Origin of the sequence: Streptococcus sp. NPS 308 (assembly GCF_002355895.1) — a bacterium.
Lineage (GTDB): Bacteria > Bacillota > Bacilli > Lactobacillales > Streptococcaceae > Streptococcus.
Window position 1 is genome coordinate 305,112 of sequence record NZ_AP017652.1, and the last position, 94,889, is coordinate 400,000.

Genomic DNA, 94,889 nt, shown 5'->3' on the forward strand with positions numbered 1-94,889 from the left:
CCGTTTCATTCTGGTTGTTATATGTCCTCTTGAAACCAACCTTAAAACATTATGAGAGATAAACAAACATTTTTAATGAAGGGCAGTTTTGCCCTTTTACTTTTCGTCCTTCTTGGCTATATGGTCAAGTTTTACCCCGAAATGCTGGTCGGTTTTGATCAACCGATTCAGACTGCTCTTCGTGGGGACTTGCCAGATTATTTGACAGATTTGTTCCGTGCCCTTACGCATTTGATTGATATCCCAGTGATTATCACCTGGGTTGCCATCGCAACCTTTATCTTTTATCGTAAGCAGTGGAAGATAGAAAGCTACTTCATGGCGGGCAATCTAACCTTAGCCGGTCTTTTGATCGTGACCTTTAAAAATATTTACCAGCGCCCACGACCAACTATCTTACACTTGGTAGAGGAGAAGGGATTTTCCTTCCCAAGCGGCCATTCTCTGGCTGTAACTTTGATGGTAGGCACTCTGATTGTCATTCTCAGTCAACGAATTAAAGATCCAGTCTGGAGAAAAATCGTGCAAATCGTGCTAGGTCTCTACCTAGTCAGTGTACTGGTGTCAAGGGTCTATCTAGGAGTTCACTATCCATCAGACGTCCTTGCCAGTCTCTGTGTGGGCTTGGGAGTCTTGTTTATCGAATTTCCCTTCTATGACAAGCTCCGCTTCCAATGGCGATTTAAAGGTAAACAGAAGTGAGATAGGTCTTGCAAGAATGGTAAAAATCTGATAAACTAAGTAGTAATTGAATAGGAATCCGCAAGACTAGTAACTCAAGGGAAGTATATCAGGGAGGAGAGCCGTGACTGCAAGCTCTCTATATGAAAGCTGGGTGAATTCACTTGCGCATGGATTTAGAAATGAAGGTCTGACTTGTCAGATGAAAACGGATGGTACCGCGTGTCAACGCTCCGAGTGGAGTTTTTGACATGTGGTTTTCTTTTTATCTTATGAGAGACTGATGGAGGAAATATGTCAACTATTGAAGAACAATTAAAAGCGCTTCGCGAAGAAACGCTGGCTAGCTTGAAGCAGATTACTGCTGAAAATGAAAAAGAGATGCAAGACTTGCGTGTCTCTGTCCTAGGGAAAAAGGGTTCGCTTACCGAAATTCTTAAAGGGATGAAGGATGTTTCTGCTGAGATGCGTCCAATCATCGGAAAACACGTCAATGAAGCTCGTGATGTCTTGACAGCTGCCTTCGAAGAAACGGCAAAGCTCTTGGAAGAAAAGAAAGTTGAAGCACAACTGGCTAGCGAGAGCATCGATGTAACCCTTCCAGGTCGTCCAGTTGCGACTGGTCACCGTCACGTTTTGACACAAACCAGTGAGGAAATCGAAGATATTTTTATCGGGATGGGTTACCAAGTCGTGGATGGTTTTGAAGTTGAAAAAGACTACTACAACTTTGAACGCATGAACCTTCCAAAAGACCACCCAGCCCGTGATATGCAGGATACTTTCTATATCACAGAAGAAATCTTGCTCCGTACTCACACGTCTCCAGTTCAAGCGCGTGCTATGGATGCCCATGATTTTTCGAAAGGTCCTTTGAAGATGATCTCACCAGGACGCGTTTTCCGTCGTGACACGGACGATGCGACCCACAGTCACCAATTCCACCAAATCGAAGGCTTGGTTGTTGGGAAAAATATCTCTATGGCTGACCTTCAAGGAACGCTTCAGTTGATTGTGCAAAAAATGTTTGGTGAAGAGCGTCAGATTCGTCTGCGTCCATCCTATTTCCCATTCACAGAGCCATCTGTTGAAGTGGATGTTTCCTGCTTCAAGTGTGGTGGAGAAGGCTGTAATGTATGTAAGAAAACGGGTTGGATCGAGATTATGGGGGCCGGTATGGTTCACCCACGTGTCCTTGAGATGAGTGGTATTGATGCAACGGTTTACTCTGGTTTTGCCTTTGGTCTTGGACAAGAGCGTGTAGCCATGCTCCGCTACGGGATTAACGATATCCGTGGATTCTACCAAGGGGATGTCCGCTTCTCAGAACAGTTTAAATAAGATTGAAACCTGAAACACAGTCCTATACAGTCCTAGTCATTTTCTCTTGATGAGAATGGTAAGGACTGACTCGAAGAAAAAGAAAGGAATTGAAAAGGTCTTGCTTGGTGGGATCTTAGAATCAGAATTATGTTAGTATCTTATAAATGGTTAAAAGAGTTGGTGGACATTGATGTGCCATCACAAGAGTTGGCTGAAAAAATGTCAACCACAGGGATTGAGGTAGAAGGTGTCGAATCACCGGCTGCTGGTCTCTCAAAAATTGTCGTCGGTGAGGTGCTTTCTTGCGAAGATGTGCCAGAAACTCACCTCCATGTTTGTCAGGTTAATGTTGGCGAAGAAGAAGCCCGTCAAATCGTTTGTGGTGCTCCAAATGTACGTGCTGGTATCAAGGTCATGGTGGCTCTTCCAGGAGCTCGTATCGCGGACAACTACAAGATTAAAAAAGGGAAAATTCGTGGTCTTGAGTCTCTCGGAATGATTTGTTCACTGGGTGAATTGGGGATTTCTGACTCCGTTGTACCAAAGGAATTCGCAGACGGCATCCAAATCTTGCCAGAAAATGCAGTCCCTGGTGAGGAAGTCTTCTCTTACCTAGACTTGGATGATGAAATCATCGAGCTTTCTATCACACCAAACCGTGCGGACGCTCTTTCTATGCGTGGAGTAGCGCACGAAGTAGCAGCCATCTATGACAAGGCAGTTAGCTTTAAAGAATTCAGTTTAACAGAAACGAATGAAAGTGCAGCAGATGCTCTTTCTGTAGGTATTGAGACAGACAAGGCACCTTACTATGCGGCCCGTATCTTGGACAATGTGACCATCGCACCAAGTCCACAATGGTTGCAAAACCTTCTTATGAACGAAGGCATCCGTCCTATCAACAACGTTGTAGACGTGACCAACTATATCCTGCTCTACTTTGGTCAACCCATGCATGCCTTTGACTTGGATACCTTTGAAGGGACTGATATCCGCGTACGTGAAGCGCGTGCTGGTGAAAAATTGGTGACCTTGGACGGTGAAGAACGTGAACTTGCAGAAACTGACCTAGTCATCACTGTCGCAGACAAGCCAGTAGCTCTTGCAGGTGTTATGGGCGGACAAGCTACAGAAATCTCTGAAAAATCCAGTCGTGTGGTCCTTGAAGCAGCTGTTTTCAATGGAAAATCTATCCGTAAGACCAGTGGTCGCCTTAACCTACGCTCTGAATCCTCTTCTCGCTTTGAAAAAGGCATTAATGTGGCAACAGTCAATGAGGCCTTGGATGCTGCAGCTAGTATGATTGCGGAACTTGCAGGTGCGACGGTGCGCAAAGGCATCGTTTCAGCTGGTGAACTTGATACTTCTGATGTAGAAGTTTCTTCCACTCTTGCAGACGTTAACCGTGTCCTTGGTACGGAGCTTTCCTACGCGGATGTAGAGGATGTCTTCCGTCGTCTTGGCTTTGGCCTTTCTGGAAATGCGGAAGCCTTCACTGTCAGCGTCCCACGTCGTCGTTGGGATATTACCATCGAGGCAGACCTCTTTGAAGAAATCGCTCGTATCTATGGATATGACCGTTTGCCAACCAGTCTTCCAAAAGATGACGGTACAGCTGGTGAATTGACAGCGACACAGAAACTTCGTCGCCAAGTTCGTACCATTGCTGAAGGAGCTGGTTTGTCAGAAATCATCACCTACGCTCTAACAACGCCTGAAAAAGCAGTTGAGTTTACAGCTCAACCAAGTAACCTTACAGAACTCATGTGGCCAATGACTGTGGAACGTTCAGTCCTCCGCCAAAATATGATCTCAGGTATTTTGGATACGGTGGCCTACAACGTGGCTCGTAAGAACAAAAACTTGGCTCTTTACGAGATTGGAAAAGTCTTTGAACAAACAGGCAATCCAAAAGAAGACTTGCCAAATGAAATCAACAGCTTTGCTTTTGCATTGACAGGTTTAGTCGCTGAAAAAGACTTCCAAACTGCAGCGGTTCCAGTTGATTTCTTCTATGCTAAGGGAATCCTTGAAGCGCTCTTTGCTCGTTTGGGACTCCAAGTAACTTATACAGCAACATCTGAAATCACTAGCCTTCATCCAGGACGTACAGCCGTAATCTCACTAGGCGACCAAGTTCTTGGTTTCCTTGGACAAGTTCATCCAGTCACTGCCAAGGCTTACGATATCCCAGAAACTTATGTAGCTGAACTTAACCTTTCAGCCATCGAAGCTGCCCTCCAACCGGCTGCTCCATTTGTGGAAATCACCAAATTCCCAGCAGTTAGCCGTGATATTGCCCTTCTTCTCAAGGCAGAAATTAGCCATCAAGAAGTTGTAGACGCTATCCAAGCTGCCGGCGTGAAACGTTTGACAGATATCAAACTCTTCGACGTCTTCTCAGGTGAAAAACTGGGACTTGGTATGAAGTCAATGGCTTATAGCCTAACCTTCCAAAATCCAGAAGATAGCTTGACGGACGAAGAAGTAGCACGTTACATGGAAAAAATCCAAACTTCTCTCGAAGAAAAAGTCCATGCAGAAGTGCGTTAAATTTTCAATCCATCCTTCGGGGTGGATTTTTAAATTCTTAAAATGCTCGTTCAGGAATAAAAAGGGACAGTTGAGGAAAAATTCTCCCGGATAGTCTTTAATGGGTTATACTAAATCTATCACTGGAGCTCTTTAAAAACCTTAAATTTGGCAGGTTTTTACTATAAAAATCTCGATAAAAATGGATACAAATGATTGTAAAGGCTATCAAAAAGGAGTATAATAAGTGCAACATATTTCGGAGGTGGAAGATGCTAGAAGTAAGAAATCTAGAGAAAAGTTTCGGTTCCAAGCAAGTCTTGTTTGGTGTCGATTTTCAGGCAAGTCCAGGACGAATTCTAGGGCTGGTCGGAAAAAATGGTGCTGGGAAAACAACGATTTTCCACAGTATTTTGAAATTTTTGGAGTATCAAGGAGAGATCAGTCTGGATGGGCAGGATATTCGTCAGGAAACCTACGCTCGGATAGGTTATTTGCCTGAAGAACGCAGTCTCATGCCCAAGTTGACCGTCCTTGAACAAGTTCGCTACCTAGCGACTCTAAAGGGCATGGATGCCAAGGAGGTCAAGGAAAAACTCCCTCAATGGATGGAAAAATTGGAAGTGAAGGGCAAGTTGACAGACAAGATCAAGAGTCTCTCAAAAGGGAATCAGCAGAAAATCCAACTGATTATTACTCTAATCCATGAACCAGACTTGATTATTCTGGATGAGCCTTTTAGTGGACTGGATCCAGTCAATACTGAGTTGCTCAAGCAGGTCATCTTAAAAGAAAAAGAGCGTGGTGCGACCATTATCTTTTCAGACCATGTCATGACCAATGTTGAGGAACTTTGCGATGATATTCTCATGATTCGTGATGGGCGTGTGGTCTTGCATGGACCAGTTCAGGATGTTCGCAATCAATACGGGAAAACACGTCTTTTTGTTTCAAGTGAACGAAGCAAGGAAGAACTGGGAAATCTTCCTCATGTCAAACAGGTGAGCTTGACCAAGCAAGGCAGTTGGAAATTGATCCTAGATGATGAGAGCGCTGGAAGGGAACTCTTCCCAATCCTCACTCAAGGTCAATACATCGCGACCTTTGACCAACAAGCTCCAACAATCGATGAAATCTTTAAACTAGAATCAGGGGTGGAAGTATGAGAAATATGTGGGTAGTTATTAAAGAAACTTATCTGCGACATGTCAAGTCCTGGAGTTTCTTCTTTATGGTCATTTCACCATTCTTTTTTATCGCTCTAACTGGAGGAATCAGCTATCTTCAAGGATCTTCTATGGCTAAAAATAGCAAGGTAGCTGTGGTAACAACTGTACCATCTGTAGCAGAAGGGCTCAAGGATACCAATGGTATTAACTTTGACTATCAGGATGAAGCCAGTGCCCAAGCTGCCATCAAGGATGAAAAAATCAAGGGTTATCTAACGATTGATCAAGAGGATAGTGTCATCAAAGCCGTTTACCATGGTGAAACTTCTCTTGAAACAGGCATCAAGCTAGCAGTAACCAATAAGCTCAATGAGCTTCAATACCAACTCAATCGCTCAGCGGCTAATTTGTCCCAAGAGCAGGAAAAACGCCTGGCTCAAACTGTTGACTTTACGGAGAAGATTGACGAGTCCAAAGAAAATAAAAAGATGGTTCAAACCATTGCGGCCGCGGGCCTCGGCTTCTTCCTTTATATGATCTTGATTACCTATGCTAGTGTCACTGCTCAGGAAGTGGCTAGTGAGAAAGGAACTAAAATCATGGAAGTGGTCTTTTCTAGTATCCGAGCTAGTCATTATTTCTACGCTCGCATGATTGCCTTGCTTCTTGTGATTTTGACCCATATTGGCATTTACGTAGTGGGTGGACTTGCTGCGCTACTTCTCTTCAAAGACTTACCATTCTTGGCAAATTCAGGTATTCTAAAACATCTGGGAGAAGCCTTCACAGTCAATACCTTATTATTTATCTTAGTGAGCCTCTTTATGTACGTAGTTTTGGCAGCCTTCCTTGGTTCCATGGTTTCTCGTCCTGAAGATGCCGGTAAGGCCTTGTCGCCATTGATGATCTTGATTATAGCAGGCTTTATGGGGGTAACAGCCTTGGGCGCTGCAGGAGACAATTTGGTTTTGAAAATTGGGTCTTACATTCCCTTTATTTCGACCTTCTTTATGCCATTTAGAGCCATCAATGGTTATGCAAGTGATTTAGAAGCTTGGATTTCACTAGCGATTACAGTCGTTTTTGCAGTGACTGCAACAGCCTTTATCGGACGCATGTATGCCAGCCTAGTCCTTCAGACAGATGACTTAGGTCTATGGAAAAGCTTCAAACGTGCCTTAGCTTACAAATAGCAATAGAAACCTCGTTTTTACGAGGTTTTTGTGATATTTTAAAGGTCAAACCGGGAAAATTATTTTTCATATCTATTGACTTTTAGTAGTAAAATTTGGTATGATAGTAGACGGTATTGTTTACCCCATTTGTAAGGCCCCGGAACCTTTCAAATACCCCGCGGACCGGAACATCCGCCCTGTAAACAAAAACGATATTCATATAGGAGAAATCATGAACAAAACTACATTCATGGCTAAACCAGGCCAAGTAGAACGCAAATGGTACGTTGTTGACGCAACTGATGTACCTCTTGGACGCCTTTCAGCAGTTGTTGCTAGCGTACTTCGCGGAAAAAACAAACCAACATTCACACCACACACTGATACAGGTGACTTCGTAATCGTTATCAATGCTGAAAAAGTTAAATTGACTGGTAAAAAAGCAACTGATAAGATCTACTACACTCACTCAAACCACCCAGGTGGATTGAAACAAATCTCTGCTGGTGAACTTCGTTCTAAAAATGCAGTACGTTTGATCGAAAAATCAGTTAAAGGTATGCTTCCACACAATACTCTTGGCCGTGCTCAAGGTATGAAATTGAAAGTATTCGTTGGAGCTGAGCACACTCACGCTGCACAACAACCAGAAGTTCTTGATATTTCAGGACTTATCTAAGGAAAGGAACAATAAAGTATGTCACAAGCACAATATGCAGGTACTGGACGTCGTAAAAACGCTGTTGCACGCGTTCGCCTTGTTCCAGGAACTGGTAAAATCACTGTTAACAAAAAAGATGTTGAAGAGTACATCCCACACGCTGACCTTCGTCTTGTAATCAACCAACCATTCGCAGTTACTTCAACTGTAGGTTCATACGACGTTTTCGTTAACGTTGTAGGTGGTGGATACGCTGGTCAATCAGGAGCTATCCGTCATGGTATCGCTCGTGCCCTTCTTCAAGTAGACCCAGACTTCCGCGATTCATTGAAACGCGCAGGACTTCTTACACGTGACTCACGTAAGGTTGAGCGTAAGAAGCCAGGTCTTAAGAAAGCTCGTAAAGCATCACAATTTAGTAAACGTTAATTCGAGAGAATTACCATACTTGCAAAGAACACCTTTCGGGGTGTTCTTTTTTAGATTTTCATACTAAATTGGTGCAATTGACACAGTTGTTGCGACTTTAGTCGCTTACAAATGTGGCTGCAATCTGACAGAGTCAGTTGCCTCAAGAAAACAATGCTTCTTGGTCCACCCTGTTAGACAAGCTTCAAAACCAAGGAATCCAACAGGTTTCTCTTGTAGTTACAGATGGCTTTAAGGGGCTTGAGCAGATTATCAGTCAGGCTTACCCATTAGCTAAACAACAATGTTGCTTAATTCATATTAGTCGAAATCTAGCTAGTAAAGTGAAACGAGCAGATAGAGCGGTTATTCTGGGGCAATTTAAAATGATTTATCGTGCTGAAAATTTAGAAATGGCAGTACAAGCTTTAGAGGACTTTCTCGCCGAATGGAAACTAAAGTATAGGAAAGTCATGGAAAGTCTGGAGAAGACGGATAATCTTTTAACTTTTTATCAGTTTCCCTACCAGATTTGGCACAGCATGTATTCGACAAACCTCATTGAGTCTCTTAACAAAGAAATTAAACATTAAACGAAAAAGAAGGTTCTTTTTCCTAATGAGGAGGCTCTGGAACGTTACTTAGTTACGTTGTTTGAAGATTATAATTTCAAGCAAAGTCAACGAATCCATAAAGGGTTTGGTCAATGTTCTGATACACTTGAAAGCTTATTTGATTAACACTCCGTAACTCTACTTGAGTGTTTACACATAATTATTGACAGTATCAAAAAATAAAGTATATTGTTTTCATCGTAATATAATTGGATATTAGTAAAGAGAAATTTATCTATATATCAGATATCAGCAATTGCTTTTCCTCTCACTTTTCGCTACAATAGTTACAAGGAGGAAATAAAAATGTTAAAAGAAGTATTAACCGTCGCAAAAGTTGCGAAAAAATCATCTCTCTTCTTAGGAGGGGTAGCATTTGGGACGCTTGGCTTGAAAGTCTTAGCAAGTAAAGAAGCTAAGAAAGGCTATTCTAAGGCCTTGGCTAAAGCTTACAAATTGAAAGATGGACTGGATGCATCTGTTTCTGTTGTAAAACAACACGGTGATGATGTTTTACAAGACGCTAAATATTTATACGAACAGGAAAAGAAAGAAGAACAATTAGATAGCCTGACAGGTGAATAATATGTCTTTTAAAGTGCTACACAGAGGATATCAACATATCCGATTATCGTCCTCGTTTTCACTGACCTTGGATATTCAAGATTATCTTCGTTCCTTGGCTAAAGATGAAAAAGGGATCGACTCTATTCAGTTTTATATGGATCAGCAGCACTTTACTCTACGTATGAAAGAAGGCTTCTCTGTATTAGAAAATGCAGAGGCCTTTTTAAAAAAAATTGACAAGGGGAAAGTTTCGGACTTGATGACGCTTCCCATTCGTAGAGAAGAGAGTGCTTATTCAATTGTATCGGATGCAGCGATTAAGCGTTGGCTGTTTCGAAGTTTTGTACCCTACCCTATTCGTTATATTTGGACTTGTTATCAGGCTTTGGGTTATGTCAAAGAAGCCTATCAAACTTTAGCGCGCAAGGAACTGACCATGGAGGTCTTGGACTGTTCGGCCATTTTGTTGTCCTTGTTTATGAACCAATCCAAGACAGCTAGCAACATCATGTTTATGCTTGATCTGGGTAATCATCTGGATCAGTGGTCTTTGAAAAAAACAGCAACAGATTTGGAACAAAGCCTTCTTGCTAAAGAAAGTGATGTTTTCTTAGTGCAGGGAGACATGGTCATCAGCATCAAGAGCTCTGATGTTCAAGTAGACGATGTGTTAGTTGTCTCCCAAGGGAATGAAATCTTGTTTGACGGCCAAGTGGTTTCGGGCTTAGGCATGGTCAACGAGAGTTCCTTGACAGGAGAGAGTTTCCCTGTTGAAAAGAAAGAGGGAGATTCTGTATGTGCGAATACTGTTTTGGAAACAGGAGAGTTAAGAATTCGTGTGACAGATAATCAGATAAACAGTCGCATTTTGCAACTCATCAATCTGATGAAAAAATCTGAAGAGAGTAAGAAGACAAAACAACGTCATTTTATTAGGATGGCAGACAAGGTTGTAAAATATAACTTCTTAGGTGCTGGTTTGACTTATCTGTTAACAGGCTCGTTTTCAAAAGCCATTTCCTTTTTATTGGTGGATTTTTCATGTGCTTTAAAAATATCCACACCTGTAGCCTATCTTACGGCCATAAAGGAAGGTCTAAATCGAGAAATGGTTATTAAAGATGGTGATGTATTAGAAAAATATCTGGAAGTGGATACTTTCTTGTTTGATAAAACGGGTACCATCACGACGAGTTATCCTTTGGTTGAAAAGGTTCTTCCTTTCGGAGATTATACTGAGAAAGATATTTTAAGAATAAGTGCATGTTTGGAGGAGCATATCTATCATCCTATTGCCAATGCAATTGTTAAACAAGCTGAAATTGAAGGCATTGAACACGAAGAAATGCATGGCAAGCTTCAGTATGTTGCAAGCAAAGGGATTAAATCGCAAATTGATGGTCAATCGGTTGTCATTGGAAATTATGTACTAATGCAAGACGAGCAGGTAAGAATTAGTTCTGAGCAACTGGCCTTGATTGAGCAATATAAGACTCATTACAATTTATTGTTTTTGGCTTATAAGAAAGAATTAATTGGGATGTTTTGTATCAACACTCCCTTGAGAAGCGAGGCGAAAGCTGCATTGAAAAAGCTAAAACACCAAGGGAAAAAACTGATTCTGGCAACTGGTGATACGTTGGCTAGAACAGAAGAGTTGGTTAAAGATCTGCCATTTGACAACGTCTATACTGATTTAAAGCCAGATGGTAAGTTTCAGTTGGTTCAGGAGTTACAGAAAGCTGGCCGAACTATTTTGATGGTTGGAGACGGGTTAAACGACTCTGCTGCCTTGACGCTTGCAGATATTGGGGTTGTGATGAATGAAAGTGCGGATATTTCTAAGCAGATGAGTGATATTTTATTATTAGATAATCGTTTAGATTTCTTCGAGGAATTGAATTCTTTATCTGAATCGTTGCAGAAATTAATTCAAAGAAATATTCAAGAAACAGTTGTAATAAATGGAGGTTTAATCGGATTTGGGTTGTTAAATTGGTTAAGCCCATCTAATCTTTCGATACTGCACAATCTGACTACTTTAAGAATCGTCCTTCGTAGTCTTTCTATTAAAAGTAGGTAAGAGACCGAGGAGCTGAGGTTATAAAAACTAAAAGGAGTTGTCTCATTTGAGAATAACGGCTCTTTGTCAACTGTAGTGGGTTGATGGAAAATTATACCCTGGAGAGGATCAAATTGGTTCTCTCCTTTTTGATGTTCAATGCAATGAGGATTCTAGTTTTGAAGTTTTAAAGTTCCGGAAGCCAAAAGCATTTCGTTTGATGATCTTGATGAGGTTATTAGTAGCTTCTAGTTTTGCGTTTGAGTAGGGCGGTTCTAGTGCATTTATGATCTTGCCCTTATCTTTCAAAAAGGTCTTAAAAACAGTTTTAAAAATAGGATTTACACAAGAAATTGTTTCTTCAATAAGCTCAAAGAGATGGTCAGCTTGTTTCTCTTGAAAATGAAAGAGTAATAGTTGATAGAGGTCATAGTGCTCTCTAAGTTCTTGAGAGTATGCAAGAAGGTTTTCGAGAATCTCTTTATTGGTCAAGTGTGAGCGAAAAGTTGGGAGATAAAAACGTTTATCACTGAGTTTACGGCTCTCCTGTTGAATGAGTTTCCAGTAACGTTTTAGTGCCTTCTGTTTGTGTGATTTCCGATGGGATTGCAACACCTTGGGCGGTTTGCATGATGAAAAATTGAAAACCAAACACACGGTAGTAGATGGTCAACGTCTATACTTTGACAGGACTGGAACACAACTATTCGGCAATTGGATCAAGGGCTTTCTTCTAACCATCATCACGTTTGGAATCTATGGCTTCTGGTTGCAAATCAAAATGGAGCAATGGATTGTCGAACACACCAATCATGTTTAAAGATTAAAACGGCATCTTCTTTCAGAGGAGATACCGTTTTTTCTTTTTCGTATAAGGAAACAAAAATTTCTTCCTTTCTCTATCTTTTAAATTGATAGATTTCTTCAGAGAAAGACTGTAAAATTTTTGATATAATGTTAAGGATGGACTGACGGATGCTTAAAGGATAATTTTCAAAAACATAACAGATGAGAATTAAAAATATGTAAGATTGAAAAGAAGTCTCTCTAGCATAGTCCAAGCAGAAACAAGAGTATATGAAATATAAGGAGTAACCAATGACCGGAAATTATTCAACACGTGAATACCGTGAGAAATTATATGATGATCTTCATGTTCGATTAAGAGATATAGTGATTTTGATGTGTGCGATTTTTATTGCCTCTATAGGTCTAAATATGAATTCAACAGCTGTCATTATTGGAGCCATGCTGATTTCCCCTCTTATGACACCGATTGTTGGACTGGGGTTTGGTTTAGCTATTTTTGATACCCGTTTAATCAAACAATCTCTAGAGGTTTTATTTACTCAAGTATTGGTCAGTTTGCTTGTCTCGACTTTGTATTTCTGGATTTCTCCCTTATCTTATGCAAGTAGCGAACTGATTGCACGAACCTCTCCAACCATTTGGGATGTTCTCATTGCTATTGCTGGTGGGATAGCAGGTGTAATTGGGTCAAGGAAAAAAGAAGCAAACAATATCGTGCCAGGAGTAGCCATTGCAACAGCTCTGATGCCACCTATCTGTACTGCAGGCTATGGTTTAGCTAATGGAAATGTACGATTTTTATTTGGGGCTCTCTATCTTTTCTTGATCAACTGTGTCTTTATCATGCTAGCCAACATTGTTGGAACAAGAATTTTGATGAGAAAATCTCCCTTAAGTTCATTTAAAGAGCTAAACATTAAAATGAAAATTGGCTTGACATCCTTGATTGTATTATTGGTTCTTCCAGCCAGTTATTCAGCAGTCACTCTGACGATAGATCAAGCGCGAAAAGAAGGAATCAAACAGTTTGTAGCAAAAGAGTTCGCCAATCACACGGTCATTAATCAAGTCTACAAGTCAAGGAACAATGAATTGGTCTTGACGGTTGTTGGAGATCCGATTTCAGACGAAGAATTAGAAATGATACATCAAAAACAAGCCTCTTACGGTATTCAATCTGTTCAATTAAAAGTCAATCAAGTCCATAATTCGACAAAATTAGATAGTGAGATGACCAAGGAATTTTATGAAAACATTAACAAGTATATCGATCAAAAACTCTCTGAAAAAGATTCACAAAAAGATCTCGTAAAAGAAAATGAAGTAGACAAGGATTGAGGACGATGAACTGAACAGGTTTTTATGCCGTGTTTTTCTTGTTTGTTCTTTTTTCTTACTTATAACGAAATAAAATTGATGAATACGAGATTTTTCTTTAGATGAAAGAAAGTACATAGAAGTAAGGGGTAGTATAAATGAGTAAAATATTTTACTGAAAATTCAATTTATAAAAAAACAACCAGAAAGAAAATATTAATTTTGCGGTTTTTCTTTCTGGTTGTTTTCTGATAACGGAGGTTTGCTCAAATGCTATAAGAAATAAATTAGGAGGTCTATCATCTAAAAAAATGTATGTAACAAAAAATAATTTAACTAATGGTGTGAACTTTTTGGTAAAATCTAGCTCAATTTGTGTATTTTTAGGGTAAAATTCACACCATTCAACTGAAAGTTATTCAAATTAGATGAAATTGTTCTTTCTGAAAGCGTTAGAAAACATTGATTTTAAGCCCATGTTGAAACTTATTCAAATAGAAATGTTTCCAACCAATATTTAATTCCTTTCGTCTGTTAATAACATGAGCTTTTAAATCAATCACATCTTGAACAGTAGGTTCATAATTTTCAATCATTGATGATCCGATAGCATACCAAACGGTATCAAAATCTGGGAAGTTATCAAATTGAACTCCTAGAATAGTTAATTTATCTTTATTTACATCAAGAGTCACAGTAAACCTCCTTGTATAGTACTATTATTAGTGTATCATAAATTTGTTAGATTCACACTAAGGAATAGAGAATGGTATTTAATTAAAAGATATAATAAACAAGAAAAAACAGTAAACCTTTCGATTTACTGCTCTTCTACATAATTTATTAGTTATTTCATTTTCTTAACTGTTGTAAAATATCTCTGCAATCCCAACAATACAACAATACCATCAACTATAGGTATAACATACCAAATACTCTGTGCTCCAAATATGTATGGAAGAAAAATCATGGCTGGAATAAATAAAATTACTTGCCTTAGCATAACTAAAACACCAGCTGTTTTGCCATCTCCAATCGCTTGGAAAAATGTCATAATCATAATCATTACCCCATAAACAATGAAAATACTATACATTATACGAAAGTTTGGAACCGCTAAAAATAGTGTTTCATCAGACAATCCAAATAAATTAAGAATCTGTTTAGCAAATCCTTCTGCCGGTATCCAAAAACAAGCTGCCAATACAATGGAACTAATAGTAAAAACATTGAATATTTTTTTAACCCTATTATATTGCTTCGCTCCGAAATTGGCACCAATAGCAGGTTGTAATCCTTGACTCATTCCCCATAGCGGAATGAAAGAAAAAGCTTGTATTCTTAATGATACTGCCATAATGGCTGCTGAAGTTTCTCCTCCATATCGAAATGCCTGACTATAAAGAAAACTCTGTTGAACAATAGTAAGCACCTGCATAAGCATAGCAGAAACTCCTACCGAAAACATCTCTCCTGTTATTTCCTTTTCTTTTCTCATCAAGCCAATTTTTACAGTTTCACTTTTTTTCTTAAAATACCAAAGCGTAAATGCTGCCTGAATAAATTGTGCTGTTATTGTAGCAATAGCAGCTCCCTCAACTCCATGTTCTCTAAACATTATCATTAAAACTGGATCTAATACTATATTTATTCCTGCTCCCAATGACATAATTAACATGGCTCGTTTCATTAACCCCTCACCACGCATCACCATATTAGCTGCCTGTGCAAAATTCACAAATATGGATCCAAGAAAAATAATTCGTAAATAACGAGTAGAAAGATCTAAAAGTTCTCCCTTAGCTCCAAATATCATAAGAAGTTGTCCGCAAAATAAATACCCTAATATTGTAACAATTGTTGACAATAACAAAACCCAAAAGCAAAGATTCCCCATAACTTTGTCAATGGTTCTTTGATTTCCTTCTCCAATTGCTCTGGCAAGTAAAGATGCTGACCCTACACCAATCAAAGTAGCAATCCCTGTATTGATGTAGGTAAATGGGGTAGCAATGCCTACTGCCGTCATGGCTTTTTCACCAAGTATTTGACCCGCAAAAATCCCATCCATTAACGGATATAATCCAATAACAATCATTCCTAATATCGCAGGTAATGATAACTTAATTAATATTTGTAATGGCTGCTCTGTTAACAGCTCTTTACTATTTTTATTCATACAATTACACCTCTTCTTCGTTTTCTATTAGAACGTCAATGACCATTTTTTTAAGAATGTGACGTTGTGAAATTAAATGTTCTCTGATACCCAATGTCTCACAACCTAAGATGAAAGTATTAATCAAATCATTGAGTAAATTCCAAGATTCTTTAGAAATCTTCAAACCTCCGTTTTCCTCTAACAATTGCTCAAAATCCCTTATATTACTATCTCTTATATCTTGATAAAGTTGTTGTAAGGTTTCATCTTCCTGCATCGACTGCAAGAACATGACATATATTGGAACAAATATATTGTTGGAAAGCGCCTTATCAACCATTAGTTCAGCTAATACCTCTATACCTAAAGGGTTTGGAATTTCAGCTATCTTTTTTTTAATAATATCTTCCCTATATTTACAACCTCGGATCATCATGTCGTAAAGAATTTCAGATGTACTTTTATAATGATGATACAATCCTCCTGCGGATAGTCCGGTAGCTTGTACTAAATCATGCATACTTGTGTTTTTATATCCCTTTATTGAAAAAACTTCCAATGCAATATTCTGTATTTCTAATTTTCTTTCAGTTGCTGATAGCCTTTCTCTTTTCATTTTCTCCTCCTTACCGACACTGTTGTCGGTAATTATATTTTAACATTAACTAACCAAAATTGTCAATATCTCAAATATACAAGATAACCTATAATATTTTTATCGTGTAGAAAAGTTCTTTCAAATGAGATTAAAATCCCTGACAAAGTAATCCCCATAACCATAAAGGCGATATGATGTTTATAAAACATAATTTATTGTATATCAAAAATAAAAAACATTTCATTTAACTGTTGAACAGATTGTTTCCTTATTAACCTATGAAGATATTTTAGATTTTGTAGAAAATCGTTGATACAAAAAGCAAGTGACTGTTAGAAAATCACTTAAACAATAATGGTGTGAATTTTGGTATTTAGTAGCTCAATTCATGTATTTTGGGGGTAAAATTCACACCATTCGAATCAAATTAGTTGAAATTATATGAAAATATGCTTTCTGTAAACAAGGGAAAACGCTGATTTTAAAGGGGTTTGAAATTTATTAAAACTAACTCTGTTCAAACCAGGTCCTAAGAAAGCTCGTAAAGCTAGCCAGTTCTCTAAACATTAATTATCTGGGAGTTATCAATCTTTCCAGACATTCAAGAATGTTTTCTTGGATGTTTTTTTGTTCAGAATAGATAAGTGGTGCTGTTTAAACTTGATTTTCCTAGTGGACAATTGTTCACTTTTTTTATATAATAAAACTAAACTAAATTGGTTGAGTTTCGAAAGTGTAAGTTCAACCGTCGATTTATCTTTCTAAGGGATATATTCTCAATAAAGCATCACACTAGGAGGTGAAGTATGTACCAACCAGAAAAACTCAAGGCTCGGAGAAAAGAGCTAAAACTGACACAAAAAGAGATTGCAGAGCAACTTGGGATTAGTTTTCAGGCTTATTCGGCTTGGGAACGTGGGGTCAAGGAACCATCCAGGGAGAAGGTTGCTCAGCTAGAGAAGATTTTAAAAGTCGCAAAAGGTTATTTCACCCAGATAGAGATTGTCCGTCTCTACAATAGTCTCTCCAAACAAGGGAAGGAAAAGATTGTGCTCTATGCTCGCAACCTAGCTCAAGAGGAACAAGCCCAGAAAGTGATGACCATGCCAGAGCGCCTCTACGAGTACCGTGTCTATGAACGCATGTCAGCAGGGATCGGGGCTTCGGTCTATGATGATTGGAATTTTGATACGGTCTACTTTAACGAGGAGTTGGCCCATGATTTTGCATCTTGGGTATCTGGGGACTCTATGGAACCTAAATATCAAAATGGTTCAGTGGCTCTGATTCGGGAAACAGGATTTGACTATGATGGGGCAGTTTATGCAGTAGTTTGTAACAACCAGACCTATATTAAACGGGTCTATCGGGAGGAAGATGGTTTGCGTCTGGTTTCTATCAATCCTAAATACAAGGATATTTTCATCTCCTATGAGGAAGATCCTCGGATTGTAGGGATTATCGTTGGGAATTTTGTGCCGATGGAGGGTTAGCCTATGGGCTACTTTGATTATTCCAGAGAGCCCAAAAGTGATATTGCCTTTGTCGATATGAAATCTTTTTATGCCAGTGTTGAGTGTGTGAAACGGGGGTTGCATCCGCTAAAGACCTCGCTTTGTGTCATGAGTCGCGCGGATAATTCAACTGGCCTTATCCTAGCCTCCTCCCCCATGTTTAAGAAGATTTTTGGCAAGTCCAATGTTGGTCGGGCCTATGATCTGCCTTTTGATATCAAAACGCGCAAATTTTCTTATTACAATGCTCGAAAGCAAGGCTTGCCTACTGACTCAGACTATGTTCGCTACATCGAAGATTGGGCCCAAGTGACTTTGATTGTACCACCTAGGATGGATGAATACATAGCAGTCAATATGGAAATCCAACGAATCTTTCAAAACTACGGTAGTCCAGATGATATTTATCCCTACTCTATCGATGAGGGCTTTATTGACCTGACTAGTTCGCTCAACTATTTCATCCCAGACAGGCAGATTTCTCGCAAAGACAAGTTGGATCTGCTTTCTGCTCGTATTCAGAGGGATATTTGGAGGCAGACAGGGATCTACTCTACAGTGGGCATGTCCAATGCCAATCCCTTACTGGCCAAGTTGGCACTGGATAATGAGGCCAAGCACACCCCAACCATGAGGGCTAACTGGTCTTACCAAGACGTGGAAGAGAAGGTTTGGGCCATTCCCAAGATGACTGACTTTTGGGGGATTGGTAGACGGATGGAGAAACGCTTGCATGCTCTGGGGATTTTTTCTATCAAGGAATTGGCCACCAGTAATCCAGACCAGCTAAAGAAAGCTCTGGGGCAGGCTGGCCTGCGTTTGTGGTTTCATGCTAACGGGATTGATGAGAGTAATGTTCATAAGCCCTATAAAGCCAAGTACCAAGGATTGGGAAATTCTCAAATCTTGCCGAGAGACTACGTGAAGCTACGGGATATTGAAATTATTCTCCGAGAAATGGCGGAGCAGGTGGCTATTAGGCTGAGAAGGGCGGGAAAGAAAACAACCCTTGTCTCTATCTATGTCGGTTTCTCTAAACAGGAGATTAGGCCGTCTATTCACACACAAATGAAGGTCGAACCGACTAATAATACAGCTGTCTTAACGGATTATGTTTTGAAGCTATTTCATAATAAATATACTTCTGGAGCGGTCAGAAGTGTCGGAGTCAACTATTCAGGATTTGTAGACGAGTCCTTTGGCTTGATCTCCCTCTTTGATGATGTTGACAAGTTAGAAAAAGAAGAAAGGCTCCAGACTGCCATTGACTCCATTCGGGAACAATTTGGTTTTACCTCCCTTTTAAAGGCCAATGCACTGGAAGAAGCCTCTAGGAGTCTTGCCAGAAGCAAGCTGATTGGGGGGCATTCTGCTGGAGGATTAGATGGTTTAAAATGATTGATCGTTCTTATTTACCCTTTCAATCTGCGCGTGACTATCAAGATTCAGGGATGCAGAAGTGGATGGGCTTTTTCCTCTCAGAGCATACTAGTTCACTTGGTGAAGAGAAAAATCGGGTTGCTTTTTCGACGAGTTTGAATTCCGTTGAGAAGTTGCTCTTGCTTTCGCAGCTTTATGTCGGGCAACTAAAGGGATACTTTGTAGTCAAGGAAAAGAAGCAGAAAACCACGATCATTGGTGAGGTAAGCGAATTATCACCTCAAACTCTATCTATTAGGACCAATGAGGGCTATAGGCTGGTAGAGGTAGTAGATGTCCTCGAAATTCGACTGTGGGAGGAGGGAGTGTATGACTAGAAAAGACTTGTACGAAAACAAACTGCAGATGGATTATTTTTCAGATAGTTATATCCGCTTTGAAGAGGATTTTCAAAAATACTCTGCTATGAATGTTCCCTTGACTTTTTTGATCGATGATATACTACGCACCATGGCTATGAATCAGAAGAACTACTTTGTCTTAAACAAGGAAAATGCCAAGGATGGGCGGGAGCATCGCTTTTATTTTAGGGTGGTGACGGAAAAAGAGTGTCCCAGAAATCGAACCTATGCATACGCTGGACTCAAAAATAGTAGTCAGTAGATCTAGATGTGGGAGAGGGAAGTCTGATCTAGGGGAGATTGCTTGTGAGCATCAGAAAATCTCATGGTATTGGAATTCGAAACATCATCCTATATCTGTGGAGTTCTTGCAGAAACTTATGATGGATGTTCTGATGAGATAAGGCAAGGGGTACTCTCTTTTTTTGATGAGCGTTTATTTGAAATCGTAGTTGGATTTGAGAAAACCTATTCTCAATAATCATTTTACTTTATAGATTCATACCAAAACATCCATATAAATTTATGGATGTTTTTTATTTTCTAGAGATAGAAAAAGAGAAGACCAAATGGTCTTCTCTACGGGGGAACTGAAATAATGGAAAAGAATCAATCAAAGATTTTTATTAGTCTTTGAAATTCTTTTGGAAGATAAGGAGAGACAAGATAGAAGTAATAGCTGCCAAGAAGAGGAAGGCATTCGCTTCTTGTTCCCCAGTTGCTGGGAGTTGTTTTTCCTTTTCTTGTTTGACTGTAGTTGCAACAGGAGCTTTCTCATCTTTTGCTGGTGAATTGTCTGTTACGACTGGAGCAGGTTTTTCGGTCTCTCTTGGGAAAACATACTCAGGAAGGGTCACAACAGGTGGCGCCTCTGTTCCTACTGAGCTTTGTTTAGTACCCACCTCAATCACTCGATCCTGAGCCGGAGTTGTTTCCGTTTGAACAACCTTGCGATTGTCACCGTCTACTTCAACATATTCGACTAGGCTACCGTCCTTACCTTCTGATAGAACTTGCTCTTTTCCTTTGTCTAATTGGGCATTTTCGCGACGGATAGTCTTGAACGGTACTGGTTTATTGACAATTTCCAAACTTGGAAGTGTAAAGACAAGATCCTTTACTCCTTCTTCAGGACTTGAAGAAGTAATTGGTTTTTCTGGTTGAGCTGGAGTTTCCGGTTGCGCTGGTTTTTCCGGTTGCGCCGGTTTTTCCGGTTGAATTGGTTTCTCAGGTTGCGCTGGAGTTTCCGGTTGTGCCGGTTTCTCAGGTTGCGCTGGTTTTTCCGGTTGCGCCGGTTTCTCAGGCTGAACTGGTTTTTCCGGTTGAGTCGGAGTTTCCGGTTGAGTTGGTTTTTCCGGTTGGATTGGTTTCTCCGGTTGCGCTGGAGTTTCCGGTTGAGTCGGAGTTTCCGGTTGTGCCGGTTTTTCCGGTTGAGCTGGTTGTTCAGGCTGAGCTGGAGTTTCCGGTTGCGCTGGAGTTTCCGGTTGAGCAGGTTTCTCAGGCTGAACTGGTTTCTCAGGCTGAGCAGGTTTTTCCGGTTGAACAGGAGTTTCTGGTTGCGCCGGTTTTTCCGGTTGCGCTGGTTTTTCAGGTTCGGTTGCTTCGAGCTTGCTGATTTGTTCGAGAGCAGTTTCTAGTGCTTTGTTGACTGCTTCCTGAGTCTTAGCTTCTTGGATCGCAGCAATGGCTTGATCTGCAATTTCAACTAATTTCTTCTTGGCTTCATTGTTAGAACCAAGCTCACTGACTTTTTTCTCGATAGCTTCAGTCAAGCTAGCCATGGCTTTATCATATTCAATTTCCGGTTGTTTTGGTTCAGCTGGTTGTTCAGGTTGTTCAGGTTTAGAAGGTTCTTCAGGCTGCTCAGGTTGCTCTGGACTAGGTTCCTCTTGGCCTCTTTGATAGTTCTCGTCCTTGGATAGGATATCTTGTAAGGCGCTGACAGTCAACATGACTTCTTGAACATCCACAGCTTCGGTACTGAGTTGGTTTCTCAATTTTTCTAGATTTGCTTGGAAAGCTTGGCGTGCAGTAGCCGTATTTTTCAAACCTGCTGGATCAAAGTTTGACAGATCATCTTTCCATTTAGAGATAGACTGGATGATATCGGACTTGCTGTAGAGTTCACTACCTTCGCCACGAGTGATGAATTGGTCTACCTGGATACCGATATTTCGAGACAAATCGTTTCGATCAGGATCGAGTTGAAGGGTGACTGCGTGCAAGTTTTCGTCCAGACCTTTTAGGCTAACCAGAGTTTGATTGCCTTGGCGTTGGGCAGCGTGACCGCTAAAGTATTTCTTACCATCAATAGTCGACGCATTTCCCATACCCTCTTGGTAAGGAACTTCTTTGCCGTCGAGGAATACCTTGTAGATACCATGATTTGGATCAACATAGCCCTTGATATCAAGTCCAGTACCGTAGAAGTAAGCTGTTACGGTTGTCTTTTTCTTTTGTTCATCAGTTAAGCGACCAAAGGAAGCCCAAGACTCCGTCTTTTGGTATTTATCTGCGGAATTAGTTTCATGGTTCCAGCCAGGACTGTAATCCAACTGACTAGCTTGGTCATCATAGCTTGTTTGATCCTTGATCAGCAATTCGGCTTTCATCACTTGGATGGTTGCATCGGTAGCAAAACCGAGCAAGGCACCATCAGAAACAGAAGTGAGCTTGGCTTTAAAGTCAAAGATAGAGTCGGCTTGTTCTGTAAAGTCAATCGTTGGGATGGTCACAGTCTTTTCTGTTTCTCCATCTTCAAAAGTCACATCTTGAGTTGTATCTTGGTAAACTTTACCGTGAACCCCAGTTCCAGGTTCTGTGATGAAGCGAACAGTAGCAGCCCCCTTGCTTCCACCAACACGTTTAATCTTAACAGTGACTGGTTTTCCTTTTTCGACTTCGTAGTTGGTAGATTCGAGTTCAAACATTCCCTTGCTATCATTGTTTAGGGTGTAGATCCCTTCTGTAGCAATTGGTTCGCCTGTTTTATTTACAAGAGTAATAGTGTGTTGGCCTGGTGCTAAATCACCTGTCTCAAAGACTTTTTGGCTGCGTTTACGGCTAGCATTCTTAGTTTGCACATCCGCAACTTTTTGGCCATCAACGTAGACGGACATTTCTCCATGACCTGGGTCGACTGTAGAGACGACATAAGCCTTGGTTCCTGTGAAGGTATAGCTGACTTTGGCATCTTTTTGATTGGTCCACATAGAAGTGCCACGAACACCTTCAGATTCATTGTACCAAGTTGTACCGGCTGTATCTGCTGTTGTATTTGAGTGGTATTCAAGTCCAAGAGGGTAGCCGTCTGTCTTTTCGATACTACTTGGCGTTTTGTAGACAGAGAAGTTGTTCAAGATTGGTGTAGCTTGTGCTCCTGTGATGGTCACACGAATTTTTTGTGCCTCTACAGGTTTCCCTTGAATCAAGCGACGGTAACCAACAGTTGAACCTTCCCCGTAAGTCACCCAACGTCCGTTGATTTCAACTTCAATCTTGAAACCAGAGATACGTTGACCTTTGGCAATGTCTTCCTTAAGTTCGACAACGTCAAAGCGTCTCTTTTGTCCTAAATCGACTGTGAAACTACCAGTTGTGGCATCATTTGAGAGCGCCCAACTAGTATCATCTTTACCGTCAGTCAGGTGACTTTCCTTGTAGAGGTGGTTCTGACGAGTAGAACTTGCTGTTACAGTGGCACCTTTGGCAAAGTCAGTCGCATACATTTGGTCTAGGGTTGCTTTGAATTCCTTCAAGCGAGCCACATCCGCATCTGCGAATTTTCCTTCTTTGTTTGGTGGAATGTTGAGAAGGAGAGGGGTTCCACGACCAACAGACTTGAAGTAGATATCCATCAACTCTTTGAGTGATTTCGGCTGTTGATTGTCATGGTAGAACCAGCCAGAACGGATCGAAACGTCGGCTTCCCCTACAGAATACATATCACCATCTGGGTCACCATGGTTGAGGTATTCGTTTTTCACATCGTCTGTGATGTTGGCTCTCTTGACTTTATGCCAGACAGGGTCACCAGCGATACCCCGTTCATTTCCGATCCAGCGAACGCTTGTCGGTTGAGCAGAGAAGATGGCGATATCTCCTTCAGCTTTTTTGATATATTTGAACCACTCATCAAAAGTATAGGTTACTTTTTGGGCACCGCTACCACGCGCACCGTCCATCCAAACCTCGATAAATTTCCCTTTATTACCGTATTTTGGATTTCCAAGGATTTCTTTCAGCTGGTTGAGATAGTATTGGTTGTATTCCTTTTCGGTTGCGACATGGTATTTAGGATGGTTGGCATCCCATGGTGATAGGTAAACACCCATATTCATGTCGTACTTGCTGGCAGACTTGGAAACTTCTTCGAGAAGGTCACCCTTTCCATCTTTCCATGGGCTGGCAGCTACAGTATGATCCGTATACTTAGAAGGGTAAGCAACGAAACCGTCGTGGTGTTTAACAACCATAATGGTTCGTTTGAAGCCAGTTTCCTTCAGGGTGCGAATCCATTGGTCTGTATCCAAGTTGGTTGGATTGAAGTATCGAGGGTCTTCTTTCCCATTTCCCCATTCAGAATTGGTATAAGTGTTCATTCCGTAGTGGATGAAGGCTGCCAATTCTTCCTTGTGGTAATCAAGTTGAGCCTTGCTTGGAAGAGGTCCGTGGTTGCCAATCTCAGTTTCCTTATCTTCTGGATGAGCGGATGGAGGAGTCGGAGTCGTTGGATTAGCTGTATCAGCGACTGGCTCGTATTCAAAGATGACTTCATTCACCCCTTTTTGCTGGATCCTTGCTTCCAAGCTAGCTTTTACTGGACGGTAGCCAGCAATGTCTTTTGCATGGAAGGTGTTGACAAAGGAAACCTCATACTCTTGGCCGTCATTGTTATCAACTGTCGCCTCAGCTAGTTCAGTACTTGTTCCTTTTTGACGGTAGTAAACTTTGAAAGAGCCTTTGTTGACTTTATAGACCACTTTGATGACACGGGTACCGGCAGGCGCTTTGCTGACAACATTGTGATCTTCAGCCCAAGCATCTTTTAGCTGTTTATTAACAGGTGATTTATCGATTGATACAATTTCGTATTTGTCTTTATTTTTCTGGTAGAAGTCCGTCTTCTCGATTTCTGACTTAAAGTTATAGTTGAACTCTGCTCCGACACTTGTCTGCTCGATAAAAGTATCATTATCTTTGACAGGATTTCCTTCTTCGTCTTCGTGTTGGATAACCACACGTCCGTATTCAACTCCCTTGGTCAAGGTAGCAATCCCATCTTGGTTGAAGGAATATTCGTTGCTTCCGATAACAGCTGTTTCGTTCCGAAGCATACGCCCCTCATCAGTAAAGTAGTAACGATTTCCGTTGTCTCCTTGGTACCAGCCTTTCACACCATATTTGGCAATCATGTCCTTAACCCATTTCAGTTGTTCAGGTGAAAGGACGAGTCCGCCACCAAAGCGATCCTTTTCAGGAACACCATTGTCAACGGTTCCGTGTTGGTGAACACCGAGAACTTTTCCTTGGCTATCTACAATCCCACCACCAGACAAACCAGATACAGAAGTGGTTTGGTAGGTGATACCGGTCGTTCCCTTATCATCATAGGACTCAACAGATCGAATAGTCCCATCTGCCTTGTAAAGTTGGCCAGCTAGGATAGGCTGTTTTAACTCTTTTGAGCTCGAGTCTGTTGGGTAGCCAATCGTACTAATGGCTTCTCCCGGCTGATGCGTCTTGTGATCCGCTAAAGGCGCAAAGGTTGCTGCTTTGTTTGGACTAGCAATCGGAAGAGGAATAGGAGCTTCTACAAGAGCAAGGTCGTTCTTATAGCCTTTTCCAAACTCTTTCTTGTTCCAGAAATGGATGTCCTTTTCTCTGAATAAAACCGTAGTTCCGGAAGATGGCAGTGAGTTTTTCTTTTCGCTGTTTGAACCAACGTTATAGTAGAACTGGGCAGATTTTCCACCACGAATGTGACCCTCGCCAGTTTCTTTATTGGCTTCTAGGAAGTTATGTGCAACGGTAAGAATCAAATTAGGTGCAACAAAGATACCAGATCCTGAAACGAGGTAGCGTTGCTCTCCTGCATTGTAAGTGCTGTAAACCATAGTGGCAGCAGTTGCAGGTTGTCCCTCGTAGTTGATGTGTTTGAGGTCTTGTCCACCGTTAATAATAGCACGGTTTCCGTTCTCAGCTTCTTTTGGAGCTTCTTCCTTGTTCTTTAGAATGCTCTTAGTTTCTACCTTTGGACTAGCTTTCTGGTCAACGATAGTAGTCGTATCGAGTTCTTTGACAGGTGTGTCGGGATAGGCGCGGTCCTGAATGTCTTCAGGGAGCAAGTCAGCACTGTTGGTATCGGCAGCAGGTCTTTCTTGTTTTTCAGCTTCTACACGGCCTTCTTCTTTGACTGGTTCAGCCTTGGTCTCTTCTATATCTGCTACTTGTTTCATTTGCTGATCTAAATTGGATGGCGTGGCAGGAGACGTTTCGTCTGCACGAACGGTTCCAGAAGCAAAAAATGCCAGTCCCACGATAACAGAGGCCACACCTACAGTCAACTTCCGAATGCTAAATGTTTGCCCTTTTTCAAAAAGGTATCGATTCATAATATACTCCTAGTTTTTAGAAAGGCAGTCAGCTACTGCCCAAGCCCAAGTCTGACTTGGTTACAACTTGATTTAATGAAAAACTCTCTGATAATTTGTAAGCCACCTTACCTCCTGTTTATAAAGCGCTTTCATTTTAAGATAAAAAAATTTAAAAGGTCATTTCTCCCTTAAAATGACTGAAAACTTTTAATATAACAAATATACTAAATTAATGAAAGAATTGCAATAGCAAAAAGCAAAAAAATAAATATAAATTAAAGAAAATCAGTTACTTTTTAAAGAAAAAATGCATCCTTTCATGGCTCAAACTAAATGAAAGGATACGTTTTAAAAAGAAATTAGAATATTTTTTGGAGAGAATCTTGGATGGTTTGGGGGTCTGTTTTGGAAGAGAAGCGCTCAAGGACTTGCCCATCTCGACCAATGAGAAACTTAGCAAAATTCCATTCGATTCGTTTTCCTAGCGGGCCAGCTTTCTGGTCTTTTAGCCAAACATAAAGAGGATCTGCCTCCTTGCCGTTGACCTTGACCTTGGCAAAACGAGGGAAAGTTGTCTGATAGTGTAGGTTGCAGAAGCTATTGATTTCTTCTGCGCTGCCAGGTGCTTGTCCCATGAACTGATTGCAAGGGAAATCTAAGATTTCAAAGCCCTGATCTTGATAGCGTTCATAGAGGTCTTGGAGCCCTTGGTACTGGGGCGTTAAACCACATCCAGTAGCAGTGTTGACAATCAAGAGAACTTTGCCACGATAGCTATCCAGGGGAGTTGCTTGATTATTTTGGTTCAAAACAGAAAAATCATATATACTGGTCATTTTTCTATATTCTCCTTATGCATTCCTGATTCAGAGTGTTTCATCTCGTGTTCCGATAAAAAGGCATAGGTCATGGTTCCAAAGATGGCACCAATTCCCAAACCTAAGACTAGTAAAGGGAGCGTTTTATCGAACTGGGAGAGATTGTCCCAAAATGTGTCGAGAGGAAGATGCTGAACAAAGAGTTTGTGAAAGGCTGATAAGACAAACAAGCCAATTGGAATACTGATGAATACACCCCAACTACGAAGGTTGATCTGGCTTTTGCTATAGCTTTTGTGATGGATTTCGGACGGGTCATCCTTGTCTAAATGTAAGTTGCGAACTGCTAGTCTCGCCCTAGATGCGAGGACGAAGATAAGTCCAAAATAGAGGTAGGGCATGGCATCTCGAACCAACTCTATGAAGCGTCCAAATAGGAGATAGAACAGGAAGAGTAGGAGAGAGGAGTAAACGATTTGGATCAAGGCACGGGCACCTGCCTTGTAGATTATCTCTTGGCGGCATTCATCAAAGGGGCCTTGTATGTGAAAGAATAATTTGAGTAAGCGAGTGGTGAAATCTTCTTTTTTCATGGGAGTAACCTCCTAAATGAGCGATTTTTGATTGACTTCTTTAAAGAGTTGATAGAGAGTATAGAAGTAAACCAAACTAAAAATGATACAGATTATTAGAAATACCAGGTATCTCCAATCCATAGGATTTGTTAAAAGTTGTGGAAAGGATACGAGGATAAAACAGAGAGATGCGTTTAGAAGACGTATTTTTTTTGATTGGATTTTCTGGAATCTCTGTCCCTTGTTCAATACAGGAAGAAATAAAAGAAAGATAATCAAGAAAGGATGCTCAATATGTCCAGAAAGTAGGAAAAAGGTAACAAAGATACTGATAAAAACATGACTGATCAGTAGTCTAGCTAGTGATTTCATAAGGCACCCCCTAGTCGTCTTCTTGGTCTTTCTTGGCTTTTCGAATGCGAAGAGAGACGATAATTTGTATGGTCAATCCGAAGAAGAAGGTAGCTAGGATAGTTGATACAAAATGCCCTGCATTTAAAAGAGAACCAAGATAATCCTTGCTATCATCGGTTAGGACATTCAGAAGCGGTATTCCAAAGAACATGCCCATTCCGTAGATCAGACCGGCTTTTAGACCCGGAAAATGTAGCTGTTTACTTTCATTTTGACTCAGCATTTCGGGATCAATAGCTGTGATGCCCGTTTTCTTGGTTTGAGAGACCACATAGAGGGCAGCCATCATCGAAATGCCAAATACCACGAGAGGATAGCCGATAGCGACAATTTGCGGGTATTTGTAAGCAAGGACAAAGGGGATGAGGTTGCCAAATATCATGAGATAAAAGAGAACGATAAAGACCTGATTCCCGATACGATCGGCCTCGCGCCGTTTGTGTTCGTCAAGGGGACCAGAAATGCCGTATGTGCGTTTGATCAGTTTTTCAGTGAGAGTTTCTTTTTTCATTTGTTTGCTCCTTTTTTAAAAATCGTCTTCCCAAAAGAGACTATTAAGGTCAGTTTGGAGGCTGCGGGCGAGATTGAGACAGAGTTCCAGGGTTGGATTGTACTTGTCGTTTTCAATCATGTTGATGGTCTGTCTCGAGACACCGATATCTTTGGCGAGATCGAGCTGAGAAATGCCCAGTTCCTTGCGGAATTCTTTTACACGATTCATAGGGTCTCCTTTTTGAAATGTCGCATATATTTGACTATATTATATTCTTTTGGAGATGGAGTGTCAAGTATATATGACATATTTTTGAGAATTTTTTTCGAAGAAACTTAGTCTTGTCTGACAAGTGCAAGCTGGTCAGATTTGTGGTAAAATAGATAAGATATGACAAAAGAATTTCATCATGTAACGGTCTTGCTTCATGAAACGATTGATATGCTTGACGTAAAACCTGACGGTATCTACGTTGATGCGACTTTGGGTGGAGCAGGCCATAGCGAATATTTATTAAGTAAATTGAGCGAAAAAGGGCATCTCTATGCCTTTGACCAGGACCAAAATGCCATTGACAATGCGCAAAAACGGTTGGCACCCTATATCGAAAAGGGGATGGTAACCTTTATCAAGGATAACTTCCGTCATTTGCAGGCACGTTTGCTCGAAGCTGGTGTTCAGGAAATTGATGGAATTTGTTATGACTTGGGAGTGTCCAGTCCTCAGTTGGATCAGCGTGAGCGTGGTTTTTCTTATAAAAAAGATGCCCCACTGGACATGAGGATGAATCAGGATGCTAGTCTGACAGCCTATGAAGTGGTCAATCATTATGACTATCATGACTTGGTTCGGATCTTTTTCAAGTATGGTGAGGATAAATTCTCTAAACAGATTGCCCGCAAGATTGAGCAGGCGCGTGAGGTGAAACCAATTGAGACAACGACGGAGTTGGCAGAGATTATCAAGTCGGCCAAACCTGCCAAGGAACTCAAGAAAAAGGGGCACCCTGCCAAGCAGATTTTCCAGGCTATCCGAATCGAAGTCAATGACGAGCTTGGTGCGGCTGATGAGTCTATCCAGCAGGCCATGGATATGCTGGCTCTGGATGGTAGAATCTCAGTCATTACTTTCCATTCGCTGGAAGACCGCTTGACCAAACAGTTGTTTAAGGAAGCGTCAACAGTGGAAGTTCCGAAAGGCTTGCCCTTCATTCCAGACGATCTTAAGCCTAAGATGGAATTGGTATCCCGTAAGCCAATCTTGCCAAGTGCCGAAGAGCTAGAAGCCAACAACCGTTCGCATTCAGCCAAGTTGCGCGTGGCCAGAAAAATTCACAAGTAAGAGGAAAAACATGGCAGAAAGAATCGAAAAAACAAGCCAGTTATTGCAAACGAAGTTTAAAGGTTTTTCACGTGTGGAAAAGGCCTTCTATGTTTCGATTGCTGCAACAATGATTATCCTGGCAATTAGCGTTGTGTTTATGCAAACCAAGCTATTACAAGTTCAGAATGAATTGACCAAGGTCAATGCTCAAATCGAAGAAAAGAAAACCGAGCTCGACGATGCCAAGCAAGAGGTCAATGAATTGATTCGTTCAGAGCGTTTGAAAGAAATTGCAAACTCTAAGGATTTGCAGCTGAATAACGAAAATATCCGAGCGGCGGAGTAAGATATGAAACAGTGGAAAGAAAAAATCATCCGTTATGCCGTTCGTAATCGCAAATCTCCAGAAGAAAACCGCCGAAGAGTAGGAAAAAGCCTGAGTTTATTGGCTGTCGTACTCTTCGCTGTCTTTTTGGTCAACTTTGCGGTCATTATCGGAACGGGTAGTAAATTTGGTAAGGATTTGGTTCAAGAGGCCAAAAAGGTTCACCAAACAACCAAGACCATCCCAGCCAAACGGGGAACCATTTATGATCGAAATGGAACGCCTATTGCAGAGGATGCGACTTCTTATAATATCTATGCCGTTATTGACAAGAACTACAAGTCAGCAACTGGTAAAATCCTCTATGTAGAGGATTCTCAATTTAATAAGGTGGCTGAAATTTTCCATAAATACCTAGATATGGAGGAGTCTTATGTCAAAGAACAGCTTTCTCAACCAGATCTGAAACAGGTATCTTTTGGAGCTAAGGGAAATGGGATCACCTATGCCAATATGATGGCCATTAAAAATGACCTCAAAACAGCTGGCGTTGAGGGAGTGGACTTTACAACTAGCCCTAACCGTAGTTATCCCAATGGACAGTTTGCTTCTTCCTTTATCGGTTTAGCGCAACTCCATGAAAATGAGGATGGCACCAAAAGGTTGATTGGGACATCTGGATTGGAGAGTTCCTTAAATAGCATTCTGGCGGGTACAGATGGGATTATCACCTATGAGAAGGATCGTCTGGGAAATATTGTTCCGGGTACGGAGCAGGCTTCCCAACACATGGTAGACGGAAAGGATGTTTACACAACCCTTTCTAGTCCTTTGCAATCCTTTATGGAAACCCAGATGGATGCCTTCCAGGAAAAGGTAAAAGGCAAGTATATGACGGCTACCTTGGTCAGCGCTAAAACAGGGGAAATCCTCGCTACGACCCAACGTCCGACCTTCAATGCCGATACCAAGGATGGCATCACAAAAGACTTTGTCTGGCGAGATATTCTTTATCAAAGTAACTACGAGCCAGGGTCCACCATGAAGGTGATGATGTTGGCCTCAGCTATTGATAACAATACCTTCCCTGGTGGTGAATACTTTAACAGTAGTGAATTGAAAATAGCAGATGCGACCATTCGAGACTGGGACGTCAATGAAGGTTTGACTAGTGGTGGCACCATGACCTTCTCTCAAGGGTTTGCCCACTCAAGTAATATCGGAATGACCTTGCTTGAGCAAAAGATGGGAGATGCAACCTGGCTGGACTACCTCAACCGTTTCAAGTTTGGGGTACCGACCCGTTTTGGTTTGACAGATGAGTACACAGGTCAATTACCTGCTGATAACATTGTTAATATTGCCATGAGCTCATTTGGACAAGGGATCTCTGTCACCCAGACCCAGATGCTTCGTGCCTTTACAGCCATTGCCAATGATGGAGTTATGTTGGAGCCGAAATTTATCAGCGCCCTCTATGATCCAAATGATCAGTCTGTCCGTAAGTCTCAAAAGGAAATCGTCGGAAATCCTGTATCAAAAGCGGCAGCATCCTCTACTCGGGATCACATGGTCATGGTCGGAACAGATCCTGTCTACGGTACCATGTACAACCACAGCACAGGAAAGCCGAATGTCAATGTTCCGGGGCAAAATGTTGCTCTGAAATCAGGGACAGCTCAGATTGCCGATGAGAAGAATGGGGGCTACCTGACAGGTGAAACCAACTATATCTTCTCTGTTGTGTCGATGCATCCTGCAGAAAATCCTGACTTTATCCTCTATGTGACGGTGCAACAGCCAGAGCATTATTCAGGCGTTCAGCTGGGAGAGTTTGCCAACCCAATCCTTGAGCGAGCTTCTGCTATGAAAGAATCCCTCAATCTTCAGTCAACTGCCAAAAGCTTGGATCAGGTCAGCAAGACGACAAGCTATGCTATGCCTGCTACCAAGGACTTTACGCCGGGTGACCTCGCAGAAGAATTGCGCCGAAACCTGGTCCAACCAATTGTTATCGGAACAGGAACCAAGATCAAGGAACTCTCGGTTTCGGAAGGAGATAATTTGGAAGCCAATCAGCAGATCTTGATCCTGTCAGATAAGGTCGAAGAAATGCCTGATATGTACGGCTGGACAGATGAAAATGTGCAAACATTTGCCAAATGGCTAAATATAGAAGTCGAGTGGGAAGGTAGTGGCAAAACGGTCAAGAAACAAAGTGTCCGTGCCAATACGGCTCTCAAAGACATTAAAAAAATGAAAATAACTTTAGGAGATTAAGATGATTAGTTCCATTAGTGCTGGAGTTCTAGCCTTTCTATTGACCTTGATAGGTATTCCAGCCTTTATCCGATTTTATCGAAAAGCACAGATTACGGGTCAGCAGATGCACGAGGATGTCAAGCAACACCAAGCAAAAGCTGGAACTCCAACCATGGGAGGTCTTGTCTTCCTGATCGTTGCAGTTGTTGTGAGCTTCCTTGTCGCTCTCTTTACCCAACAATTGACCAATAATGTAGGCATGATTTTGTTTATCTTGGTTTTGTATGGTTTGGTAGGTTTTTTGGATGATTTTCTCAAGGTCTTTCGTAAGATCAACGAAGGCTTAAATCCCAAGCAAAAACTTGCTCTCCAGCTCCTTGGAGGAGTGATTTTCTACCTCTTTTATGAGCGTGGTGGCGACATGCTTTCAGTCTTTGGCTACCAAGTACATCTGGGTATTTTCTATATCTTCTTTGCCCTTTTCTGGCTAGTTGGCTTTTCAAATGCGGTGAATCTGACGGACGGGATCGACGGCTTAGCAAGTATTTCCGTGGTGATTAGCTTATCGGCCTACGGTGTGATTGCTTATATGCAAAATCAACTGGATATTCTTCTTGTGATTCTTGCCATGATTGGTGGTTTGCTAGGCTTCTTCGTCTTTAACCACAAACCTGCCAAGGTCTTTATGGGAGATGTGGGAAGTTTGGCTCTTGGTGGGATGCTGGCAGCTATTTCTATGGCTCTTCATCAAGAATGGACCCTTTTGCTGATTGGGATTATCTATGTCTTTGAGACAAGCTCTGTTATGATGCAGGTCACCTACTTCAAACTTAGTGGTGGGAAGCGTATTTTCCGTATGACGCCTGTCCATCACCATTTTGAACTTGGAGGATTCTCAGGCAAGGGCAATCCTTGGAGTGAGTGGAAGGTTGACTTCTTCTTTTGGGGAGTTGGGCTTCTAGCAAGTCTCTTGACCCTAGCTGTTTTATACCTGCTGTAAAACTAACTTTTGATTACAAAATAAAACAGGATGAAGGTGATCTTCATCCTGTTTTTGTGTGCTTAAAGGTTAGTTGGAGTCATCCTTTCTCCCTTTTAACATAAAAGTGGCTGTGAGGGCTAGGCTGAGGCCTGCTAAGAAGAGGAGTGGATTAGATGCTTCTCCTGTTGCTGGAAGTTGTTCTTTAGGATAATGATTTCCAGCTTTAGCAAGACTCGGACTAGCTGAAAGTTGTTCAGCCTCGTGTGCCAAGGTTTCTTCATCTGAAGCACTTGGTTTTTCCTCAGTGTTAGAGCTTGTTCCAGCAGCTTGATAGACGACAGCATAGGTACTGAAATGACTAGTGATGAATTCTGCCTTTCCTTCTCGAACATCGAAATCAAGGGCTTGCAACTCCTTGGTCGGAGTAATATAATAGACCTTTTCTACGCTAGCTGAAATAGGCAAGCGAACCAAGACAGAGCCTTTTGGCTGCAAGTTATGATCTGTTGGATTTTTAAGTTGTAGGTCGTAAGCATCATAGGTCTTGCCAAAGAGTTCCTGAGCTAGGACATGTCGGCTAGAGATATGAGAAATTCCTTCTAAGTCAGTGACTCCACCAATAATTTCCACTCCAGTTTCCTTATCTTTTAAGACTCGAACTGGATAATCAGGAAGGGTAAGGGTTGGAGCAGCCTGATCCCCACTAGTTCCGATAGGGTCAGTGTACTCAGTTTTTTCAACAGTAGGAGCTTCCTCTTGCCCTGCCGTTCCTATAGGCTCGGTGTACTCAGGAATTGTCACTGTAGGCGGTTCCTCTTGCCCTGCAGTCCCGATAGGGTCAGTGTACTCAGGTTTTTCAACAGTAGGAGACTCTTCTTGCCCCGCCGTTCCGATAGGATCGGTGTATTCAGGAATTTCTACTGTTGGAGCTTCTTGTTCTCCCGGAGTTCCGATAGGATCAGTATATTCAGGATTTTCAACTGTAGGTGGCTCTTCTTGTCCTGCAGTTCCGATAGGATCAGTATATTCCGGAATGTCAACAGTAGGAGCTGGTTCATCTCCCTTGCTTGTAGTTGGCTGCTTCTCATCAACCTTCTTCTCATCTTTTTTAGTAAAGACAGCTACGACAGGACTGCTTGTGGTAGTTCCTTGAATGGCATAAGCTTCAATCGCTTTTCCAGTTTGTCGATCAGTAGCCTCAGGGATTGGGATTTGAACTTGCTTGTCTTGGATTGATAGCACGGTCTGATCCCCACTTGTAACCAGATGCGTTTCGTCCACTTTGCGCAATACTAGAGGATCTTTGACACCTGGGAAGGTCACTGCGATGGCTTCCCAGTCTCCAGATGGTAGGGTTAAGGAAATTTCTTTGTCATTTTCCTTGAGAGGAGCGATACTTGGACTATCTATACCAATAGCAGGGGCTTTGATGATATCAAAGGAATCTAGAGAAATTTTCTTGCGACCTTCTGGTGAATCTGGGTCAACACGTAATGTCAGGGTGTGCGGACCGTCAGTGAGATTTGTAAATTCGCCAATAAAGGCTCTCTTTTCAGTTGCGCCTGACGTATAGAAATCCAAAGCAGGCATTTCTTTTCCATCCAGTGTCACAAGCGCTTTACCTAGCTCGGTAGTTTTCAAGCCATAGATACGAATGCCTGTACCAGTAAAGGAAATAGTTGCCTGAGCTTCTGAAGCTGCACTAGAGTCGCTGTTGTTGATGTCAGCGTATTTTTCCGTACCTCCGTAGAGTTCAGAGTCAGACCAGTCCTTAAACTGGGAACCATACTGGATGCGCGAATCACGGTCATCCATTTTTTCAATCGTACTTCCTTTTCCTGATAGGACCTTGAAGTAGTCTAAGGAAATTTTCGAGCGTTCACTTCCACGTCCTTTATGCTCACGTTTAACGCTAAGAGTCAATGTATGAGGTCCGTCTGACAATCCTGTGAAGCGACCGATGAGGCTACCTTTTTCAGTTGCCCCAGCAGTGTGGAAATCAAGTTCGCCGACCTCTTTGCCATCAATTTTAGCAGTAGCAAGACCTAGCTCAGACGATTTTAGTCCATAGATTTCGATACCAACACCATTGAAAGGAATGGTGGCAGTGATGTCTTCGTCTGTGTAGTTTCCTTTTGAAAGGTCAGCAAACTTCTCCGTTCCTCCAAATAATTCTGAGTCTGCCCAGTTTCCAAAGGCAGCTCCGTATTGGATACGACCGTCCCGATCATCCATCAATTCACTAGGAGTTTCTACAGTGACCTGTTCAGATACTTGGGTAGGAACTTCTCCCAGCATAGCCTTGACGGTATAGGTATAGGCGAGTTGAGGATCTAGTGAGCGGTCGACAAAGTGTGTTTGATTGGTTACAAATTCTCTAGTTGCAGAGGTTTGGCCAGATTCGTCTTTTACTTGTCTTTGGATGACATAGTGGGTAGCACCTTCTACTTGGTTGAAGGTGAGTTCGGCAGTGACTCCATTTTGTCGAACTGCTGTCAGACTGGTTACACGACCAGGGAAATGTTCAAAGGTAATGACATCACCTTTTTGTGTTGCCAGTTGGATGCGACCATCTTTTAGGACAGTTGCCTTGACTGCTTTGCCATTGACCTTAACCTGACTGGCTTCTATATTTGGATAGTCTACAACCAAGTCTCCGCCGACATTTGACAGGAAGGACAAGCTTTGAAGGTTTTTATCTTTCCACTTCATGCTGACTTCAAAGTTACCACGGGCAATCAAGCCAGAAACTTGACCGTCTTTCCAAGCATCTGGAAGGGCTGGTAATGGCGCAATATAGCCAGTATGAGATTGCAGGAGCATTTCGGCCATACCACTAGTTGCTCCAAAGTTTCCATCAATTTGGAATGGCGCGTGGGTATCCCAAAGGTTTTCTAGGGTTGAGTATTTGAGCTGTTCAGCGAGTAAGCGATGGGCACGGTTACCGTCCAAGAGACGAGCCCAGAGGTTGATTTTATTGGCCTTAGACCAACCAGTACCACCATCTCCACGGTGGTTGAGGGTAGCACGCGCAGCCTCTAGGTATTCAGCTTGGTCCTTGCTAAAGAGCGTACCCGGGAAGAGACCTACCAGATGAGACACGTGGCGGTGATTATTTTCAATGCCTTCATTTGTGAATTGCGGACTGTCCTCCTCGTACCATTCCTTGATACGGCCTTCATTGTTGATGTGAAGGGGTTTTAGTTTGTCAAATTTAGCCTTGACCTCTGTGACTAAGTCTTGGTCGACTTTCAGATGGTTGGCAACTTCCATGTAGTCATGAAATAGCTGCCAGACTAGCGACTGGTCAAAGGTGTTTCCGATGGTGATGGTACCGTGTTCTGGTGAGTAGGATGGAGAAGACACCCAACGGTCACTGGCCTGGTCATAGTGTAAGAAGGAGTTCCAGAACTTAGCAGTCTCTTTCAACATAGGATAGATCTTTTCTTTGAGATAAGTCTCATCCTTGGTGAATTTATAGTAGTCATAGACGTTCTGCATCATCCAGGCATTAGCGGCTGGCGACCAACCCCAATAGTAATTCCAACCAGGAGTAGTCCAGCCAAATGGTGTTGCTTGAGTGTGGACCAGCCAACCATTTTCTTGTCCGTCTTTGGATTCGATACCAGCGTATTCTTTGGCAGCGATACGGCCATAATAGCGCATGTCGTCAATGTAATTGATCATTGGCTTGGCAGTTTCAGCAAGGTTGCTCATGTAGGCTGGCCAATAATTCATTTGCAAGTTGACATTGAGGTGGTAATCAGCGTTCCAAGGTGGATTGTCTACGGCATTCCAGACTCCCTGCAGGTTAGCAGGAAGGGCATCTGTCCGATCACGAGACGAACTGATGAGTAAATAACGTCCGTATTGGAAGAAGAGTTCTTCCAATTTTTGCCCTTTTTCTGGGTTATAGCCTTGAAGGGCCTCTTTTGTCGTTTGAGCAGTCTTGTTTCCGCCTAGATTTAGTTTAACGCGGTTAAAGAGACTTTGATAATCCTTGATATGGTCCTTTTTAAGTGTCTCGTAGTCTTTGGCCTTAGCAGCTTCGACAATCCCTTTAACTGTTTTTTCGAGGTCAATGTCTTTTCGATAATTGGTTTTTGGATTTTGAGCAAAATTAGTCTTGGCGCTTAGATAGAGGGTCGCATAGCTTGCGCCTGTAACGGTTAGAGTCTCATTCTGAACAGTGACTGTTCCGTCCGTTTTAATTCCTAGATAGGATGCAAATTTGAGACCGTTATCTTTGACAGTTCCTTTTAGAAGGATTCCATGTTCATCTGTAGTAACATGTCCGTTCTTATAGTTGGAATATTCCCAAGAGTAGTCACCATTAGCAAGCAAGTCCTCTGTCAAGCTGTTCCAAAGGGTAAAGTCGAGCGTCTTATTTCCTTTTTTAGTCAAGTGGGTCACGGTGACATCATCAGGATAGCTGGAGAAGGTTTCGCGTTTGAAGGTCGTCCCATCTTGGGTGTAAGAAGTGGTTGTAGTAGCCTCTGTGATATCCAAACCGCGGTGATAATCTGTTACTGTATCCAAACCCTTTTTCTGGTTATTGAAGACCATAAAAATATCACCAAAGGCTAGGTAACGTCCATACTGGGCGTTGTTTGGTCCGACTAGATTTTGTTCAGCCAGTTGTTTGGCTTTTTGGCGATCTCCATCTTCGAGAGCTTTACGAATCTCCGCCAAGACCTTGTAGCGATCCTTGTAGTTCCCTCCATTATAGTCGGTGCTATCGGGTTGTGGTCCTCCAGACCAGAGGGTCTTTTCGTTGTACTGGATTCTTTCTTCACCAATTAGACCAAAGACCTTGGCTCCCATTTCTCCGTTTCCGACTGGGAGAGCTTGTTTTTCCCATCCATCATAGGAAGGGGGTGTTGGTTGATTGTAGTTGAGTTGATAGTTTTCTTGCTTTGTCACGGGTAGCTCGGTATTTTCATTCTCCTTGTTTTCGTTTGTTTCAACAATGGCATCAGAAATAGTTTGGCTATTTGTAGCTTGTGGAGTTTCAGCAGGATTGCTTTCGGTACTTGGAGTCTCAACTAGAGCTGGTTTAGCGGTCTCGGTCGGTTCAATCTGCTCTGATCCACTATCAGGTTTAATAGTAGTCTCGACAACACTTGGGTCACTTTGCTGCACTTCAATACTATCAGCTGAGACTGTATGACTGGATAGAAAAACAGCCCCTAGCAAAACAGAAGCAGTCCCAACCGTCAGTTTGCGGATGCTATAGCGACAGGATTTCTCCCAAAATCTTTTATCCATAGAAATCTCCTTTAGTATTTGGAACCGTTTACATTTTGTAAAACAAATCCCTATATTTTTGTTTCTATTTACCTCTCATTCTACTGGTCATCTAGCATTTGTCAAGAGGTTTTTGGTGAAAAACATATTTGATATTGCTTTTTCTTAAAATAGTAGAAGAAAGAGAGGAAAGGGTGGAATTATTCGTAATTTCATAGTTCAATCTGATTATAAGACTAGCTTAGAATTGACTTGCCCCCCTCTTGAAAGCGTAAAACAAACTAGTCAGGAAAGTTACTTTATGGTATAATATAGAAGACTCAAAAAGAAACAGGAGAAAAAGAATGGATTTACTTTTAGCAATTATCTTGATTGTGCTAGCTTTTCTAGGAGGAGCTCTTGGAGGTATGTATTTGGTTCGTAAGCAAATCGAAAAAGAATTTGCGGACAACCCACGTTTAAACGCTGAGGCAGTTCGTGCCCTTTTGAGCGCAAATGGTCAAAAACCAAGCGAAGCCAAGGTACAACAAGTTTACCACCAAATCATCCGCCAACAAAAAGCAGCCCTTGCTAACAATAAAAAGAAATAAATAGGAAAAGTCTGGGATGAAAGTTCCAGACTTCTCACTATGTTCAATAGTTCTCAAGGATAAGACTTTTTCCTTGCATTCTATTGATATTTGATTATGATTAAAAGAGAGGCAGTTGCCATTCTATCAAGCTGTCTATCCGTTCATTTAGGACGAGTAATTATGATGAACTATCAATCAGAAAAAAGACTAGAAAGAAGACTGTATGGATAATCGACCGATTGGTTTTTTGGATTCAGGTGTCGGGGGCTTGACTGTTGTTCGTGAGCTCATGCGCCAGCTTCCCCATGAAGAAATCGTCTATATTGGAGATTCGGCGCGGGCGCCTTATGGTCCCCGTCCTGCTGAGCAAATTCGTGAGTATACTTGGCAGTTGGTCAACTTTCTCTTGACCAAGGATGTCAAAATGATTGTCATTGCTTGTAATACTGCGACTGCGGTCGTCTGGGAAGAAATCAAGGCGAAACTAGACATTCCTGTTCTAGGTGTAATTTTGCCTGGAGCTTCGGCAGCCATCAAGTCCAGTCAAGGTGGGAAAATCGGGGTGATTGGAACTCCCATGACGGTACAATCAGACATCTATCGTCAGAAAATCCATGATCTGGATCCGGATTTACAGGTGGAGAGTTTGGCCTGTCCCAAGTTTGCCCCCTTGGTGGAGTCTGGTGCCCTGTCGACCAGTGTCACCAAGAAAGTGGTCTATGAAACCCTGCGTCCCTTGGTCGGCAAGGTGGATAGCTTGATTCTGGGGTGTACCCATTATCCGCTCCTTCGCCCCATCATCCAAAATGTCATGGGACCAGATGTGAAACTCATCGATAGTGGAGCAGAGTGTGTACGGGATATCTCGGTTTTGCTTAACTATTTTGAAATCAATCGTAGCCGAGATGCGGGGCCTCTTCAACACCGTTTTTACACAACAGCTAGCAGCCAAAGTTTTGCCCAAATTGGAGCAGAATGGCTGGAAAAAGAGATTCATGTGGAGCATGTAACATTATGACAAACAAAATTTATGAATACAAGGACGACCAGGACTGGTATGTGGGTGTCTGGGACGTCTATGGAGGCATCTACAGTCTCATCAAAGATCCGCTTAATCTTGATTTTATGGATTTGGCGCGGATTTTTCGTGATGAGGAAAATGGCTTTCCAATTACGATAACGGTGATGCGCTGGTCTTCTAACTACCGTCTGCTCTCCTTTATCGTTGAGATTTTAAATGCGGAAGCAGGACGTAACTTGGAAGTCATCCAACGTCAGGGAGCTCTGCTCTTGGTTGAAAATGGAAAGCTTTTGCATGTTGAATTGCCTAAAGAAGGAGTCGATGTAGAAGCCTTCTTTGAAACTAGCAAGGTTAGAGAAACTCTGCTCATTGCGACTCGTAACGAGGGCAAGACCAAGGAATTCCGAGCTATCTTTGACAAACTTGGCTATGATGTGGAAAATCTCAATGACTACCCTGACCTGCCTGAAGTAGCCGAAACTGGTATGACCTTTGAAGAAAATGCCCGCCTCAAGGCAGAAACCATTTCCCAATTAACAGGAAAGATGGTGCTAGCAGATGACTCTGGTCTCAAAGTCGATGTCCTCGGTGGTTTGCCAGGAGTCTGGTCAGCCCGTTTTGCAGGAGTGGGGGCGACTGATCGTGAAAACAATGCCAAGCTCTTGCACGAATTGGCCATGGTCTTTGAACTCAAGGACCGCTCAGCTCAATTCCATACAACCCTAGTCGTAGCTAGTCCAAACAAGGAAAGCTTGGTTGTTGAAGCTGACTGGCCAGGCTACATTAACTTTGAACCCAAGGGCGAAAATGGCTTTGGCTATGATCCCCTTTTCCTTGTGGGAGAGACAGGTAAGTCAGCAGCTGAATTAACCCTTGAAGAAAAAAATAGCCAATCCCACCGTGCCTTAGCCGTTAAGAAACTTTTGGAGGTATTTCCAGCATGGCAAAGCAAACCATCATTGTAATGAGTGACTCCCACGGAGATAGCTTGATTGTGGAAGAAATCCGTGACCGCTATCTGGGGAAAGTTGATGCCATTTTTCACGATGGTGACTCTGAACTCCGTCCAGACTCTCCGCTCTGGGAAGGCATCCATGTCGTCAAAGGAAATATGGACTTTTATGCTGGTTATCCAGAACGTTTGGTGACTCAACTTGGTCCGACTAAGATTATCCAGACGCATGGACACTTGTTTGATATCAATTTCAACTTTCAAAAGTTGGACTACTGGGCTCAGGAAGAAGATGCCGATATCTGTCTCTATGGTCACTTGCATGTGCCAAATGCTTGGATGGAAGGCAAAACACTCTTTTTAAATCCAGGCTCCATCAGCCAACCACGAGGGACTATCAGAGAATGTCTCTATGCTCGAGTGGAGATTGATGACAGCTATTTTAAAGTAGACTTTTTGACACGTGACCATGAGGTTTATCCAGGCTTGTCCAAGGAGTTTGCTCGATGATTGCCAAGGAATTTGAAGCATTTTTACTGGAACAGGAAGGAACCTTTCTCACCCCTGCTGACAATCTAGCAGCTTTGATTGATACCCATAACGCTGACCATGCGATTTTGGTATTGAGTCAAATCACCTATACCCGTATCCCTGTTGTGACCTTTGACAAACGCTTTGTCGGAACCATTGGTCTGAGAGACATTTTGGCTTATCAAATGGAGCAAGGTTTGACAGATGAACAGATGGCAACGACAGATATCGTCAATATGACCAAGACGGATGTAGCAGTCGTCGCTCCAGACTATAATATCACTGAAGTCCTCCATAAACTGGTAGATGAACCCTTCTTGCCAGTCGTAGATGATGAAGGAATTTTCCAAGGAATTATCACGCGCAAGTCCATCCTCAAGGCCGTCAATGCCCTTTTGCATGACTTTAGTAAGGAATATGAGATTCGATGCAAATGAGAGATAGGATTTCAGACTTTTTAGAGAAAAAGCAGAGCTTGTCTGCCAATTCAAAGCAATCTTATAAGTATGATCTGGAGCAATTTTTAGACATTGTAGGTGAGCGGATCTCTGAGACTAGTCTCAAGATTTACCAAGCCCAACTAGCCAATCTAAAAATCAGCGCCCAGAAACGGAAACTTTCAGCCTGTAACCAATTTCTCTACTTTCTCTATCAAAAAGGAGAGGTGGACAGTTTTTACCGTCTGGAATTAGCCAAACAAGCTGAAAAGAAGACTGAAAAGCCAGAAATTCTAGACTTAGACTCTTTTTGGCAGGAAAGTAATTATCCAGAGGGACGCTTGCTGGCGCTCTTAATCCTAGAAATGGGACTTTTGCCAAGTGAGATTTTAGCCCTTAAGGTTGCAGATATCAATCTGGATTTTCAGGTGTTGCGAATTAACAAGGCTTCCCAACAGAGGATTGTCACCATTCCTAGGACCTTGCTTTCAGAATTGGACCCCTTGATGGGGCAGACCTATCTCTTTGAAAGGGGAGGGAAAGCCTATTCTCGTCAGTGGGCCTTTCGTCAGCTGGAGTCCTTTGTCAAGGAGAAAGGTTTCCCAGCCTTATCAGCCCAAGCCTTGCGGGAACAGTTCATTCTAAGACAAATAGAAAACAAGGTCGATTTGTACGAAATTGCAAAAAAACTAGGATTAAAAACAGTCCTGACCTTAGAGAAATATAGATAATGGATATTAAATTAAAAGATTTTGAAGGGCCCCTGGACTTGCTCTTGCACCTGGTTTCCAAGTATCAGATGGATATTTACGATGTGCCCATTACGGAAGTCATCGAACAGTATCTAGCCTATGTCTCAACCCTGCAGGCCATGCGTCTGGAAGTGACGGGTGAGTACATGGTCATGGCTAGTCAGCTCATGCTGATCAAGAGCCGAAAGCTCCTGCCAAAGGTAGCAGAAGTGGCTGATTCGGAGGATGACCTGGAGCAGGATCTCCTCTCCCAAATCGAAGAATACCGCAAATTCAAGCTCCTGGGTGAGCACTTGGAGGCCAAGCACCAAAATCGGGCCCAGTACTATTCCAAAGCGCCGACAGAGTTGATCTACGAAGATGCGGAGCTTGTACATGATAGGACGACCATTGACCTCTTTTTGGCTTTTTCAAATATCCTAGCCAAGAAAAAAGAGGAGTTCGCTCAGAATCACACGACCATCTTGCGGGATGAGTATAAGATTGAGGACATGATGGGCATTGTAAAAGAGTCCTTGACTGGACGAGACCAGTTGCGTTTGCAGGATTTGTTCAAGGAAGCCCAGAATGTCCAAGAGGTCATTACCCTCTTTTTGGCAACCCTAGAGTTAATCAAAACCCAGGAGCTGATCCTCGTGCAAGAGGAGAGTTTCGGAGATATCTATCTCATGGAAAAGAAGGAAGAAAGTCAAGAGGCATAAAGCTAGACTTGATAGAGAGGAAAGATGAGTACTTTAGCAGAAATAGAAGCGCTCTTGTTTGTAGCAGGTGAAGATGGGATTCGAGTCCGTCAGTTGGCTGAACTCCTCTCACTTCCCCCGACAGGCATCCAGCAGAGTTTAGAAAAATTAGCCCAAAAGTATGAAAAAGACCAAGAGTCGAGCTTGTCCCTGATCGAGACAGGGGGCGCTTACAGATTGGTGACCAAGCCTCAATTTGCAGCGATTTTGAAGGAATACTCCAAGGCGCCCATTAACCAGAGTTTATCTCGGGCAGCCCTTGAGACCTTGTCCATCATTGCCTACAAGCAGCCGATTACGCGGATAGAAATTGATGCTATCCGTGGAGTCAATTCGAGTGGAGCTTTGGCAAAGTTGCAGGCATTTGATTTGATACGAGAAGACGGGAAAAAAGAAGTGTTGGGTCGCCCCAACCTCTATGTGACTACGGATTATTTCCTAGATTACATGGGGATCAATCATTTGGAAGAACTCCCAGTGATTGATGAGCTTGAGATTCAAGCGCAAGAAAGCCAATTATTTGGTGAAAGGATAGAAGAAGATGAGAATCAATAAATATATTGCCCACGCAGGTGTGGCCAGTAGGAGAAAAGCAGAAGAGCTGATCAAGCAAGGCTTGGTGACGGTCAACGGCCAAGTGGTGCGTGAACTAGCAACGACCATCAAGACTGGCGACAAGGTTGAAGTTGAAGGTCAACCAATCTACAACGAAGAAAAGGTCTACTATCTGCTTAATAAACCACGTGGAGTGATTTCCAGTGTGACAGATGACAAGGGCCGCAAGACTGTTGTGGATCTCTTGCCAAATGTCAAAGAACGAATCTATCCAGTTGGACGTTTGGACTGGGATACATCCGGTGTCTTGATTTTGACCAATGATGGGGACTTTACAGACGAGATGATTCACCCCCGTAATGAGATTGATAAGGTCTACGTTGCGCGTGTTAAAGGCGTAGCCAATAAGGACAATCTCCGTCCCTTGACCCGTGGACTTGAGATTGATGGCAAGAAAACCAAGCCAGCTGTTTATGAGATTCTTAAAGTAGACCCAGTCAAAAACCGCTCTGTAGTACAGTTGACCATTCATGAAGGGCGTAACCACCAGGTTAAAAAGATGTTTGAAGCTGTCGGTCTCCAAGTAGATAAGTTATCTCGGACACGTTTTGGACACCTAGACTTGACAGGCCTTCGTCCGGGAGAATCCCGTCGCCTCAATAAAAAAGAAATCAGCCAACTACACACTATGGCTGTAACCAAGAAATAATGAAACGAATCTTAATAGCGCCAGTACGCTTTTACCAACGCTTTATCTCACCAGCCTTTCCACCCTCTTGTCGTTTTGAGCCTACATGTTCCAACTACATGATTCAGGCTATTGAAAAACATGGCTTCAAGGGTGTTTTGATGGGCTTGGCTCGTATTCTCCGATGTCATCCTTGGTCGAAAATAGGCAAGGATCCTGTGCCAGACCACTTTTCCCTCAAACGAAATCATAAATAAAACGAATTACAATGGTGATTTGTTTTATTTATAAGCAGTTTCAAGTTGGAATGATGATTTCCACTATCCTTCTCCTATAAAAAGTGGTAAAATGGAGGACAGAAAGAAGGAACTGATATGACAACATTATTTTCAAAAATCAAAGAAGTAACAGAGCTTGCTGCAATCTCAGGTCATGAAGCGCCTGTCCGGACTTATCTTCGTGAAAAGTTGACACCGCACGTGGATGAAGTGGTGACAGATGGCTTGGGTGGTATTTTTGGTATTAAACATTCAGAAGCTACCGATTCGCCCCGTGTTTTGGTTGCTTCTCATATGGATGAAGTTGGTTTTATGGTTAGTGAGATTAAGCCAGATGGTACCTTCCGTGTCGTTGAAATCGGTGGCTGGAACCCTATGGTGGTCAGCAGCCAACGCTTTAAACTCTTTACTCGTGACGGTCGTGAAATTCCAGTGATCTCAGGTTCTGTCCCTCCACATTTGACACGTGGAACAGGTGGACCAACCATGCCAGCTATTTCGGATATCATTTTTGATGGCGGTTTTGCGGACAAGGCTGAAGCAGAAAGTTTTGGAATCCGTCCAGGTGACACCATTGTCCCTGATAGCTCTGCTATCTTGACAGCCAATGAAAAAAATATCATCTCTAAAGCTTGGGACAATCGCTACGGTGTTCTCATGGTGAGCGAGTTAGCTCAAGCCTTGTCAGGTCAAAAACTTGGCAATGAACTCTATCTTGGCTCTAACGTCCAAGAAGAGGTTGGTCTTCGTGGCGCTCATACTTCTACAACTAAGTTTGACCCAGAAGTTTTCCTAGCAGTTGACTGTTCACCTGCTGGTGATGTCTACGGTGGCCAAGGCAAGATTGGGGATGGCACCTTGATTCGCTTCTACGATCCAGGTCACTTGCTTCTCCCAGATATGAAGGATTTCCTTTTGACAACGGCTGAAGAAGCTGGCATCAAGTACCAATACTACTGTGGAAAAGGCGGAACGGACGCTGGAGCAGCTCATCTGAAAAATGGTGGTGTCCCATCTACAACTATCGGTGTCTGTGCACGTTATATCCACTCTCACCAAACCCTCTACGCGATGGATGACTTCCTAGAAGCCCAAGCTTTCTTGCAAGCCTTGGTGAAAAAATTGGATCGTTCAACGGTTGATTTGATTAAAAATTATTAAACATAAGGGAGATTGCTCGGGATGGCAGAAGCAAATCTAGAAAGCTTAATAAAAGACCTCTATAACCATGCCCGTCAGGGCTTGAGTGACGATTTAGTCGCTGCTCTCCTAGAGACTGCTAAGAAACTGCCTACTACAAATGAGCAGTTACTAGCAGTCCGTCTCTCAGGACTGGTCACCCGTGAATTGCTCACCAATCCCAAACACCCAGCACCTGAATTGATCAATTTGGCTCGCTTTATCAAAAGAGAAGAAGCTAAGTACAGAGGAACTGCAGTTTCTGCTATTATGTTTGGTGAACTCTTTAAAATGCTTTGATTCCATTGTGAATCAAAGCATTTTTCTATATGCTAGAAAAGACATTCTTGATGAGTAGACGAAAAAGCCATCCCATTCAGGATAGCTTTTTGTTTATTAGATTTGTTCAGCGATGACCTTTTCAGCAAGGTTCATGGCGTGGTCAGATACACGAGTGTAGTGGGAAATGATGTCGATAAAGTTGACTCCAGCTTGTGTAGAACACTCACCCTTGTTAAGGCGTTTGATATGGGTCTTTCTGAGAATGCGTTCCATATTGTTGATTTCTTTATGGCGTTCAATTAGACTTTGAGCTTTCTCAGTATCGTTGTTTTCCACACTATCAAGGGCATCTTTGATGAACTCAGTGGTAGCGTGATAAATCTCAGCTAGCTCTTTCAAAGCGGCCTCAGAGAACTGAACATTCTTGCGTTGGAGATAGTCTGTTAGGTTGATTAACCCTTCTGCGTGGTCTCCAATCCGTTCCAAATCACGAGACGAGTCGAGGATGTTGGTTAGGATTTCACTTTCCTTTTGACTCAATGATTCGCTTGAAAGGCTAATTAGGTAACGAGTGAGTTTTTCGTCAATTGTGTTAATAGCTTCTTCAGTCTTGTGGCCTTTCTCCGCTAGTTTTTCATCTAGATTAACGATGTAGTCGTAGGAAAGGTCAAAAGCTTTTGCAGCATAGTTCCCCAAGTGAAGAAGTTCTTTTTTGGCATTTCCTAGAGCGATAGAAGGCGCCTGTTTGATGAGTTGTTCATCCAAGTAGAGAGCCTCGTATTTAACAACTTCATCTTCACCAGGAATGAGCTTGGTCACAATGTAAGCCAAGGCACCGATGAATGGGAACTGGATAATGGTATTTGTAATATTAAAGGTTCCGTGAGCAAAGGCAATGGTCATTTCTGGAGCTAGATTGAGCGCCGATTCAAACCATTGAATCAAGCCCGTGAAAGGTACAAGGAAGACAATACAGATAACCGTACCAATTACGTTAAAGGCGACATGGGCACCGGCAACACGTTTGGCAGCGATATTGGCTCCAAGAGAAGCAATGATGGCTGTAATGGTCGTTCCGATATTATCACCAAACAAGACCGGTAGGGCACCTTGTAGGTCAATCAAACCACTTGCGTACAGATTCTGTAAGATACCGATAGTGGCGGATGAAGCCTGAATGAGTAGGGTCAATCCAGTTCCGACAAAGACACCTAGAATAGGACTCTTACTTAGTTCAACCATGTAGTCTCTAAAGACTTGCAGGTCTTTTAGGGGTTCCATTGCACCGCTCATAAGATTGAGAGCGAAGAAGATACCTCCTACACCAAAGATAATCCGTCCAATGTTATTGATGGAGCGATTCTTGGTGAAGAAGAGACAAACTGCTCCGATAAAGAGCATAGGTAAGGCGTAATCTCCTAGCTTAAAACCGATGATAAAGGATGTAACGGTGGTTCCAATATTGGCACCCATGACAATACCGATAGCCTGACGCAAGGTCAAAAGTCCTGCACTGACAAGTCCTACTGTAATGACTGTAACACCAGAACTTGATTGAATCAGCGCCGTCATACCGATACCAACCAGCACACCGAAGAAGGGATTGCTGGTATATTTGTCAATGTAAAAACGAAGGCGATCTCCAGCAGCTTGTTGCAAACCGTCTCCCATGGTCTTGATACTATATAAAAATAGTCCCAGACCACCTAAAAAGTGAAATAAAATTTCCTGCCAATTAATGGACATTTCTTTTTCCTCCGAAAAATAATCGCGGAATTTCTCCTATTCTATTTTAAAGGATAATAGGAAATCTAACAAGTGTTTAATGGAAATTTTCATAAGAAAAAGGTAACTTTCTCTAAAAATAGAGGATAAATTTACTGTAAGAGAGTCGAATGATAGGATTGTGTCCAAATTTTACTGATTATTATCCTAGTTATAGTTTTTGTGTCAAACAGATTGACATCGCTTTCATATAAGATAAAATGAAGATGATCCTGTTCGGGTGGTGCCCACTAAGAGCAGTTGCTTTTTATCTAAAAAGTAAAGCGCTTACTTTTTATTTTATTAGGAGGATAAGATGAAAGATCTATTTTTTGAAAAACGTTGCCGTTACAGTATTCGTAAGCTGTCCATCGGGGCTTGTTCCTTGATGATTGGTTCAGCTCTATTTGCGAGCCCAGCTCTTGCCGAACAGGTCGCTGCCCCTGAAACAGCTGCTAGTACGAGCACTCAAGCGACAAGTGCCAGTGAAATGACTAATCCAGAAACCGCAGCCATCGAAAAACAATTAGAGGAAACTGAAAACAAAGTAGCTGAGCAACCAATTTCAGAAAACACTCCAGCAATAGCTGATTTAGTTAATGAAAAAGAAGAAGCAAAGCCAGCTCCGACAGATAAAACTGAAAAACCTGCTCAACCAACTGACAAAGAAGGAGTCAAGCCTGAGGAAACTCCTCAAGTGGCTGACAATAAAGCTGACAAACCAAGTCTAGCAGACGTTCCTAAGAATGAAGAGAAGAGTCTCCGACCAAAAGAAATCAAGTTTGATACTTGGGATGATTTGTTGAAATGGGAACCAGGTGCGCGTGAGGATGATCCCATCAATCGATCCTCAGTTGAACTCGCCAAGCGCCATAGAGGTCAGTTGGTTAACGAAAAAGCAAGCAGAAGAGCCAAAGTTCAGGCGCTAGCAAATACCAACTCAAAGGCTAAAGACCACGCTTCTGTTGGTGGAGAAGAATTCAAGGCCTACGCCTTCGATTACTGGCAATACTTGGATTCAATGGTCTTCTGGGAAGGCCTAGTCCCTACTCCAGATGTCATTGATGCAGGCCACCGTAATGGTGTGCCTGTTTATGGAACCCTCTTTTTCAACTGGTCAAACAGCATTGCTGACCAAGAGAAATTTGCAGCCGCTTTGAAGCAAGATGAGGATGGCACCTTCCCGATTGCACGTAAACTTGTTGATCTCGCTAAATACTATGGCTTTGATGGCTACTTCATCAACCAAGAAACAACGGGGGAATTGGTAGCACCTCTTGGTGAAAAAATGCGCCAATTCATGCTCTATACAAAAGAATACGCAGCTAAGGTCAACCATCCAATCAAGTATGCTTGGTACGATGCCATGACCTACAAATACGGTCGTTACCATGAAGATGGTCTAGGTGATTACAACTACCAATTCATGCAAAAGGAAGGTGACAAGGTCCCTGCAGATCAATTTTTTGCTAATTTCAACTGGAATAAGGAAAAGAATGATCACTCTGTAGAGATGGCTAAATGGCTAGAACGTAGCCAGTATGATGTCTTTGCAGGCTTAGAATTGCAACAAGGTGGTTCTTATAAAACCAAGGTCAACTGGGATGCTCTTTTAGATGAAAATGGCAAGTTGCGCTTGTCTCTTGGACTTTTTGCGCCAGATACCATTACCAGTCTAGGAAAAACAGGTGAAGACTACCACAAGAACGAAGACATCTTCTTTACAGGTTATCAAGGGGATCCAACGGCTCAAAAACCAGGAGATAAAGAGTGGTATGGAATTGCCAATTTAGTTGCGGACCGCACTCCAGCAGTAGGACGCACCTTCACTACCTCTTTTAATACAGGTCATGGTAGAAAGTGGTTTGTAGATGGCAAAGTTTCTAAGGATTCTGAATGGAACTACCGTTCTGTTTCAGGTGTCTTGCCAACATGGCGCTGGTGGCAGACTTCAACGGGTGAAAAACTCCGTGCAGAATATGACTTTACAGATGCTTATAATGGCGGAAACTCTCTTAAATTCTCAGGTGATGTAGCTGGTAAGACGGACCAAGATGTGAATTTGTATTCTACTAAACTAGAAGTAACGGAGAAAACCAAACTTCGGGTTGCCCACAAGGGAGGAAAAGGCTCCAAAGTTTATATGGCCTTTTCTACGACTCCAGACTACAAATTTGAGGATGCAGCTGCATGGAAAGAACTGACTCTCTCTGATGACTGGAAGAATGAAGAATTTGACCTTAGCTCACTGGCAGGTAAAACCATCTATGCAGTTAAACTCTTCTTCGAACATGAAGGTGCTGTAAAAGATTATCAGTTCAACCTAGGACAATTAACGATCACGGACAATCACCAAGCGCCACAAGCACCTACAGGTCTCTCAGTAGTGAAACAGTCTCTTAAGAATGCTCAAGAAGCTGAAGCAGTTGTTCAATTTACGGGTAACCAAGATGCAGATTTCTATGAAGTCTACGAAAAAGACGGTGACAACTGGCGCTTATTGACAGGTTCATCTGCTTCAACCATCTACTTGCCAAAAGTTAGCCGTTCTGCTAATGCCACTGGTACGACTCAAGAATTGAAAGTCGTTGCAGTTGGTAAAAATGGACTCCGTTCTGAGGCTGCAACTGCGTCATTCAACTGGGGCATGACTGTTCAGGATACAACTCTCCCAAGACCTTTGGCTGAAAATATTGTTCCAGGGGCAACAGTTATCGGTAGCACTTTCCCCAATACTGAAGGCGGGGAAGGCATCGAAGGCATGTTGAACGGTACGATTACAAGTCTGTCAGACAAGTGGTCTTCAGGACAATTGAGCGGTAGTGTCGATATTCGTTTGACTCAACCACGTCGTGTTGTCAGATGGGTAATGGATCATGCGGGAGCTGGTGGTGAGTCTGTTAACGATGGTCTGATGAATACCAAGGACTTTGATCTTTATTACAAGGATACAGATGGCGAGTGGAAACTAGCTAAGGAAGTCCGTGGCAATAAAGCGCACGTGACGGATATCACTCTTGATAAACCAATCACTGCCCAAGACTGGCGTTTGCATGTCATTACATCTGATAACGGAACACCTTGGAAGGCCATTCGTATCTACAACTGGAAGATGTACGAAACCTTGGACACAGAAAGTCAAAATATTCCAATGGCTAAGGTAGCTGCTCGTTCACTTGGAAACCACCAAGTTCAACTAGGCTTCTCTGATGTTCCAGCAGGTGCGACCATCACCGTTTACGACAAGGCAGATTCACAAACACCAATTGCAACCTTGAAGACTGAAACTGGTGGCGATTTGGCAACAGCACCATTGGCCTTTGACAAACAACCAAATCTCCTCTATTATCGTACCCAACTACCTGGCAAAGAAATCAGTAACACCTTGGCTGTAGCGATTCCACAGGATGAAAGAAAAATTGCTGCAGTTAGTCTCGAAAAAGGACCTAAGAAGACGGTTTATAAAGAGGGAGAAAAACTGGACCTAAGAGGCGGAACACTCCGTGTTCAATACGAAGGGGGACAAGCCGATGAGCTGATTAACCTTACTCACTCAGGTGTGACGGTATCTGGATACGATGCTCATCAAAAAGGGGAACAAAACCTAACACTTCAATACCTTGGTTTACCAGTGTCAGGTGATCTGAAAGTCCAAGTGACAGGACAGGATGAAGGAAAACCAAAAGAAGTAGCAGGTTTGTACATTACGAAGAAACCAAAAACAGACTATCTAGTAGGGGATCAACTGGATCTTTCTGAAGGTCGCTTCGGTGTCCTCTATGATGATGAGACGGAAGAAAGTCATGCCTTTACGGATCAAGGTGTTGAAATCACGGGCTATGATGCTCAGAAGACTGGACGACAAACCTTGACCCTGCATTACAAGGGACACACTGCTGAGTTCGATGTCTTGGTTTCTCCAAAAGCAGCTGTCAACGATGAGTACCTCAAACAAGAAATCACTGCTGCCCAAGGTCGCCAGTCAACCCTTGCCTATACCTTCTCAAGTGAGAACAAACAAGCTGTACTAGTAGAGAAACTTAATGCAGCGAAAGCTGTTGCAGAAAACCATGATGCCAGTCAAGAAGAAGTCAACAAAGCCTTGAATGAATTGAAACAAGCTGGAGCGGACTTGGATGGAAATCAACGTTATCAAACTGCTAGAGAAGAATTGGAAGGCTTGCTCGAGTCCGTCCGTGAAAAAGATTCTCAAGATGAGTTGATTGCCCAAGCTGAAGCTTTGTTGTCTTCACAAACACCAACTCCACAAGCTTTTTCGGACATGAAAGAAAAGTTGAATAAGAAACTAGCACCAGCAGAAGAAAGCAATCATGTTGGAAGCATGGATCCAAATGAAGTGGCTCCAACAGTTGAAGCCCTCCCTGAACTAGTTATTGAAACTGAAACAACAGCCTTTGAACGTCAGGAGCGACCAAACGCTGAGCTTCTCAAAGGACGACGCCAGCTAGTTCAAGCAGGAGCGGAAGGCCAAGTTCGTCGTCTAGTAGAAGTAGATGCCCAAGGCAAACGCATCCTTCGTTCAACTGAAGTTCTCAAGGAAGCCCTCCCAGAAATCACAGAAGTTGGAACAAAAGTTTTGTCAAGTAACCAACCGGCTGAGGGAGTAAAAGACCTAGTTTTAGAAATTTCGAAACTAGAAATTGAAGAGGATACAGTAGCCTTCGAACGTCAAGAGCGACCAAATGCAAGCCTTCTGAAAGGTCAACGTCAGCTAGTTCAAGCAGGAGCGGAAGGCCAAGTTCGTCACTTTGTAGAGGTGGATGCCCAAGGCAAACGCACCCTTCGTTCAACTGAAGTTCTCAAGGAAGCTGTCCCAGAAATCACAGAAGTTGGAACAAAAGAAGAGCTAGACTCACAAACAACAGACCAAGCGTCTTTAGCAGCATCGGTAAAAGTTGAAAAGTCAACAAATCAACTGCCAAATACTGGTGTAGAAACAGATGCCAGTCTAGTAGCTATGGGACTTTTCGGAGCAATGAGTGCATATGGCTTGCTTGCTAGAAAGAAGAAAGAAGACTAATCGATTTAGAATTCTTGGAATTTCTCATAACAACTAAAAAACAAGGTTTGACTGCAAGTCGGTCAGGCCTTGTTTTGATTATTTTATCTTGCTTTGATTACTTATTTGATAAGGTTTTTCTAGATTTGATTTTAAAAAATCCTAATTTCAGTCTCAAGAAAGAACAAGAAAAGTTTAGGCTTTTTCTATCTCTTTTGCTGATTTTGTGATATAATTAACACGTATAAAAAAAGAAGGAGTCATATCTAATGGCAAAATTGACTGTTAAAGACGTTGACTTGAAAGGGAAAAAAGTTCTCGTTCGTGTTGACTTCAACGTACCTGTTAAAGATGGCGTGATTACCAATGACAACCGTATCACTGCAGCTCTTCCAACTATCAAGTACATTCTTGAACAAGGTGGACGTGCAATCCTCTTCTCTCACCTTGGACGTGTAAAAGAAGAAGCAGACAAAGAAGGTAAATCACTTGCTCCTGTAGCTGCTGACTTGGCAGCTAAATTGGGTCAAGACGTTGCTTTCCTTCCAGGTGTCACTCGTGGTGCTGAATTGGAAGCTGCGATCAACGCTCTTGAAGATGGACAAGTTCTCTTGGTTGAAAACACTCGTTTCGAAGATGTTGACGGCAAGAAAGAATCTAAAAACGATCCTGAACTTGGTAAATATTGGGCATCACTTGGAGATGGTATCTTCGTAAACGATGCATTCGGTACAGCTCACCGTGCACACGCATCTAACGTTGGTATCTCAGCAAACGTTGAAAAAGCAGTTGCTGGATTCCTTCTTGAAAACGAGATTGCCTACATCCAAGAAGCTGTTGAAGCTCCAGAACGTCCATTCGTAGCAATCCTTGGTGGTTCAAAAGTTTCAGACAAGATCGGTGTTATCGAAAACTTGCTTGAAAAAGCTGATAAAGTCCTTATCGGTGGTGGGATGACTTACACATTCTACAAAGCACAAGGTATCGAAATCGGTAACTCACTTGTAGAAGAAGACAAATTGGATGTTGCGAAAGCTCTTCTTGAAAAAGCAAACGGTAAATTGATCTTGCCAGTTGACTCAAAAGAAGCAAACGCATTTGCTGACTACACTGAAGTAAAAGACACTGAAGGTGAAGCAGTTGATCCAGGCTTCCTTGGTTTGGACATCGGTCCAAAATCTATCGCTAAATTTGACGAAGCCTTGACTGGTGCGAAAACTGTTGTCTGGAACGGACCTATGGGTGTATTTGAAAACCCTGACTTCCAAACTGGAACAATCGGTGTGATGGACGCTATTGTGAAACAACCAGGCGTGAAATCAATCATCGGTGGTGGTGACTCAGCTGCAGCAGCGATCAACCTTGGTCGCGCAGACAAGTTCTCATGGATCTCTACTGGTGGTGGAGCATCAATGGAACTCCTTGAAGGTAAAGTATTGCCTGGATTGGCAGCACTTACAGAAAAATAAGCTTTCCTAAATGAAACGATGAAAAGAGGAACTTTGTTTCCTCTTTTTCTTGTTGTTTGAATTAAAAACGTTTCCTATCGATTTTGGCTCATAAAATCAACTAATTTATGATAAAATGGAAATAGAAAGTTGAGATTATGGGTTATTTTAAAAAATATAAATTTGATAAGTCACAGTTCAAGCTTGGTCTACGAACCTTTAAAACCGGAATTGCTGTTTTTTTAGTTCTCTTGATTTTTGGATTTTTTGGTTGGAAGGGACTTCAAATTGGGGCTTTGACAGCAGTCTTTAGTTTGAGAGAAAGCTTTGACAAGAGTGTTCATTTTGGGACATCACGCATTCTAGGAAACAGTATCGGAGGTTTCTACGCCCTTGTTTTCTTCCTTTTAAACACTCTATTTCAAGAAGCCTTTTGGGTGACCTTGCTGATCGTTCCAATCTGCACCATGTTAACCATTATGACAAATGTCGCCATGAATAATAAGGCGGGAGTTATCGGCGGAGTTTCGGCAATGTTGATTATTACCCTATCGATACCGAGCGGGGAGACAATTTTGTACGTGTTTGCTCGTGTATTTGAAACTTTTATGGGTGTTTTTGTGGCAATACTCGTAAATTATGATATTGATCGTTTCAGAAATCTTTTAGAGAAAAAAAGAAAATAATGTTACATTTTGTGACATTATTAATTGACGTATAGATTTTTTTAGACTATAATAGACAGAAAGAAGGAAATTGTAAATGAAGGAAAAAGAATTTCGTCGAAATATGGCTGTTTTTCCTATCGGTAGTGTGATGAAGTTGACCGATCTATCGGCGCGCCAGATTCGTTATTATGAAGATCAAGAGTTGATAAAGCCTGATCGAAACGAAGGGAACCGTCGTATGTATTCTTTGAATGACATGGATCGATTGCTTGAGATCAAAGATTATATCTCTGAAGGTTTCAATATTGCTGCCATTAAGAAGAAATACGCTGAGCGTGAGGCGAAATCCAAGAAAGCAGTGAGCCCAACGGAGGTGCGTCGTGCGCTTCATAATGAGCTCCTCCAACAAGGACGCTTTGCTTCAGCGCAGTCACCTTTTGGTCGCGGTTAGTCAATCGCAAGTAGTCAAAAATTAAGGAGTAAACACATGCCAATCACAGCTGCAGATATTCGTCGTGAAGTCAAGGAAAAAAATGTTACCTTTATCCGTCTCATGTTTTCAGATATTCTGGGAACCATGAAAAACGTCGAAATTCCTGCTACAGATGAACAGTTAGATAAGGTCTTGTCAAACAAAGCCATGTTTGATGGCTCTTCTATTGAAGGTTTTGTACGTATCAATGAGTCAGATATGTACTTGTACCCAGACTTGGATACGTGGACAGTCTTTCCTTGGGGAGATGAAAACGGAAGTGTTGCAGGTTTAATCTGTGATGTTTATACAACAGAAGGTGAACCATTTGCAGGTGACCCTCGTGGCAACCTCAAACGTGCTCTTCGTCACATGGAAGAAGTAGGATTCAAATCCTTCAACCTTGGTCCAGAGCCAGAATTCTTCCTATTTAAGTTGGATGAAAATGGGGACCCGACACTTGAAGTGAATGACAAGGGTGGCTATTTTGATTTGGCGCCTACTGACCTTGCGGACAATACGCGTCGTGAAATCGTTAATGTCTTGACTAAAATGGGATTTGAAGTAGAAGCAAGTCACCACGAGGTTGCGGTTGGTCAACATGAAATTGACTTCAAGTATGATGAAGTCCTCCGTGCCTGTGATAAGATTCAAATCTTTAAACTCGTTGTAAAAACCATCGCTCGTAAACACGGTCTTTATGCGACTTTTATGGCGAAACCAAAATTTGGTATTGCTGGATCAGGTATGCACTGTAATATGTCCTTGTTTGATGAGAATGGGAATAACGCCTTCTTTGATCCAAATGATCCAAAGGGAATGCAGTTGTCTGAAACAGCCTACCATTTCCTTGGTGGTTTGATTAAGCATGCCTATAACTATACTGCTATCATGAACCCAACAGTTAACTCCTACAAACGTTTGGTTCCTGGTTATGAAGCGCCAGTTTACATTGCTTGGGCTGGTCGTAACCGCTCGCCACTAGTTCGTGTACCGGCTTCACGTGGTATGGGAACTCGTCTTGAGTTGCGTTCAGTGGACCCAATGGCAAACCCATACATCGCGATGGCAGTTCTTTTGGAAGTTGGTTTGCATGGTATTGAAAACAAAATCGAGGCTCCTGCTCCAATCGAAGAAAACATCTACATCATGACTGCTGAAGAACGTAAAGAGGCTGGAATTACCGATCTTCCATCAACGCTTCATAACGCCTTGAAAGCTTTGACAGAAGATGAAGTGGTTAAGGCAGCCCTAGGTGAACACATCTATACGAGCTTCCTTGAAGCTAAGCGTATCGAGTGGGCTAGCTATGCAACCTTCGTTTCACAATGGGAAGTTGATAATTATTTAGATCTTTACTAATATAGAAGAAAGATTGCCTGAGGGTGATCTTTTTTTTGCATTTTATATCGAACTGTGATATAGTTTATATAACGAATCGCGATGTATCGAACTAAATAGGAGGTGTGGTTAAATGGAATTAACAGATAAGATTAGGCGTGTTTACCTTCCCATGACTGAAACGGGTTTTTATATCTTGTTTTGTTTACAGAAGGAGAACCATGGATATGGTATCACACAAAAGGTCAAGGAGATGACAGATTCGCAAGTTTCGATTAGTCCTGGAACTATGTATGGGACCTTGTCAAAGATGGAAAAGGATGGCTTGATTTTCTTTGTCCGAGAAGAGGAAAAACGGAAAATTTATCAGATAACAGATTTGGGACGCAAAGTCTTAGATATTGAATTGAAACGTATTGAGCGGCTCTATAGAAACAGTCGGGAGGAAGGATGATGGGAAAGAAGGTTATTTATAGAATTGCTACCATTGCGGATTATGATAGAGAGGCTTTATATCTTAGAAAAATGCATGCTGAGGGCTGGAAACTCAAGGAAGTAACCTACTCTATCTTGTTGTTTGCAGTTAAGTATACCTTTGAAAAGTGCCAACCGGAGCAGGTGTCTTATCAGTTAGACTTTTATCCAATGAAAAAATCAGAGAGAGCCTCCTATTTGCAACTGTTTAAAGACTGTGGATGGGAGCATATTACAGACTTTAATGGTTTTTCCTACTTTAGAAAAGTACATTTTGAAATTGAATCGGATGCCGAGTTTGAAATTTATAATGACGCGGCCGGGAAGTTAGCTGTGGTCAAACGGATTTTAATAATGCGTATGCTTCCTATTTTGCTTCTCTTTTTAGCTCTACTACCGGTTTTCTCAAAGTTTGTCAGTGGAGCTAGTTCTTTCAGTTGGGAAGTATTTTTGATTTTCATAATAGATTGTGTTTTATTGATTATTTTTGCGATTCAGATTTCTTATATTTTTTGGAGATTGTTTCAAAAGTGGAAAGAATTATCTGATAAATGAAACAATGCCTGTTTTCTAATTTGGAGGTAAGACAATGAATAGCAAGGTACAATTTCGGATGTTTGGCATTCTTGATTATGATAAGGAAGAAGACTATTTACGTGAAATGTATTTGCAAGGTTGGAGATATAAAACGAGTAGATGGTGGATTTTCTATTTTGAAGAAAGTGAGCCAGATGATGTGATTTACCTTGTGTGTGGTAAACAGTTTTTTAAGAAATATTATCATCAGCTAGAAAGTTTGAAAGATAGAGGTTGGGAGCTTGTAGAGGTTTGTCCGTCTTCTATTTTTCGGAAACCGGCTTCTGAGTTACTTCCGGAGGATCAAGTCTTCTATAGGAATCATCCTCTTAAATGGGAAATGGTGATCTCTAGACTTCGTCCTTCTATAGCTACCCTTTTGGGTGGGCTTGTTGTTTGCTTGGTTCTATATAGAGAAGATCTCTCTTCATCTTTCTTTCTTATTTTCGGTATTTACGGTCTCATGATTTCTTATCTAATCTATGGTTATTTCAGACTAAAAAGGAAATACCAAGTAGATAAAAAGTAAGATTCTAGGTCTTTAGACTGATTTTTAGCACTCTTGACAAAAGAGTGCTAATTTTTTGAGTTTTTGTCTTGACATTCTCTTCTAAGGGTGTATAATAGAATCATGAGTTAGCACTTGTGTGTATCGAGTGCTAATCAATCTGACAGAGAGGAGTGATGAGATGGTTACAGAGCGTCAGCAGGATATTTTAAATCTGATTATTGACATCTTTACCAAAACGCACGAACCTGTCGGATCCAAGGCGCTACAAGAGTCTATTAATTCTAGTAGTGCTACCATTCGTAATGATATGGCAGCTCTAGAAAAACAAGGGTTGCTTGAGAAAGCTCATACTTCAAGTGGTCGGATGCCTAGTGTGGCTGGTTTTCAGTACTATGTGAAACACTCGCTGGCTTTTGATCGACTAGCTGAGAATGAGGTTTATGAGATTGTCAAAGCCTTTGATCAGGAATTCTTCAAACTGGAGGATATTCTGCAAGAGGCCGCCAATCTACTAACAGACTTGAGTGGCTGTACGGTAGTAGCACTGGATGTTGAGCCGAGTAGACAGCGCCTGACGGCTTTCGATATTGTCGTTCTAGGACAACATACTGCTCTTGCAGTTTTCACCCTAGACGAGTCTCGAACGGTTACCAGTCAGTTTTTGATTCCAAGGAATTTCTTGCAGGAAGATTTGTTGAAACTGAAGAGCATCATTCAGGAACGTTTTCTCGGTCACACCGTTCTGGATATTCACTACAAGATTCGGACGGAGATTCCGCAGATTATCCAGCGTTACTTCACAACAACGGACAATGTCATGGATCTCTTTGAACACATTTTTAAAGAAATGTTCAACGAAAACATTGTAGTATCTGGCAAGGTTAATCTCTTGAATTTTGCCAATCTAGCAGCCTATCAGTTCTTTGACCAACCACAGAAGGTGGCCTTGGAAATTCGTGAAGGTCTGCATGAAGATCAGATGCAAAATGTGCGTGTTGCGGACAGTCAAGAGTCTTGTCTGGCAGACCTAGCAGTGATTAGCAGTAAATTCCTCATTCCTTATCGGGGTTTTGGAATTCTAGCGATTATCGGTCCGGTCAATCTGGATTACCAGCAATTGGTCAACCAAGTCAATGTGGTCAATCGTGTTTTGACCATGAAGTTGACAGATTTTTATCGCTATCTCAGTAGCAATCATTATGAAGTACATTAAGATTGAAATCATTAAAGGAGGCGAAAATGGCCCAAGATAAAAAAAACGAAGAAATGAAAGAAGAGGAAGTTGTGGAAACAACTGAAGAAACAACTCCTGAGAAGTCTGAGTTGGACTTGGCAAATGAACGTGCGGATGAGTTCGAAAACAAATACCTTCGCGCTCATGCAGAAATGCAAAATATTCAACGCCGTGCCAATGAAGAACGTCAAAACTTGCAACGTTATCGTAGCCAAGACCTGGCAAAAGCAATCTTACCATCACTCGATAACCTAGAACGTGCACTAGCAGTTGAAGGTTTGACAGACGACGTCAAAAAAGGATTGGAGATGGTGCAAGAGAGCTTGGTACATGCCTTGAAAGACGAAGGAATTGAAGAAATCGCAGCTGACGGCGAATTTGACCATAACTATCACATGGCCATCCAAACTCTCCCAGCAGACGATGGACACCCCGCAGACACTATAGCACAAGTCTTCCAAAAAGGCTACAAACTCCATGACCGCATCTTACGCCCAGCCATGGTGGTGGTTTATAACTAAGATACAAAGCCCGTAAAAAGCTCACAGTAAAAATAGGAGATTGACGAAGTGTTCGATGAACACAAGAAAATCTATCTTTTTTACCCAGAGCTTAGGGCGTGTTCGATTAGGAAATTCTGACGGTAGCTAAAGCAACTCGTCAGAAAACGGCAATCGCTATGGCGTTTGCCTAGCCTCCTTACTAACTCGTAGTCGAAATAATATCGATTTCGACTCCTCGTGTCGTAACATAATAGGAAACTTGTCCGAAATGACAATAAACTATGAAGAAAGTTAAGAAAGTTGTTCAGCTTTGCAATAGTGAGCGAAGCGAACCAAAGGCGATACTCTTCGCCGTGGCGCTATTTGCGCAAACTTTGAGACCTTAGGCTCAAAGTTTAGTCAAAGAGATTGACGAGGTCAAGCTCTGACGGCGCCGCCACTTAAGAAGAGTATCAAAAAGAAAAAAGATAAATTTAAGGAGAAAAACACATGTCTAAAATTATCGGTATTGACTTAGGTACAACAAACTCAGCAGTTGCAGTTCTTGAAGGAACTGAAAGCAAAATCATCGCAAACCCAGAAGGGAACCGCACAACTCCATCTGTAGTGTCATTCAAAAACGGTGAAATCATCGTTGGTGATGCTGCAAAACGTCAAGCAGTTACAAACCCAGATACGGTGATCTCTATCAAATCTAAGATGGGAACTTCTGAAAAAGTTTCTGCTAACGGAAAAGAATACACTCCACAAGAAATCTCAGCTATGATTCTTCAATACTTGAAGGGTTACGCTGAAGAATACCTTGGTGAAAAAGTAACCAAAGCAGTTATCACAGTTCCAGCTTACTTTAACGATGCTCAACGTCAAGCAACAAAAGACGCTGGTAAAATCGCTGGTCTTGAAGTAGAACGTATTGTCAACGAACCAACTGCAGCCGCTCTTGCTTACGGTTTGGATAAGACTGACAAAGAAGAAAAAATCTTGGTATTTGACCTTGGTGGTGGCACATTCGACGTCTCTATCCTTGAATTGGGTGACGGTGTCTTCGATGTATTGTCAACTGCAGGGGACAACAAACTCGGTGGTGACGACTTTGACCAAAAAATCATCGACCACTTGGTAGCAGAATTCAAGAAAGAAAACGGTATTGACTTGTCTACTGACAAGATGGCAATGCAACGTTTGAAAGATGCGGCTGAAAAAGCGAAGAAAGACCTTTCTGGTGTAACTTCAACACAAATCAGCTTGCCATTTATCACTGCTGGTGAGGCTGGACCTCTTCACTTGGAAATGACTTTGACTCGTGCGAAATTTGACGATTTGACTCGTGACCTTGTAGAACGTACAAAAGTTCCAGTTCGTCAAGCCCTTTCAGATGCAGGTTTGAGCTTGTCAGAAATCGATGAAGTCATCCTTGTTGGTGGTTCAACTCGTATCCCAGCCGTTGTAGAAGCTGTTAAGGCTGAAACTGGTAAAGAACCAAACAAATCAGTAAACCCTGATGAAGTAGTTGCTATGGGTGCTGCCATCCAAGGTGGTGTGATCACTGGTGATGTTAAAGACGTTGTCCTTCTTGACGTAACGCCATTATCACTCGGTATCGAAACAATGGGTGGCGTCTTCACAAAACTCATCGACCGCAACACTACTATTCCAACATCTAAGTCACAAGTCTTCTCAACTGCAGCAGACAACCAACCAGCCGTTGATATCCACGTTCTTCAAGGTGAACGCCCAATGGCAGCAGATAACAAGACTCTTGGACGCTTCCAATTGACTGACATCCCAGCTGCACCTCGTGGTATTCCACAAATCGAAGTAACATTTGACATCGACAAGAACGGTATCGTATCTGTTAAGGCTAAAGATCTTGGAACTCAAAAAGAACAAACAATTGTCATCCAATCTAACTCAGGTTTGACAGACGAAGAAATCGACCGCATGATGAAAGATGCAGAAGCAAACGCTGAAGCAGATAAGAAACGTAAGGAAGAAGTTGACCTTCGTAACGAAGTAGACCAAGCTATCTTTGCGACTGAAAAGACAATCAAGGAAACTGAAGGCAAAGGCTTCGACGCAGAACGTGATGCTGCCCAAGCTGCCCTTGATGACCTTAAAAAAGCTCAAGAAGACAACAACTTGGACGAAATGAAAGCAAAACTCGAAGCTTTGAACGAAAAAGCTCAAGGCCTTGCTGTTAAACTCTACGAACAAGCCGCAGCAGCCCAACAAGCTCAAGCAGGAGCAGAAGGCGCACAAGCAACAGGAAACGCAGGCGATGACGTCGTAGATGGAGAGTTTACTGAAAAGTAAGATGCAAAGCCCGTTAAAACCTCACAGTGAAAATAGGAAATCTGACGCAGAAACTTTAGTTTCTAGGAAGATTTGTCTTTTTCACCAAGAGGTTAGGGAGTGCTCGATTTAGCATTACTAGTTTGATTTTTAAAACTCGAACGTCGTAATGATAGGAAGAAATCCAGAGGTTGCAACCCAGCCTCTGTTTTTCGGTAAAAAGAAACTGAACCTGATTTGTTGGGGTTTTGTCTCATCAATATAAAAGAAAGGAATTGAACCCGACCTAAATCGAGGTTTGATTCACAATATCAATAGAAAGGAACAAAGGTGTTCGCAACTGAACACGGGCTACGGACTGTGCCAAAAAGATAGTTTTTTCTAGGACGCACGCGTCCGTCGTTAAAACTCCTATTTTGGCTGTGTCCGTTTGACGCCCTTTGTATCTTGAATTATGAACAATACTGAATTTTATGATCGCCTGGGGGTGTCAAAAAACGCTTCGGCAGACGAGATCAAAAAAGCTTATCGTAAGCTTTCCAAAAAATACCACCCAGATATCAACAAGGAGCCTGGTGCTGAGGAAAAGTACAAGGAAGTTCAAGAAGCCTATGAGACTTTGAGTGACGACCAAAAACGGGCAGCCTACGACCAATATGGTGCTGCAGGTGCCAACGGTGGCTTTGGTGGTGCTGGCGGTTTCGGTGGCTTTGACGGAGCAGGTGGCTTCGGTGGTTTTGAAGATATCTTCTCAAGTTTTTTCGGGGGAGGCGGAGCTTCGCGCAATCCAAACGCTCCTCGTCAAGGGGATGACCTCCAATACCGTGTGAATTTGACTTTTGAAGAAGCCATCTTCGGAACGGAAAAAGAAGTGAAATACAACCGTGAAGCAAGCTGTCGTACCTGTAACGGATCTGGAGCTAAGCCAGGAACAAGTCCAGTCACCTGTGGACGCTGTCATGGTGCTGGTGTTATTAACGTCGATACGCAGACTCCTCTTGGTATGATGCGTCGCCAAGTAACCTGTGATGTCTGTCATGGTCGCGGAAAAGAAATCAAGGATCCATGTACAACTTGTCATGGAACAGGTCATGAAAAACAAGCTCATAGCGTACATGTGAAAATTCCTGCTGGTGTAGAAACTGGCCAACAAATCCGCCTAGCTGGTCAAGGTGAAGCAGGCTTTAACGGTGGACCTTACGGGGACTTGTACGTGGTGGTTTCAGTTGAAGCTAGTGATAAATTTGAACGTGAAGGAACAACCATTTTCTACAAGTTAAATCTCAATATTGTCCAAGCAACTCTAGGAGATACTGTGGAAATTCCAACTGTGCATGGCGCTGTCGAATTGGTTATCCCAGAGGGAACTCAGACTGGCAAGAAATTCCGTCTACGTGGCAAGGGAGCACCGAGCCTTCGTGGTGGTGCTGTTGGTGACCAATACGTTACTGTCAATGTCGTGACTCCGACAGGTCTGAACGACCGCCAAAAAGCAGCGCTTAAAGAATTCGCAGCTGCAGGTGACTTGAAAGTCAATCCAAAGAAAAAAGGCTTCTTTGACCATATTAAAGATGCCTTTGAAGGAGAATAAAGTAAAAAGAGCCAATTGGCTCTTTTTACTTATCCTCAAGCTCCTGTGTTTCTTTTATCACAGCTAGTCTAGTCTGGAAATCTTTTTCCAAGACTTTAAATTTATAGGTTAAATCTTTTTGGTATTCCTTGATAAGGGCTTTTTGTTGGTCGATGATTTGTAGGCTGTTTTGGATGATATCTAAATCATCTTTGATAGCTTGGACGCGGTCAGTTGTATCTAGCACTTCATCCTGAATGGCTTGGCGATTTTTCACGACAAAATAACTTCCAGCTGCAGCTCCTGCGAATAGCAGTAGATTTGATAGTTTCATGGCATCTCCTTAAGCGTTTCTAATGGTTTCAGCGACTTGGGCAAGCTTGTCAAAGTCAGGTTCATGAGTAATAAAGTCAATCTTGAGGTCATCTTCTGCATCGTAGCGAGGAACGAGGTGAACGTGGGTATGAAAGACTGTTTGACCAGCAACTTCCTCACAGTTGGCGATGATGTTCATTCCGGCGGCCTTGGTAGCCTTCATGACTTTTTGAGCCACTGTTGGCACTTGGGCAAAGAGTTGGCTGGCACTTGCGGCGTCCATCTCCAAAAGATTGCGATAGTGTTCTTTTGGTACGACTAAGGTGTGTCCAGGCGTTACTTGAGAGATATCAAGAAAGGCAAGAACCTGCTCATCTTCGTATACTTTTGAAGCAGGAATCTCCCCTGCGATAATCTTACAAAAAATGCAATCTGACATAAAATCCACCTCTACTGTATTGAATTTTGATATAATATAGCTACATTATACCAGATTCGGAGAAAATATGTTAGAAATTAAAAACCTGACAGGTGGCTATGTTCACGTCCCTGTCTTGAAAGATGTGTCCTTTACAGTTGAAAGTGGGCAGTTGGTTGGTTTGATTGGTCTTAACGGTGCTGGAAAATCAACGACTATCAATGAAATTATCGGTCTTTTGACACCTTACAGTGGGGAAATCAAGATTAATGGTCTAACCCTGCGAGAAGATGCGACTAGCTACCGCAAGCAGATTGGCTACATCCCAGAGACGCCTAGCTTGTATGAAGAACTGACCCTCAGGGAGCATATCGAGACGGTTGCCATGGCTTATGGTATTGAGCAAAATATAGCTTTTGAGCGAGTAGAACCTTTGTTAAAGATGTTTCGTTTGGATCAAAAATTAGATTGGTTTCCTGTGCATTTCTCCAAAGGGATGAAGCAGAAGGTCATGATTATCTGTGCTTTTGTGGTGGATCCGAGTCTCTTTATCGTGGATGAGCCTTTTCTTGGTCTGGATCCGCTAGCTATTGCAGACTTGATTCAGCTTTTGGAAGTAGAAAAGCAAAAAGGCAAGTCCATCCTCATGAGTACCCACGTGCTGGACTCGGCGGAGAAGATGTGTGACGCCTTTGTTATTCTCCACAAGGGAGAGGTGCGGGCTCAGGGGAACCTCCAGCAACTCCGCGAGGCTTTTGATATGCCCGAGGCTAGCTTGAATGATATTTACTTGGCTCTGACCAAAGAGGGGGACCTATGAAAGACTTGTTTTTAAGGAGAAAGCAGGCTTTTCGTAAGGAGTGTGTCGGTTATCTGCGTTATGTTCTCAATGACCACTTTGTCTTATTCCTGCTGGTTCTCATCGGTTTTTTAGCCTACCAGTACAGTCAACTCCTGCAACATTTTCCTGAAAATCATTGGCCCATCCTCTTGTTTTTGGGAATTGTATCTGCCTTGCTTTTGGCTTGGGGAGGAATCGCGACCTACATAGAAGTACCTGACAAGCTCTTTCTCTTAGTAGCTGAAGAGGAGGTCAAGTCATACCTCAAAGGGCAGACGGTGCGTTCATTGGTTTTCTGGACAATTGTGCAAACCCTCTTTTTACTCTTGTTTGCGCCATTGTTTTTAGCCATGGGCTATGGCTTGCCAGTCTTTCTCGTCTATGTGCTTTTTTTAGGAGTTGGGAAATACCTAGTCTTTCGCCACAAAGCAAGCAAATTTTTCACTGAAACTGGACTGAACTGGGACTATGTCATTGCCCAAGAAAGCAAGCGTAAGCAAGTCTTACTTCGTTTCTTTGCCCTCTTTACTCAGGTCAAGGGCGTTTCAAATAGTGTCAAGCGTCGCGCTTATCTGGATTTCATCCTAAAGACTGTTCAAAAGGTGCCAGGGAAGATCTGGCAAAACCTCTATCTCCGCTCTTATCTGCGAAATGGAGACCTCTTTGCCCTCAGTCTCCGCCTCTTGCTCTTATCCTTGTTAGCTGTGATCTTTATCGAGCAATCTTGGATCGCGACGGCAGTAGTTGTCCTGTTTAATTATCTTATGCTCTTCCAGTTGTTGGCTCTCTATCGTGCCCTTGACTACCAGTACTTGACCCAGCTCTTTCCTTTAGAAAAGGGTGAAAAAGAGAAGGGTTTGAAACAGATAATGCTCGGTGTTGGAAGTGTCGTTCTTTTGTTGGAATTGCTAGTCGGAGCAGTAGTTTTGCAAGAAAAAATAGCCTTGTTGGCTCTTGTAGGAGCAAGTCTTGTCCTACAATTGTTTTATTTACCTTATCAAGTGAAAAGATTGGTTGACGAATAGACAAAAAACTAGTAGAATAGTAAGGAAACTTTATACGGAGGAAAGAAATGGACTTGGGTGATATTGAGCTAACGCTGACCCCGATACCAGGGAAGAGCGGCAAGGCTTATATGGGAAGCTACCCTGATGGGAAGCGCGTCTTTGTAAAAATGAACACCTCTCCAATCCTACCTGGCCTAGCCAGAGAACAAATCGCTCCTCAATTACTATGGACTCGTCGTTTAGCGGATGGTCGTGATATGTGTGCCCAAGAATGGTTGACGGGCAAAATCTTGACTCCCTACGATATGAATCGCAAACAAATTATTACAATCTTGAACCGTCTTCACCGCTCGCGTCCCTTGATGAAGCAGTTGAGTCGTTTGGGATATACCATGGAAAAACCGGTTGATTTATTGCGTTCTTGGCAACAAGAAGTACCAGAAATCTTGCAACAGAATCACTACTTGAATAGTGTGATTGCTGAGCTAGGTAAGACGGTTCCAAGTTTTAGAGAAGACCATGCAACGATTGTGCATGGGGATCTTCGCCATAGTAATTGGATTGAGACAGAGAGTGGACTCGTTTATCTAGTGGATTGGGATTCGGTTCGTCTGACGGATCGTATGTTTGATGTGGCGCATTTGCTATGCCACTACATTCCAGATCATCAGTGGCGTCAATGGTTGAGAGACTACGGCTATAAGTACAATCAGACAGTGTTAGATAAATTGTACTGGTATGGTCAGTATTCTTACTTGAACCAGATTGCCAAATACTGTGAAAATCAAGATTTAGACAATGTAAACCGGGAGATTTATGCCTTGCGTGTCTTCCGTGACAAGTATGGAAAGAAGAGATGAGAGTTAGAAATCGTAAAGGGGCGACAGAGTTACTAGAGGCTAATCCCCAGTATGTTGTCCTCAATCCCTTGGAAGCAAAAGGGAAATGGCGAGACTTGTTTGGAAATGATCATCCGATTCATGTTGAGGTTGGAAGTGGAAAAGGAGCCTTCGTATCAGGAATGGCCAAACAAAACCCTAACATCAACTATATCGGGATTGATATCCAAAAGTCGGTGTTAAGTTATGCCTTGGATAAGGTATTAGAAGTTGGAGTGCCCAATATCAAGTTGTTGTGGGTAGATGGTTCAGATTTGACAGACTACTTTGAAGACGGTGAGATTGATCGTCTCTACCTAAACTTTTCTGATCCCTGGCCTAAAAAACGCCATGAAAAACGTCGTTTGACCTACAAGAGTTTCTTGGATACCTTTAAGCGTATCTTGCCTGAGAATGGGGAAATCCATTTCAAGACAGATAACCGTGGCTTGTTTGAGTACAGCCTGGTGAGTTTTTCTCAGTATGGGATGAAACTGAACGGAGTTTGGTTGGACTTACATGCCAGTGATTTTGAAGGCAATGTCATGACGGAATATGAGCAAAAATTCTCCAACAAGGGTCAAGTGATCTACCGAGTTGAGGCAGAATTTTAAGAAATAGCTTAAAAACCAGCCGTTTGAGTGCTTATACTTTACATAAATTGACAAACGTGCTATACTGATAGTAAGAATATGAGAAAGAGAGGCGGGGAAATATCTTCGCCTCTTGCTTATGAGGAGGTGGACGCAATCGCAACAATCGTAGAATTAGTCAGAGAAGTTGTAGAACCTGTCATCCAAACGCCTTTCGAACTCGTGGATATCGAGTATGGAAAGATTGGCAGTGACATGATTCTCAGTATTTTTGTAGATAAACCTGAAGGAATTACCTTGAACGACACGGCAGACCTGACAGAAATTATCAGTCCTGTTCTAGACACCATCAAGCCTGATCCCTTCCCAGAACAATATTTCCTAGAAATCACCAGTCCAGGCTTGGAACGTCCTTTGAAAACCAAGGATGCCGTCGCTGGAGCAGTTGGAAAATACATCCATGTCGGGCTCTATCAAGCCATCGATAAGCAAAAAGTCTTTGAAGGAACCTTGCTGTCCTTTGAAGAGGATGAGTTGACTATGGAGTATATGGACAAGACACGTAAGAAAACCGTCCAAATTCCATACAGTTTAGTATCAAAAGCACGTTTAGCAGTAAAACTATAGAAAAGAAAGGATAGCTTTTGAGAATTCAAAAGTGAAGAAAACATGAGTAAAGAAATGCTAGAGGCCTTCCGCATTTTGGAAGAAGACAAGGGAATCAAAAAAGAAGACATCATCGACGCAGTAGTAGAGTCGCTTCGTTCCGCTTATCGCAGACGTTATGGTCAATCTGATAGCGTAGCCATCGACTTTAACGAAAAAACAGGTGACTTTACAGTTTATACTGTCCGTGAAGTTGTAGACGAAGTATTTGATAGCCGTTTGGAAATCAGCTTGAAAGATGCCCTTGCCATTAATTCAGCCTATGAGCTTGGTGACAAGATCAAGTTTGAAGAAGCACCAGCTGAGTTTGGTCGTGTAGCAGCCCAGTCTGCAAAACAAACCATCATGGAAAAAATGCGCAAGCAAACACGTGCCATCACTTATAATACTTACAAAGAACATGAGCAAGAAATCATGTCTGGTACAGTAGAACGCTTTGACAACCGCTTTATTTATGTCAATCTTGGCAGCATCGAAGCCCAATTGTCCAAACAAGACCAAATCCCTGGAGAAGTTTTTGCTTCCCACGACCGTATCGAAGTCTACGTTTACAAGGTTGAAGACAATCCTCGTGGTGTCAACGTCTTTGTTAGCCGTAGCCATCCAGAGATGATTAAGCGTTTGATGGAGCAAGAAATTCCAGAAGTTTACGATGGAACTGTTGAAATCATGAGTGTGGCCCGTGAAGCAGGTGACCGTACCAAGGTTGCTGTTCGTAGCCACAATCCAAACGTGGACGCTATCGGGACAATCGTTGGGCGTGGTGGTGCCAATATCAAGAAAATCACCAGCAAGTTCCACCCAGCTCGCTACGACGCTAAGAGCGACCGTATGATTCCTGTAGAAGAGAACATTGACGTTATCGAGTGGGTAGCAGATCCAGCTGAGTTTATCTACAATGCCATCGCACCTGCAGAGGTTGACCAAGTTATCTTTGATGAAAACGACAGCAAACGTGCCTTGGTCGTTGTACCTGATAACAAGCTTTCTCTTGCTATCGGTCGTCGTGGACAAAACGTTCGCTTGGCAGCTCACTTGACGGGTTACCGTATCGATATCAAGTCTGCCAGTGAGTTTGAAGCTATGGAAGAAGCAGGTCAAATTGATTACGCAGTTGCGGATGAATTGATCGAAGAATAAAAGCTGCTAGAGGAGGGAAAGATGAAAACAAGAAAAATCCCTTTGCGCAAGTCTGTTGTTTCCAACGATGTGATTGACAAGCGAGATTTACTTCGTATTGTCAAGAACAAAGAAGGACAGGTCTTTATCGATCCGACAGGCAAGGCCAATGGCCGGGGCGCTTATATCAAGCTAGACAATGCAGAAGCCCTAGAGGCTAAAAAGAAAAAAGTCTTTAACCGTAGCTTTAACATGGAAGTTGAAGAAAGCTTTTATGACGAGTTGATCGCCTATGTGGATCACAAAGTGAAAAGAAGAGAGTTAGGACTTGAATAAGCAAAAGATAAGCAATCTCTTGGGACTGGCTCAACGAGCAGGCAGGATCATATCGGGTGAGGAATTGGTGGTCAAGGCCATTCAAGACCAGAAAGCCAAGCTAGTCTTTCTAGCCCATGATGCTGGCCCCAATCTAACCAAGAAGATTCAAGATAAAAGTGACTATTATCAAGTAGAAGTTATAACCGTGTTTTCAACACTGGAATTAAGCATAGCAGTCGGGAAATCGAGAAAGGTTTTGGCTGTGACAGATGCTGGATTTACAAAGAAAATGAGGTCTCTTATGGAATAGAAGAGGAGGACATGATTTGTCTAAGAAAAGATTGTACGAAATCGCAAAAGAACTTGGAAAAGAAAGTAAAGAAGTTGTAGCGCGTGCAAAAGAGTTGGGCTTGGATGTGAAAAGCCACTCATCGAGCGTGGAAGCTGCTGCTGCTGAGCAAATCGCGGCTAGCTTTAAACCTGCACCTGCTCCTAAGGCAGAAGCAAAACCTGCAGCACCAAAAGCAAGTGTAGAAAAGAAAGCAGAAAAGCCTGTATCAGCTAAACCAGTAGCCGCTAAGGAAGAAAGTAAACCAGCTGCACCTGCAGCTCCTAAGGAAGACAAAGTAGTGGCCGCAAGACCACAAAGTCGAAACTTCAAGGCGGAGCGTGAGGCGCGTGCCAAAGAGCAGGCAGAGCGACGCAAACAAAACAAGGGCAACAACCGTGACCAACAACAAAATGGTAACCGTCAGAAAAATGACGGCCGTAATGGTGGCAAACCTGGTCAAGGGAACCGCGACAATCGCCGATTTAACGACCAAGGGAAAAAATCACAAGGTCAAGGAAATCGTGGCAATGATCGCCGTCAGCAACAAGACTTCCAGCCAAAACCAGCTGGACCACGTGTTGACTTTAAAGCCCGTGCGGCAGCCCTAAAAGCAGAGCAAAATGCAGAGTACGCACGCTCAAGCGAGGAGCGCTTCAAACAATCGCAAGCTGCTAAAGAAGCTTTGGCTCAAGCTAATAAACGCAAGGAACCTGAGGAGATCTTTGAGGAAGCCGCTAAGTTAGCTGAACAAACGCAGCCAGCCGTAGCAGTAGCTCCTGTAGCGAAAGAAGCGCCAGTGGATACACGTCGTAAAAAACAAGCTCGACCAGACAAAGAACGTGACGATTATGATCACGAAGAAGATGGTCCTAGAAAACAACAAAAGAATCGAAGTAGTCAGAATCAAGTGAGAAATCAAAGAAATAGTAACTGGAATAATAATAAAAAGAATAAAAAAGGCAACAAGCAAAATAACCGCAATCAGGCACCAAAACCTGTTACAGAACGTAAGTTCCATGAATTGCCAAGCGAATTTGAATATACAGATGGTATGACTGTTGCGGAAATCGCAAAACGTATCAAACGTGAACCAGCTGAAATCGTTAAGAAACTCTTTATGATGGGTGTTATGGCCACACAAAACCAATCTTTGGATGGTGACACCATTGAACTCCTATTGGTAGATTATGGTATCGAAGCCAAACAAAAGGTTGAAGTGGACAATGCGGACATCGAACGTTTCTTCGTCGAAGATGGTTATCTCAATGAAGATGAATTGGTTGAGCGTCCACCAGTTGTGACGATCATGGGACACGTTGACCATGGTAAAACTACCCTTCTAGATACCCTTCGTAACTCTCGTGTTGCGACAGGTGAAGCAGGTGGGATCACTCAGCATATCGGTGCCTACCAAATCGTGGAAAACGGCAAGAAGATTACCTTCCTTGATACACCAGGACACGCGGCCTTTACATCGATGCGTGCTCGTGGTGCATCTGTTACCGATATTACCATCTTGGTTGTAGCGGCAGACGACGGGGTTATGCCTCAAACTATCGAAGCTATCAACCACTCAAAAGCGGCCAACGTTCCAATCATCGTTGCTATCAACAAGATTGATAAACCAGGTGCCAATCCAGAACGCGTTATCGGTGAATTGGCAGAACACGGTGTCATGTCAACTGCTTGGGGTGGAGATTCTGAGTTTGTCGAAATTTCAGCTAAGTTCAACCAAAATATCGATGAACTCTTGGAAACAGTCCTTCTTGTGGCTGAAATCCAAGAACTCAAGGCAGACCCAACAGTGCGTGCTATCGGTACCGTTATCGAAGCGCGCTTGGATAAAGGAAAAGGTGCGGTCGCAACTCTTCTTGTGCAACAAGGTACCTTGAATGTCCAAGACCCAATCGTTGTCGGAAATACCTTCGGTCGTGTCCGTGCCATGACCAATGACCTTGGTCGTCGTGTTAAGGTTGCAGGTCCATCAACACCAGTTTCTATCACAGGTTTGAACGAAGCGCCAATGGCGGGTGACCACTTTGCCGTTTACGAAGATGAAAAATCTGCGCGTGCAGCAGGTGAAGAACGTGCCAAACGTGCTCTTATGAAACAACGTCAAGCTACCCAACGTGTCAGCCTTGAAAACCTCTTCGATACGCTTAAAGCGGGTGAACTCAAGTCTGTTAACGTTATCATCAAGGCCGACGTACAAGGTTCGGTTGAAGCCCTTTCTGCCTCACTTCAAAAGATCGATGTAGAAGGTGTAAAAGTTACCATCGTTCACTCAGCAGTCGGTGCCATCAATGAATCTGACGTGACTCTTGCGGAAGCTTCAAATGCCTTTATCATCGGTTTCAACGTACGTCCTACACCACAAGCTCGTCAACAAGCAGATGCTGACGATGTAGAAATCCGTCTCCACAGCATTATCTACAAGGTTATCGAAGAGATGGAAGAAGCTATGAAAGGGATGTTGGATCCTGAATTCGAAGAAAAAGTCATCGGTGAAGCTCTTATCCGAGAAACCTTCAAGGTATCTAAAGTGGGAACCATCGGTGGATTCATGGTTATCAACGGTAAGGTTACCCGTGACTCTAAAGTTCGTGTTATCCGTGACGGTGTCGTTATCTATGACGGCGAACTTGCAAGCTTGAAACACTACAAAGACGACGTCAAAGAAGTTACAAACGGTCGTGAAGGTGGATTGATGATTGATGGCTACAATGATATCAAGATGGATGATGTGATTGAGGCCTACATCATGGAAGAAATCAAACGTTAAGATTTTTGCTCCTTTCTTAGGTGGCGAGGGACGCAAGCAAACCAATGGTTTCATTGCTTATTTTTGAGCCTAGGGTCTCAAAAATCCCCTGTGATGGGACTGATAAATCAGTTCCATCACTTTCACCACAGCGAAAGAAGCGGATGAGTTCAAATTGCACTTCGTTTCAATTTGAACTGAAAAACAATAAATTTAAAAATAGCTAGGTCTGCTGGCCTAGCTTTTGGTTCAAAGTAGAGAAAGGAATATCATGGCAAATCATTTCCGTACGGATCGTGTGGGCATGGAAATCAAGCGTGAAGTCAATGAGATTTTGCAAAAGAAGGTCCGTGATCCCCGTGTCCAAGGTGTGACCATCACAGATGTTCAGATGCTGGGTGACCTATCCGTTGCCAAGGTTTACTACACCATTTTGAGTAACCTTGCTTCGGATAACCAAAAAGCTCAAATCGGGCTTGAAAAAGCAACTGGTACTATCAAACGTGAACTTGGTCGCAATTTGAAATTGTACAAAATCCCAGATTTGATCTTCGTCAAAGACGAATCCATCGAATATGGAAACAAGATTGACGAGATGCTACGCAATCTGGATAAGAACTAAGAAAGGGGGGCAACCCTCTTTTTTGTTGCCAGAGTAGGATCATTGCTATTTGACGATGTATCTATCTAATAAAAATCGGTTTAAAAAATTTGTATATTTCAAATAGTATGATATGATAAAGCTTGATATAAATGAAAAACGGAGAGATATATGGCTAAACAAGATATAGCTATGCAAGTATTGCAACAAGTGGTAAAACTTCCTGTAGTCAAGGTTGATCGAGAGAAATTTTTGGTGGAAAAGTTTTCCAAGGAATTAGACCGTAAGGATATTGCAACCTTATTAGAACAAGGGCCGACTTCTTTGTTACCTCAGGAAAGCTTGGACCGAGTGGCAAAGACCTGTATTAAGGACAATGTCTTACTGGCCAGCGGCACTTCGGTATTGGCAGGTCTACCTGGAGGCCTAGCCATGGCAATTACCATTCCAACAGATGTAGCCCAGTTTTACGCTTTCTCATTAAAATTAGCTCAGGAACTAGGGTATATTTACGGATTTGATGATCTCTGGGCATCGCGCAATGAGTTAAGCGAGGAAGCTAAAAACACACTCCTACTGTATCTCGGTGTGATGCTGGGAGTAAATGGTGCAGGTGCTCTGCTTCGATCAGGCGGTGTGACAGTAGCCAAGCAAGTCATAAAAGTAGTAAATAAGAAAGCCTTGACAAAGACGCTCTGGTATCCTATCTTAGAGAAAATTTTGAAAATTTTTGGTGTTAATCTGACAAAAGGAGGTTTAGCCAAAGGAATGGGGAAAGTGATTCCTATCCTAGGCGGAGTCATTTCTGGTGGCCTAACCTTTGCGACCATGAAGCCAATGGGAGAAAGATTGCAACAGGAATTGTCCAAACTAGTCAACTACAATGAAGTTCAATATCAAAAAGACGTTGATATTATCCGAAAAGAAGTCGAAATCATCGAAGGAGAGTAATATGGGCTTCATTAAAATTCTAGCCAAGACTTACGGGAATTACTTTTTTACGATGCAGGGTTTAAAAGTGATGAAAACAATGAAAAAAGATGACAATCTTGTTGTTGGTCTAGGAAAGTTATTTCTTGTAGATAAGTTAATGGATACGGCTCACTGGTTAGCAAAACCAGATGATAAGGAATAACTTGAAATGAAAGAAACTAGCAGGAACTCCGCTGCTAGTTTTTTAATCTCTTCCCATGTGGTATAATATAAGCAGTAAAATCATTTTAGAACATACATGGAGGTCGTCATGGATAATATCATTGATGTGTCAATTCCCGTTGCAGAAGTGGTAGACAAGCACCCAGAAGTTTTGGAAATCCTAGTGGAGCTCGGTTTTAAGCCCCTTGCTAATCCCTTGATGCGCAACACCGTTGGTCGCAAGGTATCGCTCAAGCAGGGGTCTAAGCTTGAAGGAACTCCTATGGACAAGATTGTCCGCACGCTAGAAGCAAATGGCTACGAAGTGATTGGATTAGACTAATGGCAGATGAACGGATTCATATCCTACGGGATATTTTGTTAGAATTGCACAATGGTGCCTCTCCTGAGTCAGTTCAGGAGCGTTTTGATGCGACCTTTACAGGTGTGTCAGCCATCGAGATTTCCCTCATGGAGCACGAGTTGATGAACTCAGACTCAGGTGTCACCTTTGAAGATGTCATGGAACTCTGTGATGTCCATGCCAATCTTTTTAAAAATGCAGTTAAGGGTGTCGAAGTTGCAGATACCGAGCACCCAGGCCACCCCGTTCGCGTCTTCAAGGATGAAAATCTGGCTCTCCGTGCTGCCTTGATTCGCATTCGGAGATTGTTGGATACCTATGAGACTATGGAAGACGAGGAAATGCTGGCAGAGATGCGCAAGGGTTTGGTCCGTCAAATGGGGCTTTTGGGGCAATTTGACATCCACTACCAGCGCAAGGAAGAGCTCTTTTTCCCCATCATGGAGCGCTATGGACACGATTCACCTCCTAAGGTCATGTGGGGAGTGGATGATCAGATCAGGGAACTTTTTCAGACAGCTCTAGCGACAGCCAAGTCACTACCAGAAGTGGCGATTTCCACTGTAAAGGAAGCTTTTGAAGCTTTTGCGACAGAGTTTGAAAGTATGATTTTCAAGGAAGAGTCCATCCTTCTCATGATTCTCCTCGAGTCTTTCACTCAGGATGACTGGCTTCAGATTGCGGAGGAGAGCGATGCATATGGCTATGCCATCATCCGTCCGTCTGAGAAATGGGTTCCAGAACGCCAGAGTTTCCTTGAGGAAAAGAGTGCAGAGGAACCTGTTCAACTAGACACGGCTGAAGGTCAAGTCCAACAAGTTATCGATACGCCAGAAGGTCAGTTCACCATTACCTTTACCCCTAAGGAAAAGGAAGCAGTGCTGGACCGCCATAGTCAACAGGCTTTTGGCAATGGCTATCTCTCGGTCGAGCAGGCCAATCTCATCCTCAATCACCTTCCCATGGAGATTACCTTTGTCAATAAAGACGATATTTTCCAGTATTACAATGATAATACGCCAGCTGATGAGATGATTTTCAAACGGACGCCGTCCCAAGTCGGACGCAATGTCGAGTTATGTCATCCTCCAAAATATTTGGAGAAAGTCAAAGCCATCATGCAAGGTCTTCGTGAAGGGGTTAAGGATAAGTATGAAATGTGGTTCAAGTCTGAGTCGCGAGGCAAGTTTGTCCACATCACCTACGCTGCAGTACACGATGAGAACGGAGAATTTCAAGGTGTGCTGGAGTATGTTCAGGACATCCAACCCTATCGTGAGATTGATACGGACTACTTCCGTGGATTAGAATAAGGAGAATCAATGAGTTACGAACAAGAATTTATGAAGGAATTTGAAACCTGGGTCAATACCCAGATCATGATCAACGACATGGCGCACAAGGAAAGTCAAAAAGTCTACGAAGAAGACCAAGATGAACGTGCCAAAGATGCCATGATTCGCTACGAGAGCCGCTTGGATGCCTACCAGTTTTTGCTGGGTAAGTTTGAAAACTTCAAAGCAGGCAAGGGATTTCATGATCTGCCAGAAGGATTGTTTGGTGAACAAAACTATTAAAATTCAGATACTTTCTTGATTTTTTGCCAAAATCTTGATAGAATATCTTTATTAAATCCTTGTCAGAGCAGGGATTTTTTATTGAAAGGATTTTATCATGTCAAAGAAACTCCAACGTAAAAAACAATTGCGAAATAGCCTTCGTCGTTCAGGTGCATTTTCAACTACAGTGACCAAGGTTGTAGAAGAGACAAAGAAAGTCGTGAAACATGCGGAAAAATCTGCCAGCCAAGCAGGAAAAGTTGTCTCTAAAAAAGTGGAACAAGCAGTAGAAGCGACCAAGGAACAAGCACAAAAAGTGGCGAATTCAGTAGAAGATTTCGCAGCTACTTTGGGTGGCCTCTCAGTAGATCGCGCTAAGACTTTTTATGATGAAGGGATCAAGTCAGCTTCTGACTTCAAAAACTGGACAGAAAAAGAACTCCTTGCCTTGAAAGGAATCGGACCAGCTACAATTAAGAAATTAAAAGAACACGGAATCAGCTTCAAGTAATCTTTCTTGTCCCTTGCATTTCCGTGAAAAACCTGTTACAATAAAGCCATTAGAGGTGTTTTGAATCCCACATTTTACAGAAAGTGGCGGTGCTGAGAAGTCCACAAATGTGTCAAAACTAGTTGCTGATGGATAAAAAATGAAATAATTTTGTCTTTTTATTATAAAGACTAAAGATGCGGGCTCTGCCCGAAATTGGGTGGTACCGCGGATAAACACATTCGTCCCTGTCATGTAGATGGCAGGGGCATTTTTTTATGGAAAGCGAGGGTTGAAAATGGAGCATGCACAATTACCAGAACGATTAGAAACGGAGCGACTTGTCTTACGAGTTCGTACAGTGGCGGATGCTGAGGATATTCATGCCTACGCTAGTTTGCCAGAGGTCGCCTATCCAGCAGGCTTTCCACCTGTCAAGACCTTGGAAGATGAGATTTATTACCTAGAACATATCCTTCCCGAGCGTAATGAAAAGGATAATCTCCCAGCAGGCTATGGAATTATCGTTAAAGGAACCGATACAATCATTGGTTCTGTCGATTTCCCCCGTCGCTACGAAGACGATGTACTAGAGATTGGCTATATCTTGCACCCAGACTATTGGGGTCGAGGTTATGTACCAGAAGCAGCGCGTGCCTTGATTGACCTAGCGTTTAAAGAACTTGATCTTCACAAGATTGAACTAACTTGCTTTGGCTACAATCTCCAAAGTCAACGAGTCGCAGAAAAACTTGGCTTCACCCTCGAAGCTCGCATCCGAGACAGAAAGGATGTTCAAGGGAACCGCTGTGACAGTCTCATATATGGCTTACTGAAGAGTGAGTGGGAGGTGAAACAGTAGTTAAACCGTTCGAAATTTTTGAACAGTTGAGATATATTGGAGTTAAAATAGGAGGTATTGAAAAATGGAGGTAGGTCATATTATTACTATACTTAGTGGAGCAGGTCTAGGAGCTATAATAAGTGCAATTTTAGTTTTTCTTAATAATAGTAAAAGAAATCAAATTGATTATATTACTAAGGAGAGAGCTGAGTGGCGAAAGCAACTTAAAATAATATTAGAAAATTTAAAGGATAATCAAAAGAAAGATTCTGCACTTATACAGTTAAAAAGCCAGATTAATCCATTTGGAAAAAATATGGATATTAAGTATTCTAAGCCTTATTATATGAAAGATGGTCACATTTGGGATATCTTGGATAATAATGTAATTGATTATGACAGATTGTCTTTGTATATAGCTTTACTCTTGAAATATGATTGGGAACGCTCAAAAAAGGAAATAAAATTCAATCCCTCAACATTGTTAAGAGGAATTATTTGGTTGACATTATTTATTCTATCTATTTATTCTTCAATTATTATATATAATAAAACTAATAATTTAAATAATGATTTATATGTAATACTGTTTATAATATCGATATTGTCAATTATATTTGTATCGTTACAAATATGGGTTACAAACTTAATTAAGTCAGTTCCTTCCAGACATAAAAAAGAGCAAATGTGGATATTCATTGTTTTTTATGCTTTTCCTTATGCGAATACTAGCCTAATTTTATTATTAAATATTCCGTTTTTAAATTCTCAACTTTTTGATATATTTGCACTAATAGGTTTGTTTGTGTACGAATTTTTCTATTTATCAACCATTGAATCATTAGAAGACGATTACGTTAAAGCAGTTGAACGAATTAGTGTCAAACGAAATTCTCATAGTGATAAAGTAAGCGCTGTATACAAATCAATAGATAGATTGGAGAAGAAACTTTATGAATACCCTTATAACCAAAATGATGTTGAGGCGTTGAAAAAAAAGCGTCGAAAATTACAGAAAAAGTTAATAAAAAAACTAAGACCGTCAGTCTTCATATTTCAACCGAATTTATATATTAGATATCGAAAGAAAAAATCTAGGATATCAAAGATTGTCAAATGTTTACTTACAAATACTTAAAGGAGAACACACATGTCTAAAGAACTTTCACCTAAATACAATCCAGCCGAGGTTGAGGCTGGTCGTTACCAAAAATGGCTTGATGCTGATGTTTTCAAGCCTTCAGGCGATAAAAAGGCTAAGCCTTATTCGATCGTTATTCCACCACCAAACGTAACTGGGAAACTCCACCTTGGTCACGCTTGGGATACAACTTTGCAAGATATTATCATCCGTCAAAAACGCATGCAAGGTTTTGATACCCTTTGGCTTCCAGGGATGGACCACGCTGGGATTGCGACTCAAGCTAAGGTTGAGGAGCGCTTGCGTGGTGAGGGCATTACGCGTTATGACCTGGGTCGTGAGAAATTCCTCGACAAAGTCTGGGAATGGAAAGACGAATATGCCACTACCATCAAGGAACAATGGGGCAAGATGGGGCTCTCTGTAGACTACTCTCGCGAGCGTTTCACGCTTGACGAAGGTTTGTCAAAAGCCGTTCGTAAGGTCTTTGTGGACCTATACAAGAAAGGTTGGATCTACCGTGGTGAGTTTATCATCAACTGGGACCCAGCAGCTCGCACAGCCCTTTCTGATATCGAGGTAATCCACAAGGATGTGGAAGGTGCCTTCTACCACATGAATTACATGCTTGAAGACGGATCTCGCGCCCTTGAAGTTGCGACAACTCGTCCTGAGACTATGTTTGGAGACGTTGCCGTTGCGGTCAATCCAGAAGACCCACGCTACAAGGACTTGATTGGTAAAAACGTCATCCTTCCAATCGCTAATAAACTCATCCCAATCGTTGGAGATGAGCACGCGGATCCTGAGTTTGGTACTGGTGTCGTGAAAATCACACCTGCCCACGATCCAAACGACTTCTTGGTTGGTCAACGTCATAACTTGCCACAAGTCAACGTCATGAACGACGACGGAACTATGAACGACTTGGCCTTCGAATTTGCAGGCATGGACCGCTTTGAAGCGCGTAAGGCAGTCGTTGCCAAGTTGGAAGAAATCGGTGCCCTCGTTAAAATCGAAAAACGTGTCCACAGTGTTGGTCACTCAGAGCGTACAGGTGTCGTGGTTGAGCCACGCTTGTCTACCCAATGGTTCGTCAAGATGGACCAATTGGCTAAGAACGCTATTGCCAACCAAGACACAGAGGATAAGGTAGAATTCTACCCACCTCGTTTCAACGATACCTTCCTTCAATGGATGGAAAATGTCCACGACTGGGTAATCTCTCGTCAGCTCTGGTGGGGTCACCAAATCCCTGCTTGGTACAATGCTGAGGGTGAAATATACGTTGGTGAAGAAGCTCCAGAAGGAGACGGATGGACTCAGGACGAAGATGTCTTGGATACTTGGTTCAGTTCTGCCCTTTGGCCATTCTCTACCATGGGCTGGCCGGATGTCGACTCAGAAGACTTTAAACGTTATTATCCAACATCAACTTTGGTGACTGGTTATGATATTATTCCGTTTTGGGTGTCTCGGATGATTTTCCAAGGTTTGGAATTTACTGGCAAGTCACCATTCAAAAATGCCTTGATTCATGGTCTCATTCGTGATGAGCAAGGACGCAAGATGTCGAAATCTCTCGGTAACGGGATTGATCCAATGGATGTTATTGATAAGTACGGAACAGATAGCCTTCGTTGGTTCCTTTCAAACGGTTCTGCACCAGGGCAAGACGTGCGCTTCTCTTACGAGAAAATGGATGCTTCATGGAACTTCATTAACAAGATCTGGAACATCTCTCGCTACATCCTCATGAACAATGAAGGCTTGACTCTTGAGCAAGCAACGGCCAATGTCGAAAAAGTTGTTAACAAGGAAGCTGGAAATGTCACAGACCGCTGGATTCTCCACAACCTCAATGAAACCATCGGAAAAGCAACTGCCAACTTTGATAAGTTTGAATTTGGTGTAGCTGGACACATCCTTTACAACTTCATCTGGGATGAGTTTGCGGACTGGTATGTTGAGTTGACTAAGGAAGTCCTTTATAGCGACAACGAAGAAGAGAAAGTCATCACACGTTCTGTTCTCCTTTATACTTTGGACAAGATCCTTCGTCTCCTTCACCCAATCATGCCATTCGTGACAGAGGAAATCTTTGGACAAATCTCAGAAGGCTCTATCGTCACAGCGACTTACCCAACTGTCAATCCAGCCTTTGAAGACCTTGCGGCTTACACAGGTGTTGAAAGTCTTAAAGACTTGATCCGTGCCGTTCGTAATGCGCGTGCTGAAGTAAACGTAGCACCAAGCAAACCTATCACCATCCTTGTGAAGACAAGCGATAGCAACTTGGAAGCCTTCTTTAACAGCAATGTCAACTACATCAAACGCTTCACAAATCCAGAACACTTGGAAATCGCATCAACTATCCCTGCACCTGAACTTGCTATGTCAAGCGTCATCACAGGAGCAGAAATCTACTTACCACTGGCTGACCTCCTCAATGTCGAAGAAGAACTCGCTCGTCTCGACAAGGAACTGGCTAAATGGCAAAAAGAACTGGATATGGTCGGTAAGAAGCTCTCTAACGAACGCTTCGTAGCCAACGCCAAACCAGAAGTCGTCCAAAAAGAACGCGACAAACAAGCCGACTACCAAGCTAAGTACGACGCGACCGTAGCACGTATTGATGAGATGAAGAAGTTGGTGGGATAAAGCTGGCAACATGTATTTTTTAGAAAAAAGAGAAAAATTTAAATGAATCTTAAAAATGTAGTAGAAATATTGGCCGGTTTTATTACATACGGGATACCTGTTTTATCATTTTTATGGCAAATAAAAAGTGACTTTACTGATAAGAAACAGATAGAATCAATTGTATCTAATTACAATTATCAAAATAATTCAAATTTTGATTTCAAGGACGTAAGTATTCAAAATGGTTATATACAAATTAATAACCCACAGACCATAAATATAGAATTAAAGAATGAACTTGAAAAATTTGAGAAGGAGAGATTAGAAGATAAAAAATTTTTATCAAACAAGTTATACAAAGCATCTCTTTGGATTATTTTAGTTGTTTTTATTTTCAATATAATTAATAACATTTCAAGTGATTTTAAAAATATATCCTCGATTTTGGAAGTAAATATAATAAAAAATAATCTAGTTTTATCGTTTGATACAACTTTAAAGCAAATGTTGTTAATGATTTTAATCTATATTGTTTTAGTAGTTACTAAGTATTTACTAGATAAGCAAAACATTATCAATACTTTAGGATTTACAGTAACTATCTTTTTATATTTATTTACTTATTCAGAGATTAAGCAAGGTTTTATACAGTTTTTGAAGTATCCTATTATTTTATCTAGTCTCTCAGTATTTATTTCTATAATTGTTGCCTTGGTTGTTCTATTCCCATTATTCTTTAGTTTAAATATTTTGATTGTAAGATTACATAGTTTAATTTCAGTATACGATTCTAAAATACAAACAAAACTTGTCAATTCTCTCTCTTCCATAAGTACAGTTATTGCTCCAATACTTATTTTTATAGTAAAAATGGTATTTAGATAATAAGAAACTATTATTTTATGAATTTCTTTTGGGTATTAGTATAACTGAATAATACTTACTAATAAATATGATAGACGTGAATAAAAGATTGAAAAATATAAAATTAGCCGTAATTGCTTTATAAATTAGATTTTCTATTTTTAAATTATCCTTTATGTCGTATTAGAAAGATTAATATTTTAGAAATCAGTTTACTATATAATAAACTCAGGCAATTCATGCCCGTACCAATCCACCAATTGATTCCATCGGCTGGGTAGCGAAGAAATAAAAAGTCCTGTCACTTTCCCCCATTTAACCTTTGACTATTCCGCAAAATTATCGTACAATAAAGAGTACATGATAAAATGAGGTCAGAGTCTGTTTGCTCTGGCGATAGTAGTAAAAATGAGGAGAAACGCTTTGGAATTAGAAGTATTTGCTGGGCAAGAAAAAAGTGAACTATCTATGATTGAGGTAGCGCGTGCTATCTTGGAACTTCGTGGTCGCGATCATGAGATGCATTTTAGCGATCTTGTAAATGAAATTCAAAACTACCTTGGAACATCAAACAGCGATATCCGCGAAGCTTTGCCTTTGTTCTACACAGAGTTGAACTTTGACGGTAGCTTCATCTCTCTTGGAGACAACAAATGGGGTCTTCGTTCATGGTATGGTGTGGACGAAATCGACGAAGAGATCATCGCTCTTGAAGAAAGTGACGACGATGAAGTAGCACCAAAAGCTAAGAAAAAACGCGTCAATGCCTTTATGGATGGCGATTCAGATGCCATTGACTACAATGCAGATGATCCAGAAGACGAAGATGCATACGAAGCAGATCCAGCTCTTTCATACGATGATGAAAATCCAGATGATGAGAAAAATGAAGTGGAAGCTTACGATGCAGAAATTAACGAAATCGCTCCTGATGACTTGGGTGAAGATGTGGATCTTAACGAAGAAGACGACGAGTTTTCTGACGATGACGCTGAAACGAGTGAAGAAGAGTAAAAGACTTCACAGAGGAGATCGTAAGATCTCCTTTTTTTGTTGCTTGAGCAGGTCATCCGTTTGGATGCGGATCTTTAGTTGGTTTTCTGAAAACAATCTCCTTTTTTCACCTTTTACCAATTCGGGTTGACAAATGTTCTGCTTTGAGGTATTATATTGTTCGGGCACCTCTTTTAGAGGTCGGGGCTCCCTAGTTACTAGGGAGCTATTTTTGTTTTTCAGGAAGTTTTTCTTGAAAAGTCGTTATTCATAAGGGTCTTGTTTTCTATCTCCCCTCGTAGTTAACAAGGCCTTGAGCATTTTAGAAAGAGGAATCTATGTCTACGAAATATATTTTTGTAACTGGTGGTGTGGTGTCGTCTATTGGGAAAGGGATTGTGGCAGCAAGTCTCGGGCGTCTCTTGAAAAATCGTGGTCTCAAAGTAACTATTCAGAAGTTTGACCCTTATATCAATATCGACCCGGGAACCATGAGTCCTTACCAGCACGGGGAAGTCTTTGTGACAGATGACGGGGCTGAGACAGATTTGGACTTGGGTCACTATGAACGTTTCATCGATATCAACCTCAACAAATATTCCAACGTGACAACTGGTAAAATCTACAGTGAAGTTCTTCGTAAGGAACGCCGTGGCGAGTACCTTGGGGCAACTGTTCAAGTCATTCCTCATATCACAGATGCTTTGAAAGAAAAAATCAAGCGTGCCGCTCTAACGACTGACTCTGATGTCATTATCACAGAGGTTGGTGGAACCGTTGGGGATATCGAGTCCTTGCCATTTCTAGAGGCTCTTCGTCAGATGAAGGCTGATGTGGGTGCAGATAATGTTATGTATATCCACACAACCTTGCTTCCTTATCTCAAGGCTGCTGGTGAGATGAAGACCAAGCCTACTCAGCATTCTGTAAAAGAATTGCGTAGTTTGGGAATCCAGCCAAATATGTTGGTCATTCGTACAGAAAAACCAGCTGGTCAAGGAATTAAAAATAAACTAGCTCAGTTTTGTGACGTGGCTCCGGAAGCTGTTATCGAATCTTTGGATGTCGAACACCTTTACCAAATTCCATTAAACTTGCAGGCACAAGGTATGGACCAAATTGTCTGTGACCATTTGAAACTAGATGCACCAGCAGCGGATATGACAGAGTGGTCAGCCATGGTGGACAAGGTCATGAACCTGAAAAAACAAGTCAAGATTTCTCTTGTTGGTAAGTATGTGGAGTTGCAAGATGCCTACATCTCAGTGGTTGAAGCCTTGAAACACTCTGGCTATGCCAACGACGCAGAAGTGAAGATTAATTGGATCAATGCCAATGATGTGACAGCAGAGAATGTGGCGGAGCTCTTGTCGGATGCGGACGGAATCATCATACCAGGCGGTTTCGGTCAACGTGGTACGGAAGGGAAAATCCAAGCCATCCGTTATGCGCGTGAGAATGATGTTCCAATGTTGGGTGTCTGCTTGGGAATGCAGTTGACCTGTATCGAGTTTGCTCGTCACGTTTTAGGACTTGAAGGTGCCAATTCTGCAGAACTTGCACCAGAAACAAAATACCCTATCATTGATATCATGCGTGATCAGATTGATGTTGAGGATATGGGTGGGACCCTTCGTTTGGGACTTTATCCATCTAAGTTGAAACGTGGCTCTAAGGCGGCTGCAGCTTATCATGATCAAGAAGTAGTGCAACGTCGTCACCGTCACCGTTATGAGTTTAACAATGCCTTTCGTGAACAGTTTGAGGCAGCAGGCTTTGTCTTTTCAGGAGTTTCTCCTGATAATCGTTTGGTAGAAATCGTTGAAATTCCTGAAAATAAATTCTTTGTGGCTTGTCAGTATCACCCTGAACTTTCCAGCCGTCCAAACCGTCCAGAAGAACTCTACACTGCTTTTGTTACTGCAGCAGTTGAGAACAGCAATTAGTAAAATCAGAACCTTTGAGAACAATCTCAGAGGTTTTTTGCTTGCATATTTAGGATAAGACTTGTAAAAAAACAACATAGTGATATAATGAATTTAATAAATCCAAAAGGAGGATATGCGATGAAAAAAATCACAAAAATTGGTTTATCTTTAGCAGGTCTAGCTTTACTGACTTTTCCTCATTCAGGGCAGGCATTTGAGCTTAAAGAAGAATGGGTTATTAAGTGTGGAGTGCAGTATCAAGATGGCAAGATTCTTCGTTTTAACAATGGTCATGAAGTGGATATTAAAGTCTTGGATTTGCCAAAAACCGAGAAAATCGAGTGGACGGTTAGTCTCAATGGTCAAGATCAGACTGTCAATTTCCTAGGTCAAGAAAAGGACAAGTCTATGATTGGTGTAGAGGGGCGTTACCTGAATTTCTATGTTCCATATGGCTATAGAGGAGATATCAAGGTAGAAGCCAAGAGCGGAAATGAAGTAAAGACCTGGTCCACTAAAGTGGTTGACGATGTACATCATGAAGGTGTAAAGAGAGGCTACTACCGTATTAACGAATCAAATGATCAATACACTTACCTTGATGCTAAATGGGACTATCAAACCAAGACTTACACTGCAACCTTACCAGAGACTGTCAATGGTCAAAAACTCTTTGCTTGGGCAGACTATGATAATGGTGAGTTGAAGCTTGAAAAACTAAGAACTATCAGTCATAAATATGATAATGGAGGATCTTTCAAAGAACTTTATCCGATTGTAAAAGCAGAAGGATGGCTAAAATCAAACCAAAACTGGTACTATCAAAAACAAGGTCAATTAGTGCAGAGCGATTGGGTTTATGATAAGGGAACTTGGTACTTTATGAATGATAAAGGAGTCATGTTCAATCAAACTTGGCTTTATCAAGGTAGCAACTGGTATGCCTTTAAATCATCAGGAGCTATGATTGCTAGTGATTGGCTTTATGATCAAGGTAAGTGGTACTATTTATCAACTTCAGGAGCTATGAAAGCAAGCACTTGGGTTTATGACAAGGGAGAATGGTATTATGTAAGTTCTTCTGGTGCCATGCTAGCGAATGATTGGGTCAAAGATAATGGCAAGTGGTATTATCTAGCTTCATCAGGTAAGATGCTTCGCAATACCTACACACCTGATGGTTACTACGTTGGCAACTCAGGCGCCTGGCAATAAGAATAATACTCTTCGAAAATCAAATTCAAACCACGTCAGCGTCGCCTTACCGTACTCAAGTACAGCTTACGGCTAGCTTCCTAGTTTGCTCTTTGATTTTCATTGAGTATAAGAAGTCCTTTTCCCTAAAGGAAGAGGCTTTTTACTTGCTTTTCTGCTGCTTCCTTATTTGTCCTAAACCCCTTTTTGTGTTACAATGAATGGTATGAAAGCTAAGAAATTATGGATGACTGGCTTGACAGTGGCTGGTCTAAGTGCCCTCGCTTTGGGGGCTAAAAAAGCAGCAGATAACCACAAACTCATGAAGACTCAAGAAGAGTTGACCGCTATCGTGCGTGAACTTTTCTCAGATATGGGTGAGATTGCGACTCTCTATGTTCAAGTCTACGAAAGTAGCCTAGAGCGACTTGTTGGAGGAGTCATTTTCGAGGATGGCCGTCACTATACCTTTGTCTATGAAAATGAAGACCTAGTCTATGAGGAGGAAGTCTTATGATACAACCTGCAAGTTTAGAAGAATTGGCATCTTTAGTAGAAAAAGATGGCAAGAAAGTCTTCCTTTTTGTGGCGGACTGGTGTGGTGATTGTCGTTATATCTATCCAGCCTTGCCAGAGATTGAGGAGACCAATCCAGAGTTCACCTTTATTCGAGTGGACCGAGACCAGTATCTGGATCTGGCCAAACTCTGGGATGTGTACGGAATTCCTAGTCTTGTTGTGCTAGAAAAGGACAAGGAAATCGGCCGTTTTGTCAATCGTGACCGTAAAAGTAAGGAACAGATTAACAACTTTTTAGCAGGACTGAAATAGGAGAAAAAGGAAAGAATGATTTTTACATATAACAAAGAGCATGTTGGCGATGTCCTTATGGTCATCGTGAAAAATAGCGGCGATGCCAAACTAGACGTGGAGCGCAAAGGCAAAGTAGCCCGTGTTTTCCTCAAAGATAATGGGGAAACAGTAGCTTGGAATATTTTCGAAGTTTCAAGTTTATTTGTAATTGCAGAGCGCGGTCAAGTCTTTTTGACAGATGAGCAAGTAGCTCGTTTGAACCAAGAATTACAAACGGAAGGTTTTGCAGAGGAAATTGTTAATGACAAGGAACCTAAGTTTGTTGTTGGTGAAATTGTCGAGATGGTAGCCCATCCAGATAGTGACCACCTCAATATCTGTCAAGTAGCAGTCGCAAGTGACAAGACAGTGCAAATCGTTGCAGGGGCTCCCAATGCGCGTGTCGGGTTGAAAACCATTGTAGCTCTTCCAGGAGCTATGATGCCAAAAGGCAACCTCATTTTCCCAGGTGAACTTCGTGGTGAAAAGAGTTTTGGCATGATGTGCAGTCCTCGTGAACTTGCCTTGCCAAATGCTCCGCAAAAACGAGGGGTGCTTGAATTATCAGAAGACCAAGTTGTCGGAACTCCATTCGACCCAGCAAAACATTGGACTGCCTAGGAAGTTGTCAGTATCTGTCTCGCTAGTATAGAAGGAAATAAGATGGCAAAAAATGTAGTGATTACTGGAGCGACATCAGGTATTGGTGAAGCAATTGCGCGTGCTTATCTGGAGCAGGGGGAGAATGTCGTCCTAACAGGGCGACGGACAGACAGACTAGAAGCTCTCAAGTCGGAGCTTGCAGAAACGTTTCCAAATCAAACAGTTTGGACTTTTCCTCTGGATGTGACGGATATGACCATGGTGAAGTCTGTCTGCTCCGATATTCTAGAAACGATAGGGCAAATTGATATCTTGGTCAATAACGCGGGGCTGGCTCTTGGCTTAGCTCCCTATCAAGACTATGAAGAGTTGGATATGCTGACTATGTTGGATACCAATGTCAAAGGTTTGATGGCAGTTACTCGTTCTTTCTTGCCTTCCATGGTTGCGGCAAATCAAGGTCATATCATCAATATGGGCTCTACTGCAGGAATTTACGCCTACGCTGGTGCAGCGGTCTACTCAGCCACCAAGGCTGCAGTAAAAACTTTTTCAGATGGGCTTCGAATTGATACGATCGCAACGGACATCAAGGTGACCACCATTCAGCCAGGCATTGTCGAAACAGATTTCTCTACAATTCGTTTTCATGGTGACAAAGAGCGAGCTGAGGCGGTCTATCAGGGAATAGAAGCCCTGCAAGCTCAGGATATTGCAGATACAGTGTTCTATGTGACCAGTCAGCCTCGTCGTGTGCAGATTACAGATATGACCATTATGGCCAATCAACAGGCGACAGGTTTCATGGTGCATAAAAAATAAAAAATTTCTTCGAAAAGTTACAAATTTTTGTAACTTTTTTTGATTCCTTACGAATAGATAAGTAGGAGGAAGAAAATATGTATAATAAAGTTATCATGATTGGGCGTTTGACGTCTACACCAGAATTGCACAAAACCAACAATGACAAGTCAGTAGCGCGCGCAACGATCGCTGTGAATCGTCGGTACAAAGACCAAAATGGGGAACGCGAAGCCGACTTTGTCAATCTGGTTCTTTGGGGGGAAATTGGCCGAAACCTTGGCAAGCTACGCAACCAAAGGCAGTCTCATTTCCGTTGATGGGGAGTTGCGTACCCGTCGCTTTGAGAAAAATGGTCAGACCAACTATGTGACCGAAGTTCTCGTGACAGGATTCCAACTCTTGGAAAGTCGTGCCCAACGTGCCATGCGTGAAAATAACGCAGGTCAGGATTTGGCGGATTTGGTTTTGGAAGAAGAGGAATTGCCATTTTAAGCATAGAAAAGCCTGAGTCAATCTTAGGCTTTTTTATCTTGAGAAAAGTCAGACTTTTTTCTTGACTATTTTTGACCAAGTGATACAATAGAACTATGGTTTGGCACTCATATGTAAAGAGTGCTAATAATATGATTGTATTATGGAGGAAGACAAATGTTGAAACCATTAGGAGACCGTGTGGTCTTGAAAATCGAAGAAAAAGAACAAACCGTTGGAGGCTTTGTCCTTGCAGGCTCAGCCCAAGAAAAAACCAAAACTGCCCAAGTTATAGCTACAGGACAAGGTGTTCGTACCTTGAATGGTGACTTGGTTGCTCCAAGCGTTAAGGCTGGAGACCGTGTCTTAGTTGAAGCACATGCGGGTATTGATGTCAAAGATGGAGATGAAAAGTATATCATCGTTGGTGAAGCTAACATCTTGGCAATCGTTGAAGAATAATAGGAGAAAGTAAGTATGGCAAAAGACATTAAATTTTCATCAGACGCTCGTTCAGCTATGGTTCGTGGCGTTGATATTCTAGCAGATACTGTTAAAGTAACTTTGGGACCTAAAGGTCGTAACGTTGTGTTGGAAAAATCATTCGGTTCACCGCTCATCACCAACGACGGGGTGACCATTGCCAAAGAAATCGAGTTGGAAGACCATTTTGAAAATATGGGTGCTAAATTGGTATCAGAAGTGGCTTCGAAGACCAACGATATCGCAGGTGATGGAACGACAACTGCAACTGTCTTGACCCAAGCTATCGTCCGCGAAGGAATCAAAAACGTTACTGCAGGTGCCAATCCAATCGGTATCCGTCGGGGGATTGAAGCAGCGGTTGCCGCAGCAGTAGAAGCTTTGAAAAACAATGCCATTCCAGTTGCCAACAAAGAAGCCATCGCTCAGGTTGCTGCCGTATCTTCTCGTTCTGAGAAAGTTGGTGAATACATCTCTGAAGCTATGGAAAAAGTTGGCAAAGATGGAGTCATCACTATCGAAGAGTCACGTGGTATGGAAACGGAACTTGAAGTTGTTGAAGGAATGCAGTTTGATCGCGGTTACCTATCACAGTACATGGTGACAGATAGCGAAAAAATGGTGGCGAACCTTGAAAATCCATATATCTTGATTACCGACAAGAAGATTTCTAATATCCAAGAAATCTTGCCACTCCTAGAAAGTATTCTTCAAAGCAATCGTCCGCTCTTGATTATTGCAGATGATGTAGATGGCGAAGCTCTTCCAACCCTTGTATTGAACAAGATTCGTGGAACCTTCAACGTAGTAGCAGTTAAGGCACCTGGCTTTGGTGACCGTCGTAAAGCCATGCTTGAAGATATCGCTATCTTGACAGGTGGAACAGTCATCACAGAGGATCTTGGTCTTGAGTTGAAATATGCTACTATTGAGGCGCTTGGTCAAGCAGCTAGAGTGACTGTGGACAAAGATAGCACTGTTATCGTAGAAGGTGCTGGAAATCCTGAAGCTATTTCTCACCGTGTTGCGGTTATCAAGTCACAAATCGAAACCACAACTTCTGAATTCGACCGTGAAAAACTCCAAGAACGCTTGGCTAAATTGTCAGGTGGTGTCGCAGTCATCAAGGTCGGTGCAGCAACTGAAACTGAGTTGAAGGAAATGAAACTTCGTATCGAAGATGCCCTCAACGCTACTCGTGCAGCTGTTGAAGAAGGAATCGTTGCTGGTGGTGGAACTGCTCTTGCCAATGTCATTCCAGCCGTTGCTGATTTGGAATTGACAGGTGATGAAGCAACAGGACGCAATATTGTTCTCCGTGCCTTGGAAGAACCTGTTCGTCAAATTGCCCACAATGCAGGATTTGAAGGGTCTATCGTTATCGATCGCTTGAAGAATGCTGAGCTTGGTACAGGTTTCAACGCAGCAACTGGTGAGTGGGTTAATATGATTGAAGAAGGAATCATCGACCCAGTTAAGGTTAGCCGTTCTGCCCTTCAAAATGCAGCATCTGTAGCTAGCTTGATCTTGACTACAGAAGCAGTCGTAGCCAATAAACCTGAACCAGTAGCACCTGCTCCAGCCATGGATCCAAGCATGATGGGCGGAATGATGTAAGCTGTTTATACTAAACAATTCATAAGAAACACAAAAGGAGGGAATGAGCATCCCTCCTTTTATGGTTCCCTCTTCTAAATAGATTTGAGCTCTCCTAACTTATATGATAAAATAAGACTAGAAAAAGGAGAAGAACATGATCGATGTAGAAGAAATTCTGAGCAAGATGAATCCCAATCAGAAGATTAATTATGACCGTGTTATGCAGAAAATGGTTCAGGTTTGGGAGAAAAATGAGCAACGTCCAACTATTCTCATGCATGTTTGCTGTGCTCCTTGTAGTACCTACACTCTCGAGTATCTAACAAAGTATGCAGATGTGACCATCTATTTTGCCAATTCCAATATCCATCCCAAGGCAGAATATCACAAGCGGGCTTACGTTACAAAAAAATTTGTCAGTGATTTCAATGAGCGAACAGGCAATACAGTTCAGTATCTAGAAGCTCCCTATGAACCTAATGAATACCGGAAGTTAGTCAGAGGACTGGAAGAAGAACCCGAAGGTGGTGACCGTTGCAAGGTTTGTTTTGACTACCGTTTGGACAAAACAGCTCAGGTAGCTATGGACTTGGGCTTTGACTACTTTGGTTCAGCTTTGACCATCAGTCCCCATAAGAATTCTCAAACCATCAACAGCATCGGAATTGATGTGCAAAAGATTTATACCACCCACTATCTTCCAAGTGATTTCAAGAAAAATCAAGGCTACAAGCGTTCAGTTGAGATGTGCGAGGAGTATGATATCTATCGTCAATGTTATTGTGGGTGCGTCTATGCAGCTCAAGCTCAGAATATTGATCTTGTTCAGATTAAGAAGGATGCCACGGCTTTCTTGTTGGATAAGGATGTTGAAAAAGACTATTCCCACATCAAGTTTACTGTGACTAAATTAGATATATAGAAATCAACCCAGCTGAAAAGTTGGGTTTTTCAAATAAAAAACCAGGGTTTTCACCCCAGTTTGACAACTTTACCGATTCTTTAGTTCTATGTAGCGTTTGTACCAAATGTTGACATAGGCCTCTGAGAAAGGACCACGTCCATTGTTGATCCAATCAACAAGGATTTTAACATGCTCTTTCAAAATATAGTCTAAATCATCAGAATACTTCATCTTGCGTTTATGGCGCTCATACTCTTCAACGTCCAAGAGACGCTTTTCACCATCAGTGAAGACCTTGACATCCAAATCGTAATCAATGTATTTCAGGGCTTCCTCATCTAGATAGTAGGGGCTGGCCATATTGCAATAGTAGGAAATCCCATTATCGCGAATCATAGCAATGATATTAAACCAATATTTTTTGTGAAAGTAAACAATAGCCGGTTCTCGAGTCACCCAACGACGACCGTCACTTTCGGTAACAAGTGTGTGGTCGTTGACGCCGATAATGGCGTTCTCTGTTGTTTTTAGTACCATGGTGTCCCGCCAAGTACGGTGAAGACTCCCATCATGCTTATAACTTTGAATTGTAATAAAGTCGCCTTCTTTTGGAAGTTTCATAACTAACCAACTTTCTACAATTTATAAGTTTATCGTTTACTATTATATCATAAATCGGTCTAATTTTTTTGAATTTTACACGAAAATATTAAAGATATTCTCTGAGAGCGCTGGCTATATCCGAAAAATCATAGCCTTTTCGAGCTAAAACTTGGGTTAAACGCTGTTTAAGTTCGTATCCTTCATACTTTCGAGCATATTTAGTATATTGTTTGTCTAGCTCTTTAAAAATGAGTTCTTGAGTCGTTTCTTGGTCAACTTGACTATCCAAGTCGTCAAAGGCATTTTTAGCATCAGCATAGGAGAAGCCTTTGTTGGTCAAGTTTTGGATAATCTTTTCTTGCAAAGCGCGGGCAGGAAGCTTTCCGGTGTATTTTTTAAGCAGTTTCTCAGCTACACGTTGAGCAACTTCTGTATAGTCAAAATCCTTTAGAACACCTTCAATAGTTGATTTAGCAACTCCTTTTTGAGTTAGTTTTTGAGTTAGTAAATAGGGTCCTTTATCTCCAGAAAGTTGATTGGCATTTATGATGGAATAAGCATACTGATGGTCATTAATCCAGTTATCTTCTTTTAGATTAGCGATAACTTGACTAGCGATTGTATCTTCAATATCATACTTGTCCAGATACTCTCGTACTTCTTTTTCAGTACGGGCCTTGAAGGATAGATGGTAGAGAGCAAGATTTTTACCATAAGAAAACTGGGAAAAATCCTGAATCTCGGTCAGTTCCTCTTTGCTAATGACCTTATCTCGAGACAGCATAAAACGGACAATGGTATCTTTAGTGATATAAGAGGTTTGCTGATGATCTAGCTCCATCAGGTAGAGGCGTTTTTTCTTTTCAAGTTTTGTGATTTTCATGGTTTACCTTTTATCCAAATGCTTCAAAGGCAGCAACGAGTCGAAGTTTGTTTGTATCGACCTCTTCTCTGCCGTAATAGTCAAGAAACAGTTCAGCGTATTTAGGGTTATCTAGGTTATAGTTTAGAGACCAAACTGCCCAAAAGAGATCGATATGACGATCACTAAAATCAGCCAAACCTAGATCAATAAAGCAAGAGAAACGGCTAGCATCTTTTAGAATAAAGTTTGGTAGACAGGCATCACCGTGAATAAAGGCATCAGTCTTTAAAAGGTGTCCTTGTTCTTGGATGAGTTGGAAGGCCTCTTCGCGACTATTAATCTGAAATTGGGGTAGGAGGGCCTTGGAATAGAACTCGCCTTTTTTATAGTTTTTCAAAGCTCTATCTTTATAGGTTTGTAAATGATTTTCTGATG

Annotated in this window: 90 protein-coding genes and 4 pseudogenes (2 of these 94 cut by a window edge); 77 read left to right on the forward strand and 17 right to left on the reverse strand. The window is 42.1% G+C overall.

Annotated elements, in window-relative coordinates:
• The 11 genes and pseudogenes from SNAG_RS01715 to SNAG_RS01765 all read left to right on the forward strand — a co-directional run.
• Window positions 1-62: the final stretch of an ECF transporter S component gene (locus SNAG_RS01715; protein WP_096406008.1), read on the forward strand. Its footprint begins 502 nt before the window's first position; only the last 62 of its 564 coding nucleotides appear in the window; its start codon lies beyond the left edge, outside the window; it ends in the stop codon at window positions 60-62.
• The gene (locus tag SNAG_RS01720) at window positions 52-702 is read left to right on the forward strand and encodes a phosphatase PAP2 family protein (RefSeq protein WP_096406009.1); all 651 of its coding nucleotides are present in this window, start codon (window positions 52-54) and stop codon (window positions 700-702) included. The genes SNAG_RS01715 and SNAG_RS01720 overlap by 11 nt, the downstream gene beginning before the upstream one ends.
• A gap of 273 nt (window positions 703-975) precedes the next feature.
• Window positions 976-2,022 carry a phenylalanine--tRNA ligase subunit alpha gene (gene pheS, locus SNAG_RS01725; RefSeq protein WP_096406012.1) on the forward strand — a complete coding sequence of 349 codons (1,047 nt, stop codon included), beginning with the start codon at window positions 976-978 and terminating at the stop codon, window positions 2,020-2,022.
• Between the two features lie 129 nt (window positions 2,023-2,151).
• On the forward strand, window positions 2,152-4,557 hold the full coding sequence (gene pheT / locus SNAG_RS01730; RefSeq protein ID WP_096406014.1) for a phenylalanine--tRNA ligase subunit beta: 2,406 nt from the start codon (window positions 2,152-2,154) through the stop codon (window positions 4,555-4,557).
• A 251-nt stretch (window positions 4,558-4,808) separates the two neighbouring features.
• Complete coding sequence (locus SNAG_RS01735; protein ID WP_096406017.1) at window positions 4,809-5,702, forward strand: ABC transporter ATP-binding protein; 894 nt, start codon at window positions 4,809-4,811, stop codon at window positions 5,700-5,702.
• The gene (locus tag SNAG_RS01740) at window positions 5,699-6,898 is read left to right on the forward strand and encodes an ABC transporter permease (protein WP_096406019.1); all 1,200 of its coding nucleotides are present in this window, start codon (window positions 5,699-5,701) and stop codon (window positions 6,896-6,898) included. The genes SNAG_RS01735 and SNAG_RS01740 overlap by 4 nt, the downstream gene beginning before the upstream one ends.
• Before the next feature lie 214 nt (window positions 6,899-7,112).
• Complete coding sequence (gene rplM, locus SNAG_RS01745) at window positions 7,113-7,559, forward strand: 50S ribosomal protein L13 (protein WP_001044624.1); 447 nt, start codon at window positions 7,113-7,115, stop codon at window positions 7,557-7,559.
• Between the two features lie 18 nt (window positions 7,560-7,577).
• Entirely contained in the window at window positions 7,578-7,970 is a 393-nt protein-coding gene (gene rpsI, locus SNAG_RS01750; protein ID WP_000075973.1) for a 30S ribosomal protein S9, read from the forward strand.
• 140 nt (window positions 7,971-8,110) lie between these two features.
• Window positions 8,111-8,689: pseudogene (locus SNAG_RS01755) on the forward strand (IS256 family transposase); the annotation flags it as partial.
• Window positions 8,690-8,869: 180 nt separating this feature from the next.
• On the forward strand, window positions 8,870-9,148 hold the full coding sequence (locus SNAG_RS01760) for a DUF6110 family protein (protein WP_021002060.1): 279 nt from the start codon (window positions 8,870-8,872) through the stop codon (window positions 9,146-9,148).
• Between the two features lies 1 nt (window position 9,149).
• Complete coding sequence (locus tag SNAG_RS01765; protein ID WP_096406022.1) at window positions 9,150-11,213, forward strand: heavy metal translocating P-type ATPase; 2,064 nt, start codon at window positions 9,150-9,152, stop codon at window positions 11,211-11,213.
• Between the two features lie 91 nt (window positions 11,214-11,304).
• Here SNAG_RS01765 and SNAG_RS01770 read toward each other — a convergent pair.
• Window positions 11,305-11,792 (reverse strand): annotated as a pseudogene (locus SNAG_RS01770) (transposase); the annotation flags it as partial.
• On the opposite strand from SNAG_RS01770, the pseudogene SNAG_RS01775 reads away from it, so the two are divergent.
• Window positions 11,768-12,012: pseudogene (locus SNAG_RS01775) on the forward strand (DUF898 family protein). The pseudogenes SNAG_RS01770 and SNAG_RS01775 sit on opposite strands and share 25 nt — an antisense overlap.
• Window positions 12,013-12,290: 278 nt before the next feature.
• Entirely contained in the window at window positions 12,291-13,340 is a 1,050-nt protein-coding gene (locus SNAG_RS01780) for a DUF389 domain-containing protein (protein ID WP_096406024.1), read from the forward strand.
• Window positions 13,341-13,771: 431 nt separating this feature from the next.
• Here the strand turns inward: SNAG_RS01780 and SNAG_RS01785 are convergent, their stop codons facing one another.
• The 3 genes from SNAG_RS01785 to SNAG_RS01795 form a co-directional block, all read right to left on the reverse strand.
• Window positions 13,772-14,014 (reverse strand): hypothetical protein, encoded by a 243-nt coding sequence (locus SNAG_RS01785; RefSeq protein WP_096406027.1) that lies wholly within the window; start codon window positions 14,012-14,014, stop codon window positions 13,772-13,774.
• Window positions 14,015-14,166: 152 nt separating this feature from the next.
• Window positions 14,167-15,498 carry an MATE family efflux transporter gene (locus SNAG_RS01790; protein WP_096406029.1) on the reverse strand — a complete coding sequence of 444 codons (1,332 nt, stop codon included), beginning with the start codon at window positions 15,496-15,498 and terminating at the stop codon, window positions 14,167-14,169.
• A 4-nt stretch (window positions 15,499-15,502) separates the two neighbouring features.
• Window positions 15,503-16,096 (reverse strand): TetR/AcrR family transcriptional regulator, encoded by a 594-nt coding sequence (locus SNAG_RS01795; RefSeq protein WP_096406032.1) that lies wholly within the window; start codon window positions 16,094-16,096, stop codon window positions 15,503-15,505.
• Window positions 16,097-16,884: 788 nt separating this feature from the next.
• Here SNAG_RS01795 and SNAG_RS01800 point away from each other — a divergent pair.
• The 5 genes from SNAG_RS01800 to SNAG_RS09870 all read left to right on the forward strand — a co-directional run bounded on the left by SNAG_RS01800 (window position 16,885) and on the right by SNAG_RS09870 (window position 19,854).
• Window positions 16,885-17,571, forward strand: coding sequence for an XRE family transcriptional regulator (locus SNAG_RS01800; protein WP_096406034.1), 687 nt, complete (start codon window positions 16,885-16,887; stop codon window positions 17,569-17,571).
• A 3-nt stretch (window positions 17,572-17,574) separates the two neighbouring features.
• Window positions 17,575-18,990, forward strand: coding sequence for a Y-family DNA polymerase (locus SNAG_RS01805; protein WP_096406038.1), 1,416 nt, complete (start codon window positions 17,575-17,577; stop codon window positions 18,988-18,990).
• The gene (locus SNAG_RS01810; RefSeq protein ID WP_096406040.1) at window positions 18,987-19,349 is read left to right on the forward strand and encodes a hypothetical protein; all 363 of its coding nucleotides are present in this window, start codon (window positions 18,987-18,989) and stop codon (window positions 19,347-19,349) included. The genes SNAG_RS01805 and SNAG_RS01810 overlap by 4 nt, the downstream gene beginning before the upstream one ends.
• Complete coding sequence (locus SNAG_RS01815; RefSeq protein ID WP_000196987.1) at window positions 19,342-19,635, forward strand: DUF5960 family protein; 294 nt, start codon at window positions 19,342-19,344, stop codon at window positions 19,633-19,635. The genes SNAG_RS01810 and SNAG_RS01815 overlap by 8 nt, the downstream gene beginning before the upstream one ends.
• Window positions 19,636-19,698: 63 nt before the next feature.
• Window positions 19,699-19,854: an ADP-ribosylation/crystallin J1 gene (locus SNAG_RS09870; protein ID WP_096406043.1), complete on the forward strand. Its 156-nt coding sequence runs from the start codon at window positions 19,699-19,701 to the stop codon at window positions 19,852-19,854.
• A 145-nt stretch (window positions 19,855-19,999) separates the two neighbouring features.
• Here SNAG_RS09870 and SNAG_RS01825 read toward each other — a convergent pair whose 3' ends face one another.
• The 6 genes from SNAG_RS01825 to SNAG_RS01850 all read right to left on the reverse strand — a co-directional run bounded on the left by SNAG_RS01825 (window position 20,000) and on the right by SNAG_RS01850 (window position 28,497).
• Window positions 20,000-25,987 (reverse strand): alpha-L-fucosidase, encoded by a 5,988-nt coding sequence (locus SNAG_RS01825; RefSeq protein WP_096406046.1) that lies wholly within the window; start codon window positions 25,985-25,987, stop codon window positions 20,000-20,002.
• 341 nt (window positions 25,988-26,328) lie between these two features.
• On the reverse strand, window positions 26,329-26,805 hold the full coding sequence (locus SNAG_RS01830) for a glutathione peroxidase (RefSeq protein ID WP_000200908.1): 477 nt from the start codon (window positions 26,803-26,805) through the stop codon (window positions 26,329-26,331).
• Window positions 26,802-27,380 (reverse strand): DUF3278 domain-containing protein, encoded by a 579-nt coding sequence (locus SNAG_RS01835; protein WP_096406050.1) that lies wholly within the window; start codon window positions 27,378-27,380, stop codon window positions 26,802-26,804. Before SNAG_RS01835 ends, SNAG_RS01830 begins: the two co-directional genes overlap by 4 nt.
• A gap of 12 nt (window positions 27,381-27,392) precedes the next feature.
• Window positions 27,393-27,734: a hypothetical protein gene (locus tag SNAG_RS01840; RefSeq protein ID WP_000838131.1), complete on the reverse strand. Its 342-nt coding sequence runs from the start codon at window positions 27,732-27,734 to the stop codon at window positions 27,393-27,395.
• Window positions 27,735-27,744: 10 nt separating this feature from the next.
• Entirely contained in the window at window positions 27,745-28,287 is a 543-nt protein-coding gene (locus SNAG_RS01845) for a DUF3278 domain-containing protein (protein WP_096406052.1), read from the reverse strand.
• Between the two features lie 15 nt (window positions 28,288-28,302).
• Window positions 28,303-28,497 carry a helix-turn-helix transcriptional regulator gene (locus tag SNAG_RS01850; protein WP_001082467.1) on the reverse strand — a complete coding sequence of 65 codons (195 nt, stop codon included), beginning with the start codon at window positions 28,495-28,497 and terminating at the stop codon, window positions 28,303-28,305.
• Between the two features lie 162 nt (window positions 28,498-28,659).
• Between SNAG_RS01850 and rsmH the strand changes: the two genes are divergently transcribed.
• The 4 genes from rsmH to mraY are packed head-to-tail and all read left to right on the forward strand — an operon-like array spanning window position 28,660 to window position 33,179.
• Entirely contained in the window at window positions 28,660-29,610 is a 951-nt protein-coding gene (gene rsmH / locus SNAG_RS01855; RefSeq protein WP_000159383.1) for a 16S rRNA (cytosine(1402)-N(4))-methyltransferase RsmH, read from the forward strand.
• A gap of 10 nt (window positions 29,611-29,620) precedes the next feature.
• Entirely contained in the window at window positions 29,621-29,938 is a 318-nt protein-coding gene (gene ftsL / locus SNAG_RS01860; RefSeq protein WP_000840795.1) for a cell division protein FtsL, read from the forward strand.
• 3 nt (window positions 29,939-29,941) lie between these two features.
• On the forward strand, window positions 29,942-32,197 hold the full coding sequence (pbp2x, locus tag SNAG_RS01865; protein ID WP_096406055.1) for a penicillin-binding protein PBP2X: 2,256 nt from the start codon (window positions 29,942-29,944) through the stop codon (window positions 32,195-32,197).
• A gap of 1 nt (window position 32,198) precedes the next feature.
• Entirely contained in the window at window positions 32,199-33,179 is a 981-nt protein-coding gene (mraY, locus tag SNAG_RS01870; protein ID WP_070657091.1) for a phospho-N-acetylmuramoyl-pentapeptide-transferase, read from the forward strand.
• 69 nt (window positions 33,180-33,248) lie between these two features.
• Here the strand turns inward: mraY and SNAG_RS01875 are convergent, their stop codons facing one another.
• Window positions 33,249-38,429 carry an SIALI-17 repeat-containing surface protein gene (locus tag SNAG_RS01875; protein WP_096406057.1) on the reverse strand — a complete coding sequence of 1,727 codons (5,181 nt, stop codon included), beginning with the start codon at window positions 38,427-38,429 and terminating at the stop codon, window positions 33,249-33,251.
• A 323-nt stretch (window positions 38,430-38,752) separates the two neighbouring features.
• On the opposite strand from SNAG_RS01875, the gene SNAG_RS01880 reads away from it, so the two are divergent.
• The 12 genes from SNAG_RS01880 (at window position 38,753) to SNAG_RS01935 (ending at window position 46,413) form a co-directional block, all read left to right on the forward strand.
• Window positions 38,753-38,998 carry a YneF family protein gene (locus tag SNAG_RS01880; protein ID WP_000364980.1) on the forward strand — a complete coding sequence of 82 codons (246 nt, stop codon included), beginning with the start codon at window positions 38,753-38,755 and terminating at the stop codon, window positions 38,996-38,998.
• 205 nt (window positions 38,999-39,203) lie between these two features.
• Window positions 39,204-39,998 carry a glutamate racemase gene (racE, locus tag SNAG_RS01885; RefSeq protein WP_000370362.1) on the forward strand — a complete coding sequence of 265 codons (795 nt, stop codon included), beginning with the start codon at window positions 39,204-39,206 and terminating at the stop codon, window positions 39,996-39,998.
• The gene (locus tag SNAG_RS01890) at window positions 39,995-40,966 is read left to right on the forward strand and encodes a nucleoside-triphosphate diphosphatase (protein WP_096406060.1); all 972 of its coding nucleotides are present in this window, start codon (window positions 39,995-39,997) and stop codon (window positions 40,964-40,966) included. Before racE ends, SNAG_RS01890 begins: the two co-directional genes overlap by 4 nt.
• Complete coding sequence (locus SNAG_RS01895; RefSeq protein ID WP_001118939.1) at window positions 40,942-41,463, forward strand: metallophosphoesterase; 522 nt, start codon at window positions 40,942-40,944, stop codon at window positions 41,461-41,463. The genes SNAG_RS01890 and SNAG_RS01895 overlap by 25 nt, the downstream gene beginning before the upstream one ends.
• Window positions 41,460-41,921 (forward strand): cyclic-di-AMP-binding protein CbpB, encoded by a 462-nt coding sequence (cbpB, locus tag SNAG_RS01900; protein WP_033629338.1) that lies wholly within the window; start codon window positions 41,460-41,462, stop codon window positions 41,919-41,921. The genes SNAG_RS01895 and cbpB overlap by 4 nt, the downstream gene beginning before the upstream one ends.
• A complete protein-coding gene (xerD, locus tag SNAG_RS01905) occupies window positions 41,918-42,652 on the forward strand; it encodes a site-specific tyrosine recombinase XerD (RefSeq protein WP_331712079.1) in 735 nt (244 codons plus the stop codon). Before cbpB ends, xerD begins: the two co-directional genes overlap by 4 nt.
• Window positions 42,652-43,374 (forward strand): segregation/condensation protein A, encoded by a 723-nt coding sequence (locus SNAG_RS01910; protein WP_096406065.1) that lies wholly within the window; start codon window positions 42,652-42,654, stop codon window positions 43,372-43,374. Before xerD ends, SNAG_RS01910 begins: the two co-directional genes overlap by 1 nt.
• Before the next feature lie 24 nt (window positions 43,375-43,398).
• Window positions 43,399-43,968 (forward strand): SMC-Scp complex subunit ScpB, encoded by a 570-nt coding sequence (gene scpB, locus SNAG_RS01915; RefSeq protein ID WP_000105288.1) that lies wholly within the window; start codon window positions 43,399-43,401, stop codon window positions 43,966-43,968.
• Window positions 43,955-44,677 (forward strand): pseudouridine synthase, encoded by a 723-nt coding sequence (locus SNAG_RS01920; protein ID WP_001222234.1) that lies wholly within the window; start codon window positions 43,955-43,957, stop codon window positions 44,675-44,677. Before scpB ends, SNAG_RS01920 begins: the two co-directional genes overlap by 14 nt.
• The gene (gene yidD / locus SNAG_RS01925) at window positions 44,677-44,913 is read left to right on the forward strand and encodes a membrane protein insertion efficiency factor YidD (protein ID WP_084856689.1); all 237 of its coding nucleotides are present in this window, start codon (window positions 44,677-44,679) and stop codon (window positions 44,911-44,913) included. The genes SNAG_RS01920 and yidD overlap by 1 nt, the downstream gene beginning before the upstream one ends.
• 117 nt (window positions 44,914-45,030) lie before the next feature.
• The gene (pepA, locus tag SNAG_RS01930) at window positions 45,031-46,095 is read left to right on the forward strand and encodes a glutamyl aminopeptidase (RefSeq protein ID WP_096406068.1); all 1,065 of its coding nucleotides are present in this window, start codon (window positions 45,031-45,033) and stop codon (window positions 46,093-46,095) included.
• Between the two features lie 21 nt (window positions 46,096-46,116).
• On the forward strand, window positions 46,117-46,413 hold the full coding sequence (locus tag SNAG_RS01935; RefSeq protein WP_061409640.1) for a bacteriocin immunity protein: 297 nt from the start codon (window positions 46,117-46,119) through the stop codon (window positions 46,411-46,413).
• Between the two features lie 96 nt (window positions 46,414-46,509).
• Here the strand turns inward: SNAG_RS01935 and SNAG_RS01940 are convergent, their stop codons facing one another.
• Complete coding sequence (locus SNAG_RS01940; RefSeq protein ID WP_096406070.1) at window positions 46,510-48,141, reverse strand: Na/Pi cotransporter family protein; 1,632 nt, start codon at window positions 48,139-48,141, stop codon at window positions 46,510-46,512.
• A 334-nt stretch (window positions 48,142-48,475) separates the two neighbouring features.
• Between SNAG_RS01940 and SNAG_RS01945 the strand changes: the two genes are divergently transcribed.
• The 12 genes from SNAG_RS01945 to dnaJ all read left to right on the forward strand — a co-directional run bounded on the left by SNAG_RS01945 (window position 48,476) and on the right by dnaJ (window position 64,289).
• Window positions 48,476-53,200, forward strand: a complete 4,725-nt coding sequence (locus SNAG_RS01945; protein ID WP_096406073.1) for an endo-beta-N-acetylglucosaminidase — start codon at window positions 48,476-48,478, stop codon at window positions 53,198-53,200.
• Between the two features lie 248 nt (window positions 53,201-53,448).
• Window positions 53,449-54,648: a phosphoglycerate kinase gene (locus SNAG_RS01955; RefSeq protein WP_096406078.1), complete on the forward strand. Its 1,200-nt coding sequence runs from the start codon at window positions 53,449-53,451 to the stop codon at window positions 54,646-54,648.
• A 137-nt stretch (window positions 54,649-54,785) separates the two neighbouring features.
• Entirely contained in the window at window positions 54,786-55,313 is a 528-nt protein-coding gene (locus SNAG_RS01960; protein WP_096406080.1) for an FUSC family protein, read from the forward strand.
• A 76-nt stretch (window positions 55,314-55,389) separates the two neighbouring features.
• Window positions 55,390-55,746 (forward strand): transcriptional repressor GlnR, encoded by a 357-nt coding sequence (gene glnR / locus SNAG_RS01965; RefSeq protein ID WP_000659541.1) that lies wholly within the window; start codon window positions 55,390-55,392, stop codon window positions 55,744-55,746.
• A gap of 36 nt (window positions 55,747-55,782) precedes the next feature.
• Window positions 55,783-57,129 (forward strand): type I glutamate--ammonia ligase, encoded by a 1,347-nt coding sequence (glnA, locus tag SNAG_RS01970; RefSeq protein WP_042902032.1) that lies wholly within the window; start codon window positions 55,783-55,785, stop codon window positions 57,127-57,129.
• A 112-nt stretch (window positions 57,130-57,241) separates the two neighbouring features.
• Window positions 57,242-57,562: a PadR family transcriptional regulator gene (locus SNAG_RS01975; protein ID WP_000423976.1), complete on the forward strand. Its 321-nt coding sequence runs from the start codon at window positions 57,242-57,244 to the stop codon at window positions 57,560-57,562.
• Window positions 57,562-58,137 carry a DUF2812 domain-containing protein gene (locus SNAG_RS09990; RefSeq protein WP_049489699.1) on the forward strand — a complete coding sequence of 192 codons (576 nt, stop codon included), beginning with the start codon at window positions 57,562-57,564 and terminating at the stop codon, window positions 58,135-58,137. The genes SNAG_RS01975 and SNAG_RS09990 overlap by 1 nt, the downstream gene beginning before the upstream one ends.
• A 34-nt stretch (window positions 58,138-58,171) precedes the next feature.
• On the forward strand, window positions 58,172-58,687 hold the full coding sequence (locus SNAG_RS01985) for a DUF2812 domain-containing protein (protein ID WP_096406083.1): 516 nt from the start codon (window positions 58,172-58,174) through the stop codon (window positions 58,685-58,687).
• Between the two features lie 160 nt (window positions 58,688-58,847).
• Window positions 58,848-59,882, forward strand: a complete 1,035-nt coding sequence (gene hrcA / locus SNAG_RS01990) for a heat-inducible transcriptional repressor HrcA (RefSeq protein ID WP_061409623.1) — start codon at window positions 58,848-58,850, stop codon at window positions 59,880-59,882.
• 26 nt (window positions 59,883-59,908) lie between these two features.
• Window positions 59,909-60,424, forward strand: coding sequence for a nucleotide exchange factor GrpE (gene grpE / locus SNAG_RS01995; RefSeq protein WP_096406085.1), 516 nt, complete (start codon window positions 59,909-59,911; stop codon window positions 60,422-60,424).
• 471 nt (window positions 60,425-60,895) lie between these two features.
• Entirely contained in the window at window positions 60,896-62,719 is a 1,824-nt protein-coding gene (gene dnaK / locus SNAG_RS02000) for a molecular chaperone DnaK (RefSeq protein ID WP_000034683.1), read from the forward strand.
• A 433-nt stretch (window positions 62,720-63,152) separates the two neighbouring features.
• The gene (dnaJ, locus tag SNAG_RS02005; protein WP_001066313.1) at window positions 63,153-64,289 is read left to right on the forward strand and encodes a molecular chaperone DnaJ; all 1,137 of its coding nucleotides are present in this window, start codon (window positions 63,153-63,155) and stop codon (window positions 64,287-64,289) included.
• Between the two features lie 25 nt (window positions 64,290-64,314).
• Here the strand turns inward: dnaJ and SNAG_RS02010 are convergent, their stop codons facing one another.
• Both SNAG_RS02010 and SNAG_RS02015 read right to left on the reverse strand, forming a co-directional pair.
• On the reverse strand, window positions 64,315-64,602 hold the full coding sequence (locus tag SNAG_RS02010; RefSeq protein ID WP_000777744.1) for a hypothetical protein: 288 nt from the start codon (window positions 64,600-64,602) through the stop codon (window positions 64,315-64,317).
• Window positions 64,603-64,611: 9 nt separating this feature from the next.
• Entirely contained in the window at window positions 64,612-65,022 is a 411-nt protein-coding gene (locus tag SNAG_RS02015) for an HIT family protein (protein ID WP_096406088.1), read from the reverse strand.
• Window positions 65,023-65,089: 67 nt separating this feature from the next.
• On the opposite strand from SNAG_RS02015, the gene SNAG_RS02020 reads away from it, so the two are divergent.
• From SNAG_RS02020 to SNAG_RS02170, 31 genes and pseudogenes are all read left to right on the forward strand, one after another.
• Window positions 65,090-65,821, forward strand: coding sequence for an ABC transporter ATP-binding protein (locus tag SNAG_RS02020; RefSeq protein ID WP_096406090.1), 732 nt, complete (start codon window positions 65,090-65,092; stop codon window positions 65,819-65,821).
• Window positions 65,818-66,867, forward strand: coding sequence for an ABC transporter permease (locus tag SNAG_RS02025; protein WP_096406093.1), 1,050 nt, complete (start codon window positions 65,818-65,820; stop codon window positions 66,865-66,867). The genes SNAG_RS02020 and SNAG_RS02025 overlap by 4 nt, the downstream gene beginning before the upstream one ends.
• A gap of 47 nt (window positions 66,868-66,914) precedes the next feature.
• Window positions 66,915-67,709 carry a cell cycle regulator CcrZ gene (gene ccrZ / locus SNAG_RS02030; RefSeq protein ID WP_096406096.1) on the forward strand — a complete coding sequence of 265 codons (795 nt, stop codon included), beginning with the start codon at window positions 66,915-66,917 and terminating at the stop codon, window positions 67,707-67,709.
• Window positions 67,706-68,341: a tRNA (guanosine(46)-N7)-methyltransferase TrmB gene (gene trmB / locus SNAG_RS02035; RefSeq protein WP_096406098.1), complete on the forward strand. Its 636-nt coding sequence runs from the start codon at window positions 67,706-67,708 to the stop codon at window positions 68,339-68,341. Before ccrZ ends, trmB begins: the two co-directional genes overlap by 4 nt.
• Before the next feature lie 126 nt (window positions 68,342-68,467).
• The gene (rimP, locus tag SNAG_RS02040) at window positions 68,468-68,947 is read left to right on the forward strand and encodes a ribosome maturation factor RimP (protein WP_096406101.1); all 480 of its coding nucleotides are present in this window, start codon (window positions 68,468-68,470) and stop codon (window positions 68,945-68,947) included.
• A 42-nt stretch (window positions 68,948-68,989) separates the two neighbouring features.
• A complete protein-coding gene (gene nusA / locus SNAG_RS02045) occupies window positions 68,990-70,126 on the forward strand; it encodes a transcription termination factor NusA (protein WP_084976039.1) in 1,137 nt (378 codons plus the stop codon).
• A 21-nt stretch (window positions 70,127-70,147) separates the two neighbouring features.
• Window positions 70,148-70,441, forward strand: a complete 294-nt coding sequence (gene rnpM / locus SNAG_RS02050) for an RNase P modulator RnpM (protein ID WP_096406104.1) — start codon at window positions 70,148-70,150, stop codon at window positions 70,439-70,441.
• Window positions 70,434-70,733: a YlxQ-related RNA-binding protein gene (locus SNAG_RS02055; protein WP_001041396.1), complete on the forward strand. Its 300-nt coding sequence runs from the start codon at window positions 70,434-70,436 to the stop codon at window positions 70,731-70,733. The genes rnpM and SNAG_RS02055 overlap by 8 nt, the downstream gene beginning before the upstream one ends.
• A 16-nt stretch (window positions 70,734-70,749) precedes the next feature.
• A complete protein-coding gene (gene infB, locus SNAG_RS02060; RefSeq protein ID WP_096406106.1) occupies window positions 70,750-73,536 on the forward strand; it encodes a translation initiation factor IF-2 in 2,787 nt (928 codons plus the stop codon).
• A gap of 250 nt (window positions 73,537-73,786) precedes the next feature.
• Entirely contained in the window at window positions 73,787-74,137 is a 351-nt protein-coding gene (gene rbfA / locus SNAG_RS02065) for a 30S ribosome-binding factor RbfA (RefSeq protein WP_084944015.1), read from the forward strand.
• A gap of 150 nt (window positions 74,138-74,287) precedes the next feature.
• The gene (locus SNAG_RS02070) at window positions 74,288-75,067 is read left to right on the forward strand and encodes a hypothetical protein (RefSeq protein ID WP_096406109.1); all 780 of its coding nucleotides are present in this window, start codon (window positions 74,288-74,290) and stop codon (window positions 75,065-75,067) included.
• 1 nt (window position 75,068) lies between these two features.
• Complete coding sequence (locus SNAG_RS02075) at window positions 75,069-75,251, forward strand: hypothetical protein (protein WP_049550479.1); 183 nt, start codon at window positions 75,069-75,071, stop codon at window positions 75,249-75,251.
• Between the two features lie 108 nt (window positions 75,252-75,359).
• Complete coding sequence (locus SNAG_RS02080) at window positions 75,360-75,593, forward strand: DUF1858 domain-containing protein (RefSeq protein ID WP_000368739.1); 234 nt, start codon at window positions 75,360-75,362, stop codon at window positions 75,591-75,593.
• On the forward strand, window positions 75,593-76,927 hold the full coding sequence (locus tag SNAG_RS02085) for a DUF438 domain-containing protein (protein WP_096406111.1): 1,335 nt from the start codon (window positions 75,593-75,595) through the stop codon (window positions 76,925-76,927). The genes SNAG_RS02080 and SNAG_RS02085 overlap by 1 nt, the downstream gene beginning before the upstream one ends.
• A gap of 9 nt (window positions 76,928-76,936) precedes the next feature.
• Entirely contained in the window at window positions 76,937-77,191 is a 255-nt protein-coding gene (locus SNAG_RS02090) for a DUF1912 family protein (RefSeq protein ID WP_096406114.1), read from the forward strand.
• Between the two features lie 97 nt (window positions 77,192-77,288).
• On the forward strand, window positions 77,289-77,684 hold the full coding sequence (locus tag SNAG_RS02095; protein WP_042902047.1) for a helix-hairpin-helix domain-containing protein: 396 nt from the start codon (window positions 77,289-77,291) through the stop codon (window positions 77,682-77,684).
• Between the two features lie 277 nt (window positions 77,685-77,961).
• Window positions 77,962-78,525 (forward strand): GNAT family N-acetyltransferase, encoded by a 564-nt coding sequence (locus tag SNAG_RS02100; protein ID WP_096406116.1) that lies wholly within the window; start codon window positions 77,962-77,964, stop codon window positions 78,523-78,525.
• A 64-nt stretch (window positions 78,526-78,589) separates the two neighbouring features.
• Window positions 78,590-79,645, forward strand: coding sequence for a hypothetical protein (locus tag SNAG_RS02105; protein WP_096406119.1), 1,056 nt, complete (start codon window positions 78,590-78,592; stop codon window positions 79,643-79,645).
• 12 nt (window positions 79,646-79,657) lie between these two features.
• Window positions 79,658-82,309 carry a valine--tRNA ligase gene (locus tag SNAG_RS02110; protein ID WP_096406122.1) on the forward strand — a complete coding sequence of 884 codons (2,652 nt, stop codon included), beginning with the start codon at window positions 79,658-79,660 and terminating at the stop codon, window positions 82,307-82,309.
• Window positions 82,310-82,351: 42 nt separating this feature from the next.
• Window positions 82,352-83,176 carry a hypothetical protein gene (locus tag SNAG_RS02115; RefSeq protein WP_096406125.1) on the forward strand — a complete coding sequence of 275 codons (825 nt, stop codon included), beginning with the start codon at window positions 82,352-82,354 and terminating at the stop codon, window positions 83,174-83,176.
• A gap of 402 nt (window positions 83,177-83,578) precedes the next feature.
• Window positions 83,579-84,169: a DNA-directed RNA polymerase subunit delta gene (gene rpoE, locus SNAG_RS02120; RefSeq protein WP_000418415.1), complete on the forward strand. Its 591-nt coding sequence runs from the start codon at window positions 83,579-83,581 to the stop codon at window positions 84,167-84,169.
• Window positions 84,170-84,486: 317 nt separating this feature from the next.
• The gene (locus SNAG_RS02125; RefSeq protein ID WP_096406127.1) at window positions 84,487-86,094 is read left to right on the forward strand and encodes a CTP synthase; all 1,608 of its coding nucleotides are present in this window, start codon (window positions 84,487-84,489) and stop codon (window positions 86,092-86,094) included.
• A 120-nt stretch (window positions 86,095-86,214) separates the two neighbouring features.
• The gene (locus SNAG_RS02130) at window positions 86,215-87,291 is read left to right on the forward strand and encodes an N-acetylmuramoyl-L-alanine amidase family protein (protein ID WP_172842377.1); all 1,077 of its coding nucleotides are present in this window, start codon (window positions 86,215-86,217) and stop codon (window positions 87,289-87,291) included.
• 196 nt (window positions 87,292-87,487) lie between these two features.
• Window positions 87,488-87,787, forward strand: a complete 300-nt coding sequence (locus tag SNAG_RS02135; RefSeq protein ID WP_002875970.1) for a DUF4651 domain-containing protein — start codon at window positions 87,488-87,490, stop codon at window positions 87,785-87,787.
• Window positions 87,784-88,101: a thioredoxin family protein gene (locus tag SNAG_RS02140; RefSeq protein WP_096406130.1), complete on the forward strand. Its 318-nt coding sequence runs from the start codon at window positions 87,784-87,786 to the stop codon at window positions 88,099-88,101. Before SNAG_RS02135 ends, SNAG_RS02140 begins: the two co-directional genes overlap by 4 nt.
• Before the next feature lie 15 nt (window positions 88,102-88,116).
• Window positions 88,117-88,743, forward strand: a complete 627-nt coding sequence (gene ytpR, locus SNAG_RS02145) for a YtpR family tRNA-binding protein (protein ID WP_096406132.1) — start codon at window positions 88,117-88,119, stop codon at window positions 88,741-88,743.
• Window positions 88,744-88,785: 42 nt separating this feature from the next.
• Entirely contained in the window at window positions 88,786-89,547 is a 762-nt protein-coding gene (locus SNAG_RS02150) for an SDR family NAD(P)-dependent oxidoreductase (protein WP_096406135.1), read from the forward strand.
• A gap of 77 nt (window positions 89,548-89,624) precedes the next feature.
• Window positions 89,625-90,021 (forward strand): annotated as a pseudogene (locus SNAG_RS09995) (single-stranded DNA-binding protein).
• Between the two features lie 156 nt (window positions 90,022-90,177).
• The gene (gene groES, locus SNAG_RS02160) at window positions 90,178-90,462 is read left to right on the forward strand and encodes a co-chaperone GroES (RefSeq protein WP_096406137.1); all 285 of its coding nucleotides are present in this window, start codon (window positions 90,178-90,180) and stop codon (window positions 90,460-90,462) included.
• A 15-nt stretch (window positions 90,463-90,477) separates the two neighbouring features.
• Complete coding sequence (groL, locus tag SNAG_RS02165) at window positions 90,478-92,100, forward strand: chaperonin GroEL (protein WP_096406140.1); 1,623 nt, start codon at window positions 90,478-90,480, stop codon at window positions 92,098-92,100.
• Window positions 92,101-92,236: 136 nt separating this feature from the next.
• Complete coding sequence (locus tag SNAG_RS02170; protein ID WP_000567566.1) at window positions 92,237-93,004, forward strand: epoxyqueuosine reductase QueH; 768 nt, start codon at window positions 92,237-92,239, stop codon at window positions 93,002-93,004.
• Between the two features lie 69 nt (window positions 93,005-93,073).
• Here SNAG_RS02170 and ntdP read toward each other — a convergent pair whose 3' ends face one another.
• The 3 genes from ntdP to SNAG_RS02185 all read right to left on the reverse strand — a co-directional run.
• Window positions 93,074-93,607: a nucleoside tri-diphosphate phosphatase gene (gene ntdP / locus SNAG_RS02175; RefSeq protein WP_000775318.1), complete on the reverse strand. Its 534-nt coding sequence runs from the start codon at window positions 93,605-93,607 to the stop codon at window positions 93,074-93,076.
• Window positions 93,608-93,695: 88 nt separating this feature from the next.
• A complete protein-coding gene (gene recX, locus SNAG_RS02180) occupies window positions 93,696-94,472 on the reverse strand; it encodes a recombination regulator RecX (RefSeq protein ID WP_096406142.1) in 777 nt (258 codons plus the stop codon).
• 10 nt (window positions 94,473-94,482) lie between these two features.
• Window positions 94,483-94,889: the 3' portion of an aminoglycoside 3'-phosphotransferase gene (locus SNAG_RS02185; RefSeq protein ID WP_096406145.1), read on the reverse strand. It continues 370 nt past the right edge of the window; the window shows 407 of its 777 coding nt (coding positions 371-777); its start codon lies beyond the right edge, outside the window; the stop codon is at window positions 94,483-94,485.

Excerpts from the sequence above, each read along its gene's own strand:
- SNAG_RS01720 (WP_096406009.1), top strand. The coding sequence starts at position 52 with ATGAGAGATAAACAAACATTTTTAATGAAGGGCAGTTTTGCCCTTTTA.
- pheS (WP_096406012.1), top strand. The coding sequence starts at position 976 with ATGTCAACTATTGAAGAACAATTAAAAGCGCTTCGCGAAGAAACGCTG.
- pheT (WP_096406014.1), top strand. The coding sequence starts at position 2,152 with ATGTTAGTATCTTATAAATGGTTAAAAGAGTTGGTGGACATTGATGTG.
- SNAG_RS01735 (WP_096406017.1), top strand. The coding sequence starts at position 4,809 with ATGCTAGAAGTAAGAAATCTAGAGAAAAGTTTCGGTTCCAAGCAAGTC.
- SNAG_RS01740 (WP_096406019.1), top strand. The coding sequence starts at position 5,699 with ATGAGAAATATGTGGGTAGTTATTAAAGAAACTTATCTGCGACATGTC.
- rplM (WP_001044624.1), top strand. The coding sequence starts at position 7,113 with ATGAACAAAACTACATTCATGGCTAAACCAGGCCAAGTAGAACGCAAA.
- rpsI (WP_000075973.1), top strand. The coding sequence starts at position 7,578 with ATGTCACAAGCACAATATGCAGGTACTGGACGTCGTAAAAACGCTGTT.
- SNAG_RS01760 (WP_021002060.1), top strand. The coding sequence starts at position 8,870 with ATGTTAAAAGAAGTATTAACCGTCGCAAAAGTTGCGAAAAAATCATCT.
- SNAG_RS01765 (WP_096406022.1), top strand. The coding sequence starts at position 9,150 with ATGTCTTTTAAAGTGCTACACAGAGGATATCAACATATCCGATTATCG.
- SNAG_RS01780 (WP_096406024.1), top strand. The coding sequence starts at position 12,291 with ATGACCGGAAATTATTCAACACGTGAATACCGTGAGAAATTATATGAT.
- SNAG_RS01790 (WP_096406029.1), bottom strand. The coding sequence starts at position 15,498 with ATGAATAAAAATAGTAAAGAGCTGTTAACAGAGCAGCCATTACAAATA.
- SNAG_RS01795 (WP_096406032.1), bottom strand. The coding sequence starts at position 16,096 with ATGAAAAGAGAAAGGCTATCAGCAACTGAAAGAAAATTAGAAATACAG.
- SNAG_RS01800 (WP_096406034.1), top strand. The coding sequence starts at position 16,885 with ATGTACCAACCAGAAAAACTCAAGGCTCGGAGAAAAGAGCTAAAACTG.
- SNAG_RS01805 (WP_096406038.1), top strand. The coding sequence starts at position 17,575 with ATGGGCTACTTTGATTATTCCAGAGAGCCCAAAAGTGATATTGCCTTT.
- SNAG_RS01810 (WP_096406040.1), top strand. The coding sequence starts at position 18,987 with ATGATTGATCGTTCTTATTTACCCTTTCAATCTGCGCGTGACTATCAA.
- SNAG_RS01815 (WP_000196987.1), top strand. The coding sequence starts at position 19,342 with ATGACTAGAAAAGACTTGTACGAAAACAAACTGCAGATGGATTATTTT.
- SNAG_RS09870 (WP_096406043.1), top strand. The coding sequence starts at position 19,699 with ATGGTATTGGAATTCGAAACATCATCCTATATCTGTGGAGTTCTTGCA.
- SNAG_RS01825 (WP_096406046.1), bottom strand. The coding sequence starts at position 25,987 with ATGAATCGATACCTTTTTGAAAAAGGGCAAACATTTAGCATTCGGAAG.
- SNAG_RS01830 (WP_000200908.1), bottom strand. The coding sequence starts at position 26,805 with ATGACCAGTATATATGATTTTTCTGTTTTGAACCAAAATAATCAAGCA.
- SNAG_RS01835 (WP_096406050.1), bottom strand. The coding sequence starts at position 27,380 with ATGAAAAAAGAAGATTTCACCACTCGCTTACTCAAATTATTCTTTCAC.
- SNAG_RS01840 (WP_000838131.1), bottom strand. The coding sequence starts at position 27,734 with ATGAAATCACTAGCTAGACTACTGATCAGTCATGTTTTTATCAGTATC.
- SNAG_RS01845 (WP_096406052.1), bottom strand. The coding sequence starts at position 28,287 with ATGAAAAAAGAAACTCTCACTGAAAAACTGATCAAACGCACATACGGC.
- SNAG_RS01850 (WP_001082467.1), bottom strand. The coding sequence starts at position 28,497 with ATGAATCGTGTAAAAGAATTCCGCAAGGAACTGGGCATTTCTCAGCTC.
- rsmH (WP_000159383.1), top strand. The coding sequence starts at position 28,660 with ATGACAAAAGAATTTCATCATGTAACGGTCTTGCTTCATGAAACGATT.
- ftsL (WP_000840795.1), top strand. The coding sequence starts at position 29,621 with ATGGCAGAAAGAATCGAAAAAACAAGCCAGTTATTGCAAACGAAGTTT.
- pbp2x (WP_096406055.1), top strand. The coding sequence starts at position 29,942 with ATGAAACAGTGGAAAGAAAAAATCATCCGTTATGCCGTTCGTAATCGC.
- mraY (WP_070657091.1), top strand. The coding sequence starts at position 32,199 with ATGATTAGTTCCATTAGTGCTGGAGTTCTAGCCTTTCTATTGACCTTG.
- SNAG_RS01875 (WP_096406057.1), bottom strand. The coding sequence starts at position 38,429 with ATGGATAAAAGATTTTGGGAGAAATCCTGTCGCTATAGCATCCGCAAA.
- SNAG_RS01880 (WP_000364980.1), top strand. The coding sequence starts at position 38,753 with ATGGATTTACTTTTAGCAATTATCTTGATTGTGCTAGCTTTTCTAGGA.
- racE (WP_000370362.1), top strand. The coding sequence starts at position 39,204 with ATGGATAATCGACCGATTGGTTTTTTGGATTCAGGTGTCGGGGGCTTG.
- SNAG_RS01890 (WP_096406060.1), top strand. The coding sequence starts at position 39,995 with ATGACAAACAAAATTTATGAATACAAGGACGACCAGGACTGGTATGTG.
- SNAG_RS01895 (WP_001118939.1), top strand. The coding sequence starts at position 40,942 with ATGGCAAAGCAAACCATCATTGTAATGAGTGACTCCCACGGAGATAGC.
- cbpB (WP_033629338.1), top strand. The coding sequence starts at position 41,460 with ATGATTGCCAAGGAATTTGAAGCATTTTTACTGGAACAGGAAGGAACC.
- xerD (WP_331712079.1), top strand. The coding sequence starts at position 41,918 with ATGAGAGATAGGATTTCAGACTTTTTAGAGAAAAAGCAGAGCTTGTCT.
- SNAG_RS01910 (WP_096406065.1), top strand. The coding sequence starts at position 42,652 with ATGGATATTAAATTAAAAGATTTTGAAGGGCCCCTGGACTTGCTCTTG.
- scpB (WP_000105288.1), top strand. The coding sequence starts at position 43,399 with ATGAGTACTTTAGCAGAAATAGAAGCGCTCTTGTTTGTAGCAGGTGAA.
- SNAG_RS01920 (WP_001222234.1), top strand. The coding sequence starts at position 43,955 with ATGAGAATCAATAAATATATTGCCCACGCAGGTGTGGCCAGTAGGAGA.
- yidD (WP_084856689.1), top strand. The coding sequence starts at position 44,677 with ATGAAACGAATCTTAATAGCGCCAGTACGCTTTTACCAACGCTTTATC.
- pepA (WP_096406068.1), top strand. The coding sequence starts at position 45,031 with ATGACAACATTATTTTCAAAAATCAAAGAAGTAACAGAGCTTGCTGCA.
- SNAG_RS01935 (WP_061409640.1), top strand. The coding sequence starts at position 46,117 with ATGGCAGAAGCAAATCTAGAAAGCTTAATAAAAGACCTCTATAACCAT.
- SNAG_RS01940 (WP_096406070.1), bottom strand. The coding sequence starts at position 48,141 with ATGTCCATTAATTGGCAGGAAATTTTATTTCACTTTTTAGGTGGTCTG.
- SNAG_RS01945 (WP_096406073.1), top strand. The coding sequence starts at position 48,476 with ATGAAAGATCTATTTTTTGAAAAACGTTGCCGTTACAGTATTCGTAAG.
- SNAG_RS01955 (WP_096406078.1), top strand. The coding sequence starts at position 53,449 with ATGGCAAAATTGACTGTTAAAGACGTTGACTTGAAAGGGAAAAAAGTT.
- SNAG_RS01960 (WP_096406080.1), top strand. The coding sequence starts at position 54,786 with ATGGGTTATTTTAAAAAATATAAATTTGATAAGTCACAGTTCAAGCTT.
- glnR (WP_000659541.1), top strand. The coding sequence starts at position 55,390 with ATGAAGGAAAAAGAATTTCGTCGAAATATGGCTGTTTTTCCTATCGGT.
- glnA (WP_042902032.1), top strand. The coding sequence starts at position 55,783 with ATGCCAATCACAGCTGCAGATATTCGTCGTGAAGTCAAGGAAAAAAAT.
- SNAG_RS01975 (WP_000423976.1), top strand. The coding sequence starts at position 57,242 with ATGGAATTAACAGATAAGATTAGGCGTGTTTACCTTCCCATGACTGAA.
- SNAG_RS09990 (WP_049489699.1), top strand. The coding sequence starts at position 57,562 with ATGGGAAAGAAGGTTATTTATAGAATTGCTACCATTGCGGATTATGAT.
- SNAG_RS01985 (WP_096406083.1), top strand. The coding sequence starts at position 58,172 with ATGAATAGCAAGGTACAATTTCGGATGTTTGGCATTCTTGATTATGAT.
- hrcA (WP_061409623.1), top strand. The coding sequence starts at position 58,848 with ATGGTTACAGAGCGTCAGCAGGATATTTTAAATCTGATTATTGACATC.
- grpE (WP_096406085.1), top strand. The coding sequence starts at position 59,909 with ATGGCCCAAGATAAAAAAAACGAAGAAATGAAAGAAGAGGAAGTTGTG.
- dnaK (WP_000034683.1), top strand. The coding sequence starts at position 60,896 with ATGTCTAAAATTATCGGTATTGACTTAGGTACAACAAACTCAGCAGTT.
- dnaJ (WP_001066313.1), top strand. The coding sequence starts at position 63,153 with ATGAACAATACTGAATTTTATGATCGCCTGGGGGTGTCAAAAAACGCT.
- SNAG_RS02010 (WP_000777744.1), bottom strand. The coding sequence starts at position 64,602 with ATGAAACTATCAAATCTACTGCTATTCGCAGGAGCTGCAGCTGGAAGT.
- SNAG_RS02015 (WP_096406088.1), bottom strand. The coding sequence starts at position 65,022 with ATGTCAGATTGCATTTTTTGTAAGATTATCGCAGGGGAGATTCCTGCT.
- SNAG_RS02020 (WP_096406090.1), top strand. The coding sequence starts at position 65,090 with ATGTTAGAAATTAAAAACCTGACAGGTGGCTATGTTCACGTCCCTGTC.
- SNAG_RS02025 (WP_096406093.1), top strand. The coding sequence starts at position 65,818 with ATGAAAGACTTGTTTTTAAGGAGAAAGCAGGCTTTTCGTAAGGAGTGT.
- ccrZ (WP_096406096.1), top strand. The coding sequence starts at position 66,915 with ATGGACTTGGGTGATATTGAGCTAACGCTGACCCCGATACCAGGGAAG.
- trmB (WP_096406098.1), top strand. The coding sequence starts at position 67,706 with ATGAGAGTTAGAAATCGTAAAGGGGCGACAGAGTTACTAGAGGCTAAT.
- nusA (WP_084976039.1), top strand. The coding sequence starts at position 68,990 with ATGAGTAAAGAAATGCTAGAGGCCTTCCGCATTTTGGAAGAAGACAAG.
- rnpM (WP_096406104.1), top strand. The coding sequence starts at position 70,148 with ATGAAAACAAGAAAAATCCCTTTGCGCAAGTCTGTTGTTTCCAACGAT.
- rbfA (WP_084944015.1), top strand. The coding sequence starts at position 73,787 with ATGGCAAATCATTTCCGTACGGATCGTGTGGGCATGGAAATCAAGCGT.
- SNAG_RS02070 (WP_096406109.1), top strand. The coding sequence starts at position 74,288 with ATGGCTAAACAAGATATAGCTATGCAAGTATTGCAACAAGTGGTAAAA.
- SNAG_RS02075 (WP_049550479.1), top strand. The coding sequence starts at position 75,069 with ATGGGCTTCATTAAAATTCTAGCCAAGACTTACGGGAATTACTTTTTT.
- SNAG_RS02080 (WP_000368739.1), top strand. The coding sequence starts at position 75,360 with ATGGATAATATCATTGATGTGTCAATTCCCGTTGCAGAAGTGGTAGAC.
- SNAG_RS02085 (WP_096406111.1), top strand. The coding sequence starts at position 75,593 with ATGGCAGATGAACGGATTCATATCCTACGGGATATTTTGTTAGAATTG.
- SNAG_RS02090 (WP_096406114.1), top strand. The coding sequence starts at position 76,937 with ATGAGTTACGAACAAGAATTTATGAAGGAATTTGAAACCTGGGTCAAT.
- SNAG_RS02095 (WP_042902047.1), top strand. The coding sequence starts at position 77,289 with ATGTCAAAGAAACTCCAACGTAAAAAACAATTGCGAAATAGCCTTCGT.
- SNAG_RS02100 (WP_096406116.1), top strand. The coding sequence starts at position 77,962 with ATGGAGCATGCACAATTACCAGAACGATTAGAAACGGAGCGACTTGTC.
- SNAG_RS02105 (WP_096406119.1), top strand. The coding sequence starts at position 78,590 with ATGGAGGTAGGTCATATTATTACTATACTTAGTGGAGCAGGTCTAGGA.
- SNAG_RS02110 (WP_096406122.1), top strand. The coding sequence starts at position 79,658 with ATGTCTAAAGAACTTTCACCTAAATACAATCCAGCCGAGGTTGAGGCT.
- SNAG_RS02115 (WP_096406125.1), top strand. The coding sequence starts at position 82,352 with ATGAATCTTAAAAATGTAGTAGAAATATTGGCCGGTTTTATTACATAC.
- SNAG_RS02125 (WP_096406127.1), top strand. The coding sequence starts at position 84,487 with ATGTCTACGAAATATATTTTTGTAACTGGTGGTGTGGTGTCGTCTATT.
- SNAG_RS02130 (WP_172842377.1), top strand. The coding sequence starts at position 86,215 with ATGAAAAAAATCACAAAAATTGGTTTATCTTTAGCAGGTCTAGCTTTA.
- SNAG_RS02135 (WP_002875970.1), top strand. The coding sequence starts at position 87,488 with ATGAATGGTATGAAAGCTAAGAAATTATGGATGACTGGCTTGACAGTG.
- SNAG_RS02140 (WP_096406130.1), top strand. The coding sequence starts at position 87,784 with ATGATACAACCTGCAAGTTTAGAAGAATTGGCATCTTTAGTAGAAAAA.
- ytpR (WP_096406132.1), top strand. The coding sequence starts at position 88,117 with ATGATTTTTACATATAACAAAGAGCATGTTGGCGATGTCCTTATGGTC.
- SNAG_RS02150 (WP_096406135.1), top strand. The coding sequence starts at position 88,786 with ATGGCAAAAAATGTAGTGATTACTGGAGCGACATCAGGTATTGGTGAA.
- groES (WP_096406137.1), top strand. The coding sequence starts at position 90,178 with ATGTTGAAACCATTAGGAGACCGTGTGGTCTTGAAAATCGAAGAAAAA.
- groL (WP_096406140.1), top strand. The coding sequence starts at position 90,478 with ATGGCAAAAGACATTAAATTTTCATCAGACGCTCGTTCAGCTATGGTT.
- SNAG_RS02170 (WP_000567566.1), top strand. The coding sequence starts at position 92,237 with ATGATCGATGTAGAAGAAATTCTGAGCAAGATGAATCCCAATCAGAAG.
- ntdP (WP_000775318.1), bottom strand. The coding sequence starts at position 93,607 with ATGAAACTTCCAAAAGAAGGCGACTTTATTACAATTCAAAGTTATAAG.
- recX (WP_096406142.1), bottom strand. The coding sequence starts at position 94,472 with ATGAAAATCACAAAACTTGAAAAGAAAAAACGCCTCTACCTGATGGAG.